This window comes from Bradyrhizobium campsiandrae, assembly GCF_014529705.1.
GTDB classification, from domain to species: Bacteria; Pseudomonadota; Alphaproteobacteria; order Rhizobiales; family Xanthobacteraceae; genus Bradyrhizobium; species Bradyrhizobium campsiandrae.
In genome coordinates, this window is record NZ_JAANIH010000019.1 from 1 (window position 1) to 113314 (window position 113314).

Below are 113314 nucleotides of genomic sequence, written 5' to 3' on the forward strand. Positions count from 1 at the left end.
CGAAGATTCCTGCGGAGGTGATGCCATGATCAGTCTGAAATCGCTGCAGCGCGCGGTGTTGCCGGGCATGTTCGTACTTGCACTGCTTGGCTCCGTGGCCCAGGCACAGCAATCCTACAAGACGCCGATGCCGCGGCCGCGGAGCGACCGGATGAGACGTTCATCGCGCCACCGCGATTGCCGCTGCCGCCGCGGTTGGCAGCACTGCCACCGGCGCGGTTTGCGGCCTTGGCGCGATCGCCGCCGCCCTTGGCAGCAGCCTTCGCCCGATCGCCACCAGCTTTTGCACCACTCTTGGCGCGATCGGCAGTACCCGCACGATCGCCCCGATCGCCGGCACGGTCACCAGCACGATCTCCGGCCCTGTCGCCAGCCCGGTCTCCAGGTCCGCCACGATCACCAGTGCGGTCGCCCGCACCCTGATTAGGTCGCAGCACCTGGTTGCCCTCACGGCCGCGGAAGTCCATCCGGTCCGATGCCCCCGCCTTCAGATTGTTATTGCCGAAGCGCTGCTGAACGTTGGTGTTGCTGTAGCGCACGCCTTGCCGATGCGCCGGATTGTGCTGCCAGCCGTTGCCGATGTTCGTGGTCCGGTGATTGACGTAGACGTTGCGGTTGCCCCAATTGCAGCCGCCGCCCCAGTAATTGCCCCAGCGTCCGATCGCCCAGGCCGTGCCAAACGCGATACCGGCGGCAACCACTCCGGCACCGAGATAGGACGGATAGCCCCAATAGTACGGCGGATATTCCGCATAAGGCCAGCTGCCGTAGACGGTGGCCGGGTCGTAATACGGCACATACATTGCTGCGGGATCCGCCTGCTGGATCACGACGACCTGCTTGCCTTCCTGAGCATGCGGCCTCGGCGTATCCCTGTGCGGACTCGCCTCCGGCGACATGATCTACGGGACGGGATATGCCCAGGTGAAGTCAGCCCTAGAGACCGACATTCCGCTTCCGTGGGATTTCGGCATGTTCAAACTCGCCGCCACCGCGCTGTCTGCGATTTCAGGCATTCCGGGCGGAATCTTCGCACCGTCCCTGGCCGTGGGCGCCGGCATCGGCACCAATATCGCGCATCTGTTTCCGGGTGCGCCTCTCGGCGCTTTCATGCTGCTCGGGATGGTCTCCTACTTCGCCGGAGTCGTGCAGGCTCCTATCACGGCCTTCGTCATCGTGACCGAGATGACAAACAATCACGCCATGGTGGTGCCCTTGATGGCTTCCGCATTGATCGCCCAGGCAACTTCGCGCCTCCTCTGCCCCGAGGGCATCTACCACGCCCTCGCAAAGGGTTTCCTGCGCGCTCACACGCCGGATGCGCCGGCGCAGCAGTTGTCCGGACCTGAACGTTCCTGATAGTACGCTGCAGTTCTATTCGCGCAGCCGCGTCACGGCCTGCGGCAGCGACGTCAGCAACAGCACGGTGCAGACGCAAAGTAGCACGATGTCCTTGAATAGGAATTCGCCCGCGAGATTCCACGCCATTGGGTCGGTCGAGAGGCTCCATTTGACGACTCCTGGAGTCGTGAAGAAGAACGACCACGTCACGGCGAACGTCACCACGCCCATGAACGACCCCAGCGCCGACAGGATCGGGTTGAAAGCGCCGGCAGCCAGCAGGGCCGCGATTACAAATTCGGTAACGCCGAGAAAATAGGCCTCGCCCCTCAATCCGAAGATCGACAGCCACGAGACGAACGGACTGCTGCTGATGAATTGCGCGATTCCTTGAGCTGATTGCAAAGTGAATTTCTGCATGCCGAACGACACGAAAATCACGACCATCACCCAACGCAGGATCGCCAAGGGCCGATAAGACCCTGCTCCAGCTTCTGCAATATTGAACGTTTTCACCAGCTCTCTCATATGACGGACCTCAGGTGCGGATGCTGGCTGTACGTCGATCCCTCGTGGCTTGTTACGCGGGCCCCGAGGCGCTCCGTTCACGACCACGTGGGCGAGCGTTGAACGCAAAATCGTGAACGGCGCGGGAATTATTTGCGACGCGGCGTAATAGTGCCCCTCGCAGCCTCGAATATCGTCGAGGGGCAGAATTGAACGCGGAGGACCCATGCTCGGGGAGATGATCGTCATTGGGGATCTGAAGCTGCGCGACGGTGCGTCGGGCGACGAGTACGATCGCTTGGGCGAGCGCATGTATGGATTGGTCAGCAGCCTTCCGGGGTTCCTGTCGGTCAAATCATTCAAGGCTGACGACGGCGAGGAGATCACCCTTTTTCGTTTTGCCTCGGAAGAATCGCTCGAGCGATGGCGGACCCATCCCGATCATATCGAGGCCATGAGACGCGGGCATGTCGAATTCTATGCAAGCGGCTTCCTTCAGATCTGTAAGGTCGTGCGCGAGGTTGGGCCTTTCAAGCACTCAGATTGAGAGGCGGCGTTGGATGTGCAGCCGGAACATCGTCATCCCGAGCTTTCCCCAAAAGCACGGTCCTACTTCGTGTTCAGCGCAGCGACCGGCCGCCACGTCGCATCGCTGCCGACCTGTAACAAGTGAAGGCAGCGCTCCCGGATGATAAAGGCCGGTCGATCATTAGCACGCACAACCAACACTGCATTGAAGTCGGCGGCCGCGCCCTCAAAGTCGCGCGCGCGATACTTTGCGAGGCCGCGCTGATAGCTTGCGATCCAGCCTACGGCCTCGTGCGCTAAATCCACCCGGTCCGCCAGCCCTATCAATTCGTGGACGGCGACGCCTTCCTCGCGGCCGTAAACCGCAATGCTGTCGATCTCCCTCGTGACGATGGCGCCGCGCGCAAGGCGCTCGGTCTCCTCACCGATCAGAATTTGCGTGCCGTAGCTCTTGTTTGCGCCTTCCAAACGGCTCGCCACGTTCACGGCGTCGCCAATCACGGTGTAGTTGAGGCGCAGCTCGGAGCCGATATTGCCCACCAGCATATGACCGGAGTTGACTCCGATGCGAATCTGCAGCGGCTGGCCGAGATCGTCGACCAGACCGGACTCATCAATGGCGCGCCGGATAGCGAGGGCGGCACGGCAGCAACGTTCGGCATGATCCGCTTGCGGCTGCGGGGCTCCCCAAAAGGCCATCACGGCGTCGCCAATGAACTTGTCGATCGTACCTCCATTGGCAACGACGACTTCCGAGACCAGGTCGAGATAGCGCGAGAGCAGCGGCACGAGCCGGTCGCCCATGCGCTCGGACAGACCGGTGAAACCCGCGATGTCGACAAACATCACGCTCAACTCCTGGATCGCGCCGCCCGGCTTCGCCTGGACGCCCTGGCGCAGCAGGGCGCGGACGAGGTCGGCGGGGATGAACTTGCGGAAGGCCGAGAGGCCCGCGGCCATCTCCGCAATCGCGCCCGACAGGCTCGCAATCTCCTTCACCCTGGAGGGATGACGGCGCACCTGCTCCAGCGCAAAGGTCTCGACGTGGCGGATCTCACCGACGACGCGGGAGAGCGGCGCCGCGATCACCTTGCGTGCCAGCAGCGCGGAAGCCAGCGCCGCGAGCAGCGCACCGACGGCTAGTCCCACAATCAGGCGCCGCAGCGTGGTCTCGACCGGGCCAAGAAACTCGGCCTCCGGGATAATTGTCGCAAGCCGCCAGCCCGGAAACGGCAACGGCGTCAGCGCGACTTCATAGGCCGCACCGCCAGAGCTCAGTCTGCCGCGCCAGGCATCCTGATCGGTACTCGCTTTGGCCAGCGCCATCTGCGCAAGTGGCAGCAGCTTCCGGTCGCCCTGTGCGGGATGGAGCTCATCCGCTTCCTTGTCGGGCGCAGCCACGAGCTCGCCGTTGCCGTCAAAAACGTAGGCTGTTCCAGTGCGTCCGACTTCGAGCTGGGCGAGGAACCGCGAAAGGCGGGCATATTCGATGATGATGGCAAGGACACCCTGCCGCTCCTGATAGACGTCGATCGGACCAGCGAAGGCGATCGACGGGCGCTCTCCGATCGGATGGTCGGTCACCTTGAACCAGCTGGGGTCCTCGGCCTTGATGCCGGTCTTGAACCAGGTGCGATCGGCGACGCGAAAATCGGTCGGCTCGAAGCGGCGGTTGGCGAATTCGATGTCGCCGGGCACCACGTCATATTCGTCGACCCGCCGCTGTCCGGCGTGATCGGTGAGCGATATCTCCATCATCTCCAGCCGGCCGTCGCCGAGCTTGTGGGCAGCAAAGAACGCGCCGTCAGGCCAGCCGAAGGCGACCCAAGATATCGTGGCCTGCGATTGCAGCTGCGACAGGAAGACGAATTCGCGCTTGTCGGCCTCGCGGGTGTCGAGCACGTTCTGCAGGAAGAGGGTACGGATGGCGGTGTGGGCCGCGCGCGCTTCGTCGACGATCGCCGCGACCTCCTTGCGGACGGCGGCTACGATCTGCTCGTTGATGGTCGCTGCCAATTGCCGGCTGGTCGCCTCCGCCGTGCGCCACCACAGAAGGCTGGACAGCGCGGCCGTCAGGAGGATCGCAGTCAGGACCAGCGCCGAGACGGCGAGACGGATGCTGACCGTCAGCCGCCTGACTGCTTGGCCTGATGCAATGCGTCCGGGGCTGGCGGTCATGACGGGGTCCGACGGGTTGACGAGACTGCTTGGTATCTTTGTACGCAGGCCCGCAGCCGTTCGTTACGTCTCGCAAATGTCGAGCCCTCAGGCCAATGCCCGCCGGCTAACGAGTCCATAGGGACAAGGCATTGGCGTTATCGCCCCGGCGCGCCGCTAATCGGCCCAAGCGCACGGCGTCGTGCGCGTCACCCAACGGTCTCACCAACTCGTGAGCGGCTCAGCCAGTAACGGCCGGCCGTGGCGGGGCGAACGAGACGAAGCGGGCATCGCCCGAACCAACAGGAGAAAATTCAATGTCTGCCAAGACTGCTATCAGTTCGCTCGTCCTCGCCGGCGCCGTGTCCACCGCGCTCGCCACGCTGGCCATGGCCGGTCCCCTGACCAAGGCCGAGGCCGATGCGGCCATCGCCGCCAAGAAGGAGAAATGCTTTGGCGTTGCGCTGAAGGGCCAGAACGATTGCGCCGCCGGCCCGGGCACGACCTGCCAGGGGACCTCGACCGTCGATTTCCAGGGCAATGCCTGGAAGTTCGTCCAGGGTGGCACCTGCGCCAACATCGAGCTGCCCGGCGGCAAGCACGGTTCGCTCAAGCCGGTCTGACACGAGCAGCAATCGAAACACGCAGCGCGGAGGAGCGACATGGACGCAGAGATCAGGCCCCGAACATCTGCGGCCATTCCCCTCCGCTTCTCCTTGCCCATCGGCGGGGTCGCCGGGACGAGCTTCAAGCCCGAGTACCTTGCGGCGATCCTCGACGAGGGCCCGCAGCGCGGCTTCTTCGAAGTTCATGCCGAGAATTACATGGGCGCGGGCGGACCGCCGCATCGGATGTTGGAGCGGCTGCGCCGCGATTATCCGCTCTCGCTACACGGCGTCTGCATGTCGATCGGGGGACCTGCGCCGCTGGACCGTGCGCATCTCGCACGCTTCCGCGGCCTCGTCGCGCGCTACCAGCCCGCGCTGGTGTCCGAGCACCTGGCCTGGTCGACGCATGAGACCAGCTTCTTCAACGACCTCCTGCCTCTGCCCTACACGGAAGCGACGCTCGCGCGCGTCTGCGACCACATCGACGAGGTGCAGGAGGTGATCCGGCGCCCGCTCCTGCTGGAAAATCCCTCGACCTATGTGAGCTTCCGCAACTCCACCATGAGCGAGGCCGATTTCATCCGCGCTGTTGCCGAGCGCACCGGCTGCGGCCTGTTGCTGGACGTCAACAACGTCTTCGTGTCCGCGACCAATCACGGCTTCTCCGCACTGCAATATCTCGCCGATTTCCCGCTGACGCGCGTCGGCGAGATCCATCTGGCGGGCCATGCCGAGCAGAGCGACGACGAGGGCGAGCTGCTCTTGATCGACAGCCATGACGGCCCGGTCGCGGACGCCGTGTGGAAGCTGTTCGAGATCGTCATCGCACGCCGCGGGCCGGTGCCGACGCTGGTCGAATGGGACAGCAACATCCCGGATTGGCCTGTGCTGAAGGCCGAAGCCGCCGCCGCGCAGGCGATCCTCAATCGTGGCTGCGCGATGGAGGACCGCCATGCAGCCTGAGGCCCACACCTCTTACGCGGCTGCTTTTGCGCCGCCGCTGCTCGATCCCGACGGCGACGTCCCTGCCGCCGTGACTGGCCCGAACGGCAAGTCGGCGGTGAAGCGCTACGACGTCTACCGCAACAACGTCACGGTCAGCCTGATCGAGGCACTCGCGGCGATCTATCCGGCGGTACAGCGCCTCACCGGGCCGGACTTCTTCCGCGCCATGGCGCGGTTCCATATCCGGGAAACGCCGCCGACCTCGCCCCTGCTGTTTGACTATGGCCGCGACTTTCCCGGCTTCATCGCCCGCTATGAGCACGCCCGGTCGTTGCCATGGCTCGCCGACGTCGCGCGGATCGAGCGAGCTTGGCTCGACGCCTATCACGCCGCAGATCACCCGCCGCTCTCGCCGACCGCGCTCGCGGCGGTCGCACCCGATCGTCTGGCGAACCTTGTCTTCACCGTACATCCCGCGACGCGCGTGGTGCGATCGTCATTCGCGGCGGTGACCATTTTTGCCGCCAACCGCATCGGCGAGTCCTCCGACCGCATCGACGCATCGACGCCCGAAGACGCGCTGATCACGCGGCCGGAGTTCGACGTCGTCGTGCAACGGCTCCCGCCCGGCGGCGCGGTCTTCCTGACCTGCCTGATGTCGGGATGCACACTCGCCGAGGCCGCCGCCGCGGCCACTGAAGCTTCGCAAGACTTCGAACTCGCCACCAACATCGCCGGCCTGATCGAGGCGGGCGCCTTCACCTCGCTGAGGCCCGGAGACCAAAAATGATCACGGAAGAACGCATCGCGCCCGCGGGCAATCTGCCCTCCTTCGCCCTGCTCGCCGACAAGGCCAATCATCTCATCCAGACGATCGCGACGCCATCTCTGGTGCAGCTCGTTGTTCGCGTGGCGCTGGCCGTGCCGTTCTGGCGCTCCGGCATCCTCAAATGGAATGGCTTCCTCAAACTGAGCGATACCGCCGTCGCATTATTCAGCGACGAATTCATGCTACATCTTCCAGGCGGGCCATACCATTTCCCGGTCCCGACTGCGATGGCGTTCCTCTCCGGGTTGGGCGAGGTCTGTTTTCCTGTCCTGCTGATCCTGGGTCTCGGCACCCGTTTCGCTGGTCTTGGCTTGTTGTTCATGACCGTGATCGTCGAGCTTACGGTGCCGGACGGCTGGCCAATTCATCTCACATGGGCGGCCATGGCGCTGAGCATTATGTGCTGGGGTCCCGGGCGTTTCTCCATTGACCATTTTGCAGGTCGGCTCGTCCAAACGTCAGACGAGTAGTGTCGAGCTAGTTGAGCGAGGACGCCTTATGGAGATGCAACAAATTCGCTATTTCATAGCGCTCGTCGAGCACTCGAATTTCACGCGAGCCGCTGATGCATGCAATGTCACGCAACCTTCTCTTACGCGGGCCATTAAGCAGCTCGAGCATGAGTTCGGAGGACAACTGTTCCATCGAGAGCGGCCCAACGTTCGGCCCACGGATCTTGCTCAGATTGTCATGCCGCATCTCAAGCAAGTATATGAGGAGGCGCACAACGCTCGTCGCATTGCGGAGGCCTTTGCGACTGAAAAGAAATTTAAGTTGCGCCTCGGCGTCATGTGCACGATCGCTCCAACTCTTCTGATCGAGCTGCTAAACTCAGTCAAGGAGCGGGACACCCGGCTGGAAGTCGAGATTAGAGATTCGAGCGCACGGAAGCTCGACGAAGAGTTGCTTGAGGGCTCGCTCGACATCGCGATCTATTGCATCCCGGGGGAGACACCCAATCCTCGGCTACACACAATGCCTCTCTTCCGTGAACAGATGATGATAGTGCTCCCTCCCCATCATCCGTTGGGTGGCAGGACCGCGATCCAGCTGAGGGACCTCCACAGGCAGCGATACCTCAATCGAAGTAGTTGTGAATTTAACGGGTATGCGGACAAATTCTTTGAAGCTCAAGGTGTTGAGATCGAGACCGTTTACCGCAGCGATCGCGACGACTGGATTCAGGCACTCGTAAGGTCGGGGCTAGGTTTCGGATTCATGCCAGAATATACGGTCACTGATCCGGCCGTGGTTACGCGGCCTACGATGGCCCCAGAATTCTGGCGCGACGTGAATCTGGTGACAGTTCGCGGGCGCCGACATACACCGGCAGTGGGCGCCCTGGTCCGTGAAGCCATGCGAGTCACATGGCATGGCAAACCCGCAATTTCCGTCGCCGAACGCGCCAACCGCACGAAACGCCGACAAGATCTTCCAACCGTTCAAGGTTAGAGCGGTCACAATCGCGCACACAGCGGCTCATAGTTGTCCAATGTGGCTTCAAACGGGACCGGTCTTCCTTGGGGTGCTCTGAGTCCAAACCCGCCGCGGATCACGGCAGGCCGCCTTTTCGGCATCTCGGTTATCGCGTCCGTTGTGTCGCCTGAGCTTCAATGCATGGCTGCTAACAAACCTATAGAGCCAAGGCATTGGATAGGTTTCTCTGTGCCGGCTATGCAGACCTCACACGCAGGATTCGTTTTGTGAGGTCTCGGTAGTGTCCGCTTTCGATATGGAGGCTTCGCTTTTTCGATATTCTTGTTCCACGGCGCGAGCTAAGCTTCTGGTGGGACAAGGGGGCAAGCAATGAAGCATTTGCCGATTTTTGGTAGTCATGGCGCGCCGGCCGAGGTCGGAACGAAAGGCCGCCCTCAATACCACCGACTGCTCAGGCTCACTGCCTGGTTCGCGGGAGGATACCCGAAACCCGGCGGGAATCTCGCTGCGACCCCTGTGCCGCCGTCTGTCCCGACACCGATGCTCGCCCTCGCAAAAGGCCAGCGAGAACTGCGACTCGATCTTTTCCGCGGCCTCGCGCTCTGGCTGATCTATATCGATCACGTTTCACCCGACCTCCTCACGTGGGTGACGATTCGCAACTACGGGTTCAGCGATGCCGCCGAAGTGTTCATCTTCATCTCCGGCTTCACCGCAGCTCTGGTCTATGGTCGCGCGACCTTCGAGGCCGGCTTCGTCACAGGAACAGCACGCGTGCTGCGACGGGTCTGGCAAATCTATACCGCCCATCTTCTGCTCTTCCTGGTCCTGATGGCCGAAATCGCCTTTGTTACGAGCGTCTCCGAGAAGCCGGCGTTCTACATCCAGGAGATGGAGGTCGGAGATTTCTTTAGGCAACCCGGATCCGAAATCATCCAGGCGCTCTTCCTGCGCTTCCGCCCGCTGAACATGGATGTCCTGCCGCTCTATGTGGTGCTGATGGCGTTTCTGCCCTTGGTCCTGCTAGTTGCACGTTTACACAGGGATCTTCCGCTCGCCTGCTCTGTCGCGCTCTATATCCTTACGCTCCGGTACGATCTGCACCTGTCGACTTATCCGGACGGTTTCTGGTCGTTCAATCCCTACGCATGGCAGTTGCTGTTCGTCTTCGGCGCCTGGTGCGCACTTGGAGGCGGAAAGCGACTATCCCCCATTCTCAACTCTCGAGCAGTCTTCTGGCTCGCCCTCGCCTATCTCTGCGCCGCGTTTTTCGTTACCATGACCTGGTATTTTCCGTCCTTGGAAAGGCTGATTCCCGGCTGGCTGGCGCGGCTGATCTATCCCATCGACAAGACCGATTTTGACATCCTGAGGTTTGCGCATTTCCTCGCACTGGCGGTGGTCGTCCTGCGCTTCGTACCCGGTGACTGGGCGGAGTTGCGATCGGCCTGGGCGCGGCCTCTGATCCTTTGCGGGCAGTATTCACTGCAGATCTTTGCACTTGGAGTCGCCTTGTCATTCGCCGGCTATGCTCTTCTAACGGAGCTTGATGCCGGTGTCGTGCTGCACGTCTTGATCGGCGCCGCCGGCATCCTGATGTTGTACAGCGTCGCCTGGGTGTTCAGCTGGTACAAATGGGCAATGTCCGGGCGCGAGCGCGCCAAGACGAATACGTCAGAGCTAATCACGCAAAGTGCTTAATGAATATTCACCCTAATGAATGGACCGACGGACATGGGAAAAGAGAGCACGGATCGGTTTGTCGTCGAGCGAGATTTGAGGCTCGACCTTTTGCGCGGACTTGGTCTCTGGATGATCTTTCTCGATCACATTCCGGATGACGTCGTGGCCTGGCTTACGCTGCGCAATTACGGCTTCAGCGACGCGGCCGAGTTTTTCGTGTTCATTTCCGGCTACCTCCTTGGGTTCATCTACGTTCCCATCGTCGCCTCGGGCCAGTTCCTTGCAGCCTTGAAGCGCCTGTGGCTGCGGGCCTGGCAAATGTATGTCGCCCACATCCTGCTGTTCCTCGCCTTCACGGCGCAGATCGCTCGCGCCGCGCGGAAGTGGGACAACCCGATGTACAAGGACGAGTTCAACGTCGCCAACTTCCTTGCACACCCTGACGAATTGATCGGAAAGGCGCTCACGCTGCAATACAAGCCGGTCGATCTCGACGTTCTGCCGCTTTACATTTCCCTGGTTGTGGTTGCTCCCTTTGTGGTGTGGTGCCTCGTGCGCCGCCCGAACCTGACCCTGGCCGGTTCGATCGTGCTGTACCTGCTGGCGCGCTACTTCGACTGGAACTTGCCGTCATATCCGAAAGGGGCAACCTGGTATTTCAACCCGTTTGCCTGGCAATTGATGTTCTTTTTCGGTGCCTGGTGCGGCTGCGGTGCTGTCGCCCAGATCAGCAAATTCCTCCGCTCGCGCATCGTGTTCGCAGTCGCGATCGCCTGGATCCTCTTCGCTCTGGTTATCGTGATGACCTGGCACAGCGTGTTCCTGGAGTCGCTGATCCCGAAGTGGATGATCAAGCTTATCTATCCGATCGACAAGACCGATCTCGATATGCTGCGGTTCACGCATTTCCTTGCGCTTGCCGTCATCGTCTCACGCTATCTTAGCCGAGACTGGGCCGGGCTTAAATCGAAGTGGCTCCGCCCTCTCGTGCTCTGCGGCCAGCATTCGCTGCCGCTGTTCTGCCTCGGCGTATTCCTGTCCTTTGGCGTGCATTGGATACTTGTTCAATGGAAACACCAAGTCATTGAGCAAATTCTGCTGAGCATCGGCGGAATGGCCATCATGACGGCAGCCGCCTGGGTTCTGGATAGAGCACAAAGGGTGCCGAACCTCTTCGTCGACGCGGGGATCAAGGAAGAACAAAACCCGGTCGCTCAACCCGAGCCGATGGCTGGGATACGAACACAGCCAAGCGCGGCATGAGAGGCGAGGAGTCAAACATGTACAAGAGCCCGATGATTGCCATTTGCATAGCGTTGCTCGCGATAGGGGTTGCAAGAGCGGAGACGTCATCCCCTGCCGCGATGGACGCTGCAAGAAGCCTGGCCGTGACTTTGAAGGTCGCCGATCAATACAAGTCTCTCCTGCCAGGCATTTTGCTCAGGCTCCGGCCAACCTTGTCTCAGGACCGTCCGGAGATCGAGCGTGACTTCGACGCCGCGATGCCGGCCATCTTGGAAGCCAACCAATCGAAATACTCTACCTCGATGATCGAGGGCGCCGCGGCGCTCTACGCCAAGATATTCTCGACGGATGAACTCCGTGCCATCGACGCGTTCTATCGCAGCCCTGCCGGCCAGAAATATATCGAAAAATCGCACGAGCTCTCGGAGATAAACCAGAAAGTCAGCGATGAAATCTCGCGCGAAGCTGCGGACGAGATGAAAGAGCGGATCACCCAATCGCTGCGAGAGAAGGGCCACAAACTCTAGCAGATCAGTCGTGACGGAACGACCGCCACGCAGCGCGCCAAGACTTCCAAACGAGAGTTGTGGCTCGCTTTTTGATCGAACGGATCACGCATGAACTGCGAAAATGTACTGTTGCGAGTTACGGACGATCTGATTTCCGTTGCCGATGCACCGGATCCTCCTGTCGCGAGCGACCGATGGCCTAGCGCCCCTTCGAAGATCTTTGATCTTCTAACCTTGGCATTTCTTGCAGCAGTCATTCTTGTCGTGAGCTTCACGGTCAAGGATTACGCTATTTCCAATGATGAAGGCGTGCAGCACCACTATGGGGAGCTGATCATCGCGTATTATCAAAGTGGATTCAGGCTACGCGATGTGTTCACCTTCGAAAACCTGTATCTCTACGGAGGCCTGTTCGACGTCATAGCGATATGGCTCGGCCATGCCATGGCCCTCGACGTCTACGAAGTGCGCCATGTCCTCTGCGCCATGACAGGTGTCGCTGGCATTGCCGTCAGTGGCGCCACGGCGCGTTCAATCGCCGGCCCCCGCGCCGGCCTCATTGCCACCGTCGCGCTTACACTTTGTGGGGCATGGTATGGCGCCATGTTCAATCACACGAAGGACATCCCGTTTGCCGCCGCAATGGCCGGGGCGACATTGTTCTTGCTCCGCTTGGCTCGCCAATTGCCGTCGCCTCGGACCTTCGATGTTGTCGTGTTCGGCTGCCTTGCCGGCGTAGCCCTTGGCTTGCGGAGCTACGGCTTGCTGCTGTTTGTCTATCTCGGGCTTGCAATTGTGATCTATCTGCCCCCCGCGGAAAGCGTCAGGGCGCGCCTTTTCTTTGCGGGCAGATCCCTGTTGAAGATGTCCCCCGCCGTGGTGGTCGCCTATCCGCTGATGATACTGGCCTGGCCGTGGGCTGCGCTGTCACCCCTCAATCCGATCCGTGGCCTGTTTGCCTTCTCGGAATTTCAGTATGCGATCCGCACGATGTTTGTCGGCCGCGTCTACGAGATGGCCAACGTGCCGCGCGTCTATGTCCCCGGTTATCTCCTCATTCGCATACCGCTGATCACTCAGGCCGGCGCCGCGCTGGCGATGATTTCCCTCGTTTGGAACCCCGTCAAGCGAGGCGTAGTGCAGCGTCGGGAAGTTGCATTGCTATCGATGATGATCCTGCTGCCGTTGGCCTGCCAAGCGCTCGTTCATGGCCCTGCGTTCAGCGGCATGCGCCATTTCCTGTTCGTGCTTCCTCCGCTGGCGACGCTCGCCGGCGTGGGCCTCAGCCATCTGCTCGATGCGCTCGCTTTACCGGGGCGCCGGCTGGCCCCAGCGGCGCTTGCGGTGGTTTGCGCGTCCTTTCTGTCAGAGGGCATCACGCTGGTAAGGCTTCACCCCTACGAGAACCTGTCCTACAACGCTTTGGTCGGAGGCCTTCCGGGAGCATTCCGCCGCTATGATCTGGACTATTGGTTCAACAGCATGCCAGAGGCGATTGGTAAGCTCGAGGCGTACGTCAGAGATAGAGTACCCGTCGATCGAACCAAACCGCCGACGGTCTATTCCGTCGCCGTTTGCGGAGAACGTCCGGCCTTTGATCATTCGGTCACCCTTCCCCGATTGCGGTGGGATTTCCGGTCGGAATGGGACGAGTCGGAGTTCTTCATAGCTCCAACGCAGATGAACTGCGACCGTGACCTCGACGGAGAGATCGTTGCTCGTGTGGAAAGGCTCGGCGTCCCCATTGCCTATGTGAAGGATCGGCGAGCGATCGTGAAACGTCCGCCCGCACATTCCGCGCCGCCGGTTGCCCGGCAGGAGCCCGCCGGAAAGAATATCGCGCAAGCCGTTCCGTTTGATTGAGGCTCCTCGCCGAGCCGGAGTTCTTGCCAAGACCTTGGTATGGAGCCTGGTCAAAATCGATAAGCAGCCCATGGACAGATCGTCGGTGAGAAGGCGGCTCGAGCGGATTGGCTACGATCGACTAGTGATGCGATAAACTCGTGCGCTGCCCTCAACGCCACGGAAATTCGTCCGAACTGCTTTCGCCCCGTCACGGCACTTACAATCGGTGCCAGTGCCGGATCGAGCCTGAAAATGATATTTCAGCTTGGGGTAGCGCCTCTTATCAATCCAAGGACTCCTCTCGCGTAAGCACCACGGACAGCGACCGAATTGTCGGTGCTGCAAGCAGCACAATGGGAGACATGACTGCCCATGAGACCAGCCAAGAGGCAAGCCAATTCCACAAGAAATTGTCGGCTGCCATCGCGGGAAAGCTGGCGATGCCGGCCGCAATCAGGGAGGTCAATCCCGACTGGATGACGCCAAAGACGAAGTGACTGTAGCGGCGCGGAATTGCGAACATAGGCCCCTCAAAATCAATCGGACGGCGGCTATGCTACTCGTGCGTATCACCATTTCAATGCGTGTGGATGCTCAAAGGGCTGCCCTGAGTGCCTATTCTGCCGCCATCGGCATCATTTCCTGTTGCTCATGGAGGACTACACCCGCGAGGGGATCGAACTCGCCTTTCCATGGTGCACTCTCAAGCACAGCCTTGGTATGGGCGTAGCCCGCATCCCACCGTCGCATGATTCCTTTCGGGCTGAAATCGATGTCCTTGGTGTGGGTCTCGCGATCGAGCTGAGGCGCGAGAAGACGAACGACATGCATGCGGGTCCGGCAGCCATAACCGGTCAGTTCGCGAACGGCAGGATCGGCACGCTCGCTCTCAGGCAGGCGAGCGGCGAGCTCATTGATGATGTGGCGCAAGCGATGCGCCTGCTGTTGTCGTGCGATTTGGCTCGCAATTCGGCTCGAATACTGCACGTCCTTATGCCGGTTGAAGACCTCTGCCATGGTCGTGGGCTCGTGACCCATTGGATTCCACAGATGAACTGCAAAGATCAGCGAATCCCTGCGTGGGTTATCATCAAAGACCGCTTCCGTGGGCGTGTTCGAGAGAATGCCTCCGTCCCAATACAGTTCGCCATCAATCCGTATCGCGGGGAACGCCGGCGGCAGCGCGCCCGACGCCATGATGTGCTTCACCGTCAGCTCGCCGTCGCGGGTATCGAAGTAGCGCATCTGACTGGTCCGAACGTGAGCCGCACCGACCGTCAGCCGCGGCTTGCAGCGATTCACCAGGTCGAAGTCCACAAGCTCGCTCAGTGTCTTCTCGAGTGGAGCCGTCGAATAGAAGCCCGCGTGATCGGCGCCGAGCGGATAGGAATCCCCGGCGTGAGCCAGTGGATTGGGCCGAAAAAAGCCCGGAATTCCGTTGGTGACCGTCGCCCAGTACGAAAGCTTGTCATTGAAATCTGGAAAGGCCGTGCGCAGATTCCAGATCGGATTCTGCTCCATGCGCTTCCAGAAGGCCTTGAGCCTCGCCAATCTGTTCTGGGGCTCATTGCCCGCGATCAGGCTGGCGTTGATCGCTCCAATCGAGGTCCCGATGATCCAATCAGGCTCGATGCCGGCCTCGTGGATTGCCTGGTAGACCCCGGCCTGATACGAGCCGAGCGCTCCGCCGCCCTGCAGCACAAGCACGACTTGGCCGGGCAAATCCCGGACTTTGGCAGCCTCGACTGCGTTTCCCTGCATCGCATTCATCTTTCGCTCCCCTGAACGCTTGCTCTCGTCATTCTTCGCAGAGCCGCGGACTTTGTTACGGCTGCTCATCTCAGTGGGCGGTCCAGCCGCCGTCGACCGGGAGGGCTATGCCCGTGATCGAAGCCGCCGCATCGGTTGATAGAAAGACCGCCAACGAGCCGATTTCCTCGACCGTGGCGAAGCGCTTGTTGGGCTGCTGTGCGAGAAGTACATCGCGGATGACTTGATCCCGCGAAATGCCGTGAGCCTTGGCTTGACCGTCGATCTGCGCCTCCACGAGGGGCGTATAGACGTAGCCTGGGCAGATCGCGTTGCAGGTGATGCCCTCCTCCGCGGTCTCGAGAGCCGTAACCTTGGTCAGGCCAACAATCCCATGCTTGGCCGCGACATAGGCCGCCTTGAAGGGAGACCCGACCAGCGCGTGGGCAGACGCAATGTTGATGACCCTGCCGAACCCATTCTGCCGCATCGCGGGGAGCGCAAGACGGGTCGTATGAAAGGCCGACGACAGGTTGATGGCGAGGATCTGGTCCCACTTTTCGACAGGAAACTGCTCCAGCGGCGCGACATGCTGGATGCCAGCGTTGTTGACAAGGATATCCAGCCGGCCTGCCTGGGCCACCGTCGCGGCAATCATTTCAGCGATCGATTTCGGCTTGCTCATGTCGGCGGGCGAATAGCTCGCCCCTACCCCGAAATCCGCAACGATCTGCTCGCGCGTCCGTCCAATCTCCTCGGGAGCCCCAAGACCGTTGAGCACCACATCGGCACCGGCAGCCGCTAAAGCTCGCGCAATCCCGAGCCCAATGCCGCTGGTCGAGCCGGTGACCAGCGCTACCTTGCCGACCAGCGTCCGCGCGGCGGTTTGATCCTGCAATTTGATGGGAATGTTCATAATCCGAGCCTCTCATTTGAGCGATGGCGGGTCTGGTGGCGGACCTGGCCTTTGCGAACTTTGAGATGTTTTCCCAGTCTCCGGAAATGCCCTTTGGCTTCCGAAACCATGCACGCTCGCTATCGGCGTCGGGATGTCATTCCTGGCCTCGATCCGCTAAGGTTCCCATCGATTTTGCTGGGGAGCCGATCCATGGAAATGCATCAGGTCCGCTATTTTCTCGCGGTGGCGCAGCAGCTCAATTTCACGCGCGCTGCTGAGGAATGTAATGTGACGCAGCCATCCCTCACCCGGGCGATCAAGCAGCTCGAAGCCGAGCTCGGTGGCGATCTGTTCCGCCGTGAGCGGCCCGCAGCGCAACTGACGGAGCTGGGCCAGCGCATGCACCCGCTGCTCAAGCAATGCTATGAGGCGGCGGCGGGTGCTCGTTCGTTGGCGTCTTCGTTCAAGAGCGGCGAGATCGGGGCGCTGCGCATCGCGCTGACACATTCCATCGATCTTGCACTGCTCATTCCCCACCTGAGCCAGATCAAGCGTCAGTTCAATCGCCTCGAATTCTGTTTCCTGCGCGGCACCGGTCGGGAAGTCGGCGAACTCCTCAAGAAGGGCGAAGCGGAGCTCGGGATTGCTGCCGAGATCGATGAAGCCTGGGACCGGCTCGACGCCTGGCCACTGTTCACGGAGAGCTTCGAGCTCGTCGTCAGCAAAGCCCATCGGCTCGCCGAGCGCGCTGAGATCGAGTTCGATGATCTACGCACAGAGCAGCTCCTGAGCCGAACTTACTGCGAGCATTCCAAGCGCATTGCGGCCTCACTGCGCGAGCACGGCATCGACGTCGGCCATAGTCACGAAATCTCCAGTGAGCGCGATCTGATCGAGCTGGTCGAAGCCGATATCGGAGTCGCGATGTTGCCGCACACGTCGTCCGTCCCGGCAAATCTCAAACGCGCGGGCGTGGTGGGATTGGACGCCCGCCGCACGGTCAATCTTTACGGCGTTGCGGGACGCCAGCGTACCGCAGTAGCCTCTGCAGTCATGCGGATGCTAAGGGGCGCCGATTGGCGAGAGACTGCGGGGTAGCTGTCCCAGCTTCTTTGCTAACAGTCCAGCGAGCAAGACGTGTGCTGGTGGAGGCAATTTCGGCCGCTGGCCGCAAAGCGAAAAACATCTGCTCGGGCTGAGTTTTGCCGGTTTGGACCCCAAGCGGTCCCAACAGATCGTCGTGATTTCATTTTTTAGATGAGCCTATCCGCATGCTTCATGCGTTTCGAGGTTGCCAAGCAGCCAGTTCGGAGTGCGCCCATTGATGTTCCGCGACAATGATGTCCCCAGCAAAGTACCTAATGTTACGCTCGGCTTCTGGGTGATCAAAATCCTCGCCACTACTTTGGGGGAAACGGGCGGCGACGCCGTCACCATGAGCTGGCTCCATGCAGACCAGAATGCTCAGAATGGTGGCTATCTGACAGGGACAGCTATTTTTCTGACCATTTTTGTTGCGGCAGTCATCGCTCAGATATCGACGACGAAGTTCAACGCGTGGATCTACTGGCTGGCCATTGTGGCTTCTACGACCGTGGGCACCGCGATGGCGGATTTTTTCGATCGTTCGCTCGGCATCGGCTATGTAGGAGGTTCATCCATCCTACTAGCCTGCGTCCTTTGCTCCCTGGGTGCATGGTATCTCACGCTGGGTACTGTGAACGTTGATTCAGTCACGTCTCCTAAGGCCGAGCTATTCTATTGGATTACGATCGCGTTTTCCCAAACCTTGGGTACTCTGAGTGATTGGATCGCGGACGACACTGGTCTCGGATACGATGGTAGCGCTTTGCTGTTTGGTGCAGGCCTTCTTGTCCTTGCTGCGCTGTATTTTTGGACCAATGTCTCGCGGGTGTTTCTTTTCTGGGCCGCTTTCATTGGCCCTTCAGCTTGCTTGGCAAGTGTCCGCGTTTTCGCCGCTGTCGGGGGTAGAGCGGAGATCGGGCGAGCAGCTGATTGATGAGCACACGGCCTAGATCCACGGCTCTGACAGATGCTCCGCCTTAAGCGCCCGCAAAACTGCAGGACGTTCGGCAATCCTGTTGGCATAGGGTCCAAAATGAGGCCAGCTCGCACCCGGCCGCGCCATGCCTCGAGACCAGCGGCAGAGAACAAAGGCATAGGCATCCAGTAGCGAATAGTCCTCGCCGAGCAGCCAAGGTCTCGCATTAATAGCCAGCTCAGCATCAATGATGTCGAACAACTCTGCAACACGCGTCTCGGCGCCAGAACGCAGCTTCACCTGAGCAGCCTCGTCTGCCGTCCACTTGTTCGGGTGTAGGTAATTTGACAATGCGGGGTGCAGGTTCGTGGCCAACCACATGAGCCACTTATAAAAATGGGCTCTGCCATCCGTTCCGAGCTCAGGTGCCAATCTTGATCCCGGATGTTTGTCCGCAAGATAGAGTGAGATCGCGGAGGCCTCGTAGAGGATCAGATCACGTTCTTTGAGCACCGGAATTAGACCATTGGGATTGAGGTTCAAATACGCTTCGCGCTTGTGGATGCTTGCGTATCGATCGACGAAGACCAGTCGATGCTCGACGCCAATTTCGTGGAGCAGGATATGGGGAAGAAGGCTGATATAGCTGGGGTAGTAGTAAAGTTCGATCATCGTGCTGGCTCGGTGCAGGGAGAGACCGGAGGGGTCCTGGAAAAGTCCAATAATGCGCCACACAGGCGTCGCCGCGGTAACGTCCCTTAGCTCAAAGGAGCGGTTGGGAGCTGTTTCGTCATTGCGCCGGAGTACACGCCTGGTTGAAGATCAATGCTCGCGGCTCGCGCTTTCCAGCGCATCGAGTAGGTCGTCGATTTCCATGCGTTTGCGGAAATCGGGGTCTACGAAGCGAGCCTTCACGACGCCATCGCGCCCGACGACGAAGACCGCCGGGATCGGCAGCATCCAGCCGTCATTGCCGTGAAACCGCGCCATATCCTGATAGGACAGCAGTCCCTGGATCTCCGTTCCCAACCAGATCGCCAGATTGAGGGAGAGCGCATAACCGTTGTCGAGATCGGTCAATACTGGGAAGGGCGCCGCGGAGTCGGCCTTGAACTGCTCGGTATATTCCTGCGTCTCCGGCATGATGGCAACGATCTGCGCGCCCATCGCCTCGATACGATCCTGCGCCTGGATCACCGCTCGGACGTTCAGCCGACAATAAGGGCACCAATGACCTCGAAAGAACATGACCGCTACGGGGCCGCGCGCGATCAGCGAATCCAGCGTAACCAGCCGTCCCCTCTCGTCGGGCAACACGAAGGCCGGCATCACCTCGCCCGGGCGAGGCGCGTTCTCTCCGCCACCATTCTCGGCTAATCGCGCGACGAGACGGTCGACCGCCTCGCCATAGGCGGGAAAGATCTCCCGGCCGGCTTTCGCATAAGCCCGAAGCTGCTCATTCAGCGTCCCCTCCATGTCACGGCAGCGCTGGAAGGCGAGCTTGAGCCGTTCTGCGTCGGCTGGGGAAAGGGATGTCATTTTCCGCTCCGGCAAGAGTGAAGTCTATTATTCGGCATTTCGATCGCCTCGCAAGGGGCGCGCGTCCATCGAATGCCCGATCCCTGTCAAACGGAAATGCCGATCCCCAATCGGTTCGATAGCCGCCGCCTATCGCGCCGCGATAGCGCGGAGCTATCAGCTCCAGAGCCAGACGGCATTTCACCTCCTTGAGGAGCCCGTCCATCCTCGTGTGGTCCAAAGCTCCCCATCCATGGAGGAAAACCCATGAAACGTCAGATCATCCTGCGCATTGCGAATATCGCCACCTCCCTTCTGCTATGCTGCCTCGTCCTTGCCGCTGCGACTTCGCTCGCGCGGGCCGACAGCGACGACGGCATCGTCCGGGTGAAGAGCGCGGTGTCGATGCCCGAAGCGATCAGCCGCATCAAGGCGGACATTTCCACCAAGGGCGTCAAATTCTTCCTTGAGGTCGACCAGTCGAAACTTGCCGCGGATGCCGGCATCAAGCTTCGGCCTTCGACATTGCTCATCTTCGGCAATCCTCCGCTTGGCACCCAGTTCATTACCGCCAATCCCAATGCCGGCCTCGATTGGCCTGTTCGCCTGCTCCTCACGCAAGATGAGAATGGCGACGACTGGGCCGTGTGGACCGACTTCGACTGGATCGCCAAGAGGCACAACATCCACAATCGCGAAGCGCAGTTCAAAATGGCCACCATGGTCGTGAAGTCGATTACCTCGACGATTACGACGAAGTAGCGGCCGAACGCGCGGGCGCCGGCGCGGCCCCCGCCCGGGGGCGCAAGCGAAACTCTGATCACGCAGTAGAGGCCGTTCCATGACCAGCGAGAGATTCGATGTGGTGATCCTGGGTGGCGGCAACGCCGGCATCGGCGTGACCGGTCCGGTCCGGCGCGCCGGGCTCTCGGTCGCGATGATTGAGCCGCGTGAACTAGGCGGCACCTGCCCAAACCGCGGCTGCACGCCGAAGAAGATCCTGGTCGCTGCGGGCCAAGCCCTGCACGATATTGATCGCGCGTCTGTGCATCACATTGCAGTTGGCAAGCCCCGGCTGAATTGGGCGGCACTGATCGATCGTGAGAAGGCGATGATCAGGGACATTCCGTCCAATCTCGCCCGCGCTATGGCGCGCCGAGAAGTCGAGGTTATCAGGGGTAAGGGTGTCTTCGTCGCCCCCGACGCCATCGGCGTCGGCGACCGTCTGCTGCAGGCCAAGCACATCGTAGTTGCCACGGGGTCCAAGGTGCGAGCGCTGCCGATTCCTGGTGCCGAGCACATGATCACCTCGGACGAGTTACTGAGCGAACGTGAACTGCCTGGTTCGGTGATATTCATCGGCGGCGGCGTAATCTCGCTGGAATTCGGGCATGTCTACGCCCGGGCTGGCACCACGGTCTCGGTTCTGGAGGCCCTGCCGCAGCTCCTCCCCGTTATGGACTGCGATGCTGTCGCGCAACTTCACGCCGAAAGCGAACGCATCGGCATCAAGATCACGACCGACGTCAAGGTCCGGCGGATCGAGCAGGTCGGCCATCGGCTCCGGGTGGTCTTCACGGATGGCGACATCGAACAGGCGCTCGAAGCGGATCGCGTCGTCAACGGCGCCGGCCGGATAGCCAACGTGGATGCGCTCGATTTGGCAAAAGGCCGGGTCGAGCAAGTAAACCGCCGCATCGTCGTAGATCGCTACTTGAGGTCGGCTTCAAACCCTCAGGTCCACGTATGCGGCGATGCCGTTCCTGTATCGCCCCAACTTTCCCCGCTCGCGACCTACGAAGGTGAGATAGTCGGCCGCAATATCGTTGACGGACCGCGTCACGCGCCCGATTACGCGGGCATCGCGACTTCAGTCTACACCGTGCCATCGCTGGCTGCCGTCGGCCTCACCGAAAACGCAGCGCAGCAGTCCGGGTTAACCATTGATGTGCACGTCAACGACATGCGCGACTGGTTCTCGTCTCAATCATATGCCGAGACCGTCGCCTGGTCGAAAATAATCGTCGACCGGGCCAGCGACCTGATCCTCGGCGCGCACCTCGTTGGCCATGCCGGCCAGGAGCTCATCAACGTCTTTGGCCTCGCAATGAAGTTCGGCATCACTGCGAAGCAACTACGCGACAACGTCTACGCCTATCCGACCTTTTCGGCCGACATCAAGCACATGCTCGGGCACGCATAGCGACGCGCTATCGTTTCGAGAGACAGACGGCATTTCAAGGCGCGGTCAACTTCGTCGAAGCTGCACCCATAGCCGGACCAAAAAGGTTACGGCGAAAAAGGAGACCTGCCGATGTTCAAGAACTTCAAGCTATCGCATGCGATCTGGACCGGAGCTGCCCTCGTCGGCGCGCTCACGCTCACCACGCAACCGGTGTTCGCGGGTGAATGTCCGGCCGGCAAGATCAGGCCCAATGCTCAGCCGATGGTCGATTACAAGCCCGTTGGCGTAACCGACGTCACGCTCGGCTCAATCGACCTTGGCAAACAGCCGGCGCATATCGAGGGCCGCGAGTTGCGCTTCCGCAAACTGACCATCGAGCCTGGCGGCATTGTCCCCTGGCACAGCCACGACGACCGGCCGGCACTTATCTTTGTGCAACAGGGCGAGATCGTCGAATACGCCTCCAATTGCGTCGACCCGATCGTGCACAAGGCCGGCGACCTTCGCCCCGAGGTTTTCGGCACCTCGCACTGGTGGAAGAACCTCGGCAAGGAAACGGTCATTCTCTATGTCGGCGACGTCCGCAAGGATCCGGCCGACCACAATATGTAACGAGCGCTCCCAGCCCCCGCCTCGTTACCGGATGCGACGACCCGGGATCCCCCGTGCTCCCCAGCACGCCGGGCGTCACATCCTCTTTCGAAATGAGGAGATGTCGCGCAATGACCGATCTATCCACGAGCATGGAGCCGGTTACGGCCGAGATGCACGAGCATTCGCCAGGCGTTGCGCTTCGATCACTGGTGATCGGACTGACCGCATTCCTGACCGTCGTCGATCTGTTCGCAACCCAGGCGATTCTCCCGTCTCTTACGCGCCACTATGGCGTGACCCCCGCCGCGATGGGATTTGCGGTCAACGCCAGCACGTTTGGCATGGCAATCTCAAGTCTCGTCGTAGGCTTCTTCAGCCCCCATATCGACCGACGATTCGGCATCCTTCTCAGCCTCTCCCTGTTGGCGATACCTACGAGTCTGCTTGCGATAGCCCCTGGTATCACCGTCTTCATGATCTTGCGTGTCGCGCAGGGCCTGTTCATGGCTTCGGCCTTCACCCTGACGCTTGCCTACCTCGGTGAGCGATGCAGCGCGATGGATACCGGCGGAGCATTTGCCGCCTACATCACGGGTAACGTAGCCAGCAATCTGATTGGCCGACTGATCTCCGCCGCGCTTGCCGACAGTCTCGGCCTTGCCTGGAACTTCTATTTCTTCGCGGCCCTAAACCTCGCCGGCGCTGCGTTGGTCTACTTCTCCATACACCGCGTGCAACCGATGCAGTCCGTAACCGCGAACGACTCACCAGTTCGCGCCATGCTTGAGCATTGGCGAACACCACGGCTGCGCGCTGCCTTCGGCATCGGTTTCTGCATTCTGTTCGCCTTTATCGGTACCTTCACGTTCGTGAATTTCGTTCTGGTGCGACCGCCACTGTCGCTCGGCATGATGGACCTTGGCTTTGTCTACTTCGTCTTTCTGCCGTCCATTCTGACGACACTGCTCGCCGGAAAAGTCGCCGTTGGGCTCGGTAGTCGCATGACTGTCTGGATCGGCCTCGGCGTTGCCGCCGTGGGCCTTCCTTTGATGCTGACGTCTCATCTGCCCCAAGTCCTGACTGGAATGGTCCTGGTCGGCGTCGGGACGTTCTTTGCGCAGGCCGCTGCGACTGGATTCGTCGGTCAGGCTGCGGTCAAGAACCGGGGGATCGCGAGCGGCACCTATCTCGCCTGCTATTTTCTTGGAGGAGTAGTGGGAACCGCTACCCTCGGCAGACTTTTCGACACCTTCGGGTGGATGGCCTGCGTGTTCGGCGTGGCCGGCGCATTGGCCATCGCAGCCTTACTCACGGCAATGCTGACACCACAGCATCATTGATCGCCGAACCGCAGCATCGGCCTAGTCTGTGGAGTTTAAGCTGCTGAAAACAACCGTTTGAAAAATCAGGTTCTCAAACGGCTTTGCTAGCTAAGCTATTGAAATGGTGGGCGCACCAGGGCTCGAACCTGGGACCCGCTGATTAAGAGTCAGCTGCTCTACCAACTGAGCTATGCGCCCGAAAGGCGGTCAATGCCTTGCGAGGCCGGTCGTTTAGCAAAGCGATCCGGCGATGGCAAGCGATGTGACGCATGTTTTCCAAGGTTCTTCCACAACCCCGAAAACGCGAAAAGCCGCCGGATTCCAGCGGCTTCTCCAAGGTTAATATCCGGGGAATCCCGGCGCGCTCAAAGACGCCCTTCCCGATCAGGGCCACCGTCACGGTCGCCGCCGCGGAAATGGTCCATCATCCGGTCCATGCCGTGCTCCATGAAGTGCCGGGACGGCCCGTCCCCGCCCTCACCAAATGGGCCGCGATGGTGGGTCAGCACGGCAAGGCGCCGCTTCTGGCCGTCATCGAGGGTCTTGTAGAGCGGGTCGGCGGCGTCGGCGATCTTCTTCAGCGCCGCAGAGGTCGCGCCCATGTCGTCAGCGCGCTGGCGCAGACGGGCAACCGGATCCTCGGGCTTGTCCCTGTTCGAGTCGCCTGGACCGGCGCTCATCCGCGCATTGGCGCGGTCGATGCGCAGCTTGGCGAAGTCGCGCACGGCCGCCTCGACCGGCGGCCACAGCTTCTCCTGATCGGCGTTGAGCTTCAGCCCGGCATGGACGGCGGCGATGCGCGCGTCGACAAAGGCGGCGCGGTCTTCCGGGTTCATGCGCGTGTGGCGGAAGTGCTCCATCCACGGGTGATGATATTGGGCATAAACCGCGCCCGAGCCGGCGATGCTGAGCACAGCGATGGCGGCGATGGTGAACTTCCTCATCCGAACCTCCTCTGGAAGGGTGCCCTGAAGATGAGCATGGCCGAGCCCGCGCGCAACTTACAATCTGGACAGAGAGGCCACCCTTACGAAGATGTAACGCCTTGATCTGGATCAAGTAGCAAACCGGACATCATCTGCAACAAAAGGCTTCTGCGCCGCGGCACGGAAGTCCTCTGCTTCACCCATCCTGCGCTTGGCTTAGTTGGTCGTGCTCTTCGCTTCCTTCTGGAATTCGTCGATCAGCGGCTGGCCGACCCGGCTTGCGGCGTCCTTGTAGACCGGCTCCATCGCCTTGCGCATCGCCTCGTCCTGCTCGCTCGTCAGCTTGATGATCTCGCTCTTGCCGCTCTTCTTGATCTCGGCGAGCGCGTCGTCGTTTTCCTTCTGCGACTGCGCGTTGTTGAAGTCGGTCGCTTCCTTCATCGCCTTCGACAGATGCTCGCGGATGTCGGCCGGCAGATCGTCCCAGAACTTCTTGTTCACGATCACGACGTAGCCGATGTAACCGTGATTGGTCTCGGTGATGTACTTCTGCACCTCGTGCATCTTCTGGGTATAGATGTTGGACCAGGTGTTCTCCTGGCCGTCGACGACGCCGGTCTGCAGCGCCTGGTAGACTTCCGAGAACGCCATCACCTGCGGCAACGAGCCGAGCGCCTTGAACTGGGCCTGCAGCACCCGCGAGGACTGGATGCGGAACTTGACTCCCTGATAGTCCGCCGGCGTGATCAGCTTCTTGTTGGCGCTCATCTGCTTGAAGCCGTTGTCCCAATAGGCAAGGCCGGTGATGCCTTTCGGCTCCAGCAGCTTGAGCAGCTTGGCCCCTAACGGGCCTTCCGTCACCTTCCGCAGCGTCTTCAGATCGGGCAGGATATAGGGCAGATCGAACACCTCGAATTCGCGGATGCCGAGCGGCCCGAATTTCGAGTTGGACGGCGCCAGCATCTGCACGCTGCCGAGCTGGAGTGCCTCGAGCTCTTCCTTGTCCTTGTACAGCGTCGAGTTCGGGTAGACCTCGACCTTGACCTTGCCGTTCGTGTACTTCTCGGCGAGCTCCTTGAATTTTTCGGACGCCTTGCCCTTCGGCGTGTCGGTCGCGACCACGTGGCTGAACTTGATGATGATCGGGTCGGCGCTGGCGGGGCCGGCAAGGCCCAAAGCCAACACCGCCACGGACGCCGCGATCGCGAAGGTGCGCATAGTCTCTCCCTGTTGTTATTTGGGCCGCGCGGAGGCGGCCGATCTTGATCCGGCAGCATCAATAGCGGCTCGCGCATTGAGCCGCTATTGGCCGTTAGCAGGGCAGCTATTCATGATGAATGGCGCAAGCACTGCTGCGCTCCCTCTCCCCGCTTGCGGGAGAGGGTCTGTCCGTAACGGGACAAGTCCCTATGTGGAAAGAACCCTCACCCGCCACGCGTGGGGCGATGCTTCGCATCGCCCGGGCGTGTCGGCCTCTCCCGCAAGCGGGAGAGGCGAAGCCAACGTGCGGCAGCGTAAACGTCAGCTTGCCGCGGCCGTCGTCACGGTGTCGCGCTGGCGCTTCATGACGATCTTGTTGAGCGCGCCGAGATACGCCTTGGCGGACGCCACCAGCGTATCCGGATCCGCCGCGCGGGCCGTCATCGAACGGCCGTCCTGCGACAGGCGCACCGACACCTCGGCCTGCGCGTCGGTGCCCTCGGTGACCGCATGGACCTGATACAGCTCGAGCTTGGCCTCGTGCGGCACCAAGCGCTTGATGCAGTTGAACACCGCGTCCACTGGGCCGTTGCCTTCGGCTTCCTCGATCCTGATCTGGCCGTCGACGTCGAGCTTCATGGTCGCGCGCTGCGGGCCATGGGTGCCGGCGATCACGGTCAGCGAGGTCAGCTTGATGCGGTCGTGCGAGGCCGCCATCTCCTCGTCGACCAGCGCCTCGATGTCCTCGTCGTAGATGTCCTTCTTGCGGTCGGCCAGCGCCTTCATCCGCGTGAACGCATCTTCCAGCTGGTTCGGGCCGAGCTTGTAGCCCATCTCCTCCAGCTTGTGCACGAAGGCATGGCGGCCGGAATGCTTGCCCAGCACCAGCGAGGACTGCTTCAGGCCAACCATTTCGGGCCGCATGATCTCGTACGTGGAGGCGTCCTTCAGCACGCCGTCCTGGTGGATGCCGCTCTCATGCGCGAACGCATTCCGGCCGACAATGGCCTTGTTGTACTGGACGGGAAACGAGGTCGCCGCCGACACCAGCTTCGAGGCACGGGTCAGCTGCGTGGTGTCGATCTTGTTCCAGTAAGGGAATTTGTCGTTGCGCACGTTGATCGCCATCACGATCTCTTCCAGTGCAGCGTTGCCGGCGCGCTCGCCGATGCCGTTGATGGTGCACTCGACCTGACGCGCGCCGCCGACGATGCCGGCCAGCGAGTTGGCAACGGCCATGCCGAGATCGTTATGGCAATGCACGGAGAAGATCGCCTTGTCCGAGTTCGGCACGCGTTCGATCAGCGTCTTCATGAAGTGGGTGTACTCCTCCGGCACCGTGTAGCCGACGGTATCGGGAATGTTCACCGTGGTGGCGCCGGCCTTGATGACGGCTTCGACGATGCGGCAGAGGAAGTCCATCTCGCTGCGGGTGCCGTCCTCGGCCGACCATTCGACGTCGTCGATCTGGTTGCGCGCGCGCGCGACCATCGCGACCGAGGTCTCGATCACCTGCTCCGGGGTCTTGTTCAGCTTCACCCGCATGTGCAGCGGCGAGGTCGCGATCACGGTGTGGACACGGCCACGCTTGGCAAATTTCACGGCTTCAGCGCAGCGGTCGATGTCGGCGGGGTGGGCGCGCGACAGGCCGGCGATGACCGCGTTCTTGGAGCGGCGGGCGATCTCGCTCACCGCCTGGAAGTCGCCCTCGGAGGTGATCGGGAAACCGGCCTCGATGACGTCGACGCCCATATCGTCGAGCAGCTCGGCGACCTCGAGCTTCTCCTCGAAGGTCATGGTGGCGCCGGGGCACTGCTCGCCGTCGCGCAAGGTGGTGTCGAAAATGATGACGCGGTCCTTATCGGACTTGTTCGCGGGGGCCATTATCAAATTTCCTTTTGAGCTTTTGCGCCGTCAGTCCGGTGGGCGCTTGAGGTGTCCGATGATCTCGACCAACCCCTGAGTGCCCAGGCGCGTGTCGCCCAGCCGGCCCTCAGGGGCAAGTAAGAAGAAGCCCGCCAAGAAGGAGGGTGGGCAGCCCGGCCGGGATCGTGGCGGCGGCCAAAGCCACCTCCCCCGAAATCCCATCGATTTGGCCGCGAATCAGCATTGCCAGACCCTTTTGAGCCCCAAATCCTCGGTCAAAACCGTTGACGGTTGGTTGCCGGGAGGCTCGGTAAAGTCGTTTCTAGACGAGAAACGGCCGCAACTGCAACGCCAAAAGATGGTCAGCACGGCTGACATGATTGGGGCCAACCACCAGCGCCGGCCGAATAGCCATGTCATTGACGGCGTGCGAAACCGACCTGGCGTCGGCACGCCATCACGCTTCGGCATCGGTGGAAAGCGAAACGGCTTTCCATGCCTCGAACTCGGCCTGCAGCGAGATCAGCTTGTCATCCACCAGCCGCACGGCGTCGCTGCCGAGCAGCAGATGTGTCGGCGGATCCGCCGACAATGCGACTTTCAACATCGCTTGCGCGGCCTTCGCGGGATCGCCGAGCTGCTTGCCGCTCAGCTCCATGCGCCGTTTGCGGATCGGATCGATGATCGTGTCGTAATCTCCGATCGCTCGTGCTGCCCTCACCATCGATCGCCCGGCCCAGTCGGTGCGGAAGCTGCCGGGCTCGACCGCTGTCACCCTGATGCCTAGCTCCCTGACTTCCTTGCCGAGGGATTCGGAGATCCCTTCCAGCGCAAACTTGCTGCCGTGGTAATAGCTCAAGCCCGGCAGCGTCATGATCCCGCCCATTGACGTGATGTTCAGAATATGTCCGGCATGGCGCTTGCGCATGAAAGGCAGCACGGCCTGGATCATCGCCACGGCGCCAAACACGTTGACCTCGAACTGCCGCCGCAAATCGTCGATCGACGATTCTTCCAGGATGCCCTCATGGCCATAGCCGGCGTTGTTCACGAGAACGTCGATCGCCCCGATCCTGCTTTCGATGTCGGCCACCGCAGGGGCGATCGCGCCGGTCTCGGTGATGTCCAGGAGCACCGCGTGCGCGCCGTGACCGAACGCTTCGAAGCTCTGCCGGTCGGCGTCCTTGCGCACGGTGCCAACGACGCTGTGTCCGTCGCTTAGCGCCGCCTCCGCCAATGCCCGGCCGAAGCCGGAGGACACGCCGGTGATGAGGAAGGTCTTTGCCATGTGAGAAGCCTTTCGGGTCACGTTTGTGGGCCCAATATAGGCGGGTTGATTAATGCAATAATCGGCATAAAATGGCACGACCTGATGCAAAATATCGCACAATGCTTCACACCGGTCTGTTCGAGCTGAATGCCGTTGCCGCGATTTCGGCCCATCGCAGTTTTCGCGCGGCTGCGACCGAGCTCGGTATTTCGCCCTCGGCCCTGAGCCATGCGATCGCCGTACTCGAAAAACGGCTCGGCGTCCGCCTCATCAATCGCACCACGCGCAGCGTGTCGTTGTCGGAAGCGGGTGAGCGGTTCCTGGCACGGATCAGTCCCGCGTTGCGCGAGATCGCCGGCGCGATGGAAGACGTGAACGCATTTCGCGACACGCCGACGGGAACGCTTCGCATCAATCTGAAAGAGCGCGCCGCGCACCAGATCTTCCGTCCGGTCGTCGGCAAGTTCCTGCGGCGCTATCCCGACATGAACGTCGAGCTGGTGCTGGAGGGGCGCCACATCGACATCGTTGCGGAAGGATTCGACGCCGGCATTCGGCTGGCCGAAGCCGTGCCCCAAGATATGGTGTCCATCGCCTGCGGTCCGGCGTCACGTTTCCTCGTCGTGGGCGCACCGGATTATTTCGCGCGCAATCCATTGCCCAAATCGCCATCTGATCTTCTCAATCACGCCTGCATCCGCAGGCGGATGCCGGGTGGCAAGCTCTATCACTGGGAGTTCGAGAAGCGCGGGGAGGAGATCACCTTGGACGTGCCGGGCAGACTTACGCTCGACAATGACGGGCTGATGGTCGAAGCTGCGCTCGACGGGTTGGGCCTCGCGTTCGTCAGTGATTTCTGGGTGGCGAAGCACATCGCCGATGGAGCGTTGCAAGCCGTGCTGGACGACTGGACGCCGCCATTCCCCGGCCTGCGCCTTTACTATCCCCGGCACCGCCACATGACCGCCGGGCTTCGTGCCTTCATCGATCTGCTGCGGGAGGAAAACAAGGCAGAACGCAAGGCGGCATCGATATCGGCGGTCGGCAAGACGCGCAAGGCGACCGCGGCAAAGACGCTCGTGGCTCAGACATAGACGCCAGTCATCCCGCTCGGCGCAAGCGGGCCCTGCTTTCCCAACGATTCAGCATCTGACCGAGCTCACCGAGGGCGGGGGTCTCGTTGGTGTTGGCGGGGACGGCGGGGCTGAGCCAGCCCGGCTGCGTATAGCCGCCCGAGCGGCGAACCTCGGCCCGCCGTCTGCGGGACTGGACATCGCGCGTGATATAGCCGGCCGCATACGCGATCCCGAGCAACACGATCAACGTAATGACACCTTGCACCATCAGCTGCGGCCCTTTCCTCCCAGTTTTTTGGGCAGCGATCGGGGCAGCGTCAAGGCTTGACGAAGCCCAAAATGGGGCCGCGAGGGCGCGCGAATTGTTGCGTTGCGCCGCTCGGAGACACGATGCGTCCCGCGCGGAATGGGAAAAAATCCGGCGGCAATATGGCTTACCGGCTTGGCCATGATCTGGCATGCATTGGCCATCGCGGTCGCCGGCGAGCCGTCAGGAGAGTGCGCAACCAATCGATCAGCTTTGCACCGTCAGGACTGTCCCTTCCAGGTGTTTCTGGTCGAAGCCGCCACCGTTTCTTGTCCCATCCCTGTTTCGAATGCTGGACCAAAACGCGGCGCAAGAAAAGTCGGCAGCTTCACAATTGCTCGCTTTAGTTGCGCGTTAAATTGCATTCGCGGCTCTCGCAACCGAAAGTGAATGGGGCTAACCTCGCACTTGCTCGGCCGGATCAACCGGCCAGCCGAACATGATCCGGGAGGACGCGAATGACACGCCAACAGCAGCGTGAACAGGATGCTGCGCTTTCACGACGGACGCTGGTGCAGGGGCTTGCGCTCGGGGCCGCGGCGACGCTGGCCGGAACCGGCACCGCGCTGGCACAGACCGGACCCGCCGCCCCACCGACGACGGTCACCACACCGCCGCGCGACTTCAGCCCTCGCGGCGCGCCCACCACCTATTTCTGGGATCCCGACATCATCGCGGTCGATCCCTCCTTCAACGATCTCGCGCAGCCCAACACCGCGATCAAACGGCTCTACACCGGCGTGTTGTGGGCGGAAGGGCCGGCCTGGAGCGCGCAGGGCCGCTATCTGCTCTGGAGCGACATCCCCAACAACCGGCAGATGCGCTGGAGCGAGGATGATGGCCACGTCAGCGTGTTCCGGACGCCCTCGAACTACAGCAATGGCAACTCGTTCGACTTCCAGGGTCGCCAGCTCTCCTGCGAGCATCTGACCCGACGGGTCACGCGCTACGAGAACGACGGCACCGCCACGATCCTCTGCGACAGCTACAATGGCAAGAAGCTGAACTCGCCGAACGACGTCGTCGCCCATCCCGACGGCAGCTACTGGTTCACCGATCCGCCCTATGGCGGCCAGCTCTATGAAGGCGAGCCCGACGCAGCGGGCGGGCCGAGCAATACGGGCGGCAAGCTCAATCCGAAGATCGGACAGCCGGCAGGCTTCGCGCCGAGCAAGCGCGAGCTGCCGACCAATTGCTATCGCATCGATCCTTCTGGCCGCGTCGATCTCGTCGTCACCGAGGAGCAGGTGCCGGATCCCAACGGCCTGTGCTTCTCGCCGGACTACAAGAAGCTCTACGTCGTCTCGACCGGCAAGGGACCGGGCGACACCGGCCCCGGCGGCAAGGGCGAAGTCTTCGTGTTCGACGTCGGCAGCGACAACAAGCTATCGAACCAAAAGAGGTTCAGCGACTTCATGATCGACGGCATCAAGTGCGGGCCCGATGGCGTGCGCTGCGACGTCAACGGCAATGTCTGGGCCTCCAGCAATGCCGGCCGCGCGGTTGGCTACAACGGCGTGACGGTGTGGTCGCCGGACGGCAAGCTGCTCGGCCGCATTCGCCTGCCTGAAGTCTGCGGCAACATCACCTTCGGCGGTCCCAAGCGCAACCGCCTGTTCATGGCCGCGAGCCAGTCGCTCTATGCGGTGTACACCGCCACGCAAGGCGCGGGGCCGGGCTGAGCACATGCGAGCTGAATTGGACGAGGCGCCAGCCTGCCCGCTGGCGCCTCGAACATGAATCCGATTCTTCACGAGGACAGGCACATGACCATCACCGTTCGTCCCATGACCCTGCAGGAAACTGCGATGATCATCGAATATTTTCACTCAGCGACGCCAGAGCATTTGGAGATGCTCGGCGTCGATCCGTCCCGACTGCCACAGGCATCGCATTGGCAGCGGCTCTACGCGCAGATGTTCGACCAGCCGATCGAGCAGAGAGGCGGCTTCCTGGTGAGCTGGCTTAACCATGACCAGCTGGTCGGATTCTCGACCGCTGACAAGATCCGTGTTGGCCAGCAGGCCAATATGCATCTTCACGTCATCGAAGCCTCGCAACGAAAGCAAGGTATCGGCGTCGCCTGCGTCAGGCAGACCGTCGAACTCTATTTCCAGACCCTCAAGCTGAAGCAGCTCTTCTGTGAGCCCAACGCGTTCAATGTGGCTCCGAACCGAACCCTCCAAAAGGCGGGCTTCAAGTACGTCAAGACGCACATGACCGTCCCCGGCCCGCTCAACTTTCATCAGGCCGTCAATCGCTGGGTGATCGACAGAAGTTGAAGGCAAGCGAAGAGCCCCGCCGGCGAATTCATGCTTTGCGCATCCTGCTTCGCAGGCAGCACGTGACTTCCGGGCAAAGCGCGTGATAATTGAGCCATGGCAGACAAAATTCGCGTCGTGGTTCTCTATGGCGGCAGATCCGGCGAGCACGAGGTCTCGCTGAAATCGGCGGCCTCCGTGCTCCGTCATCTCGACCGTTCGCGCTTTGAGGTGATCCCTGTTTCCATCGACAAGACGGGCCGCTGGCAATGGAACGATCTGGCTGCGATCGATCCGGCACAGGCGTCGTTGCCGATCCTGCCCGATGCGCCGGAGATGCGGCTCGCCAGAGGCATTGACGGACGCGGCGTTCTCATGCCGGTTGTTGACGGTGCAAGCGGCCCGATCGCGATCGACGTCGTGTTTCCGGTCATGCACGGCCCCCTGTGCGAGGACGGCACCGTGCAGGGTCTTCTGGAGCTCGCGGAGGTCGCCTATGTCGGGTCCGGCGTTCTCGCCTCCGCCGTCAGCATGGACAAGGATGTCGCCAAGCGGCTTGCACAATTCGCCGGCGTGCCGGTCGCGCCCTATCGCGTGCTCACCCGCAAGGCCTTCGCCGCGGATCGCGCGGCAGCTCTCGCCAAGGCGATCGAGGGCCTGAATCTTCCGGTGTTCGTCAAGCCGTGCAACATGGGCTCCAGCGTCGGCATTCACAAGGTCAAGACCTCCGATGCGCTCGGGCCCGCGCTCGACGATGCGTTTCGCTACGATCTCAAGGTGCTGGTCGAACAGGGCATCGATGCCCGCGAGATCGAGGTCGCCGTGCTCGAGGGCGAGACGCTGTTTGCGAGCGTCGCCAGCGAGCTTAATCCCAACGCCCATCACGAATTCTATTCCTACGAGGCCAAATATCTCGACCCCGACGGCGCGCGCGTCGATCTTCCGGCAAGGCTCGATGCCGCCCAGATGGAACGCGTGCGCGCGCTGGCGGTGCAGGTGTTCGCGGCACTCGAATGCAGCGACCTCGCGCGCGTCGATTTCTTCCTCGATCGGAAAACCGGCGAATTCTGCTTCAATGAGATCAACACCCTGCCCGGCTTCACGTCGATCAGCATGTATCCGAAGATGATGGAAGCCTCTGGCGTGCCATATGACGAGCTGCTGACGCGCCTCGTCCATCTGGCGCTGGACCGCTACCGGCAGCGACATGCGCTGGAACGGGGCTATTCGAGCTAGGTTAGCGGCAGGCTACTCTCTGTTCTTGTAGCCCGGATGGGACAAAGCGAAATCCGGGGTCTGCACGCGCGGCAACGAAGGCCCCGGATTGCGCTTCGCTGCATGCGGGCTACGACTGAGCAGCAGCGTTGCCACGCATGCCCATCGACGAAATCTGCATGCCTGCATGCGGAATAGCGCCCTGCCGTGCCCGATATTTACGCAGCTAGACTTTAGTCCCCTTCGTACACCCCTGAATACAGTTTCACTTGCCGAGGATGCTCTCGACGTTATAGTCGCGCCCCAATAGCTCAAAGAAGCTTGGTTCAAAGGGAGAGAACAATATGAATAAAGCACTCTCTGGTGCATTGCGAAGTGCGTTTGGTGCGGCCGCGGCGAGCGTGGTGTTAGCAGCCTCAAATGCGGCCTTTGCGGCCGATCCAATCAAGATCGGCGTGATCGCGGAAGCGCAGGCCATCGCCGGCGCATCGATCCCGCAGGCGGCGCAGCTCGCCGCCGACGAGATCAACGCCAGCGGCGGCGTCGATGGCCGCAAGATCGAGATCATCGGTTACGACAATCACTCCTCCTCGGCAGATTCGGTACGCGCCTTCCAGCGCGCGGTGAACGAGGACAAGGTCAACGTCGTCATCGCCAGTTACATCAGCGAGGTCGTGCTGGCGCTGGAGCCATGGGCATCCCGACTGAAGACGCCGTTCGTAACGCCGGGTGCGGCCTCCAACGAGATCAGCAAGAGCGTCCACGCCGATTACGAGAAGAACAAGTACACCTTCCACGGCTATCTGACCTCGGCGGCGCTCGCGCTCTCGGTTTGCGACGGCGCCAAGGACCTGCTCGTCGACAAGCTGCACATGAAGACGGCCGTCATCATGAGCGAGGACGCTGCCTGGACCAAGCCGCTTGACGTCGGCTACGAGGAATGCCTGCCTAAGGTCGGGCTGAAGGTGCTCGACCACATCCGCTTCTCGCCTGATACCACCGACTTCACCCCGATCTTCAACAAGATCGAGGGCGCCAAGCCCGACGTGATCATCACCGGTATCTCCCATGTCGGCGTGCAGCCGACGGTGCAGTGGAAGAACCAGCAGGTGCCGATCCCGATGTTCGGCATCTCCTCGCAGGCCACCAACGAGACCTTCGGCAAGGACACCAACCAGGCCGCCGAAGGCGTGCTCTATCAGGGCGTCTCGGGCCCCGGCGTCGCGGTGACGCCGAAGTCGGTGCCGTTCGCGGAAAACTTCAAGAAGAAGTTCGGCAACTATCCATCCTATGCCGGCTACACCGCCTATGACGAGGTCTATTACATCGCCGATGCCGTGAAGCGCGCGGGCTCGACTGAGGCCGACAGACTGGTCGATGCGCTGGAGAAGACCGACTGGGAAGGCACGATCGGCCGCGTCCAGTTCTACGGCAAGGACGATCCGTTCACGCACTCGATCAAATACGGCAAGGGCCTGATCACCGGCCTGATGCTGCAATGGCAGGACGGCAAGCAGAGCGCGGTCTGGCCCAAGGACGTCGCCAAGGTCGACATCAAGTTCCCGAGCTTCATCAAGCTCAGCAACTGATCGGAGCAGCTCCCGGGCCCACCTCCCGGGAGCTTCCACTTGCGGCCCTGCACCTTCCCTCATAGCGGCAGCCCGCCTGCCAGTCATAGAGCAGATTGCCAACCATCAATGCGAGCTTTCCAGATCCTGATCGATGGCTTTGCCATCAGCGCGCTCTACGCTCTCGGTGCCACCGGCTTCACGTTGATCTTCGGCGTTTCCGGCGTCCTCAATCTCTCCCACGGTGCCATCATGGTGGCGGCAGCGGTGGCGGCCTGGGCCGCCGCGAGCGTGCTCAATGTCGGCACCTATGCCGGCGCGCTGATCGGCGTCGCCGTCGCGCTCCTCACGGCATTCGCCACCTACTTCGCGGTGGTGAAGCCCATCCAGGACTCGCGGCGCATCCCCAATGAGGAGAAGGAGATCTTCGTCCTCACCGGAACGCTGCTGTGGGGCATCATGATCCAGGAGCTGATCGCCTATTTCTTCACCAACAACGCCAAGACAGTGCTGCCGATCGTCGAGGGCGTGGTCGAAATCCTCGGCGTCCGCACGCCGAAGAACGAGATCTTCACCGCTATCGTGTGCTGCCTCGTCATCGCCTTGCTGTGGCTCCTGGTGAACCGCACCCGCACCGGCAAGGCGGTGCTGGCGGCCTCGATGAACCCGCGCGGCGTCACGCTGCTGGGCCTCGAGCTCACCAACATCTACATCGTTGTGTGGGCCATCTACGGCATTCTGGCCGGCATCGCCGGCGTGCTGCTCGGCATGTTCCTCGGCGTCAGCTCCTACAGCGTGGGACCGCTGACCGCGAGCGCGTTCTCGATCGTCGTGCTCGGCGGTCTCGGCAGCGTCTCCGGCTCGCTGATCGCGGCCTTCGTGGTCGGTTATCTCGAAACGCTGACGGCCTATCTGGTCTCGCCAGCTTACCGCACCATTCCGGCGCTGCTGCTGCTGGTCTTCGTCATGTACATCCGGCCGCAGGGCCTGCTGGGGAGGCGCTGAGATGGCTGGTTTCCTGACCTCGCGCCTGTTCTTCGTCTCGCTGGCGCTCGTGATCATCGCGGCAACGCTGCCGCTTTACGTGTCCGGCTATGTGCTCGGGCTTCTGACCGTCGCGTTCTATTTCGGCGTGTTCGCGATGGCCTGGGACCTGCTCTTCGGATTTGCGGGCGAAGTGAATTTCGGGCCGACCTTCCTGATCGGCGTCGGCGCCTACACCGCCGGTATCCTCAATGCCCAGTTCGGCTGGTCGGTCTATCTCTGCATCGTGCTCGGGGCGCTCGCCTCAGTTATCGCCGGCCTCGTGCTGGCGCTGCCGGCGCTGCGCGTGCGCGGGCCGTATTTCGGCCTGACCACGCTGGTCGCGGTGTTGATGCTGCAGAACTTCATCGTCGTGTTTGCCGACCTGACCGGCGGGGAGATCGGTCTCACCATCCCCGACGTCATCACCATCAATGCCGGCGCCAATTACTGGATTGCGCTTGGCTTCATGACGATCTCGGCGGCGATCCTCTACGGCCTGTCGCAGTCCCCTGTTGGTCTCGTGCTGCAGGCCAGCGGCCAGGACCCGGTGCAGGCCGGCGCGCTTGGCTTCAACATCGTCAAGCACAAGCTCGCCGCCTTCATCGTCAGCGCGTTCTTCTCGGGGCTCTCAGGCGCGCTGCTGGTGTTCTATTTCGGCACCGCCTCGGTCGGCACCGTCGTCGACGTCGCGGTCGGCGTCAACGTGATCGTCTCGGCCGTGCTCGGCGGAAGGCGCACCGTGCTTGGGGCGGCGCTGGGTGCGATCTTCCTGATCGTCGCCGGCGAGTTTTTGCGCCCCACGGGCGAGCTGGCGACCTTCATCGTCTCGGCGGTGGCCCTCCTCGTCGTCCTGTTCTTCCCCGGCGGCTTCCTAGGGGCGGCCCTCTCGCGCGAGGCTCGCTCGTGATGGATCAGAGGCTTTCCAACCGGCCCGTGCTCGAAGTCCGCGGCCTGACCAAGCGCTTTGGCGGATTGACCGCGGTGAAGAACCTCGGCTTCGACGTCAATGGCGGCGAGATTTTTGGCCTGATCGGGCCGAACGGCTCGGGCAAATCCACCGCGATGAAGAGCGTGATGGGCATCGAGCGCCCGACCGCAGGCGAGGTGGTCTTCGAGGGCGAGAATGTCGCCGGCCTTCCCGCGCACAAGATCGCGCGCAAGGGTTTTGGCATGGTGTTCCAGCACTCACGGCCGCTGAACCGGCAGACCGTGCTGGAGAACATCATGGTGGCGCTCTTGCCCGACAGCCTGTTCATGCTGTTTCCAGACAAGGCGCTGGTCGAGCGCGCCAAATGGATCGCCGACCGCGTCGGCTTGGGCTCAGTGATGAATCGCCGACCGCCGACGCTGCCCTTCGCCGATCTGCGCAGGCTGGAGCTCGCGAAGGCGATCGCGCGTGACCCGAAAGTGGTGCTGGTCGACGAGCCCTTCGCCGGCCTGACGCGCGCCGAGGTCGACGTCTTCTCCGACCTGATCCGCAGTTTTCGCGATGACGGCCGCGCGGTGATGCTGGTCGACCACAACGTCAAGAGCGTCGCGGCGCTGGTCGACCGCGTGCTCGCGATGTATCTCGGCGAGGAGATCGTCACCGGCAAGGCCGACGAGGTCATGCGAAACGAGACCGTGCGCCGGGTCTATCTCGGCGGCGCCATCGAGACCCATGCCCGGCCGGAGACCAGCTTCAAGGACAAGGTGCCGCTGCTCCAGGTCGAGAATGTCAGCGTCCATTACGGCAAGGCGCAGGCGCTGGAGAACGTCTCGATCCACATCCACGAGGGTGAGTTCGTCTCCATCGTCGGCCTCAACGGCGCCGGCAAAACCACGCTGTTCAACACCATTTCCGGTTTCCTGCCTTACACCGGCGAGATCATCCGCGGCGGCGAAAAGCTGCGCGGCACCAGCCCGGCCAAGATCGCGCGCAGCGGCCTCGTGCAGTGCCCGGAATCGCGCGAGCTGTTCGGCGAGATGACGGTGCGGGAAAATCTCGATCTCGGCGGCCAGCACCTTGACGACGACAAGCGCGCCGCCCAGCTCGCCTGGCTGTTCGAGCTGTTTCCGATCCTGAAGGAGCGCCAGGGCCAGATGGCGCAGACGCTCTCCGGCGGCGAGCAGCAGATGCTGGCGATCGGCCGCGCCCTGATGATGCAGCCGCAGATCCTGATCCTGGACGAGCCGACGCTGGGGCTTGCGCCGGTCATCCTCGAGTTGCTCTCCAAGGCGCTGGAAAAGCTGCGGCAGACCACCTCCATCACGGTGCTGCTCGGCGAGCAGAACGTGACCTTCGCACTCCCCCATGCCGACCGCGTCTATGTGCTGGAGCACGCCAGGATCGTCTGGGAAGGCGATCCCGGCCGCTTCGCTTCGGAGGCCGGAGCCGATTTTCTCTAGGCCGCGCGTATCAACAAAGAAAACAACGAAAGGGAAACGACCATGCGATCATCGAGCACCTTGAGCTCTGCCCTCTTCACCTCTGCGCTGGCGCTGTGCCTCGCCGCCCCCGCCTACGCGCAGTCGAATGACCCGATCAAGATCGGCGTCATCGCCGAGGTGCAGTCGATCGCAGGCGCGGCGACGCCCGGCGGCGCGCAGATCGCCGCCGATGAGATCAACGCCAAGGGCGGCATTTTCGGCCGTAAGATCGAGATCGTGACCTATGACAACAAGAGCTCCTCGGCGGACTCCGTCCGCGCGTTCCAGCGCGCGGTGAGCGAGGACAAGGTCTCCGCCGTGATCGCGAGCTACATCTCCGAGGTCGTGCTGGCGCTTGAGCCCTGGGCGGCGCGGCTGAAGATGCCGCTGATCACCCCCGGCGCCGCCTCAAACGAGATCACCAAGGCGATCCACAACGACTATGAAAAAAACAAGTACACCTTCCACGGCTATCTGACCTCGGCCGCGCAAGCCCAGCTCGTCTGCGATGCCGCCAAGGATCTCCTCGTCGACAAGCTCAAGTTCAAGACCGTAGCGATCATGAGCGAGGACGCCGCCTGGACCAAACCGCTTGATATCGGCTACGAGGCCTGCCTGCCCAAGGCCGGCCTGAAGGTCGTCGAGCACGTCCGCTTCTCCCCTGATACCACCGACTTCACGCCGATCTTCAACAACATCGAAGGCAAGAAGCCTGATGTGATCGTGACCGGCATCTCGCATGTCGGCGTGCAGCCGACCGTGCAGTGGAAGAACCAGCAGGTGCCGGTGCCGATGTTCGGTATCAGCGCGCAGGCGCTGAGCCCGACCTTCTGGAAGGACACCAATGGCGCCGCCGACGGTGTGCCCTCGCTGGCCGTCGCGACGCCCGACGTCGCCGTGACCTCCAAGACAAAACCGTTCGCCGCGGCGTTCAAGGCCAAGTTCGGTCAGCCGCCGGCCTATACCGGCTACACCGCCTATGACGAGGTCTACATCATCGCCGATGCGATCAAGCGCGCGGGATCGACCGATCCCGACAAGATGGTCGCTGAACTGGAGAAGACCGACTACGAAGGCACGATCGGCAAGATTGCGTTCTACGGCAAGGACGACGAGTTCACCCACGGCCTCAAGTCCGGCCCCGGCTTCGTGACAGGCCTGGTCTTCCAGTGGCAGGACGAGAAGCAGGTCGTGGTCTGGCCGGAGAAGATCGCCGAAGGCAAGCTGAAGTTTCCGAACTTCGTGAAACTCTCGCAGTAAAAGCAACACAGCAGGAAATGCACGATGCCCGGGCTCTCCCGGGCATTTCGTCAAGGAGGAGCTTTCCGCGTCGACATCCACGGCAACATCTGGACGTCAGCCGGCCGCAGCGTGTTCTGCTACGCGCCCGACGGCACGCATCTACGCGGGCGGCAGCATAGGATTCGCCGCGCAGCTACACGGCTTCTCTCGCCGCATATTGCTCGCGTTGGCCGGCCTGATAGGCGCCGGAATGTGATGCACTCGATCGCTCCTCGATGTGGTCTGCGACGAACTCTGTATCACGCCCGATGCCGACGAAGCGGCCCGAGCCCCAGGTGTAGAGCCATGGCAGGCCGACCACATAGGCGCCGTCGACCGACGTCACGCCCCGCTTGTGGGTTGGGTACCCCGTGCCATCGAACATCGGCAAGTCGACCCAGGACCAGTCGGAACGGAATCCTGTCGTCCAGATGATGCTGCTGATGCCGCTCGCTGCGAGATCGAGCTCCGTGGGTACCGCAGTAGGAGACCATACGGGCTCATAGTGAGGCGTCACGGGTGCGGCGATTTTGTTCCTTGCGATGTGCTCGTCGATCATTCGGCAGATGCCGTTGTAGACCCGATCGGCATTGTCGAGATTAACCTGAAGATCATCTCCAAGCTGCAGGCGCGTCCCGCGACCGTCCTTGAGGCGACCGTAGAGCTTCATGCCTTCGAGCGCGAACTTGCGCAGGTCAATGTCGCGGCCTCCGTCCCGTCCGGTCAGGTAATGATTGGCGTTCTTGCGGACACCCTCTTTCAGCGAATGCTTATCGACGGGAAGGTCATACTGGCCGAGATCGTCGAGCCAGTCGACCGCGTCGCGGCCGCGATAGAAGCGTGGGCACCGCGGCGCGCTGCCGACCGCAAGATGCACCTTGCGGCCCGCCAGATGCAGGTCTTCGGCGATCTGGCAGCCCGATTGTCCGCTTCCCACAACGAAGATTTCGCCGGGCGGCAGTTGATCCGGATTGCGGTAGGCGGACGAGTGGATCTGCGTCACCGAAGGATCGAGCCGGTCGGCAAACGGCAGCACCTTCGGAACGTGGTATCCGCTGACGGCCAGCACGACGCTGTCGGCAGAGATCTCGCCTAACGTCGTATCGAGCATGAAGCCGCGACCGGATTGCCTGAGGCGCGTCACGGCAACGCCCTCGCGGACCGGCGCATCGATGTGTCTGGCGAAATCCTCGATGTACGAGACGATCTCGTCACGCAGCATGAAGCCATGCGGATCGCTGCCGGCGTAGGGAAAGCCGGGAAGCTGGCATTGCCAGTTCGGCGTCACCAGGCAGAAGGCGTCCCACCGCTGCGTTTTCCAGGAATGCGCGATGGTATTTTTCTCCAGCACGACATGCGCGATGCCGCGCGCCTTGAGCTGCGCGCTCATGGCAAGGCCAGCCTGGCCGCCGCCGATCACGACGACTGGATAGTGGTTGTGAAGGTCGGACATCATCAGCTCCTGCTAGTCTTCAAACGAGACGATGGTGACGGAAGCACCCGGCGTGGCCTCGAACCGCGCCGCCGCCGCCTCGATCCGGGCGAGTTGCGCGAGCGCACGCGAGCAGAGAAAGCCGTACTTTTCACGGACGCGCTCGGCCGCGGTCGTCAGTGCAACGCGGCTGCGTTCGCGAAACTCGTCGAGCGGGTAGGTCGCGCCGACGGCGAAATGATCCCTGATGACGAGCGAGGGCGAATAGCAGGCCTCGATCCGCTCATCGGGCCAGCGCACGTGGAAGTGCATCTCAGGCATAGTGCACCTCGCGCATCTCCAGATAGGTCGCCATGTGCGCCATCGCGGTGCGGCTCCAGTCATGATGCCGGGCAACCCTCGCGCCATTTGCGATCAGGCGCGAGCGCAGGGGTTCGGCGAGCGCACTGAGGGTAGCGTCCGCGATCGAGCCTGCGTGATGCGGATCGCACCAGGCGACGTCGTCGGAGCCGAGATATTCGGTGAAAGGCGCGATATGCGACACCACCGCCGGCACGCCACTCGCCATCGCTTCGAGCACGGTGAGGCCAAAACCTTCGCGCAAGGACGGGAATAGCAGCACATCAGCCAACCGAAACAGCGACGGCATGTCTGCATCCGGCAGCGGGCCGGTCTCGATCACGGTATCAACAGGAAGTCCCGCCTCGCGCAGCCGCGAATTGAACTGTTGCCGGTAAAGACCATGATCCAGCAGCGAAGCGCCGCCGGCGATGACGAGCTGGGCGGACCTGTGCACGGCGTGCACCTGCCGGAAGGCCTCGAGAATGCCGAGCGTGTTCTTGCGCTGCTCGACGCCGCCGATCGAGAGCAGGATCGGACCTTCGCGAAGGCCGAGCCGCGCAGTCAGGACCCGGTCGGCGGATGCCGGGGCGGCCGAATAACGTGCCGTATCGACGCCATTGCCGACCAGCACGGCGGACCGTGACAGCTCGGTCTTCAACTGGTCTTGCCAGAACCGGCTGACGACAAACAGGCCGTCCGCGTGGACGATCGAGCGACGGTCGAATTCACCGAGCCGTTCGTCGGCGAATGCATCGATGTGATGAACGGTGCGGAGATAGCGCTGGATCAGGCCGCGCTGCTTCAGCGTCGCGAGCGCATTGCCGGAAATGCCGTCCTGGGCGTGGAAGACATCGAACTGGCGATGCGCAGGATCGTCGAAATACCTGACATAGTCGGCGATGCGCGTTTCGACCATCGCGACGATATTATCGGTGACAGGCGATGCGGGCACCGAGCGCGTCGCGGCGACACTGCGGCGGAAGAAGCCTTTGCCAGCCGGGTCGGGAGCGTGCACCACCGGCCGATGTCCAAGATGGGCCAGCGCATCGGCGAGCGCGAGGGCGTGCACCACGCCGCCTCGCGGATTGATCGAGTGGGTGAGGATCGCGATGCGAAGCTGGGACGAGCCGCCGCTCATGCCACTCTCCTCCGCCGAGTGCCCTGCCCCGGCGCACATCCGATCAGGGGCTGGGCGGCGAAGTCCCAGACCGTTGCACGACCGGAGCCGGCGCTGATGTCGACGCTCGTTCCGGCGCTGACGTCTCCGATCGCGGCCGCCGCGATGCCGCGCCGTTGGAAGCGCGACAGGATCTCATCCACATTTTCGGGCTTCGCCGACAGCAGATAGCCGAAGCTCGGGAAGGTCAGCAGCCAGCGTTCGAGCGGGCTACCTGTCGGAATCGGAATCGCCTCGACATCCAGCGTGACGGCAACCTTCGAGCACTCCGCCAGCATCGCCGCGGTCCCGACAATACCGCCCTGGCTGATATCCTTGGCCGCGAGCGCGAGATCAGCCTCGGCGATGGATGGCAGGATCTCGAGGTCGCCGCGCAGCCGTTCCGCGGGCGCATCGGTCGCCGCCTCCCAGTTCGCGAACGGATCGCGGTAGCGGCCGCGCAGATCGATCGCCGCAACGAGCTTGTCGCCGGGCCTGGCGTCGAAGCTGGTGAGAAGTCGCCTGGCGCGTCCGAGGATCGCGACGGCAAACTGACTCTGGCTGCTGCGCACATTGGTGTGGCCGCCGATAACAGGCACACCGAACGTCTTCGCGGCAGCTTTCAATCCTTCCAGAACAGGTGCGGCCTGATCAGCACCATTGGACCAGATCGCATTGACGATGGCCGTCGGTCGTCCGCCCATCGCCGCGACGTCCGAGATGTTGACCATGGCGCCGCACCACCCCGCGAACCACGGATCGGCAGCTACGAACTCGTTCATAAAACCTTCGATGGCGAACAGCGTATAGCCGTCGCCCTCCGGGATCGCCGCGCAGTCGTCCCCGACCGCGATAGCGTCGCCGCCCGACAGGTCGAGCGCCGCCGCAACGGCCGCGATGTCGGCCTTGGCGGCGATGCCGCGGCTCTTGCGGAGCGTTTCGGCGAGCCCAGTGAGCGCGGCGTCCGTCAGCATGATCAGGCCGCCAGCTTTGCCAGTGACAGGAACCCGGTTTCGGGCGTGCGGAACGGCGGGTAGTGGTCGAGGTCGGCCTCCATGCGATGGTGCGGCCGGCCATGAAGCTCGAATTCGCCGAGCGACCGCCAGTGCATGTGCTGGAACAGCAGCGCGTTCTGGCTCTGCACATTGGCAAGGAACCGCCGGCAGCCGCGCGCATGCGCAGACGAGACGGCAAGCCGGATCAGACCGGCGCCAACCGCGCTGAGCCGGCGATAACCCTTTTCGACGGCGAGGCGGGAGCCCCACCACACATCTGCCTCGTGGTCATCGGCGTGAATGCGCACGGTGCCGACGACCTCGTCCTCGGCGACGCCAAGCAGCGAGACGGCCACGAGCGGGATGGCGACATCGTCAGTCGCGTCGCGATCATCGCCCGCAAACACGCCCTGTTCCTCGCAGAACACCTTGCGGCGCAAGGCCGCGGCGGCGTTGCGCTCCCAGGCTTCGGTTGCGAACTTCACCTGGAATTCCGGCGCAACGAACGGCTTGAACGGCTCGAACATCATGCACTTGCTCCCCGCTCATAGGTTGATAGGGCCGAGCAGGCGCCGCATTTGCCGCAGCCTGCCTTGATGTCGGTGGCGCGCAGGCCGCCGGCGCGCAGCATCTCGGCGAGGGGGCGCAGGATCTCATGCATGAACGCGGCAGACGGCGTCGGATGGCTCTCCAGCGGCGTGCCGGCGATCGGTACGAACGGCACGACGAAGGGATAGACGCCGAGATCGATCAGCCGCCGCGACAGCGCGAGAATTTCGGAGGGCTCATCGCCAAGTCCAGCCAGGATATAGGTCGAGACCTGACCGCGGCCGAACACCGGGACGGCCGCCGCGAACGCGTCCATGTATTGCTCGACCTGGACCTGCGCCTTGCCGGGCATGATCCTTTGCCGCACGGCGGGCCCGATCACCTCCAGATGCATGCCGAGCGCGTCGACGCCCGAATTCTTCATGCGCTGGAACCAGGCAAAATCATCAGGCGGTTCGCATTGCGCCTGGATCGGCAGGTCGACGGCGGCCTTCACCGCCTCCGCGCTCTCCGCAAGGATGCCGGCGCCGCGATCGGACGTGTGCGGCGTGCCGGTCGTCATCACCATGTGCCTGACACCATCGAGCTCGACGGCGACCTTGGCGACTTCAGCGAGTTGTGCCGGCTTCTTGCGCTCGACCGTACGTCCCGCCGCAAGCGACTGGCCGATGGCGCAGAACTGGCAGGTCTTGGTGCGGCTCTGGTAGCGAATGCAGGTCTGCAGCACCGTGGTGGCGAGAACGTCGCGGCCGTGCAGGGTCGCGATCTTCCAATAGGGAACGCCGTCCTCGGTGGTGCGGTCGTAGAATTTGGGGCGCAACGGAAACGACACGTCCGCGAGCACCACACCGTCACGCGAGATGCGGCTGCGCCCGGCCTCGTCAGGCCGCTCGACGAGATAAGGACTCTCGAAGGCCGGCGCGTTGTGGACGGGAATCATCACGGTGGCGCCGTCGATCGTGAACGGCGTGTGATCCGACGGGCCGGCACCGCCGCGGCGGCTGGTTCCGCCGGTCTTGGGATCAGCGAGCCGGACCCCGAAGGACTGCAACTCGTTGATCAGCTGCTCGGTCGGCATCGCCTGAGGTAGCGGCATCTGCGGTCTCATCTGATTGGTCTTTCGGATTGGACGTGAGGCGGTTCGGGTGAAAGCCGTGCATCGGACGCGCGGGGCTGTCGTTCAATACGAGCGACAGCAACTCCGGCCGGGCGTAGTGGCCGACCGAGTCCATCATCCGCTTGCGCTTGGTGATCAAGGCCAGATCGAGATCGGCGACAAGGATGCCCTCGCCGCTGGTCAGCGGCGGCACCAGGTGATTGCCTTCGGGGGAGACGATCGCGGTCATGCAGCCGCCGCGCAGGCCTTTGCGCAGACCCTCCTCGGGCGAGATTTTCGCGATCTGCTCCTCGGTCAGCCAACCCGTGGCATTGACGACGAAGCATCCGCTTTCGAGCGCATGATGCCGGATCGTCACCTCGATCTGATCGGCGAAGACCTGTCCGACCAGCGACCCCGGAAACTGGGCCGCGTGAATCTCTTCGTGCTGGGCCATCAGCGCGTAGCGCGCGAGCGGGTTGTAATGCTCCCAGCAGGCCAGCGCGCCGACACGGCCGACCGCGGTCTCGACCACCTTCAGGCCGGCGCCGTCGCCCTGCCCCCAGATCATGCGCTCGTGAAACGTCGGCGTGATCTTGCGGCGCTTCAGCAGAAGCGCGCCGTTCGCATCGAACACGAGCTGGGTGTTGTAGAGCGAGCCGTGATCGCGCTCGTTGACGCCGAGCACGACCACCATGCCGTGGCGCTTCGCCGCCTGCGCAACGGCATCCGTCACCGGACCAGGCACGATGACGGCGTTGTCGTAGAGCTGGATGTGCTCGGCGCCGCTGAGGACCGGCGGACGGACAAAGGAGAAATACGGGTACCAGGGAACGAACGTCTCCGGAAAAACGGCGAACTGGACTCCCTTGCTCGCCGCCTCCGTGATGGCCGCCAGGATCCGGTCGACCGTTCCGGTCGGCGTGTCCAGATCCGGTGCGATCTGAACAGCGCCAGCCCTGATCGTGCGTCTCACTGTCACTGTATCCTCCCTCGTCCGTCGCGCGAGCTAGCCGAGCTCAGACGGTCCAGGTGTGGAGCATGAACGCGTCGTCCCTGCGGTGAAGCAGGATGAGGTCGAGCACGTCGAGCGGATTGATCGGCCGGATGCCGGGAATGAGCGACGGCTCGCCATGACCGTAAAGCGCTTGCAGCGCGAACCGGCAGGCATAGACCTTGCCACCCTCGTCCATGAACTTTGCGAGCTGGTTGTTGAAGTTCTGCGCGCCGGGGAAGGCTTCGTCGCCGATCTTCGGAAAGCCGCGCTGAATGCCGAGCGTGACGCCGGGGCCGTAAAGCAGAACCGAGGTCTCAAAGCCCTTCCGCTTCAGGCGCAGCGCCTGGAGAATATTGACGAGACCGATGGAACCCTCGAACGCGACGGTGTGGAAGGTGACCAGCGCCTTCTCACCCGGTTTTGCTTTGACGTCCTCGAAAACCTTCTCTTCATAGTCGACGAGAAAGTCGCCCTTCTGACGCGCGGGCATGTTCACTGCTGGCATAGACACCTCCTGTTCACGTCCGGCCTCCCGGATCGAGATCAGGTTTTGCAATCAATGTGCCAAGCAGCGTTCTGCACTACAAATCATCAAACCATACAATATGCATTCATTTATCCATTCAATGTTGAATGGAGACCTGACTGGATTTGGCGACGCTCGCGTCGTGATCGAAAAATAGTGCCTGAAAAATACTGAGCAGCGCGCCCGATCTATGTGCAACGCGCTCAGTCGGAACACCTCGTCAAGGCGATCAAAACACGCAATACAATTGTCTCAACGCTCGCAACAATATACAGTCAATTCTGCTGACGTAATTGACCGGAACCGAGCAATGGCCGACTGGCGACCTGATCTCTCGAGCAGTGACAAGCCGCGTTATCTCGCCATCGCAGACGCGATCGCCGACGACATCGCGGCCGGACGGCTTGTGATCGGCGACCGCCTGCCCCCTCAGCGGAAACTGGCCAAGCGCCTCGACGTCGATTTCACCACCGTCGCGCGCGGCTATGTCGAGGCGCAGAAGCGCGGGCTGATCGAATCCAAGGTCGGACAGGGAACCTTCGTGCGCGACAAGCCGCGGCCGCGGCGTTCGGCGGCGAGCTTTCCGCCCCGCCCCGTCGACCTGTCGATGAACCTGCCGCCCGAGCCCGACGACCCTGAACTGATCGAACGCATGCAGGCCGGCGCCGAGCATGTGCTGCGCGATGTCGTCTCGCTGCTGCGCTACCAGGGTTTTGGCGGCACACAGGCCGACAAGGATGCCGCCTCGAGCTGGCTCGGCCGCCGCGCGCTGGTGCCGGCACAGAACCGTATCTTCGTCTCGCCCGGGGCCCATCCGGCGCTGCTCGGCATCCTCTCGATCCTCGCGAAGGCGGGCGAGATGGTGCTATGCGAGGCCATCACCTATCCCGGGATCAGGTCGATCGCCGCGCAGCTCGGCCTCAAACTCGTCGGCCTGCCGATGGATCAGGATGGCATCGAGCCGCAGGCGCTGACCGATGCCTGCAAGAAGCTGAAGCCCAAGGCAATCTACCTCAATCCGACGCTGCAGAATCCGACGACGTTGACGATTCCGGACTCGCGACGGCGCGAGATCGTCGCGATCGCGCGGCGCTTCAAGCTGCCTATTATCGAGGACGACGCCTACGGCTTCATCCCGGAGCATGGCCACGGCCACGCGCCCTTCGCCGCGATCGCGCCCGATCTGACCTGGCACGTCGCGGGCCTCGCAAAGTGCATCGGCGCAGGCCTGCGTGCCGCCTACGTCGTCGTGCCCGATACGCGCGCGGCCTGGCCGTTTGCCTCGGCGCTCCGGGCGGCGACCGTGATGGCATCTCCCCTCACGGTGGCGATCGCAACACGCTGGATCGAGGACGGCACCGCGGACACGATGTTGCGGTTCATTCGCGCCGAGACGTCGGCGCGGCAAAAGCTCGCCGCCGAGATCCTGCCCAAGGGCTCCTATCGCGGCGATCCCCTGAGCTTCAACCTGTGGGTCGACCTGCCCACGCCCTGGCGGCGCTCGGCTTTCGTGGAGCATATGCGGCAGACCGGCGTCGGCGTCGTTGCAAGCGACGCCTTTGTCGTGAGTGACCCGCCGCCCGAAGCCGTCAGGATCTGCATCTGCGGCCCGTCAACCCGCGCGCAGATCAGATCTGCGCTCGAATACGCCGCTCACGCCCTGACAGAAACCCCGGCCCTGGCGTCGCCGTTTCTGTGATGGTGCGGCGTCAGTTCGTGACCCGCTCGCCGCGGCCGTAGACCAGCAGCATGAAGATGATGACGAGGCCGTAGATGACCTGGCGGCCGGCCTCGGGCATGTCCATGATCGACAGAACGCTGTTCCGGAGGTCGATGCCATGGCCAGCCCAGGCGTCGTTCGGCCTCAGCGGGCGTCAAGTAGCGGCAATAGCATCGCTCTCACATCCTGCGGCAGGATCGACAAAACGTAGGACTGGATTTCGCCATTACGATCGAGATAAGTCTTCTCGCCCATCTGCAGCACTCTGCCGCGGACGCGATAGATTTCACCGGTGTTCTCGTTCGTAACGATGAAGCCTCTGAACCCGAGTTGATCGGCGGTCCTCACGTCGTTGAGCACGGAACGCTGCCGGGCGATGAGCGCATGCAAGCGGGTCGCCTCCCCATCTCCGAGACGCAGGCGAGGATTGGGACGCCCCGAGAACATATCGACTTCGACGTTGAGCACCGGCGTCATGGCTGAATCCATCCGACTCTTTGTGCCACTGGCTTTCGACAAGACGCCGGCAAGCTCGATCTGGTGCTCAGGCGATCGACAGGCCGCGCTTCGTGACCATGTAATCGCAGAAGATAGTATAAGGACCGCGATTGCACCTGTTCGGATCCGAAATGGTGTGGCCGGCATTGTCCACATTCCTGGCTGCCGTCTGTCCGGGCTTGTGCGACCAGCACCCATTCTTGTCCTGTCGGTACCAATGGTAGTCAGCGCCAGGCCAAATCACAAGCGCAACATACCAGCCCTGGCCCGGCGCCAGAGGACCGCCGAAGCCGTGCGCAGCCACCGCCAGTCCGTCCGCGACTGCCCCGGCCTGCACGTGAGCGCAGTCCATGACCGTGGCCTGCTGTCCATGCGCCCTGCCTGGCTGCGCAAATGTGTTCGTGATCTGATCGTTGGCATAGTTGTAGCAGTTATTGTGCGGCTGAACGGTCGGGTTGTTCCAGGGCGCGGGATTGTAGACGGGTGCGTCGGCCGCGTCGCATTGCGGGCAGGCGGCAGGCGCTGCCGCCGCGCCAAACTGCGTTACGCTGGCGATGCCGGCATGAACATGATCATGCACGTCCTGGCCAAGTCGCGGCTTGAACTTGCCGAGTAGAAACCGTTCGATCTCGGTGTTGTCGACGACGTTAGCGAGACTTATGCCACGATCGACCAACCCTTCGTGAACACGCAGCGTTCCTGCGGCCGTCATGGTGGGGTCGTGCGACGAGATCAGAAAGCCGCGATAGCCAAGACCGCCGACCACCCCGGACGGGCGCTCGTGCGTCATGGTCGTCGCAACAGCCAAACGATCATGCAGCTCCCGCTCGTCGACGTCGCTAAGCTGCAAGGATGGATTTGGGAGGCCTGAAAATACGTCAAGAGTAACCACTGTTGTCATAATTCGCTCCTGTCATGAATGACCCGAAAAACAATCTGTCGAAAGGATCGGTCGGATAACGCGTCGTTCGGTGCGAGCTGGAGACAGGATCTCGGGTCGACGGAGTGTCACACCGCAAGAACCGCCCGGATAATTCGCGGGCATTATCTCATACGATGCATCTAAGGTTGTAACGATGAAATTGGTCCAGCGGCCCGGTCGATGTTTCACGTGAGCACCTCACATCTGCCGCAAGTCCGGATTGCCTACTGCGGTGCATGTTGACTTTCCGCCATACCCTACCGAATACTGCGAAAAATGCATAAAGGCGGTCGCAAACGACGGACCGGAGGGAGGGATAGGATGCCGACTTCACGCAGGCAGCTGCTGAAGGGTACGGCGGCTGCCGCCGCCACACTCAGCCTCGATTGGACCCGGGCCCAGGCGCAAGCCGAGAATTTGCGTATCGGCCTGATCTACGACCTCACCGGACCGTTCGCCGCGGGCGGCTCGGTCGCCTCCTCGGTCGGCGCGCAGATCGCCATCGATCTCGTCAACGAGAAGGGCGGCATCGGCGGCAAGACCAAGATCGTGCCGGTCCCCGCCGACTCGCAGAGCAAGGCCGACGTTGCCATCAACGAGGCCGAGCGCCTGATCAGCCAGGAGAAGATCGACATCATCAACGGCGTCTATTCCAGCGCGCACGCCGTGCCGATGGCGGCCAAGGTCGAGCAGCAGAAGAAGATCCTCTGGATCACGACCGCGGTGTCGACCGCCGTGTTCAAGGACAAGAACCTGCAATATGTGTTTCGCGCGCAGATCCATTCCGACCAGTACGGCCAGGCGTTCGCCGGCTTCCTCGCCGAGCACGCCAAGGGCAAGCTCGGCATGGAGCCGAAGGACGTCAAGGTCGCGCTGATCCACGAGGACGGCCCCTATGGCGTCGGCGTTGCCGCGGCTGACGAGGCCTATGCGAAAGAGGCCGGCATCCAGGTGGTGCTGCGCGAAGGCTACTCTGCCTCGGCGCCCGATCTCTCGGTGCTCGTCACGAAGCTCAAGCGCGCCAAGGTCGATGTGATCTCGCACGCCGGCTACAACCCCGACATCACGCTGTTCCTGCGGCAGGCGCGCGAGAGCGGACTTCGGTTCAAGATGCTGTTCGGCGCCGGCGCCGGCTACAGCCAGCTCGACAAGCTGCGTGCGACCTTCGGCGCCGACATCGACAATTTCTGCAACATCGATCCGGTGCCGGCGCAATTGCTCGATCCCGCCAAGCTCGCGCCCGGCATGGGCGATCTGATCAACGCGATGGTCACGCGCTACAAGTCCAAGACCGGCGCTACCGAGGTGCCGCCGCACTGCTCGATGGGTTTCAACCAGACCTGGGTCCTGCTCAACAACGTGTTGCCGGTCGCCAAGGACAAGTACGGCAGCTTCGAGCCGGAGGCCATCCGCAAGGCGGCGCTCGACGTCGACATCCCGCCCGGCGGCACCATCCAGGGCTACGGCGTGAAATTCTTCCCGCCCGGCACGCCGCTCTCAGGCCAGAACGAACGTTCGACGCCGGTGGTGATGCAGAACGCGGGTGAGCACATCTCGGTGGTGTGGCCGACCAACATCCGCACCCAGGATCCGGTGTTTCCGCTGCCGAAGGGTTCGACCTACGGGGCGTAGCTATTGCCAGCCACGAAGACGGTGCACCCTCTCCCACAAGGGGAGAAGGATTAGCAGCGGAGTTGGCGCGACTTCTCTCGGCTTCACAACACCACCCGCCGCCCCTCCTCCGCCGCCCAATAGCCGGCATAGTTCACCTTGATCGTCTCATAGGCGAGCGCGAGGTCCGACAGTGGCTGGCGCCCCGTTGCGGCGCATTCCATGAAATCCTGGATCTCTTGGAGATAGCCGCGCGTCCATTCCTCCTCGAGGCAGACATATTGCCAGCCGGTTTTGCGGTCGACCTTTTCGGTGATGTAGATGCTTGCGAGTCTCTCCTCGCTGGTCTGATAGCTCATCAGATGATTGTTCGGGGTGATGTTGGCAAACAGCGAGCCGCCCGACGTGTAGGTCTCGATCAGGTTGCGCACGCCGCCCATGATCATGTCGCCGGAGAACACGGTGGCCTTGGTGCCGTCGGAGAAGGTCACGGTCAGCGTGCCCCAATCCTCGACATCGACGGGATTGGCCTTGATGTAGGTGCGCTCTTCCGGCTTGAGGACGGCTGTGACGTTGCCGACATCGCCGGTAACGCTGGCGACGTGGATTTTCTCCCCTCGCGCGCGCGCCTCGACCTGCTTGAGATAAAGCACGGCCGAGAGCGGATGGCAGCCCATGCGGATCAGCGATCCGCCGCCGGTCATCGCCCATTGCGCGGCATGGGCCGCGTGCGAGCCCGAATGGCTCTCCTCACCCTTCATGAACAGGATCTTGTCCTTTGTCGCCTTGATGATCTCCGCGATCTTGGTCACCGCGGGCGCGTAGACCCAGTCCTCGGCATACATGAAGAGTTTTCCAGTCCGCTCGATCGCCGTCCGCGTCGCCTCCATCTCCTCCAGCACGCGCTCGTACATCAGCGCCTTCGGCACGTGCTTGCCGATCGGCTGCCTGTCGCCCTCACGGCCGAAATAGCCGGCAAACGGCTTCTCGCAGATGACGTGCTTGCCGGCCTGCATGCTGGCGACGATCATTCCGGCATGGAGATTGGGCGGCGTGCAGATGTCGACGACATCGAGATCGGCATCGGCAATCAGCTCCGCGAAGCTGCGATAGACACGCGGAATGTGATGGTCGGCGGCGAACGCAACGACATGGTCGCCGCGCGCGGCGACCGCCGCAACCTCGACGTCGACGCCGTAGACGCGCCGGAACGCATACATGTGCAGCTCCGACACGAAGCCGCAGCCGACGAGACCGACCTTGATCCTGGCCATGACGCCCCTCCCCTTGCTTTGGGCGGCACTATAGCCCGATGGCCAGTCTATTCCACAGAGACGCGCACCACGCCGGCGCTCATCATGCCGAGCGCACGAGCGGCCGGCACCGAGAGATCGACGATGCGACCGCGGATGAAGGGGCCACGATCATTGACGCGGCATTGGATGGTCCGGCCGCTATAGGACACTTTCAGCACGCTGCCGAACGGGCGCGTTCGGTGCGCACAGGTCAGCTCGCCGTTCTTGGCGGCCTTTCCGTATCCATAATATGAGGCAAGTCCGCTTTCGGCGTGGGCGAGGGAAAATGCAGAAAGCGAGAAAGTGGTCAGACAAAACAAGAGTGTCGGCTGCGTTCGCACGGCACCGCTCCCGGTTGGCCCTGCCCCGCGCTGCAACGTCGTCAAGTTCCCGATGGTTCCGGGAACACTGCCGGGCGATGCCCGGCAGTGCCATCACACATTGTTACTGTTTGTGAAAGACCAGCGTGCGCACCTCGATGCTCTCACGCGGGGCAGCATCGTCAGGCGTGGTCGGATCGACGAAGGCGGTGTGGGGCCCGAAGCGGGTGCGGCCGTCCGTTGCTGAGTCATAGCATTTGAGCAGCAGCGCCTCATCAGGCGTCATCTCGGGGAAATAGAACCAGCGATGGTCCGGATTGTACTTCACCGAGTAGGTCTCGCCGCGACGATTGGGATAGATCAGATCCGAAGCGACGAGATCCTCAGGGGCAACGGTCGTGCCGTCGGCCATGGCGAGCGGCGAGTCGCGCAACGGACCGCGGATCGGCCGCCAGAGATTGATCACCTGCACGCGCCCCTTGAGCAGTTCCTCGGCCTCGTCAGGCAGATGCTCGCGTACCCTGTTGGCGCCAGAGACGGCAGTCTGGTCGACGTGCACGCGCGTCGCGGGTTGACGCGGGCCCCCGTCGCGAACGTCAGGAGCGCCCTCGACGCGCCTGCGGACCGTGTGATCGAAGATGAAGACGCGGTCGGCCTTCAGCGTCGCGCGCAGGAACGCCTCGACGGCCGGATAATAGACGGCGCGGATTTCCTCATCGTTGTAAAAATCCTTCACCTGATTGGGGTGCCGTACCAGCGCAAAGCCTTCGCGATCGAGCGAGAAATGATCTGCAATCAGGCGCGCATCGAAGATCGGGACCCGGTGCGGCTCCGGCAGCGAGGTGCTTTTCGGCTCGCCCGGCGGTGGATCGAAGGCGTAGGTGCGCGGCTTGCCCGAAACGGGCGCGAGATAGTTGAGTTCAGCGGTGACGAAGGGAAGCGATTCGATTTTTGTTTCTTGCAGGCCCATGGCCGGTCTCCCGATGTGGTCGTCGGACTGATTTTTGACGAGGTGCGGGATGCTGCAAGGGGTGTGACGCAAATAGTAACGAGGGTTTTGTCGTTGGTTCGGAAGGCAGAAGGAATGCTTCGAGGATGGTCGCGATGCGAGAAACCCCGTCCTCCCCTCACAGGCGCTTGATGACCTCGTGAGATCGCGTGCCCCGGAGACAGTATCGTAGCGTGGGCCAAGCGGAGCGTGCCCACGCAATCTTCGCGATTGAGAGAGATGGTGGGCACGGCGCAAGTGCGCCTTTGCCTACCCTACGAAACCGAACTTGCGAAGAGCCCCCCTCGCCGTCCGACAGCTACAACCCTGCCTTCGCAATCGCATCGGCAAACGAGCGGTCGACGATCTCCGCCGCATCCAGCTTCTGCTTGATCAGGCCCCAGCGGAAATAGAGATCGATGGTGCCCTGCTCGTCGGCGACCACGCCGTCGTCGATCGGCGCGATCCGGATCTTTGCGCGCGACAGCCAGTTTTGCGGCACGGCGGTGGGGATGTTCATCAGCTTGCCCCAGGTCGCCGCATAGCCGTCGATATTGTTCAGCGACCAGGCGCGTGCCACGGTGAGACGGCGGATGAAGTCGGTCAGCTCCGCGCGCTTGTCGCGGATGGCGTCGGGCCTTGCCACCTGGAAGCTCAGACCCGGTGTCAGGCCTTCGGAGGTGATGACACGTCGCGATTTGAACAGCACCTCTTCCTGGCTGACATAGGGCTCCCAGGTCGACCATGCATCGACGGAGCCCTGCGTATAGGCGATCTTGGCATCGGAGGGGGCGAGGAACGCGATCTGCACGTCGCTCGCGCTCCAGCCGTTCTTTTCCAGTGCGGCGAGGATCAGTTGGTGCCCGATCGAGCCGCGGCCGGTTGCGATCTTCTTGCCGCGCAGATCGGCGAAGCTCTTGATCGGCGAATTCTCGGGCACGAGGATCGCGAGCCCCTCGCGCGTCTGCCGGATCGCGGCGATTGCCTTCACCGGTGCGCCGGAGGCAGCGGCAAACGTAAAGGGCGCGTCACCGACGAGCCCGGTCTCGATCGCGCCGGCGCCCAGTGCCTCCAGCAGCGGCGCAGCCGCCGGAAACTCCTTCCACTCGATCCTGTAGGGCACGTCCTTGAGCACGCCTGCCGCTTCCATGACGGCCTGCGAATTGCCCTTCTGATCGCCGACGCGCAGCGTGGTTTGCGCTGCCGCCAGTTCCAGCGAACCGAACAGCAGCGCGCCGGCCAGCATGAGGCGGATCATTCCGCGGCCTCTCCGCGAGCGGCCGGGCGCTCGGCAATCAGCTTGCGAGTCAGCGGGATCAATTCGCGGCCATAGTCGATCGCATCGGGAAGCGGATCGAAGCCGCGGATCAGGAAGTGGCTGACGCCGAGGTCGTAATAGTCGGCGAACACTTCGGCGACCTGCTCGGGCGTGCCCACCAGCGCCGTGGTGTTGCTATTGGCGCCGGTGAGCTTTGCGATCTCGGTCCACAGCCGCTTGTCGATGCGCGCGCCCTGGTCGGCCGCCGCGAGCAACCGCTTGGCGCCCTCGGTCGCATGATTGGGCCGGCGATAGCCGGTCTGGTCCTGCAGCGCGGTGGCGCGCTCAAGGATCCCTTCGGCTTTCTTCCAGGCCTTCTCCTCGGTATCGGCGAGGATCGGCCGCACCGACAGGCTGAAGCGCGGGCTCGGCCGCCCATGCTTAGCCGCCGCCGCACGCACGCGCGCAGTGACCTCGCGCACCTGCGCGTAGGATTCGCCCCACAGCGCAAACGTGTCGGCGTGCTTGCCCGAGACCTCGATCGCGGCATCGGAGCCGCCGCCGACGAAAGTGTAGATGCCGCCCGCTTGCCGTGGCTTCACCTGCGAAAAGCCGTTCTCGACCTGGTAGTACCTGCCCTTGTAGGTGAACGGTTTCTCGCTGGTCCATTCCAGCCCCACGATGTCGAGGAACTCGCTGGTGCGGGCATAGCGCTCGTCCTTGTCGTCCAACGTATTGCCGTCCTGGCGCAGCTCGGTTGCGTTGCCGCCGGTGATGACGTGCAGCGAGACGCGGCCGTCATAGAGTTGGTCGAGCGTGGCGAGTTGGCGCGCCAGCACCGTCGGTGCCGTGAAGCCCGGGCGCTGCGCGATCATCACCTTCAGCTTCCTGGTGATGGCCAGCACATGCTGGGCGACCTGGAGCGAATCCGGCGTGGTCGAATGGAACGCCAGCAAGGCGCGGTCGAAGCCGCCGAGCTCATGCGCCTTCGCCACCGTCTCGATATAGTTCGGATCGAGCACCGGTCCCTGGCGCACGATGGTCTCGGAAGCATTGCTATTGGCGATAAAGCCGATGAACTCGACCGACATCGGGAACTCCTTGTAAGCGATGGTCAGTGGCCTAGCGCTGCGCGCCCGGCCGTGATTTTGGTGGCGTCGTCCTGGGGGGTGTGGACGCGGCCGCAGAGCACGTCCCGGTAATGCCGCTCCAGCGGATTTTTGCGCGACAGACCGTGATTGCTGGTCAGCGACAAGGCCTCCTCCACTGCGGCTATGGCGTTATTGGTCACCGTCAGCTTGATGATGTTGGACTCGATCGCGCTCAGCTGCAAGCCGTCGTCGAAATCGGAGGAAAAACTGTCGATCAAACGTGCGTTGATCGCGAGCCGCGCCTCGATGCCGCCGAGGATCTCCTGGGCGCGCGGCAAGGTCGCCAGCGGCGCGCCGAGACTGCCGGGCACCCGCGTCTTCAGAAAGGTGACCAGCCAGTCGCGCGCCGCTCGGGCAATGCCGTCATAGATCGCGGCGACGAAGAGGGCGTGCACGGTTGCCTGCGCGACATCAGGCGCGCGCCAATCGGCGGGCTTGCGGACATCGATCTCGGCGTCGAGCGGGATCACGACGTCGTCGAAGATGACGTCGTGGCTGCCGCTGGCACGCAGGCCGTGATGGTCCCAGGTCTCGACGATACGCGTGCCCGGAAGACCCGCCGGCACCAGGAACTGCCCGACGCGCGGCTCGGCCTCGTCCGTGCGCGCCCAGACCAGATACCATTTCAGGATCGGCGAGCCCGTCGAATAGATCTTGTGGCCGGAGAGGCGCCACCCGGTCTCGGTGCGCCGCGCGATGGTTGCCGGCAGTCCGCCACGCGCGGGCGAGCCGAGCTCGGGCTCGACACGGAGCGCATTGATCAACGCAAGACCCTCAACGGTTTCCTGGGCGAGCTTGCGCGATAGCCGCACCGGCCAGCTCGGGCTGCGCGCCATCACGAAATGATTGATGTAATGCATCGACAGCACCAGCGCCGTCGACGAGCAGGCCTTGCCGACGATGCCGAGCACGCGTGTCGCGTATCGCGCGCCGGCCCCGGCGCCGCCGAACGCAGCCGGCACCGTCAGCGACAACAGGCCAGCTTCGGAGAGCTCGCGAAAATTCTCGAACGGAAAGCTCGCGGCGCGGTCGTGCTCGGCCGCGCGCGCAGCAAAGCCTTCGGCCAGCGCCTCGGCCCGCGCGATGTAATCGGGTTCGCTATGGGGCGTGCGCCCTTTGGCTACGGAAGTTACCATGTCGCATCGAGTCCCAACAGGCCGAGGATCTGACGACGCAGATCGGCCAGATACGGATCGCCGCGATGGCGCGGATAGGGCCGGTCGACGCGGATGTCGGCCTTCACGCGCGCGGGGCGCTCGCTGAAGACGATGACGCGGCCCGCGAGCACCAGCGCCTCCTCGGCGTCATGCGTGACGAGCAGCGTGGTGAAGCCCTTGCGTTGCCACAGCGACACCAGCTCGGCCTGCATGGTGATGCGGGTGAGCGAGTCGAGTTTGCCCAGCGGCTCGTCGAGGATCAGGATCTTGGGATCGTTGACCAGCGCCCGCGCCAGCGCGACGCGTTGCGCCATGCCACCGGAAAGCTGGTGCGGATAGGCATTGCGGAACGACGCCAGCCCGACCAGGTCGAGCGCGTCGTCGACACGCTGGCGCTGGCTTTTCAAGATGCCCTGCGCCTCGAGTCCCAACGCGACATTGTCCCAGACCGTCCGCCAGGGAAACAGCGTCGGATCCTGGAACACGACGACACGCGACGGGTGTGGCCGGGTGATACGCGCCTCGTCCTCGCGCAGGCTTCCCGCCTTGGGCTTGTCGAGGCCCGCGACGAGGCGCAGCAAGGTCGACTTGCCGCAGCCGGAAGGGCCGAGCAGCGCGACGAACTCGCCGGGCTCGACGGAGATGCTGACATCGTCGAGCACCGGCAGCGCTGCGCCGTCGATGTCGAAGGCATGGCTGACCTGCTCGATGTCGAGCGCGGCGCCAACGGAGGGGTGAACGATCGGTTCGGCCAGTGCGGCTGCGGCTACCATTTCACCGTCCCCTTCTGCCAGACCAGCAGACGGTCGCGGATCGCGAACAGCAGCGTGATCGCGCCGGAGCAGAGCAGCGACATCACGATCAGCGCCGCGTACATGTTGGCGTAGGCGGCCCAGCCCTGCGCCCATTGCAGGTACCAGCCGAGGCCGGCCTTGACGCCGATCATCTCGGCGACGACGAGCACCGCGAAGGACGAGCCGAGCCCCATGAACAGTCCGACGAAGACATGCGGCAGCGCGGCGGGAATTGCGACCTTCAGCACCAGGAAGGACGGCTTTGCCCCGAGCGTGCGCGCGACATCGTAATAGGCGCTGCTGACGCTCGCCACGCCGGACCAGGTCAGCACGGTCACGGGGAAGCCCGTCGCCAGCGCGATCAGGAAGGTCGATGCGCTCCAGCTCGACGGGAACGTGAAGAAGGCGATCGGTAGCCATGCGGTCGCCGGCAGCGGGCCGATGAAGCGCAGCACCGGATGTACCCAATAGCCGACCGCGCGCGACCAGCCGATCGAGACGCCGGTCAAGAAGCCGACCGCCGCGCCGATGATGTAGCCCCCGAGTTGCAGCTTGACCGAGGCAATGACACTGTCGAGCAGTTTCGGCAGATCGTCAGTATAGACTTCGATGATGGCCTGCGGCGGGGGGAAGAACGGCAGCGGCAGCCACGCGAACTTTGCGGTCGCGACCTCCCACAGCGTCAGGAAGGCGCCGAGCGCAACGAGCCAGGGCGCGCGCTGGCGAAGCGCCCTGCCCGCCGAACCGAGATAATCGGCGCCGACGGTCCCGAACAGGGCGGCCGCCGCAATGACGAAGGCGGCGATGCCGAGCGAATGCGTGCGCGACCAGTCGCCGACATCCTCCCACCACAGGCAGGAGAGGCCGAGAGCGATCCAGGCGACGCTGGCGAGAACACCGATGCCGGAGTCCCGCAGCCATGTTGCAAGCAGCGGCGCGCGCGAGGAGCGCGGCGCGCCGGACGCAAGCCCATCAGACAGAGAATACGTCGACATAGATGCGCTCCGCGAATTTGGCGGTGTCGGTGCTCTGCTTGAAGACCTGCACGCTCTTGAGGTCGTCGGCGTAAGCCTTGAGCTCGCGCTTCAGCACCTCACCGGTGGGATGATGATGGTGGGTGTGGTAACGCACCATGCCTTCGATGTCGGCAAGCGTCGCCGTCTTCGGCGCATAGGGCTGGAACGATTTTGCCGTCACGCTCGGATTCTGCGCCGTGAACATCGCAGCGTCGAGCAGCGCCTGGGTCAGCGCGCGGGCGACTTGAGGTTCGTCGCGCACCAGGCTGCCGCGCAGGCCGAGGATGCAGCAGCTCTTGTCGCGATATTCGCCGTCGAGATTGGAGGCGACTTCCTTGTACTGGCTGTCCTTGAGCCAGAGATAGCCCAGCGGATCGGACGACAGGAACGCCTGAACTTCTCCCTTCTGGACCGCGACGTCCAGCAGATTGCCGGGATAGGCGCGCCAGTCGACATCCTTGGTGGGATCGATGCCGAGCTTGGCGAGCTGAATTGAAAAGAAGTTCTTGTCGGGGCCGGCGAGATCGCCGACCGCGACGATCTTGCCCTTGAGATCGGCGAGCTTGTTGACGCCGGAGTCCGCCCGGGTCAGGACGCGCATGCAGCCGCCATGGGTGCCGGCGGCGATCTTGACGTCAAAGCCCTGCTCCAGCGGCTTCAGCCAGCGCAGCGCCATGCCGAGGCCGGCATCGCTCTTGCCGGTCGCGATCGCCTCGAGCAGCTGGTCGGTCGAGCCGGAATAGTTGATGAGCTCGACGTCGAGATTCTGCTTCTGGAAGAAGCCATGCTCGATGGCGACCGGCACCGGCGCGAGGCAGACCGCGCCGGCATTCCATGACAGCTTCAGCTTGCGCGGCGCGCCAGTCAGCGCGGGGGCGTCCGACGCCGTCCGGCACAGCGGAAATTCCGAGAAGTCGATACCGGACACCGGCGCCTGCGGCACGAAGGCCTGCGCACCCCATGCGCCCAGCGGCGCGGCAAAGGCCGCAGCAAGTCCCGCCTGCAGCAGGTTCCGCCGGTCGATGCTCGATCCACGCCTGTCGTCGTTCTTCATGTCGTCAGCCCCTACGCTGGCACAGCTCCGCCACTCGCACAGGGCATCGCACTGCGCATATTCCGTGCGGGACTGCGTTAAGAGAAAATCCTTCCGCGGGCGATCACGCCCCGCGTTGATGCGATGCGCAAATCATGCGGCGCACGCGCTGCATCGTCAATGAAATGGAATTTCGAATGTTACGCGAAGCGAAGTCATTCTCTCCACCGGCGCGGGTCGAGACGATGAAAGGATTTTCGTCGATGCATCAATGGGCACGGCGCGGTTCGGCTCCCTCTGCCGGCGTCCTTGCCGCGCACTTTTTTCGCCGCGCACACCGCACGTTCTCGAAAGCAGCATTTTGCCGAAACGTCATTGCTCGATGCGCGCACAATACGGTTGGCCATTTCATTGACGGCGCATTGCGCGCTCATAGACTTGATCGCCTCGCTGCATCGTTCGCTCACACGTCGTGAGCAAAGCAATCAGACAGGCCACATGAGCACCAATTTCGACGACCATTCCATCACCCGCCGGCTCGCCGCCTCGTTGTTCGCTGCAGCCGTCGCGCTCTCGACGGCCGCAGCCTCCTTCGCCGCCGACGCAATCGTGCTGCGCGTCGGCGACCAGAAGGGCGGCAACCGCTCCTTGCTGGAGATCTCGGGCTACGCGAAGGACCTGCCCTACAAGATCGAATGGTCGGAATTCCCCGCAGCCGCGCCGATCCTGGAAGCGCTCAATGCCGGCGCGCTCGACGTCGGCTATACCGGCGATCTCTCGTTCCTCTCGATCTATGCGGCGGGCGCACCGATCAAGGCGATCGGTGGCACGCGTTCCGACGCCAGGACGCAGGCGATCCTGGTGCGTCAGGATTCGCCGATCAAGTCGGCTGCCGACCTCAAGGGCAAGCGCCTCGCCGGCACGCGCGGCGGCTGGGGCCAGTTCCTGATCGACGCGACACTGGAGAAGGCGCAGATCAAGCTCGAGGACGCGACCTTCGCGCCGCTCGGCCCTGTCGATGCCAAGGTCGCGCTGGTGGCGGGCTCGATCGACGCCTGGGCGGTGTGGGAGCCCTACGTGTCGTTCGCGACCTTGAAGGACAAGGCACGGGTGATTGCCGATGGCGAAGGCCTGACTCCGACCATCACCTTCATCGTCGCCTCCGACAACGCCATCGCCACCAAGCGCGCAGCGGTGCAGGACCTGGTGCAACGGCTGAACAAGGCACGGCTGTGGTCGCTGGATCACACTGCCGAATACGCAAGGAGCACGGCGGAATTGACAAGACTGCCGGAGGACGTGCTGCTGTCGGCCTACACCGCGCAGCGCACCAGCCCGATTCCGATCGATGAAGACGTTGTGAAGGAAGTGCAGGCAGCATCCGACCGCTCGACGCGCTACGGCATCCTGCCGAAGACGTTCGACGTCAGCAAAGCCGTCGACCGCAGCTTCACCGCCGCGGCCGCGGGATCAAACTAGCGCGGGGTGCGGCGGGATGCGCGCTCCTCGCCTCAAGGCCGGCCCGCTGCATCTCGCCGCAATCGTGCTCGCGCACTTTGCCTGCATGAGCCTGATCGTTTGGCTGTCGCTCTAGCGCTTACCAATAAGGGCGGTAGTAGTGACGGTAGTACGGCCGGTAATAGCCGTAGCGATAGCCATAATACGGGCGATAGGGCCGATAATATCGCGGATAGGCCGGTCCGTAGCCATAGCCGTAATAGGCCGGCGCGTAACCATAGCCGTAGCTGGGATAGCCGTAACCGTAATACGGCCCGCCGCCGTAATAACCGTAAGGCGCGCCGGCGATCGCACTGCCGATGATGGCGCCGGCCGCAAAGCCGCCCAGCCCCCAACCCCATCCGCCGCCGCGCCAATGCACCTGCGTGACGTCATCGCCGGCCGCGGCCTTCATGGCCCCAACGTTGGTCGGCATCGGTGCCGCTGCTGCCTGCCCGATCTGGGCCGTCATGACGCCAACCGCCAACGAGCAGGCGATTGCCATTTTCCAGATACTCATCGTCTTACTCCCTGTCTGACGTTTCGTTCGAAGGAGGATCGCATGCCATGATCTTGCATCCTTGCGCGAAGTCAAAGTCTCGAATTTCGCGTGCAGCGCACAAGGCGGCCACGCACGCCTCCAATATGACCGCCGGACGACGGCGCCGGAAGGGGCCGTGCATCCCGGCAAAGCGTTAAGCTTCCCACGCGTTCGCAACCAACAAGCACCTTCCCGATTACCTATTCGTGCCGTTACTATCAGTTCCAATGACGCGCGGCCGGAAGGCACTTCGCGAAGGCCTTGGTTGACGCCAGAGCTTGGCTTGCGCCAGACGAGTGGGAGGAAGACATGAGTGCCGCCGGAAATGAGCCGCTTGCCCGCCAGGCACTGGCATTCGTCCTGGCCGGCGGCCGCGGCAGCCGCCTGCTGGAATTGACCGACCGGCGCGCCAAGCCCGCGGTCTATTTCGGCGGCAAATCCCGCATCATCGATTTCGCGCTGTCGAACGCCGTAAACTCCGGCATCCGCCGCATCGCGGTCGCCACCCAGTACAAGGCGCACAGCCTGATCCGGCATCTCCAGATGGGCTGGAACTTCTTCCGCCCCGAGCGCAACGAGAGCTTCGACATCCTGCCCGCAAGCCAGCGCGTCTCGGAGAGCATGTGGTATGTTGGCACGGCGGATGCCATCTACCAGAACATCGACATCATCGAGTCGCACAATGCCCGTTTCATCGTGGTGCTCGCCGGCGACCACATCTACAAGATGGACTACGAGGTGATGTTGCGCCAGCACGTCGACAGCGGCGCCGACGTCACCGTCGGCTGCCTCGAAATGCCGCGGGCAGAATCGTCGGGATTCGGCATCATGCATGTCGACGAGAACGGCTGGATCCAGCAGTTCCTCGAGAAGCCCAAGGATCCCCCGCCGATGCCGGGCAAGCCGGACGTCTCGCTCGCCAGCATGGGCATCTACGTGTTCGATACGAAATTCCTGTTCGACCAGCTCAAGCGCGACGCAGAGGATACGAACTCCAACCACGATTTCGGCAAGGACATCATCCCCTATATCGTCAAGAACGGCCGCGCCATCGCGCATCAATTCTCGACCTCGTGCGTACGCTCGGGCAACGATCCCCGCGCCTACTGGCGCGATGCCGGCACGGTCGATGCCTATTGGGCGGCCAATATCGACCTCACCGACGTGGTGCCGGAGCTCGATCTGTTCGACCGCGCCTGGCCGATCTGGTCCTATGCGGAGATCACGCCGCCGGCAAAGTTCGTCCATGACGAGGAGAGCCGGCGCGGCCAGGCGGTGAGCTCGCTGGTCTCGGGCGGCTGCATCATCTCCGGCGCCTCGCTGCGTCGTTCGCTGCTGTTCACCGGCGTGCGCATCAACTCCTATGCCAATGTCGAGAACGCCGTGATCATGCCCTACGTGAATGTCGGGCGCGGTGCGCGCTTGAAGAATGTCGTGATCGACCGCGGCGTCGAGATCCCCGAAGGCCTCGTCGTCGGCGAGGATCCGGAATTCGACGCCAAGCGTTTCCGCACCACCGAGCAGGGCATCACGCTGATCACCCAACCGATGCTCGACAGGCTCAATACATGACGCCTGTTCGCGTCCTCGCGGTCGCCTCTGAAGTCTATCCCATCGTCAAGACCGGCGGCCTCGCCGATGTCGCCGGCGCGCTGCCGATTGCGCTCAAGGCGCATGGCGTCGAGATGCGCACCTTGATGCCGGCTTATCCGGACGTGATGCGGCTGCTGTCGGGGACCGAGGAAATCCGGCGCTGGCCTGATTATTTCGGCGGGCCTGGACGCCTCCTCGCCGGTTCACGCGACGGGCTCGACCTGTTCGTGCTCGACGTGCCGCATCTCTATGCGCGGCCCGGCAATCCCTACGTCACCGCAGAAGGTGTCGACTGGCCTGATAATGGCGTGCGTTTCGCGGCGCTGGCGCGCGTGGCGGCCGATATCGGCCGCGGTCTCGTTCCGGCCTTCGTGCCTGACGTGGTGCATGCCCATGACTGGCAGGCCGGGCTCGCGCCGGCCTATCTGCACTACGACGGCGGACCGCGCCCCGGCACGGTGATGACCATTCACAACATGGCCTATCAGGGCAAGTTCGACCGCGCGCTGGCGGACGCGATCGGCCTGCCTCGCGACGCCACGTTCGACGTTCACGGCCTCGAATATTTCGGGGGCATCAGCTTCCTGAAAGCCGGCCTGCAGCTCGCCGATCGCATCACCACGGTATCGCCGACCTACGCACGTGAAATCCAAAGCGATGAAGGCGGCATGGGGCTCGGCGGCCTCTTGCGCGCGCGCGCCAGCGTGCTGAGCGGCATCCTCAACGGCATCGACATCGAGGTGTGGAATCCGCAGACCGATCCGCACATCGCCTATCGTTTCGGCCCCGAAGACCTGGTTTTCCGGGCTGCGAACAAGGCGGTGCTGCAACAGCAGTTCAATCTGGATTCCTCCGACGAAGCGCCATTGCTCGGCGTCATCAGCCGGCTGTCCTGGCAGAAGGGGCTCGACCTTCTGCTCGAGGCGATCCCGACGATCCTGGACCAGGGCATGCAGCTTGCGCTGCTCGGCAGCGGCGACCGCGATCTCCAGGATCGCTACCAGGCCGCGGCGCGCGCCAATCCGGGCCGGATCGGTGTCATGATCGGCTATGACGAAATCCTGGCCCATCTGATCCAGGCCGGCTCCGACGCGCTGGTCGTGCCCTCCAGGTTCGAGCCGTGCGGGCTGACCCAGCTCTGCGCGCTGCGCTATGGCGCAATCCCCATCGTCTCCCGCGTCGGTGGCCTCGAGGACACCATCATCGATGGCAGCGAGACGGGACGTGACGCCACCGGCTTCAAATTCGCACCCGTGACCGCGGACGCCCTCGCCGGCAGCTTGCGCCGGGCGAACGCCGCCTTCCATGACAAGCCGACCTGGCGGCGGCTGCAAAGAAGCGGCCTTGCCACCGACGTGTCCTGGCGCCATCGCGCCGGCGAATACGCCGCGCTGTATCGCGACCTGATCGCCTCCCGCCGCGCGTAAAACATGACCGCATTCGAATCCATGTTATAGAGGGGCCATGGACCCCTTCGTGATCAAGCTGATCGGCTTTGCCGCCGCCACCTGCACCACCGTCGCCTACGCACCGCAAGCCATCAAGGTCTGGAAGACGCGCTCCACCGGCGACATCTCGCTCGGCATGTTCCTGGTCATGGTGCTGGGCCTCGCGCTCTGGCTGATCTACGGCCTGCTCTCGGGCGACGGCCCGCTGATCGCCTCGAACGCCGTTACCATGCTGCTCGCCGGCGGCATTTTGGTGATGAAGCTGAAATACGGGTGAGGCTTGCTCGGTGCGTGGGCCGAAAGCGGGCGTCGCCGAGGTGACCATGGCCTGTCCGTTTTGGGGCCCACAAGCAGGCGTCGGCAACACCATCACTCATTCGAGTTTCAATTGTATCGACCTTATCAGCGGGGAAAGGCGCTCGACTTCCTCGTGTACTATATGCTGAGCCTTATCCGGGCTCGAGTCGCTATCAGGCTCCAGGACCTCTGCTCGATATTTTTCGAGCAACGACGCGTTTGACATGATCTCATGTGTCGCTTGCGCTAGTTGGCTGATGATCGGCTCGGGTGTTGCCCTCGGGGCAAACAAACTGAACCACCCATCAAATTTGAGATGAGGCATTCCGCTCTCGATGGCGGTCGGAATATTGGGTGCGCCGGCCATGCGGCGTTCGTTGGTCACCGCCAGTATCCTGAGCTTGCCGCTTTCATGAAGTTGAAGCAATTGGCCGGTCATGACCGCAACGATCATGGGAAGCTGACCGCCCAGCAAGTCATTGATGGCGGGCGCTGCACCTCGGTAAGGCACGTGAACAATGTCGGGAAGTTCAGCTTGCGATTTGAACATCTCGCCAGCAAGTTGATTGGTCGTGCCGATCCCGGCCGAGCCGTATGAGAGTTTGCCCGGATTAGCCTTGCCATAAGCGACCAGCTGCGACAGATCTTTGACCGGAAGCGAAGGGTGAACCGCGAAGGCCAGGCCATTAGAGACGAGCCGATAGATTGCCCGAAAGTCTCGCGCACTTTCGTAGCTTGGTCGCTGGGAAGCGAGCGGTATGACGACTTGATTTCCGGCATTGCCGAGCAAAAGCGTGTAGCCATCGGCAGGCGCATGAGCAACCGAGGCACAGCCGACAGCCCCTCCCGCGCCGGCTATGTTCTCTACGACGACGGGTCCAAACGAGGAGCTCATCTTGTCTGCCCAAGGTCTGGCGATGACGTCATTTGAACCGCCCGCGGCGAACGGCACCACCAAGCGGATGGGCCTCGTCGGAAACGCGTCGGCTTTCACGCCTGAAGAAATTAGCGTGAGTGTGCTCAAGCTGCCGGCACCGAATAGAATCTCGCGACGAGATGGCAACATCATTGCTACCCTCAGTGGCGTTCGAGAAAAACAGAATGCTTTGCGAAGCTTGACTGTGCGCCGTCGGATATTTCTGGTGCCAGCATCGCATGTCTATCCAGGAATTCCCGCCGGCCAACATCTCAACCTGGTCACGCAGGCCGCGGGGCCCCAGCCGCTGCTCGCGCACCGGCACTGAAGCGCGCGCATCATAACACAGCAGTCGTGACCATAAGATCACCCGTCGGGGTGATGCATCTCGCACTCCTTCGCGTAGTCTCGGGCATGCGTCTAGGAATGCACGGCCTTCGAAGTGCCGGCGGTGCTGACGCTCCGTTGCGCCCAGGCCAATGCGGCGCCCGCAACGCCAAACGAGAAGCTCCTATGAAGTGGATCGATTTAGATGGGTATATTGCGGCGTCGCTTGTCTTCATGACATTCTACATGAAGGATATGGTTCCGCTGCGGGTTGCGGCTCTCTGCAGCAACGTCGCGTTTCTGATCTACTCGGGCGCATTGCACCTGGCTCCTATATTCATCCTCCACAGCGCATTGATCCCGATTAACGCGTGCAGACTGCTCTACGCTTGGCGTGAACAGCAGGCTCGACAACGCTGAACTCGTCGTAAAGCCAGCTCTGACCGGGCCCCCGGCAAATTTGCACTCGACGGGTTCTGCGACAAGCGGCAAGATCAACACCCCCGGGTTTCCTGGAGGTTGTCCGAGCAATGTCCGCTCTCGGCTTGTCAAACTCTCCACTTCATATCGTCGTCTGCATATATCCGGACGTCATGGCGATGGATGTTTGTGGACCGATGGAAGCGTTTGCGATGGCAAATTCTCTTGCCGGCGGCGCCCTCTACCATCTTTCAACCGCTGCAGTGACGATGGATCCAATCAAGACTTCCGCCGGATTTTGCATCCTGCCCAACCGCGTTTTGACGGAGCTGGAGGATCTCCCGATCGACACTCTGCTGGTCGCAGGCGGATATGGTCACGTCACTGCGTCGCGTGACAAGATGATGACGAATTGGTTGCGCGAAACGGCTCCTCGTGCGCGCCGGCATGGCTCTATTTGCACGGGTGCTTTTCTGCTCGCCGCTTCGAACCTGCTCGACGGCAAGCGTGCGACGACCCATTGGGCGCTTGCGTCGACATTCGCGCGGGAGTACCCGTCCACCACACTCGACATCGACAGCATCTTTGTACGCGACGGTCAGACCTACACGTCGGCCGGGATTTCGGCCGGAATCGATCTTGCCCTGGCGCTGATCGAGGAGGATCACGGACGCACCTTCGCGCTACGCGTAGCTCGCAGCCTCGTCGTGTTTCTCAAGCGCCCCGGAGGGCAATCGCAATTCAGCGCGCATCTCCAGGCGCAATTCAGCTCAATTCCTGCAGTTCGGATGGCCCAGGAATGGGCCTTGGCCCATCTTTCCGAGGATCTCAGCGCAAGAGCTCTTGCTGCTCGAGTCGGAATGAGCGAACGCAACTTCAGGCGACTGTTTGTCGCTGAGCTTCAAGAGACGCCACGTGAATATGTGGAACGAATTCGGCTCGACGAGGCGCGACGTCAAATCGAGGATACCAGTGTTTCCGCCCAAACGGTCGCCAAGCGTTGTGGCTTCGGCACGATGAACAATCTACGACGAGCATTCATTCGCCGATTTGGCGTGACACCTCAGTGGTATCGGACGCACTTCCAAGCATGACACGGCTCAGGACCCCATTGAGCGATTTTTGTGCAAGCCTTGGCCGGGATTTTTCGGACTTTGGCCAAAATTGCTCCCATGACACGCTCGTCAGCCGCTGCGTTTTGTTGTTTAATATCTCTACCGTAAGTCGAGTTTGGCCGGAGCGAAGGTCAATTGCTCGGTTGTGCGCCGAGGCGCGAAATGGTCGATTGGCAAACGACTTGTGCCCGCAGTGGCAAGATAGGCGCGATGCTCAGTCAGTTCGATTGGTCGGCCACACCGCTTGGCCGTCCAGCAGACTGGGCTGATTCCTTTCGCGACACACTTGGGTTCATCCTGAAGATCAATCACCCGATGCTGATCTGGTGGGGCGCCGACTTCGTACAATTCTACAATAATGCGTTCGACCGAATGGCCGAGCCCTTCCTTCGCGACGTCGGGTTCGGAGTGCCGGCCGGTCGTCTTTGGCGCGGCTTTTGCGAGGTGATCGATGCTGACATGCGCTGGGTCATGTCCGGGAAGGGGAGCGTCCAAAGAGACCGCCAATTCGTGAGGACCAAGGTTGACGACCGGGAAGTGGAGCGCTGCTGGAGCTACACCTTGAGTCCGGTTGAGGACGAGAACGGAATCTGCGGTGTTCTGCTCGTCTGCCGGGACGATACGAGCGATCACGTTGCGACCCTGGCGCTCAAATCCCGGGATACTGAGTTGGCAAGAATCCAATACGTCGGGAAGTATGGAAGCCTGGAGGTCGATCTGACGTCAGGCTTTCGCAATGAGCGTTCTCCGGAATATCTCGCGATCCATGGCTTGCCGCCCGCAGAGCGATACGAGACGCACGAGAACTGGGTGCGCCGCATTCACGAAAACGACCGCCATAGGACCGAGCATACGTTCATCAAAGCCGTCCAGGGTGACAGCAAGGGTTATTCGATTCAGTATCGTATCGTGCGCCCCTCGGACGGAAAGATCAGGTGGATTTTTGCAAATACTCAGATTGAGCGGGACAATTCGGGGCGAGCGATGCGGCTGATCGGCGTGCACTCGGACATCACCGATCACGTCAGTCATCAAACAGTCGAACAGGCCAGGCTTGCCGAAACACTCGATCTGTTGCGCTGTGCGGTCATTCTGACTGACGCTCGCGGTCATCTTATTCGCTTGAACCGCGCTGCCGAGGACTTGCTCGACAGGAAATCCGCAGTTCGTGTCCGTCATAACATCGTTAGGGCAAGTTGTTCGACGGCGGACCGTGCGCTTGGTGCCGCGCTGAGGCTGGCAGCGGAAGCAGGCGCTTCGGCCCAAAGCTTACTCGTGAAGCTCTCCCATGACGAAGATTTGCCCATGTTTGCTCACATATTGCCGATTGGAGGAGTTTGCAGTGAGAGCTTGCCGGAGGCATCCGCGGTCCTCGCGATTTTCATACAGGAATCGGACCTCATTCGCGACGCTGTCGGCCTGCTGGCGAGCGCATATCGATTGAGCCCAGCGGAAGCGCGGCTGCTGTCGAACATCCTCGGCGGCCGCAACCTGCCCGAGGCAGCAACAGAGCTAAGAGTATCTACGGACACTGTTAAGACCCAGTTGAAGGCCATTTTTCGGAAGACGGGCGTCAATCGCCAATCGGAGCTGATAATGCTCGCCTCGCGACTCTCAGCTCCGGTTCTGGGAGAACGAATATCACCGGGAACGTTTATGGGCGGTTGAAGTCCAGCTTTCCTTGGCAGTTATAAGAGCGACCGAGCTGCAACTGCTGACGCTCTGCCTTCGCTAAACACCAGGACTTCATCATGACGAATGGTGGAGTTATCCCGCTGTCATCTTTCATAGTGGTGCGGCAGCACCGATTTCGGCTACATCCTCCGCGCAAGCAGCGCAGCTTTCGCATCGCTCTCGCTTCGTGGGGGATCTGATCGCTCACTAGCTATAAGGACTGAAGGCCACAGCTCACGCTCGCCCGCCGCGTCATAGATCAGAGCTAAGATCCGTCCCGTCTTCGCATTCCGGCAATCGTTCTACTTGCGAGACGCTATAACCGACTCCGTACTTGCGACTTGGACACCTACATTCGTTGCAAATGCAGCCGCTACGATCAATGCGAGCAACGACCCATAGAATCCGACGACAGCGAGACGCCATTTTCTCAATACGCGGCGTTCGGAAGCCGAAGGCTCGTAGGAGAATTTCTGCATGAGGATCTCTCCGATTGCAAAGGGACCACGAAATAGTCGCCAAGGCGGAAAAAGGATCGTGACGCAGCGAGTGTAAGATCGCAGGCAGCACCTTACGGCTCTTCCAACAGGACGTGTGTGAGCCCGTTCACCGGTGCGGATGCATGCAACAATATCCGCACAATTAGCCGCGAAGCGATTGTCGAGCATCACCCAACAGGGTGAGAGACAATGAAACATAGGTGAAAAGCGTTGATGATTTTCGCTGGGTGCCTAGCGTACGATAAACTTTGTAGCAGTAAGGACCTTCAATTCGCGGCGTCAATTGAACTTGGCCATCTGACGCCTACGATCTATCCAAACACGTACGACGCCATCGCGACGCTCGCGACCTCGTCGACGAAGACGCGTCTGCCGACGTCACTGCCGGCGGCGCCGGCCGCGACCATCAGCGGCAGCAGGTGGTCTTCGCGCGGATGGGCGAGACGCGCGCTCGGCGCCTTCTCCCAGTCGACCAGCATCGCGTTGCGGCGCGCCGCATCGGGATTGCTGATCGCCTCGTTCAGATAGGCTTCGAAATCATACGAGACGGGCTTCGATTCCGCCCGCCCGAAGCCGCGCATGTTGTGATAGGTGAGCCCGCTGCCGACGATCAGGATGCCCTCGTCGCGCAGCGAGGCAATCGCCTGCCCGACCTTGATGTGCTCGGCCGCATCATAACTCGACTTCAGCGACAGCAGCACGATCGGCATGTCGGCGTTCGGATACATCAGGCCGAGCGGCACGAAGGTGCCGTGGTCAAAACCCTGATTGGCATCCTCCCGGCAAGCAAAGCCGGCGCGCGCGAGCAGCGCCTTCACCTCCGCCGCAAGCGCGGGCTGGCCCGGCGCCGGGTAGGTGATGTGATAGGTATGCTCGGGGAAACCGTAATAGTCGTACACCATCGGCGGATGCGCCGAGGTCGACACGGTGAAGGCCTCGGCCTCCCAATGGCCGGTGATCACAAGCACGGCCTTCGGCCGTTCAGGCAGAAGCTGCGGCAGCCGGCCGAATTCCGCTGCGGTCTTGGCGTACTGCACCCGCCTGTCCTCCATGAAGGGCCAGGGGCCGCCGCCGTGGGACAGAAACAGGGTCGGAAATCGCGTCATTGGGCTGGCTCGTCTCGGTGACATGATGCGCTTGCGAACTGCGCCGCGCGCTCCGCGGCGAGCATAGGCAAACCGGCATGGTTAGCAAGCCGTTAACGATTTGCCGCCCACAATCAGGCCGTGGCCAGAAATCGGCCAGAAGACAAGCGAGACGTGAGATGAAGAAGTTTGCGCTGGGGGATGTCGTCAACAGTGACAAGGGCCGCCGCGGCGTCGTCCGGGCCGCCTACCGGTCGAAGGAAGGCCAGCAGTTCTACGCCGTCGAGAAGGACGGCGCGCTGGACTATCTGGAAGAAGACCGGCTGACACCGGCGCCGCGCGTCGAGCTCGCGGCCTGAGCCCAACTCATTTCCTGTTCTTGCCTGCGAGCCGGTCCAGACGCTCGCCCCATGGATCGTCGCCGCTCGCGATGCGATCGTTTGCGATCAGCAGCAGATGGTCACGGTCCGCGGCCGCGTCCCAATGCGGCAGCTCGGCGCCGTTGGGATCGCCGTTCTTGGCGAAATTGATCCAGTAGGCGCGGATGCGGCTTGCGACCTTGCGATCGCGCCGCGAGAAGATGCCCGCACCGGGCACGCCCTCGGCGCCGAAGATGAACTGCAATTCGCGCCCGTGGCCTTCGTCGGCATTGCCGCCCCTAGCTTCCGGCACATAGGCGAAGCGATAGCGGAAAGTAGGGGCACCGGTCGCGGCATGAAGCCGGGCGAGCATCCGCACCGGTTCGGAAAACACCTTGTCCGTGTAGAAGCTGGCCGCAAGCGCGGGCGGCTGCTTGGCATCAGGATAGAGCTTGCGCAACTCGTCAATGCTCTCGCCCGAGGATGACAGCGCCTCCTTGACCTGCAGCTCGCTGTCGAAGCGCGTCTCATCGTCGTTCGAGCCGATAATGAGCGGAATGCGGGTCTCGTGTCCCGATGCAAATCCCGCAGCGATATCTTCCGTCACCAGGCTGCCATCAATCGCCGGCCCAAAGCTGCGCGGCGATGTCTCCAGCAGCTTTCTTTCAGCAGCAAGCAGGCGCGCCGATTCGACGGCACGCAAATCCGCCGCCTTACCGAGCGCAGTGACAAACTGACGGCCTGCGGCTTCGGCTTCCTGCCACGACGGCAGGCGTGCACGGCCGGGCAGCGACTGCAGAATGGCTTTCTGAAAGAGATCGCGCGATTGCGCACACAGCATCAGGAGCGCAATCGATGTCGCGCCGGCGCCGTTGCCGAACAGCGTGACGTTGTTGGCATCGCCGCCAAAGGCCGCGATGTTGTCGTGCACCCAACGCAGCGCCGTGATCTGGTCCATCAGGCCAAAATTGCCGGAGCCACTTTCCGACAGTGCGGGATGCGCAAGCCAACCGAGCGCTCCGAGACGATAATTCACGGTCACGACGATGACACCGGCCTGCGCAAATCTTCCACCATCGAACAACGGATCATTGGCAGTGCCCGTAACAAAACCGCCGCCATGGATGAACACCATGACCGGCAGCGGACCATCGACGCCGAAGGGCCTGAAGACGTTGAGGGTGAGGCAATCCTCGCGCGCGGCCGGTAGCGATGGCTGCAGGCACGGTGCGCCATAGTCGTAGGCCGTGCTCATCTCCGAGCTCTCGGGCAAGGCCTGCGGCGAACGCCAGCGCAGGCTGCCGACCGGCGGCGCCGCATAGGCAAGCCCCTTGAACGAGGCCACCTCGCCCTCGACGGCGCCGAGCATCTGGCCTTCGCGGGTCAACGCAAATGGAAATTGCCCAACCGGCTGGGCCAGAACCCCGCCGGTGCAGAGCCATGCAAAGGCTGCCATGAGCGCAAACAGCGACCGCATCTTCGGGGGATCTCGATGCGCGGAAATCTTCGCGGGCAGGTTACGTCCGCGTCCGGCAAAGAGGCAAGCGCTGCTCGCGACAGCTAACCGCCCTTGGCGATGATCTCCGACAGCGCACGTCGCGCGATGATGCCGAGCTCGCCGAGCGTGGAGTGGCCGGATTGCGCCGCCTCGATCAGGCGCTCGGCGATGAACCTGCGGCTGTCGTGATCGCCGCCGTGCGGCAACTGGCGGCACGTCTCCTCCAGGACGACGTCCATGTTCGCTTTGGTTCGCTCACTCAACTCTGTCATGACGCCCTGGATCGCGTGGCTTGTAGCCGCAAGCATACACAGACGGATCGGGCATGATTACCCCGGGCAATCACGGCCATTGTGCATCGCGATGCGTGCATCAAGGCAACGTTCGCGCCGCCACGATGATGCCGCAAACGGGACCACCGAAGATTGCACATGCCGTGATGACAAGCCGAGCCTGCAGAGCTAGCCTGCCGGCAAAACAAAACACGCGGGAGGAATGCCATGCCTGAAGCTATGGTCGCCACACGTCAATCCAAGGCGGGTGGAACACCTCAACAGGTCGATGTTGCCGTGGTCGGCGCGGGATTTGCCGGTCTCTATCTGCTCCATCGCTTGCGCAAGGCCGGCCTCTCGGCCGTGGCTCTCGAAGAAGCAGGCGACGTCGGCGGCACCTGGTACTGGAACCGCTATCCGGGAGCGCGCTGCGATATCCAGACCATCGATTACAGCTACACTTTCGATCCGGAACTCGAGAACGCCTGGACGTGGTCGGAGAAATACGCGACCCAGCCCGAGATCCTGCGTTATCTCGGCTTCGTCGCCGACCGCTATGATCTGAGGCGCGACATCCGCTTCAGGACCAAGGTCACCGAAGCCAGATGGGACGAAGCGGCCGAGCGTTGGCAGCTCACCACCGACAACGGCGCGCCTGTCTCCTGCCGCCATTACATCATGGCCACCGGCTGCCTTTCGGCGCCGAAGCCGCCGGAGATCGACGGCGTCAACGACTTCAGGGGCAAGGTCTATTTCACCGGCCGCTGGCCGCATGACGGTGTCGATCTCGCCGGAAAACGCGTCGCCGTGATCGGCACGGGTTCCTCGGCCATCCAGTCGATCCCGCTGATCGCCGAGCAGGCTTCGCATCTGACCGTGTTCCAGCGCACGCCGAATTTTGCGCTGCCCGCCCATAACGGCCCGGCCCCGGACGACCGTATGAGCCTGCTGCGGGCAGATCGCGACGCCTATCGCCAGCAGGCCCGCCAGTCGATGGCCGGCGTGCCCTATCCGCAGCAGACGGTGGTCAGCTGGCAATTGAGCGATGCCGAGCGTCGCGAGCGGTTCGAACGCGCCTGGGCCGCCGGCGATCTCGTCCACATCTTGTCGCAGCTCTGGGCCGACCAGGCCGTCGATGTCGACGGCAACAAGATCGTCCAGGACCTCATTCGCGAAAAGATCCGCGCCGCAGTCAAGGATCCCGAGACAGCGGCGGCCTTGACGCCGGACGATCATCCGTTCGGCGCCAAACGCCCCTGCCTCGAAACCAACTATTACGCGACCTACAACCGCCCGAACGTCACCCTGGTCAATCTGCGCCAGGAGCCGATCAAGGCGATCACCGCTGATGGCATCACCACGAGCAAACGCAGTGTCGACGTCGACGTCATCGTGTTCGCGACCGGCTTCGACGCCATGACCGGCGCGATCCGCGCCGTGCATCCGATCACCGGACGCGGCGGCAAATCGCTCACCGACGTCTGGGCACAGGGGCCGCAGAGCTATCTCGGACTCACGGTCGAGGGCTTCCCGAATTTCTTCATGATCACCGGCCCCGGCAGCCCGTCGGTGCTGTCGAACATGGCGGTGTCGATCGAGCAGCATGTCGACTGGGTGGTCGATCGCCTCGCAGCCTTGCGCGATGCCGGCTTCACCACGATCGAGCCGACCACGACCGCGCAGGCCGGCTGGACCAGGCACATGGCCGACTGCGCGATGCTGACGCTGCACCGGCTCGCCAACACCTGGTACACGGGCGCCAACGTGCCGGGCAAGGTGCAGGGCCTGATGCCCTATACCGGCGGCGTCGGCCCCTATCGCAGCATCTGCGACGAGGTGATCAGCCGCGGCATGCTCGGTTTCAGGCTCACCGGTCCCAATGTCGCAACGCAGTGCAATGACGGCGAGGTGGTGCGGCTGCAGCCGGACGTGCGGCTGGTGCTGAACCTGCTGGCGTCGCTCAACCTGCCGCCGATCGAATCGATGGGCGCTATAGGCGCGCGCGCCTTCGTGGGCGAGTTCAACAAGAGCCGGCCTGCGGGGCGGCCGATCGGCGAGATCGTCGACGGCCGACTACCCGGCGCCGACGGCCCGCTGCCGTATCGGGTCTACAAGCCGGCAACGCCGGGACCGCATCCGGTCGTGGTCTATTTCCACGGCGGCGGCTGGGTGCTCGGCGACGAGCAATCGGACGAGCCGTTCTGCCGCGACATGGTGCGGCGGACCGGCATGATGTTCGTCAGCGTCGGCTATCGCCACGCGCCGGAGCATCGCTTCCCGGCGGCGGCCGAGGACGGCTATGCGGCGACGCGCTGGATTTCCGAGCACGCCGCCGAGCTCGGCGGCCTCCCGGGGCCGGTGCTGGTCGCCGGCTGGAGCGCCGGCGGCAATATCGCGGCCGTCACCTGCCAGCTCGCGCGCGATCGCGGCGGGCCGCAGATCGCTGGCCAGCTACTGGTTTGCCCGGTCACGGATTGCAGCTTCGAGCGGCCCTCATACAACGACAACGCGACCGGCTACTTCCTGACGCGCTCGCTGATGTACTGGTTCTGGGACCTCTACTGCTCGCCCGACGACCGCAGCGATCCGCGCGTCTCGCCGCTGCGCGGCAAGGTCGATAGGCTGCCGCCGGCCTTCGTGGTGACATGCGAGTTCGATCCGCTGCGCGACGAAGGCATCGCCTATGCGGAGGCGATGGCGGCCGCCGGCGTGCCGGTCGAGCAGCTCAAGGCGCACGGCCATTTCCACTCGTCCTTTACGATGGTCGACGTGGTGATCACGGGCGTCCAGGGCCGGGTGCAGATGGCGCAAGCCCTGCGCCGCTTCGCCGGGCTTCCGCCGGAGGTCAGAAGCGGCGACGAGACCGGCCACCGCCACGCCAGCCCCGGACACGAGATCGCGGCGGCCGCGAGCTAGACCTCGATCGTCCGGGAACCTTTTCCCGGACGCCGCGTTATCGACACGTGGCATTGAGATGCAGCGATGGGTATGGGCCCTGGCACGCAAGCCTTGCGTGCCAGGGTTCTTTTTGCGTGAGGCGGGGACGATGGGGGACGCATCTGTCACGGGTTCAAAGGTCGATTTCGGCGCCTTCGCGGTGCTGCAGAAATGGCCGTCACTCGGAAATCAGCGCCTCCCCGACCGCGAACCTTACCAAGTGAGCGAAGGCACGCTCGATGCCTGCATCTCCGCCTTCATGGAGAAGCCCGCGCCTACGAGGCATCTCTACGAGATCCGCACGGCGGCACAACCGCCGCTGGTCACGGACATTCTCTCGCCCGAACACGTCATCGAGCTGTCGCGCTTGCGGGAGTTTCTCTGACCGCACGACAAACGACCTGCCCCTTCCGGCTTTGCAGGAACCTCCGGCCGGTTTTTCCCGTTAACGGGGATCGCAGGGCCAAGACGTGAGTGTTCGAGATGCTCGAAGCTGGCATGCCATCCCCGGTCGTGCCCTATGGCGCCGACCAGACCCTGTTCGTGGTGATCGATCGCCGCGACGCGGCGACCGAAGTTCGCGTCGAGCGAAGCGATCTCGACACCGCGATCGGCGAGCTCGTCGCCGGCTGCTTCAGCGACCCCGTTCAGGTGATCTCGTTCAACACGCTCGAGCACTGGATGAAGGACATCTCGACCGACGTTGCCGGCGAGATCCGAGCGCGCTGCGACATCGACGGCGTGGCCCTGCCCGACTATCTCAGCGACTTCATCGAAAGCCACAGCTGATCGACGCTGCCTCAGCTTAAAATCGGGGACAAGAAAAACGCCGCTTGCGCGGCGCTTTTCCGATGTCGACATCACGATCTCAGTGGTGCCAGAACAACGCCAGCAGCAGGATGACCGGCAACGGCACGCCCAGCAACCAAAGCAAAGCACCTCGTCCAAAACCCATGGCTTCCTCCTCCATGTTCATGCAGACATGACGTCGGCGAGAGGCGGAAGTTCCGCGCTATCCTGCGGGGACGGATGCGCTCAGCGCATGAATTGCAGGCGTTATGAGATGACGCCGTCAGCTGTGGCGCCGGCCGGCGATGACTTCGATCTCGCGGCGGCGTTCGCCGGCGAAGGTCAGCAGCTTTTCGATCGTCAGCGTATCCGTGATCCGTTTGGCAAGCCGTTCGGCGCGCGCCGCCTGATCTTCGAGATGCTGGATCGTGTTCAAGCGCCGTCCCCCCTAGCCCCGATTTGCCGGGCGGCCATCGTGAGCGAGAGCAACTAACAGCCGGTTAAGCCGGGCCCGTCTCTATTGCACGACGTCGAGCCGGACATTGGCGAGGCCCTTGTCGACCATGCCGAGCGCCTCGGCCGCGGACGGCGAGATGTCGACGACACGCCCGCGAACGAAGGGTCCGCGATCGTTGACGCGGACCGTCACGAAGCGGCCCGAGGAGACATCGGTGACGCGCAGCTTGGTGCCGAAGGGCAGGGTCGGATGAGCTGCGGTCAGCTCGTTCTTGTCGAACTTCTCGCCGCTCGCGGTCTCCGTATCCGAATAGAAGCTGGCGAGGCCATGCGCGGCGGCCGGCTTGGTCCCGGCGGTCTCCTCGGGGACACGCACGCGGCTGACCGGATGCGGATGCAGCGCCGCCACGCGATACGGCCGCTCGATCGCCGCCTGCCTGCCGGTCGCGGCAAGATCGGCCCTCTGACGGCCCACCGGTGATTGCGCGCACGCGGCGAGCGAAGCGGCACCGATGATGGCGAGCAGCAACCGGGACGAGATTGCCAACGAAGTCAGGGTCGTTTCGGCTCGTGCAAAGCAAGACATGATGCGCCCTCCGAACACGGCCAAATTTCGGTGGGCAATGAGGGCAGAACCTTGGCTGAACAAAAGCGGCCTTGCGGCCGCCTTCGTTTCACGCCTGATGTGGCGAATCCACCACACTCACCTGTCCTGAATCGGCACAAACCAGCGAAAAATCAGCCTGATACGACGCGCCAGATCACCGGACGGCGCCTCTCGGTGCGCGCTTCGCCGGCCTCTGCGTCACCTTGGACGAGCCGCATCAGCTCGCGCCGATAGAGCAGCCGCCAGCCGGTCTTCAGGCTGGCGAGAAAGTCGAGCTCCCGTTGCGTCAGCATGCACATCATGGACCCGATCCGACCGCGAGGGCCGCGCCAAACGTCCCGGGCCCAGCGGGTGCCAAACGACGAGGTCAGGTTACCTCTCGTAGTGCTACACATGGTAACGCTTGCAACCGGCCCGCGCAAGCCGGGATTGGCCGGCATCGCCGCCTGTCTTCCGAAGCGCGGGGCGCATCTAGAAATTCGGCCCGAGCGCGATCTTGGTGATCGTCCCGTTCCTGACGCCGATGCGCCACTCCGCCGAACCGTTGGCGAACTGGGCGACATAGATGTCGCTGTCGAGCGCCGTGACGCCGCGGAACGAGACCGCGCGAAGCGCGCCGAGCCGTGCCAGGATGGCCTGGTCGAATTGCAGCTGCTGACGCGTGATGCTGGCGACCTCCGACGTCATGTGGTCGTAGTCCGGCTGCCCCTTGCCGATCCCCTCGATATATTGCCGCAGCATCGCCTCGCCATTGGCGATCGGGACGGCGCGCCGCGCCGCGCGACCCGGCCGCGCGCCGAGGGTCGAGGCCTCGACATTGTGGAAGCGCGTCTGCCGACCCGGCACCAGGATCTCCATGCACTTGCCCGACTTGTCGGCAATGACCCATGGACTGTTGACGGCGGTCAGAGCGACCCAGGTCATGTCCGACCTCACGACGCTCTGCGTCTTGCGCTGGCCGTCCGCGTCGAGATTGAAGACCTGAATGTCGTCCTCGGTCTCGTTGTAGAGCATGATCCTGATCGGCGAGGTGCCGGCACGATCGCGCACGCTGGCCTCCTCCGCACAGGAGACGATGCCGCCGAGCTCGTCATTGCCGTCGGGGCGGAAGATCACGTCGCCGGCCTTGCCGTCCGGCTCGAGCAGCACGCGGAATTCCGCCGTCCCGTTCTCGAACTTGGCGCCGTAGATGTCGTAACCACCGGGCCCGACGCCGCGGAAGAAGATCGTCTCGACAGCGCCGAGCGCCGCGAACGTCGCACGCAATTCGTCGAGCCGGCGGTGGATGGCGGCGGCGAGCGGCGCGCTCATGCGATCATAGTTCGGCGTGCCGCGGCGCAGATCCTCGATCCCCGTGAGAACCAGCTCCTTGCTTCCCGCCGCCGGGACCTGCTCCCTGAACCTGTCAGGCACTTCCGCGAGGCGACGGGCGAAGTCGGCCTCGATCGCCTGCGCCTGCGCCGCATCGATCCGCTGCGCAAGGCGGGCGCCGGTGGCGACGCTCTGGACCAGCACGCGCGAGACGTTGGCCGCCTCATCACGCAGGAAGATCAGGAGACGATCGCCGTGGACCGAGAAGGCATCGAGACCCTCGGCGAGAACCGGCGCCCCGCCCTGCCCGGTCTCCTGCACTTGCAGGTGATCGCCATCGCGCCGCACCGTAAGCACGCGGTTCGGCGCCACCCTGTACCAGCCGACATAGTGATCGAGCGCGACCTGCTCCGTCGCCGGCGCCGGCATCTCGGCGACGCGAACGGCGCGGACGTCGCGGCCGTTCATGTGCAACGTCAGCTCGGAGGAGCGGCGCTCCGCATCGACGGGGAAAGTGATCTCGCCGAACGAGGCCGCATAGGATGCCGTGCCGTCCTTGGCGACGGCGATGCGCAGCCGCCGCTGCCCGGTGAGCTGACCGTAGAGTTCGTCGCCCTCGTTGAAGATGGCGAGCACCGAGGCCGGGCCCATGGCGTAGAAATTGACGAATGGATGGTAATGCTCGGCCGGCACCTGGCCGAGATCGGCGCCTGATGGCGCGGGATCCGGCGTGCGATAGGCGATCATGCCGGCCGACACGATCACGACCGGCACGATCGCGGCCGCGATCCACAACCGCTTGCGCCAGCCGACCGCCACGGGCATGGCGGCCGCCGCGATGATGCGCTCGACGCGCGCCCGCACGGTCGAGGCCTGCGCCATCGCAAGTTCCATCGGCCGTGGCTTCACCGAGGTCGCGACATCGAGCAGGATTTCGGCATAGGACAGCCGATCGTCGATCATCTCGATGGCGCGGGCGTCGCTGATGATCTCCGCGAGCTCGGCCAGACGCGCCAGCTGCCACCACGAGAACGGGCTGAACCAGAACACGACGCGGTTGAGCGAGGCGAGCAGCAGGACGTAGAAATCCCTGTTGGCGACATGCGCGCATTCATGCGCGAGCACCGCAAGGCGCTTCTTGGCGTCCCAGCCGAAAAACTGCGGCGGCACCAATATGGTCGAGCCGAAAGTGACGGGGCTGCCGACATCGCGGCTGACGCGCACATCGGCATCGATCATCTCGCGGCTCTTCACCGGCTTCGCCGCGCGCGCCAGGCGCCAGGTCAGGCAAAGGCCGATGGCGAGTCGCAGCAGCAGCAGGCCGGCGACGCAGGCATAAACCGTGGTGGCGAGAATCCGCCAATCGATCGAAACGCTGCGCTTGACCATCGGCGCGACGGCAGCGCCGGACAGGATCGGCAGCGACGGCTGCGGCCGGTCCAGCATCGGGACGTCGGCCGGCCAGGCTTCATCAGCCACCGGCATGGACAAGGGCAGCCGGTCGATGGTGAGCGTCGGCCAGTGCATCACGAACGGCATCGCCAGGGATGCGAACAGCACGACGACCCACACCGTCATGTGGACGTGCGGATTGCGCACGCGAAACAAGGTAAGACCGATCCAGACGACGCCTCCCAGCGCAAAGGAGCGTAACGCCGCCTCAGCCAGAATTGCGATCATTCCTTTTTCACTCCCCTCGCCTTCTTCGCCTTGGCCACCTGGTCGGCCAGCGCGCGCAATTGCTGCTGGTCGAGCATCGCATTGTCCACCATGCCGACGAGGACCTCCTCCATCGAGCCGTTGCAGAACCAGTCGACGATGCGCTGCACCGCCTTGGCGGCGACCCGGGCGCGCGCCTCGGCGGCGTGGTAGACGTAGGTGCGTCCGTCAACCGTGTGGCGAGCATAGCCTTTTTCTTCAAGGCGGCGCAGCACTGTTCGCACCGTCGATTCCTTCAGACGCCGCGACAGCCGCTCGCGCACGACTTCAGCCGTGACCGGCCCGTGGGCCCATACTATCTGCATGACCTCGTGTTCGAGGTCGCCCAGGTCGGGCATCCGATCGTCCATGTCGCTTACCTAACGGCTTGAGATTCTTGTAACGTTACAGAGCGTCGCACATCGGGGCGCAGCAGACAATCGCGATTCCTGTGGAACCGGTGTCGCCACGCCGTCATGTCCGGGCTTGTCCCGGCCATGAGGATTGTGGCGACGTCCGTGCATTGATCGCGCGGTCTGGACGCGCGACGGCCCTAGTATTTCGGCTCGTACATCTGCGACTGGACCAGGGCCTTGACGTCGTTGGGCGCGGGTCCGTCAGCGAGGCCGCGCTGATAGGCGACGTCGGCAACGGCCGCCGCGATGCGCGCCGAGACCTCGCGGATGCGCGGCAGCGCCGGATAGAGGCTGCCCTGATCGAGGTCCTCCTTGCCGACGCAATCGGCGAGCGTATGGGCGGCCGCCATGAACATCTCGTCGGTCACGAGCCGCGAGCGGCTGGCGATGACGCCGAGGCCGACGCCGGGGAAGATGTAGGAGTTGTTGCCCTGGCGCGGCACGAAAGTGCGGCCGTTGAGCTTGACCGGATCATAGGGGCTGCCGCAGGCGAACAGCGCGCGGCCTTCGGTGTAGCGATAGGCGTCCTCCGCCGAGCACTCGGCCTTCGAGGTCGGGTTGGACAGCGCGAACACGATCGGCTGCTCGTTGAGCTCGGCCATCGCCTTGAGCACGTCGGGCGTGAAGGCGCCGCCGACCGCGGCGACGCCGATGATCGCCGTCGGCTTCAGCGTCTTGATCGCGGTCAGGAAGTCGGTGATCGGCGCCTGGTCCTTGTGCGCATAGCGGAGCTTGTGGCCATGCAGGCCATCGCGGCCGCTGACGACGAGACCGCGGGAATCGACCAGCCAGTTGCGCCGGAGCGCTTCGGCCTCGCTCGCGCCCTCCGCCATCATGGCGGAGACGACGAGATCGGCGATGCCGGTCGCCGCCTCGCCGGCGCCGAGGAACAGGATGCGCTGGTCGCGCAGCTTGCCGCCGGAGACGCGCAGCGCCGAGAACAGGCCGGCGAGCGCCACCGCCGCGGTGCCCTGGATGTCGTCGTTGAAGACGCAAGTCTCGTCCCGGTATTTGTGCAGCAGCTTGAACGCGGAATGATTGGCGAAGTCCTCGAACTGGATCAGCACGCCGGGAAAGGTCTTTCGCGCGGCCGTCATGAACTCGTCGACGAAACTGTCATAGGCCTCGCCCGCGAGCCGGCGTTCGCGTAAGCCCAGATAATAGGGATCGCTCAGCAGCTCCTCGTTGTTGGTGCCGACGTCGAGCACGATGGGCAGGCACGCTTCCGGATGCACGCCGGCGCAGGCCGAATAGAGCGACAGCTTGCCGACCGGGATGCCCATGCCATTGGCACCGAGATCGCCAAGTCCCAAAATACGCTCGCCATCGGTGACGACGATCAGCTTGGCCGGATAGGGCCAGTTCTTCAGGATGTCGGCGATCTGCCCACGATCGCGCGAGGAGATGAACATGCCGCGCGGGCGCTGGAAGATCAGGCCGTATTTCTGGCAGGCGAGCCCGACCGTCGGCGTGTAGATGATCGGCTGGATCTCGTCGATATTGTCGACCACGACGCGGAAGAACAGCGCCTCGTTGCGGTCATGCAGCGCATTCAACGCGACATATTTTTCAAGGTCGGTCGGCAGCGCGCGCAGATTGGTCAGCACGCGCTGAGCTTGCGTCTCCATCGTCAGCACGCAAGGCGGCAGCAGGCCGCGCAGGCCGAGTGCGGCGCGCTCCGCCTCGGTGAAGGCGGTGCCCTTGTTGAGCAAGGGATCGCGCAGCAGCGTCATGCCATGCGTAGAATCTGATGTTGTCGACTGGGCAACGACCCGGGCAGGTCTATTCACGAATTCCCCCAAAGAAGCTTCCTATTGAACGGCCGTCATTGTCGGCCAGCGCCCCATCGAGATCAAGGACGTTGCGCCGCGCGCATCGATTGTGATCTCGCACCGCAGCGAGATTTTCGCGAACGATTTTGCGAGCCGCACGACGCAAAAGTTAACGTCTCTACTCCGGCTTGATGTCCGCGGCCTTCACCACCGGCCACCATTTCTCGGTCTCGGCTTTCTGGAAAGCGCCGAGTGCTGCGGGCGATTGCTGGTCCGCAGGCGGAATTTCCTGGCCCAGTTCGGCAAAGCGCTGCTTGACGGCGGGATCGGCGAGGGCTGCGACGATCGCCGTGTTGAGCTTTGTGACGATCTCCTTGGGCGTGTTCTTCGGTGCCCAGATGCCGTGCCAGTAGGAAATATAGAGCCCGGGCAGGCCCGCCTCGTCGACAGTCGGAATATCAGGCGCCGATGCGAGCCGCGTCGGCGACGTCACCGCAAACGCCTTGATCGCGCCGTTCTTGTATTGCGGCAGCGAGTTCGAGGCCTGGTCGAACATGATGTCGATCTGTCCGGCGACGAGATCGATCATCGCCGGTCCCGCGCCGCGATAGGGCACGAACTGGAAGTCGGTCCCGGTCTTCTCCTTGAAGAAGACGCCGGCGACATGCGCGCCGGTGCCGGCACCGGCCGTGCCGGCGGTCGCCTTGCCGGGATTGGCCTTCAGCCACGCGATCAGCTCTTTCAGATTGCCCGCCTCGAGCGATTTCCGGCCGACGATGAGCTGCGTTCCCATCGCGACCAGTGCAACCGGCTCGAAATCGGCGACCACGTCGTAAGGCAGCTTGAGGATCCCACCATTGAGCACATGCGTACCCCAATGGCCGATGGTGATGGTGGTGCCGTCAGGCGTCGCACGCGCGACGCGGGCCCCCGCGATGCTGCCCGAGGCGCCGGCGACGTTCTCGACGACGATGGTCGCATGCAGCTCCGCCGCGATCCGTTCCGACAGAATGCGGGCCAGCGTATCGGTCGGCCCGCCGGCCGCGAAGGGCACCACGAGGGTGATGGGACGGGAGGGAAACGGCTGGGCGCCGCACGGTGCCGTCCACGCCGCAGATCCGATCAACGCACACACAGCGATCACATGACCGCACCATCCGGCCCGCAGCCCCCGCATCAGCCTCTCCCGCGCTTCTTGTCATCCGCACGTCATCAGCGGACTGGAGGGGAAGTGAACGCTGCCGGACGGGCCGAGGCAAGCCGGAAATTCATCCGGTCACCCGCCGCGGCGTCAGGTTGGCGGCCACATCCGCCGGCGGCGCGACGTGCATCAAAATGGTCTGGGTGGCGGACGCGATCTCGATGCCGTGTTGCTGGAAGCGTTGCTTCATGCGGCGGTTGAATTCGCGCTGGACCGGCCAGCGACCGGCCTCCGTGCAGCGGATCTGGCCGACGATCGACACCATTGCGCCATCGACCTTGTCGATGCCCCAGAGCTCGAGGTCGCCGCGGATCAGGGGACGGAATTCCACCTCGCGTCGCATCTCCTCGACGATGTCCTTGAGGATCTGGCCAGCGCGGTCGGTGTCCTCCTTGTAGGCGACATTGACGCTGACCGAGGCATTGCCGGCGCCGCGGCTGGCATTGGTGATGGTCGTCACCGCGCTGAACGGCACGATGTGCACGGCGCCGTCGCCGGCGCGCAGCCTGATGGTGCGGATCGAGACGTTCTCGACCACGCCTGACAGACCCGACACGCTGACGGTGTCGCCGACCTGCACCGTGTTCTCCAGCAGCAGGAACAGGCCGGTGATGAGATCCTGCACCAGTTTCTGCGAGCCGAATCCGATGGCAATGCCGACGATGCCGGCGCCGGCGAGCAGCGGCGCGACATTGACGCCGATTTCACTCAGTGCCGTGAGGCCGACGACGGTAGCGATCAGGCACAACAGCGCGGTGCGCAGCATCGGCTGGAAAGTGCGCAGACGCGCCGCCCGGGCATAATGTCCGTCACGCGACAGCGTGTTGATCTGGCGATCCAGCAGCGCATTGCTGGTTTCCCAGATCACGGCAGCGATGAAGGCTGCGACGCCAATCGTCGCGACCGCGGAAATCAACTGGCTGCCGATCTGGCCGCCATAGAACCAGACGATGGCATCGACGCCCCAGACCTCGAGCACGGCGACAAGGCCGATAAAGGCAATCACGCCGGAGACGATCCTGCGCAGCAACGGCAGATAGCGGTTGGCGCGGATCTCGAGGCCTGGAAAGCGCTGGAGGATCTCCGGCTGGATGCGGAAACCTCGGTCGATCAGGCTCAGCGTCAGCATGATCGCGACCCGCGTGATCAGTGCCACGGCGATGGTGCCGACGAAATATTGCAGCAACAGCGAGTAGCCGTTGCGGATATTCAGCGCCCACACCGCCCACAGCGCCAGATCGAGCGCGATGGCAAGAAAGTGCCAGCCGGCGGCGATGCGATCTCGCAGCCGCGCCGCGATCCCCTGCCGGTCATCAGGCGCGCGGATGGCGTCAGCCACCTGACGGCGGCATTGCAGGATGATGACGACGACGAAGAGGTGCACGACCAGCATCACCATGCGCACGAGCGCGGCGTAGCCGGCCCGATGCAGGCCGAGCAGCAGCGCGACATTGGCAAGCGCGATGCCGGTCACGGCGACGCCCACGATGCGGCGCGCCCAGATCTCGACATAGGCGGCGGTCTCGGCGCGCGCCGGCAACAGGCCGAACGGCCCGGCCAGCGCGCGGACGAGGCAAATGAGCCCGCGCGAGAACGCATAGGCATTGACCACCGCGAGGATCACGAGGCGCACGGTCGCGGGCTCGCCGATCTCCGTTCCGAGCAATGCGGTGGCAAGACCGACAAAGGCGACCACCGGGAGCAATTCGAGCAGCAACCGTCCGAGCACGAAAGGCAGCCGCAACAACGCCTGCCAGACGCGCGCGAGGCTGTGTCGCCGTTTGTGCAATTCGGGTTCGGGGGTGACGTCGGCAACCGATGACGGTGGATCGGCGATGGGCAGCGCCTGCACCGGCAGGCGTGCAGTCTGCGGCACGCGCCCTTCGAGAAAAGCAACCGGACGCCGGATCACGCGGACACCAATCCATTCGGCCGCGAGCGCAGAACCAAACACCAGAGCCAGCCTCCAGGCGATCTCGATCAGGAGATGATAGGCATCCGGATCGTTCGCGGTTCGCACGAACCAGTAATAGAATGCTGAAAAACGGGTGAGCGTTCGTGCCATGTCGGCGACGTCTCGCGAGATCTCGCCGATCTCCTCGGACACCGTCAGCAGAAGTTGCGCGCCGAGACCGTCGGCCGAAAGCGGGATCGGCGATTTCACCCCGGGCGCCGACGCCGCTTGCTGCGGGCCCGAGGCATTGGCGATCGCACGCAAGGTATCGATCATTTGCGCGCGCTTTTGGTCGTCCTGAAGCGTCTCCAGCGCCCGCCTGGCTTCATCGGGCGACAGCGAGGCTGCGCTGTTGGTCGCTGGCGCAAGCGGTTGGGCGCGGGCTCCAGAGAACGACGAGATGACGAGGAAGAGCGCTGCGAGAAGCGCCGAAGCAAGCTTATGCGACACGCGGATTCCCTGGAAAGTGAAATGCGCTTGCAGCGGTCGAATCGTCACCGCACCAAGCGCATGCGTCATGTCGGATGCCGCTATTCGCCCCGATGGTATGTCGGAAGTTTGCCAGTGGGGCGGCAATCTCTGGGCATTTCCGCCATGCAGACGTGATGGAACCGCATCATGGTCAGCGCCGCAAAATCATGCGAAGTTACGCTGCGAAATTCGGGGGCTCACATGACAGATTTCGATCGTCGCCGGCTCTTGCTTGCGGGAGCTGCGATCCTGCTCGGCACACGATCTGCGATCGCGCAGAGCGGACCGAGCTTCATGTATCGCGGCATCGCCGTGGACATCAGTGCCGCGCAGGCCCAGCCGAACATCAAGGAGGTCGTCGCGTCGACGAAGCATCAGATCGACATCGTTGTCGACTGCGGTGCGAGGGCCGAGATCATGACCTTCTTCAAGAGTCAGCCTGTTGCGGTCAAGCCGGGACAGGGGGACGGCGGCGGGCATTTCTCGTCCAAGGTTGCGGGTGTCACGGTCGATGCGGCCGTCGATGCGCCGGAAAAGCCGGTGCTGCTGCATGAGCTGCTCCATGCCTATCATTTTCGCGTCCTGCCGGGCGCACTGCAGAATCCGGATTTGGTCCGCTTCTACGACATCGCCAGGCAGAACGAGCTCTATCCGCCGGACTCTTATGTGCTGAAGAATGTGCAGGAGTTCTTTGCGGTGACCGGCAGCCTCTACCTCTGGGGCAATGTCGACCGTCCACCCAACAATCGCGCGACGCTGCACGAGAAGCAGCCGGTCTATTATCAGTGGCTCGGCGATCTCTTCGGCGTGCAGAAGAAAGTGTAACGCCTGATGAAATTGGGTTTGGTCGGCTTGCTCCGATCCACCTCTCCCCAGCGGGGAGAGGGTGGCCCCTTCTGCGCAAATCGATTCGGATGTGCGAAGGTACAAAACGCACAGCGCCGGGCAGGTAGGGGCTCTGCCTCACTGATGCAGCCCTCTAGACCTTGACCCGGCGTGCCGTTCGCGGTTTCCGCCGCTATGCGATAGTCCGAACGAGCTCCATCGCACTTAACGCGGCTGGATTTGCGGAGGTGGCGTCATAGACCTCCCCTTGCTCATGAGGTGGACGTTACGCGTCGCTTGCTTGCGACCACAGGCATGCTCCTCCTCTGACATAAAACTGTCAAGCCGGATCGATGTCCCCGAGGATCACATTTGCACAGCTGGTCCGCGACAGACTGTCCCTGTGGAGCGCGGAATAAATCCCTTTCCGCAGCGTTTGTGTGAGGGAAATCTCCGTCATCCCCGCCACCTTTTTTCAGAAAGCCAGAGATGAAAGCATTATTTTGCATCGCCATTCTCGCGACTCTCGTCACCGGTTCAGCTTTTGCACAGGCGCCCCAGACCTCCACAAAGAAGGTCGACGGCACCGACAACGTCTACATCTTCCGCTATGGCGGCCATCAATCGATGTTCGTGGTAACGTCGCAGGGCGTGATTGCGACCGATCCGATCTCCTATCTACGCCCCGCAAAACCCTATATCGACGCCATCAAGGCGGTCACCGACAAGCCGATCAAATACGTCATCTACAGCCACCACCATTACGACCACATCGCCGGCGGCCAGCCGTTCAAGGATCTTGGGGCCACGTTCATTGCGCATCGCCGCACCAAGGAGCGCCTGCTCGAGCTCAAGAAGCAGAATGCGCTGCTGGCCGACGTCGTGATGCCGGACCAGCTGGTCGACGACCAGAAGATCGTCAAGCTCGGCGGCACCACGCTCGAGCTCGACTATGTCGGCCGCAACCACTCCGACAATTCGCTGGTGATGCGGCTGCCAAAGGAGAAGATCGTGTTCGTGGTGGACTTCGCGCCGATCGAAACCGTGCAGTTTCGCAACATCCCCGACAACGCCTCGCCGCTGGAATACATCGCATCGCTGAAGAAGCTGGCCTCGCTCGACTGGGAGCGGATGATCCCCGGCCATCCCTATGCCGGCGGCCGGCTCGGCACCAAGAAGGATGTCGAGGACGACGTCGCCTACATGGAGGATCTCTCGACTGAAGTGAAGAAGGCGGCCGATGCCGGCAAATGCTTCGACACCGCGATGAAGGAGGTGAAGCTGCCGAAATACGAGAAGTGGGCGAATTACGAGGCGAGCCTGCCCGCCAATGTCGAGCGCTTCTGCTACTGGTGGGGACGGGGTTACTAGCGGCTTGCGCTGATCTCGTAGGGTGGGTCAGCGAGCGGCTGCGCAACGCGCAGTCTGCTTGCGTAACCCACCACTTCTGCTGCTGAGGGAACGAAAATGGTGGGTTACGCCAAGCGGTTTGCGCTTCGCGCAATCCGCAGGGCCAACCCACCCTACGAGACCTGTCGCGATGGTGACATTATGCCGCTGTTTTGCCCGACGGGTCAAGCTAATTTCTAAAAACCCGAACTCCAGCCACATTCGCCTGCAAGCCATTGATCTCCATTCCCCCGGGCTACTGTGCATGGGGTTGTTTTCGCCTTTTTCATTTCGCCCGCTTCTTAGCCCCCTTCCCTTCCTGCTCCAGCGCCTCGCGCACGTTCTTGAACTCGGCGAGGGAGGCCTTGTCGGCGCGGGGGAAGCGCAAGTCCAGCTTTTCCAGCTCCGCGACGATGACCGAGCCGATCACCACGCGGGCAAACCATTTGTGGTCAGCGGGCACGACGTACCAGGGCGCGTGCGGCGTCGCCGTGTGGCGCAGGATGTCCTGATAGACCGCCTGGTAGCGCGGCCACAAGGCGCGCTCCTTGATGTCGTCCATCGAGAACTTCCACTGCTTGGCCGGGTCCTCCAGCCGATCGAGAAAGCGCTCGCGCTGCTCTTGCTTCGAGACGTTGAGGAAGAACTTCAGCACGACGGTGCCGTTGCGGCAGAGGTAGCGCTCGAAGGCCGCAATGTCCTCGAACCGCTCCTTCCAGATGTTCTTGGTGACGAGCCTCGGCGGCAGTTTCTCCTTGGCGAGGATCTCCGGGTGCACGCGCGTCACAAGGCATTCCTCGTAATGGGAGCGGTTGAAGATGCCGATACGGCCACGCTCGGGCAGCGCGACGATATGGCGCCAGAGGAAGTCGTGGTCGAGCTCCTTGCTGCTCGGCGCCTTGAAGGCCGTGACTTCGCAGCCCTGCGGATTGATGCCCTCGAAGATTGCCTTGATCGCCGAGTCCTTGCCGGCGGCGTCCATGGCCTGGAACACGATCAGCACCGACCAGCGGTCCTGGGCGTAGAGCTTCTCCTGGAAGCCGATCAGCCGCTTCTTGTTGGCGTCGAGAATGTCCTGCGCGGCCTCCTTGTCCAGATCGCCTTTCGCGTTGGTCTTGTGGTCTTTCAGGTGGAACTTGCCGGCCCCGTCCAGGCGGAAAGGCGTGATGTAGCGATCAAGTTCCTGGGCGAGCGATTTGGACGGCTTTTTGCTCATGAGCGCGGGGCACCTTGGGTTGCGGCTTCAATCGGTCGAGCAAGCTACCAAGGATGCCCTTGGGAAGGAATATGATGAAGAGCACCAGCAGCACGCCGTAGACAAGGTTGTCCCAGCCGACCGCCTTGGTGCCGAAGCCGATGCGCAAGGTTTCCGCGAGCAGGATGGTGATGATGGCGCCGACCGTCGGGCCGAGCGAGACGAACAGGCCGCCGACGATGGCCGCGAACACCATCTGCAGCGACACCGCGATGCCGCTGACCGTGTCGGGCGTGATGAACATCTGGTACTGGCAATAGATCGCGCCGGCCAGCGCCGTCATCAGCGCGCTGATCAGCGTGATCTTGAGTTTCTCCGCGGTGACGTTGACGCCGGCGGCGGCCGCGGCGTCCTCGTCCTCCGAGATCGCCTCCAGCGCATAGCGCGCCATGCTGCGATCGACCCAGTACCAGACCGCGATGCCGAACAGCCAGACGCCGAGCGCGATCAGATACCAGGTGGTCTTGTCGTCGAATTGCAGCGCCAGCAGCTTGCTGCCGGAAGCGCGGTTCGGCGTGTAGCCGAGCGAGCCGCCGGTATAGTCGCGCGTCGCCGTGATGACCTGGAGCACGATGCCTGACAGCGCCAGCGTCACCAGCACGAAATAGTGTCCGGTGATGCGGAAGCGAAAACAGGGATAGCCGACGATCAACGCCAGCGCACCGGCCGCGACCATGCTGACGGGAATGCCGATCCACGGCGACAGGCCGAGATGATTCCACAACAGCGCCGTGACATAGGCGCCGATCCCCATGAAGCCGCCATGCCCGAGCGAGACCAGGCCGAACCGCCCCATCATCGACCACGACGTGTAGGCGAACGACCAGATCAGGATCAGCACCAGAATGTGCAGATGATAGGGATCGCGATAGACGAAGGGCAGCGCGGCCAGCGCCGCCAGTGCAATCCCCCACGCCAAAAGCCGGCCCTGCCCCGTCATCGGCGCCTCGCGAGCAGGCCCGCGGGCCGAATGAACATCATGACGATGAAGAAGGCGAAGGCGAGCACGTAGCCCCATTCGAGATCGGAGAACAGGCCGCCGAGCGAGATGATCTCGGCGAACACGAAGGCGGCGATGAAGCCACCGATGAAATTGCCGAGGCCGCCGAGCACGCAAATGAGGAATGTGATAGGTCCGAAGGACAGGCCGACGAAGGGATGCACGTCATATTGCAGCACCAAGAGGCACGCCGCGAGCCCGGCCAGCCCGCCGCCAATGGCTGAGGTGATGAGATAGATACGTTTGGTATCGACGCCCATCAGCGCCATGATCTGCCGATCCTGCGAGATGGCGCGGATCGCGGTGCCGGTGAAGGTGCGGGTCATGAACAGATAGACCGCGACCATGCCGACCAGCGCCGCCAGGAACGACAGCAGCCGGGCATAGCTGAAGTTCATGTCACCGAAGGCGAGCACCGGCAGGCGGATGCCGAGGTTGCGGAAGTCGATGCCGAAGGCGACGGTGGCAAAGCTCTGCAGCACGAACAGCACGCCGCCGGTCGCGAGCAGCTGGTTGATCGGCGGCGCGGTGAGCAGCGGCGCGATCACGAGATAATGCAGGAGCGCGCCGAGGATCGCGACGAGCAGGATGGTCAGCGGAGCCGCGATGAAATAGCTGATGCCGTAATACTGCACCATGAAATACATCGCGTACATGCCGATCATCACGAGCTCGGCGTAGCAGATCCAGGTGACGTCGATGACGCCGAAGATCAGGTTGAGCCCGAGCGCGAGCAGCGCCAGCACGCCGCCGAGCAGGATGCCGTTGATGACGGCCTCCAGCAGATAGATGTCGAAAATATCCAGGACCGCCTGCATCTGCCCTCACACCCCGAGATATGCTTCCTTGACCGTGTCGCTCGCCAGCATCTCGGCGGAGGTGCCCGAGGCGCGGATCGTGCCGGCCTCAATCAGATAGGCGCGATCGACCACCTTCAGCACCTGCTGCACGTTCTGCTCGACGATCAGCACCGTCAGCCCACTGGCGCGGATCCGCTTCACCAGCTCGAACACCTGCTGCACCACGACCGGCGCCAGCCCCGCTGACGGCTCGTCGAGCAGCAGCAGCTTTGGATTGGACATCAGCGCGCGGCCGATCGCACACATCTGCTGCTCGCCACCGGACATGGTGCCGGCCATCTGATGGCGGCGCTCCTTCAGGCGCGGGAACAGCTCGAACACGACCTCCAGCCGCTCTGCATATTGTCCGCGCGCCTCCTTCAGGAAGGCACCCATCTTGAGATTGTCGTCGACCGAGAGCTGCGGAAACAGCCGCCGGTTCTCCGGCACATGCGCGATCCCGAGGCTGACGATCTTGTGCGGCGGCGTCGCCAGCACGTCGACGCCCTCCATGGCGATCGACCCGCGCGAAGGGCGTATTAGGCCGGAGATCACCCGCATCAAGGTGGTCTTGCCCGCGCCGTTCGGGCCGATGACGCCGACAGCCTCGCCCGCCCTCACATCGAGATTGACGTCGAACAGCGCCTGGAAGGTACCATAGCCGGCGTTGACGGATCGCAGCTCCAGCATCGGCTATCCTCCCGCGCGACGGCGCGCTTCGGCGGCTGCGGCCTGCGTGGTCTCTGCATCGGTGCCGAGATAGACCTCGATGACGCGCGGGTCGCTGGCAACCGCGCTGGGCAGCCCCTCCGAGATCTTCTCGCCATGATCGAGCACCATCACGCGATCGACCACCCGCATCAAGACGCCCATGATGTGCTCGACCCAGATGATGGTGATGCCGAGCTCGTCGCGGATGTTGCGCAGCATGTCCGCGGCCTGGTCCATCTCGGCTTCGTCGAGCCCGCCGAGGCTCTCGTCAGCAAGCAGAAGCTTGGGCGCGGTGGCGAGCGCCTTGGCGAGTTCGAGCTTCTTCAGTCCGGCCGCGCCGAGACCGTCGACGCTGGCCTGGCGATCGGTCGGCAACCCCACCATCGCGAGCGCGCGCTCGGCCGCTTCCTCGGCCTTGACGCGGCTGTGGCGGCCCTGGCCATAGAAGCCGGCCAGCGCGACGTTCTCGAAAATGGAGAGACGACGGAACGGTCGCGGGATCTGGAAGGTGCGGCCGATGCCGCGGTTGATGATCCGGTGCGGCGCCAGCCCCGCCATCTCCGAGCCATCGAACAGGATCGATCCGGCGCTGGGCGACAGCGTTCCGGAGAGCATGTTGAAGATCGTGCTCTTGCCCGAGCCGTTGGGGCCGATCAGGCCGAGGATCTCGCCCTGATCGACCTTGAACGACACGTTGTTGACAGCGGTGAAGCCACCAAACCGCTTCACCAGCCCGCTGACCTCCAGCACCGCCCCGCTCTCCTTGTCAAAAGTATTGCGCTACTGGTTGCTATAGGTGGTGCCCTTCGGCAGCGGCAGCACGGCTTCGCGCTGCGCCTGGCTCTTGGGCCACACCACCGAGGACTTGTCGTCGATGTACTGGATCACGACCGGAAACGATCGCTCGTTCTGCCCGGCCATCGCCGTCCCCTCACCGTAGAACTTGACGCCGAAGCCAAGCATGGTGCCGCCCTCGGGGATGTCGGTGTCGAGCGCCGCCTTGCGCAGCGCCTCGGGATCGACCCCGCCATATTTCTTGATCGCGCGCGGCAGCACGTCGTCCATGAAGACGTAGGTGTTGGATGCACCGATGCCGACATGGGCGGAGCGGATGGCGACGCCGGGCTTGATCTTGTCGAACTCCTCACCAACCATCTTGATGACGGGCGCAAGTTTCGGATCCATGGTTTTCTGGTTGGCGAGCCAGATCGAGATCGGATCGGTGTTGAAGAGAAAGTTGGCGTCGGCGCCAAGTCCTTCCTTCAGCTTCTCATAGACGCCGTAGCCCGCACCGTGGCCGACAAGGGCCGCAAATTTCAGGCCCTGCTCGCGCGCCTGTCGCAGCAAGAGCGTGATATCAGGGTTGTAGCCCGTGTGGAAAACGACATCGGGCCTGGCACGTTTCAGCTTGGTCACCAGCGCCGAAAGATCGGGCGCGGTGGCAGAGTAACCCTCCTTCAGCACCACGTTGAAGCCCGCCTTCTTCGCGCCGGCCTCATTTCCCTTGGAAACGTCGACGCCATAGGCGCCGTCTTCGTGGATGATGGCGACGCGCAGCTCACTCGGCTCCTTGCCGAACTTCGCCTTGGCGTTCTGCGCGATGAAATCCATCGTCATCGTGCCGAACTGGTCGCCGCTCGCCTGCGGGCGGAAGACGTATTTGTAGTTCTTGTCGGCGACCACCGCGGACGAGATGCAGGTTGTCATCCACATGAACTTCCTGAGCTGTTCGACGCGGGCGGCGACTGGCACGCATTGCGCCGAGGAGAAGAAGCCGAGTACCATGTCGACCTTCTCCTGCTCGAGCAGGCGGACGGACTCGTTGATGGCGACGTCGGGCTTGCTCTGCGCATCGGCATAGATAGCTTCGACCTTGTAGCCCTCGACGCCGGTCTTGCTGAAATGGTCGAGGATGATCTTGGTGCCGAGATATTCGAGCTCGGAACCGCCGCCTGCGAGCGGGCCGGTCAGGTCGAATATGACGCCGATCTTGATCTTCTTGTCCTGAGCTTGGGCCGATGCCGTCAGGCCCATCGCTGCAATCGCGGTCAACAGCCCACGTACCAAGCGGGCAGCCATGCGCAGGCGCATCTAAACCTCCCTGGACGATTGTGCATTGCTTCTTTTGTTTCTGCTTTTCGCCCATCACATGGGCTCGGCCGCGCGATGTCAAGCCTCGCGCGTCAGCGCGAAGCGAACTGCTGCGCCACGAAGGCCGTGACAAACCACGGCATGGTCGGCGTAAGATCGTCCATGCTGCGCACGAGATGGATGGCCGAGAGCTCGGGCTCGTCCTGATCAGCCAGATTGGCCTCGATCCGCGAGCGGACGGCATCCCCCGGCATATCCAGGTTGAGGATCTGCATCATTGCAATCGAATGACCGGCGACAACACAGTGCCAGTCCGCCTCTGCTGCATAATCGGCAGGCAGCAGGCCGGTCTCCTCCGCGATCTCGCGGACGACGCTGCCGGGAATATCGAGCGTACCGTCCCTGACGTCATCGAGGTCGGGTGTGCCGGACGGGAAGTAGATGCGCCCGGAATTGGCGGTGTGATGCGCCATCTCGCCCATCACGAAGGCCCCGTCGGAGGCGCGCAGTGCCCCCATGCCGAAACCGTTGAACACGTCCGGGTCGGGAAAGCCCCAGTCACGCCAGGCCAGGAAACTCGCAAAATCCGTCTCGAAATAGGTCGCGGCGAGATGACCTTCCGTGAAGACGGGATCGCGCCCGAGCAGCACCCGGCCGTTGAAGATCTTCGGCCGCGCGCGCTGCTGCTCGGCGAAATGCGCCTCGATCTCCGCACGCCGCTGCTCGGCGAACGGCCAGACGACGGGGCGCACGGCCAGATCGAGCGTCGTGACGCGATGAATGGCAGGTGACGTCATGACGTCTGATTACCAAGCCTTCGCGTCAGTTATTTGGCGCTCCCCGTGGTCTTCTTGGCCTGGTCGACGAACTTGTTGGTAAAGGTCTTGCTGACGTCGATCTTGGCGTTGGCCACCTCCGGCGAGCCGACGCTAAAAACCGCGAGCACGGCGTCCGCCCCCTTCGGATCCATCTTGCCCGTCTCGGAGAACATCGGGATCGTGTTCTTCAGTGCAGCAAGATAGAGATCCTTGTTCTTGCCGACCATCTCATCCGGCATCTTGGCCATGATTTCCTCGGGTGAATGCGAATGGATCCAGGCGATCGTGGCCAGCATTGCGTTGGTCAGCGCCTGCGTCTCCTTGTCGTGTCCATTGACCCAGGCCACGGTCGAGTACAGCGCACCACCAGGATATTCGCCGCCAAAGGTCTCGAGCGTGTCCTTTTGCGTACGGGTGTCGCTGAGGATGCGCAGATCCTTGTGGCTGCCCTGCAGCACGGTGACGGAGGGATCGAGCATCACGGCGGCGTCGATCTGCCCCTGCTCCATCGCAGCCACGGCCGTGGCGCCGAGGCCAACGCCGATCACGGCGGTGCCGGCCGGATCAAGCCCATTCTTCTTCAGGAGATATTTCAGGAAGAAGTCGGTGGAGGAGCCCGGCGCGCTGACGCCGACCTTCTTGCCGGCGAGATCCTTGACCGACTTGATGTCATTGGTGTGCGAGGGCGCGACGACCAGCACGAGGCCGGGGTAGCGGTCATAAACCACGAAGGCCTGAAGCTCCTGCTTCTTGGCCGCCAGGTTGACGCAATGGTCGAAATAGCCGGAAACCACGTCGGCGCTGCCGCCCAGCACGGCCTTGAGCGCGTCCGAGCCGCCCTTGAGGTCGACCAGGTCGACATTGAGACCGGCTTTCTCGTACTCACCAAGCTGCTTGGCCAGCACCGTCGGCAAATAGCACAGGCAGGCGCCGCCACCGACCGCGATGGTCACCTTGCTTTGCGCTGCGGCAAACGAGGTGGTGAGCGTCAGCGCGAACAGCGCGCTGGCGAGCCTCGCAATCGTGTTCTTCATTGGTTTCCTCCGTTCGGCAGGCGGCACCATAGAGCAGTGGGACCGGCTTGAGAAGCACCGCTTAAGTGGCACTGGCCATTGGCCTTTTGGCGCAATAGCATGGCCCCACAACAACAATTCCTGATGGGGAGGATCATCCATGAATCGCCTTGCTGCAGGGCTGTCGATCACTGCCGCCTTTGTCGCCGGATGCGGCGCGACCTACCTGCTCGGGCCGGCGCTCGCCGCCGAAAATATTGCCGCGCAGATCATCCATACCGGCGAGATGGACGGCGACGCGCTCGGCGCCGCCAACCAGGTCGGCTACCGCTCCAAGACTTTCATGACCGCCGACGGCGCCACCGTCTCGATCCAGGTCGGCAACGTGCCCAAACATCTGCATCCCAACACCAACGAGATCCAGTACATCCTGGACGGCACCGGGACAATCTGGCTCGGCGACAAGGAAGTGACGGTAAAGGCCGGCGACCTCGTCATCATCCCGAAAGGCACGCCGCATGGCGGCACCAAGCCGATCAGCGGCCAGGTCAAGGCAATCGCGATCAAGACGCCGCCGCAGGCGCCCGACGACGTCAAGCTGCTGGATTAAGGATGTGCGATCCGGGCCCTGCGCCTGTGCGCGGGGCCCGCTTGCGTTAGCCGCGCCCGTCCACGGTCGGCCGCCACACCAGCAGACGCCGCTCCACCAGCGTCACGCCAAAATCGATCAGGATGACGAAGGCCGACAGCACGAACATGCCGGCGAAGACGCCGGCGACGTCGAACACGCCTTCGGCTTGCTGAATGAGATAGCCGAGGCCCGCGGCCGATCCCAGATATTCGCCGACGACGGCGCCGACCACGGCGAAGCCGACCGAGGTGTGCAGCGAGGAGAACATCCACGACAGCGCCGAAGGCCAATAGACGTGCTGCATCAACTGCCGCTCGCTCATGCCGAGCATACGGCCATTGTCGAGCACCGTGCGGCTGACCTCCTTGACGCCCTGATAGACGTTGAAGAACACGATGAAGAACACCAGCGTCACGCCGAGCGCGACCTTGGACCAGATGCCGAGGCCCAGCCACAACGCGAAGATCGGCGCCAGCACGACGCGGGGCAGCGCGTTGACCATCTTCACGTAAGGATCGAACACCGCGGCCACCAGCGGCTGGCGCGCAAACCAGAAGCCGATAAGGACGCCGCCGAGCGAGCCGATCACGAAGGCCAGGATCGATTCCGCAAGCGTGATGCCGAGATGCTTCCAGATCACACCGGAGACGAACCATTTGACGATCTGATCGAACACGTCGACCGGGTTGGAGAAGAAGAATGGCGGCAGCAGGATCTTTCCAAATACCGGCACTGATGACAGCAACTGCCACAATGCGATGCAGACGATGGCGACCAGGACTTGCAGCGCCAGCAGCGTAACGCGCGACATCAGACCGCCTCCGCCGCGTGGGTGGATTGGGCGTAGCCCTTCATCACCTCGTCCTTGAGGACGCTCCAGATCTCGCGATGGAGTGCGTGGAACTCCTTGTCGAGCCGCACCTCGAAGATGTCGCGCGGGCGCGGCAGTGTCACGCGCCAGTCGCCGATGATGCGCGAGGAGGGGCCTGCCGACATGATCACGACGCGGTCGGCGAGCGCAATGGCCTCTTCGAGATCATGAGTCACGAACAGCACGGCCTTGCGGTCGGCATTCCAGAGATCAAGCAGCAGATTGCCCATCACCTGGCGCGTTTGCGCATCGAGCGGCCCGAATGGCTCGTCCATCAGGAGAATCTTCGGATCGCGGATCAGGACCTGCGCCAGCGCCACGCGCTTGCGCTGGCCGCCGGAAAGCATGTGCGGATAGCGCCGCGCAAAGGCGCCGAGGCCGACCGAGGTCAGCCATTTCTGCGCCCGCGGCAGCGCATCAGCGCGTGGCGTGCCCTTGATCTCGAGTCCGATCGCGACATTGTCGAGCGCGGTCTTCCAGGGGAATAGTGCGTCAGCCTGGAACAAATAGCCGGCGTCCTGGTTCAGGCCCCCAAGGGGCCGATCGAAAATCTTGACGCTGCCGGCGGCCGGCTTGAGCAGGCCAGCGGCAACATTGAGCAGCGTGGATTTTCCGCAGCCGGTCGGGCCGACAATGGCGACAAACTCACCCTGCGCGACCGTGAGATGGGCCTTCTCCACTGCTGTGTAGACCCGCCCGTCCCCCAGCCGGAACGCAACCTTGGCATCTTCCAGCGCCACTGCCGTGGGCGTCGTCATGTGTTCCCTCCCAACCTGACGTGATGCCTTAGCCGCTCGGGCGGCCAAGTTCAATCAACCGGCCAAGCGTGCTACGCATGGGGTCCGGCCGTTCCCTTAGCCCCTCAAGGCCACCCCGCGATGCCCTCCAAGCTGGCGATCAGCTATCGAAACGTCACCAGGAGCTTCGGCACCCTCACGGCCGTCGACGACGTCTCGCTCGACATCGCCGAGGGCGGGTTTCTGGCCATCGTCGGCGGCTCGGGCTCGGGCAAGACGACATTGCTGCGGCTCGCCAATCGGCTGATCGAGGCCGACCGCGGCACCATCACGGTCGAGGGCGCGGACGTCCAAAGCATCGATCCGGTCGCACTGCGGCGCCGGATCGGCTACGTCTTCCAGAGCGGAGGGCTGTTTCCGCATTTGAGCGTGGCAGACAATATCGGGATCACGCCAAAACTGCTCGGCACGCCCGCGACCGAGATCGCGGCCCGCGTCGACGAACTGATCGAGCTGGTGCAGCTCGACCGTACCGCCCATCGCGACCGGCTGCCGGAGGCGCTCTCCGGCGGCCAGCGCCAGCGCGTCGGAGTGGCGAGGGCGCTGGCCGCCAAGCCTCGCATCGTGCTGATGGACGAGCCGTTCGGCGCGCTGGATCCCCTCACCCGCGACGCACTCGGCGAAGATTTTCGTGAGCTGCACCGCAAGCTCGGGCTGACCACCGTGATGATCACGCATGACATGACGGAGGCGATCCTGCTCGCCGATCGCATTGCGGTGATGCGCGGCGGCAAGCTGCTGGCGCAGGGCACGCCGGCGGAGCTATCAGCCAGCAGCGATGCCTATGTGCAGGATCTGCTGCGCACGCCACGGCGCCAGGTCGAACGGCTGAACGCTCTGCTGCCACAGAGCGGTGCGGCATGAGCTTCTTCGACGACCCGCGCTGGGGCGAGGCGCTGTCGCATTTGCCTGACTATCTCGGAAACCATGTGCGGGTGAGCCTCGCCGCACTCGCGCTCGGCCTCGTCGTCAGCCTGCCGCTCGCCATCCTCACGCGCAACCGCCCGGCGCCCCGCGCCATCCTGCTCGCGCTCGCCAGCATCGTGCAGACCGTGCCGGGACTGGCACTGCTCGCGCTGTTCTATCCCCTGCTGCTGCTTGCGACATCCGTGACGCTGGCCTGGTTCGGTGTCTCCTTCTCCGCCTTCGGCTTCCTGCCGGCCATGCTGGCCCTGGCGCTCTATTCGATGCTGCCGGTGCTGCGCAACGGCATCACCGGGCTCAACGGCATCGATCCCGCATTGATCGAAGCCGCCAAGGGCGTCGGCATGACGGCGCGCCAGTCGCTGGTCATGGTCGAGCTGCCGCTGGCGCTGCCGGTGATGATGGCCGGCATCCGCACCGCCGCGGTGTGGGTGATCGGCACCGCGACACTGTCGACGCCGATCGGGCAGACAAGCCTCGGTAATTACATTTTTGCGGGCCTCCAGACCCAAAACTGGGTGTTCGTGCTGTTCGGCTGTTTTGCCTCGGCCCTGCTCGCACTCGCCGTCGACCAGCTGCTTGGCCTGATCGAGAGCGGCCTGCGCCGAGGCAACCGTCCGCGCGCAGGGCTCGGCGCACTCGGCATTGCGGCGCTGGTTGCCGCGACATTGGTGCCGACGATGGGGCGCTCGTCGTCCGGCTACGTGGTGGGCGCGAAAACCTTTGCCGAGCAATATGTCCTCTCGGCCCTGCTTCGCGACCGCCTTCAGGCAGCCGGCCTCGAAGCCGCCGCGCGTTCGGGGCTCGGCTCGAGCGTGATCTTCGAGGCGCTGAAGGCCGGGGATATCGATCTCTATGTCGACTATTCCGGCACGCTGTGGGCCAACCAGCTGCATCGCACCGACATCAAGCCGCGTGCCGAGCTGCTCGCGGAGCTGAAGGCCGCGCTCGCCAGGGACAACATCACGTTGCTCGGCGAGCTCGGCTTCGAGAACGCCTATGCGCTGGTGATGCCGAAGAAGCGCGCCGATGCGCTCGGCATCCACACCATTGCCGACCTCGCCGCCCACACCGCGACGATGTCGATCGCCGGCGATTACGAGTTTTTCTCGCGGCCGGAATGGGCGGCGCTGCAGAAAGCCTATGGACTCCAGTTCCGCGCGCAGCGCCAGATGCAGCCGGACTTCATGTATGCAGCGGTGGCGAGCGGCGAGGTCGACGTGATCGCGGGCTACACCAGCGACGGCCTGATCGCGAAATATGATCTGGTGGCGCTCGACGATCCCAGGCAGGCGATCCCTCCCTATGACGCCATCCTGCTGCTGGCGCCGAAGCGCACCGGCGACGAGCGGCTCAAGGCGGCACTGAGCTCGCTGCTCGGCAAGATCGACATCGCCACCATGCGCGAGGCAAATCTGCGCGCCAGCGGCAACGACGCCAACTCGTCGCCGGATGCGGTGGCGAAGTGGCTGTGGGGAAAGCTCGGCGGGCGCTAGGATGGTGGGTCCTTCGCCCCCGACGCACAGCCGCCCCTGGCTACATGACCGGCTTCTCGACCGTGCCGCCGGCCTCGACCCAATCCTTGAAGCCGCCGACGTTGTAGACGTGGCTGTAGCCCATATCCTTGAGCACCTTGCCGGCCAGGGCAGAGCGACCGCCCGAGGCACAATAAAGAATCACGGTCTTCTCCTTGGCGAACGCCTTGTCGTGATACGGCGAGTCGGGATCGGCACGAAACTCCAGCATGCCGCGGGAGACATTGACCGCGCCATGAATCTTTCCGCTCTTGTCGATTTCCGGCGCATCGCGCACGTCGAGGAGGAGCACGTTGCCCTTGCCGATCATCTCCCTGGCTTCGGCCGGCGTGATCTTCGGCACGGCGGCGTTGGCGGCCTCCAACATCTGCTTCACGGAAATTGCCAATGTCTGCTCCTGTGGTCTGGGGTTGCCGAGGGTTCCCTCTACAGGGCGTCGGCTGTCATCGCGTCCTTCGATCGGAGGACGCAAAGCCTTCTAAAGCCCGCGGATCATCCCCGCATCGATCAGCAACCGGTTCAGCCGCCGCGCCTCGGCGCCGTCCTTGCACCCGTAGAAGATGCCCTTGCAGCGGAGCATGATCTCCTTCTGCTCGGCGAAGGAGGGATCGAGCGGAATGCCGGCGGCTTCCTGGATCACCAACGGCAGATAGGGACCGTCGATCGTGTCCATCACGGCGTCGCTTTTCACCGGCTCGAAATTGACGGCGTCGATTGCGTAATAGGTCGCATAGAGCCGCGGATCGTAGGCGTCGAGCTTCTTGCCGATCGCGCCTTCGTCAAGCCCGGGCTCGAGGACATTAGGCGCGAATTCAGGCTGGTGATCGCCATAGCGCACGATCAGGAAGGGCTCGCCCGGAAAGCTCTTCTTCAAGCTTGCGATGAAGCCCCTGTATTGCTCCGCGCTCATCGCCTGCCGGCGCAGATATTCGTCGATGGACGGCACGTTGCCCGGCGTCTGCCAATTCGGCATCAGATCGGGCCGGAAGCGCGTCTCCCAGGGGAAGTGATTGGCGCCGAGATAGATGAAGGCGAAGAGCGGCTTGTTCGGCGTCCGCTCGCCCATCAGCCGCAGCGCCTTGTCGTAGAAGAAACTGTCGGGCTCGACGTCCTTGGCGCCGAGATCATGGGAATCGAAGAAGCGCTCGATGCCGGTCGTCAGCTGGAAGCTGCGCGCTCCCATGAAGCCGCCATAGGCGGGATAGAGCGACATCGTATCGTAGCCGCAGCGTCGCAACGCCAGCGGCAGGCCGCGTTCGACACGCCCCGACGCGATGCGCGTCACGAAATAGGCAAAGCGGCCGAACGAGCGCGAGGAGAGACCGGCAAGGACGTTGTATTCGGTGAACCAGCTCGGGCCGCCATTGCTCTCGGCCAGGAACGTGCGCGCCTTGCCATCCCAGGACTTGAAGTGGCTGCCGTAGCCCGGCGGCACCTTGATGCCCTGCGCGGCGCGGATGTCGAAGCTCGATTCATCATGGACCATGATGATATTCGGCCGGCGGCCGGCAGGATGGCAGGCGTCGACCAGCGGCATGTTGAGCCGCTCGTCGGTCGCGGCGGCGGACTCCATGAAGCCGTATTGCACGAAATCGGAGACTGCTGTGACGCCGGAGCGGAAGAATTTCGAGAGATAGCCGTCGTCGTAATAGCCGCGCCAGGCCTCGTCCGGATGATAGACGGAATAGAACACCAGCGCGGCGAGGCAGGCGAGCTTGCAGGCCAGCGCCGGCAGGCGGCGGATGCGAAACGGATCGAGCCACCACAGCGCATACATCAACGGCAGCGTGACGAGGCCGGCCCCGATCACCGACCAGCGCAGGTTCGGAAAAATCGTAAACAGGAATGCGACCGTATCGCGGTCGATCATCATCAGGTCGATGAAGTTGACCGTCATCTGAACGACGTCGTGCTTGAGCCGCGACAGCAGCACCAGCACGACGACCATGGTCAGCGACAGCGCGCCCGACAGCGCCGGCCGGCGCAGCAGCGTCATCCAGAAAAAGTTGAGGATGCCCCACGCCAGCAGGAAGGAGAGCCGAGAGCCGAAATCGGTCTCGGTCTCGTACATCAGCGCCAGCGCTGCCAGATGCGGCGCGGCGACCGCAAGCAGGCGCCAGATGCCGAGCGCGGCGACGCTCGCCAGAACGGCGGTGGCGGCGGAAGGACCTGGATTGGGCGCGGGCGCCATCGAGGACACGCTGAACTCAGATCCGGCGCGGTGATGCCAAGCCGTCTGGCCGGCCTCAAGCCGGCCAGGGCGCCCGGCGCAGCCGGCTGCACCGTGTCACAAAACTGTAATGGAATGGTCACGGACAGGCAACGCGCGCGGCGATCCAACCTTCGCTTAATATTAGCGGGAGGCGAAACGCCGCACTGCAACGCCATCCCGAGGCGCCCGCGCTTCTGCCCAGCGATACTCGATGGAGAGGTTGCCACCCCCGGCCAGCCCAGCGGCCTTGAGCCCCTTCTGGAAGCCGGCCACGACAGTGACAAAGGTTTCTGGCGCGCCGCTAGCGAGGAAGCCGATCGTCGGGCGGGTCGCGCGCGCGAGCGCCCGGTCGATCCAGATCGGCACTGTGCCGGGGTGCCGGCAGCGAGAAGAAATGTGCGTCGATCCATCTTTGCCGTTCGAAACGAAAAATATGCGCGCGAGTGTGTGCGGCCCTGCATCGCCCGCCAATGCCAATCTGAACAGGGCCCGGGACCGCCGAGGCGTCTAGGGCTTCGCGATCCCAGCGATGAACAGGTCAATCACCGCCTCCGCCATCCGCTCGACCTCGCCCGCCTCCACGCCCCAGCGCGGAAAGTGGCCGTCGAGATTCATCCGGGCGAAGCCGTAGATCAGCGCGCGGCCGGCGATCAGGATGCCCTTGAGATCTGCCGACCGCAGCAGCCCCTGCGCGGCCGCCTCAGCCAGCATCCGCTCGGTCAGCGCGACCAGTTCGGCATTGTCGCGCGTTAGCTCGGGGGAGCTGCCATGGGCAAAATAGCGCCCCGTGGAGATGATCTCGAAATGCGCAGGATTGCGCATCGCCCATCGCACATAGGCGATGCCGAAGGCCCGGAAGCGCGCCAGCGGGTCAGCGGGACGAGCCTCCGCCAGCGAGGCCTCGATCTCGGCGCGAAAGCGGCGTTGCGCCTCCTCGGCCACCGCCGCCATCAGCGCATCCCGGTTGGGAAAATGCCGAAACGGCGCCCCCGGCGACACTGCGGCGCGGCGGGCGGCCTCGCGCACCGAGATCTCGGCGCCTTCGGCCGCCAGTTGCAGCGCAGCATCAATCAGCACGCGGCGAAGATCGCCGTGGTGATAGGGCCGCGCTTCGGATGTCTGGCGGCCGGCGCGGGGCTTGGACGCTTGAGGCTTCGACACTTGAGGTTTGGAGCCGTGAGGCTTGGACGTCTGACGGGCGGACATGGTGGCTTCTAGCATCACCCGAACGTGAATGTAAGCAGCGATTACACCGTTGACGATCTAGGCACCCCGAAATGTAATCAATGATTACATAACGGAGGAGACCACCATGTCGCAACGTCAAAGCTGGTTCGAAAGCTGGCGGCTGCTCGCCGTCCTCTCGCTGAGCCTGATCGGCTTGAGCCTCTGGATCGCCTCGATGCGGCAGTTCGAGGTCGAGGGCGTGCGCATGGTGATCCGCTTCACGGCGCGCAGCTCGTTGCTGCTGTTTTGCCTCGCCTTCAGTGCCGCGGCCCTGGCGCGGCTGTGGCCCAACGCCTGGACGCGCTGGCAGCGCCGCAATCGCCGCTATCTCGGCTTGAGCTTCGCGGCCTCCCACATTATCCACGCGGTCGCAATCGTCGTCTTCGCGAACATGGACCCTGCGGGCTTTGTGCAGGCGACCTCACCGGCCTCCTACATTTTCGGCGGCATCGGTTACGCTTTCATCATCGCCATGAGCGCGACCTCGTTCGACCGCACGGCGGCAGTGATCGGCCCGCATGCCTGGCGCGCGCTACACCTTGTGGGTGGCTATTACCTCTGGTTCCAGTTCATGGTGTCGTTTGGCAAGCGTGTCCCGGCCATGCCGCTCTATGCCGGCTTCCTCCTTCCGCTGCTCGCGGTGATGGTGCTGCGGATGATCGCGATGACCCGCCGGCCGCGTGGGCAGGTCATCGCAACGAGCTGAAGCACGGCTTGCAAGAAGACGTATCGGGTGTCTGTTCGTAAGATGAGGCAGCGCGGGGACGTCGCAAACTGCTGACGATAATGGCTGAGAGCACAGATGAAGAGTCGAATCCTAGACTCTGAGGACACAGCGCTTTTAGTAATCACGAGTTCTGAAAAAGTCTTGAGAAACGACGTGAACTCAAGAATGTGGTTTAAGCGTCAGTTCTTGGCTCTCAGAGAGCACATCAACTCGCGAAGAAATTGAATGAAGCAGCAACGCTTCACGCGAAAAGAAAAGAGCGAGACCGCTGTTTGCGATCCCGCTCAGATATAAGCGCGAAGATTTAAGATTTGGTTTGGCGAGCGAATTTTACTGTCGCTCTCGCCTCCCAAACGCAGCGCGTCAGCGACGCGCCACGTCGGGAGAACGACGACTTAGTTCTTGCTCTTGTCGACCAGCGCGCCCTTCTTGATCCAGGGCATCATGTCGCGCAGCTTCGCGCCGACTTCCTCGATCGGGTGCGCGGCGAGCTTGGCGCGGGTCGCCTTGAACGAGGTCTGGTTGACCTTGTTCTCGAGCATCCAGTCGCGGGCGAATTTGCCGCCCTGGATGTCGGCGAGGACGCGCTTCATCTCGGCCTTGGTCTCCGCGGTGACGATGCGGGGACCGGTGACATACTCGCCATACTCGGCGGTGTTGGAGATCGAGTAGTTCATGTTGGCGATGCCGCCTTCATAGATCAGGTCGACGATCAGCTTCACTTCGTGCAGGCACTCGAAATAGGCCATCTCCGGCGCATAGCCGGCTTCGACCAGGGTCTCGTAGCCGCCCTTGATCAGCTCGACCAGGCCGCCGCAGAGCACGACCTGCTCGCCGAACAGATCGGTCTCACACTCTTCCTTGAAGGTGGTTTCGATGATGCCGGCGCGGCCACCGCCGACAGCGGAGGCATAGGACAGGCCGAGGTCATGGGCGTTGCCCGAGACGTCCTTGGCGATCGCGATCAGGCACGGCACGCCGCCGCCACGCTGATATTCCGAACGCACGGTGTGGCCGGGGCCCTTCGGCGCGATCATCAGCACGTCGAGGTCGGCGCGCGGATCGAGCAGGTTGAAGTGAACGTTGAGGCCGTGTGCGAACACGAGCGCAGCGCCCTTCTTCATGTTGTCGTGCAGGTGCTCGCGATAGATGTCGCCCTGGAGCTCGTCGGGAGTCAGCATCATGACGAGGTCGGCCCATTTGGCAGCTTCGGCGACTTCCATCACCTTGAAGCCGGCGGCTTCCGCCTTCTTGACCGAGCCCGAGTCCTTGCGCAGCGCAATTGCGACTTCCTTGACGCCGGAGTCCTTCAGGTTGAGCGCATGGGCGTGGCCCTGGCTGCCATAGCCGACGATGGCGACCTTCTTCCCCTTGATCAGGTTCAGGTCGGCGTCGCGATCGTAATAAACACGCATAGTCGTTTCCTCATTGAGGGCCGAAAGTCGGCCGATGGTCAGTGTCCGAAGGGTGGAATTTGCGGATTTCGGGGGCTGTCTAGAGCATTTTCAGCCTTTAGGGAAACCCGTTTCTGCATGGAAATCCGCGACATCATGCATCCATGAAAACGGGGTAGAGAGAGGCGAGCAGCAGGAGCGCCATCAGGATGTTGAAGGCGCGGACCAGCCGCTCCGAGGTCAGCACCGGTCGTAGTGCGGTGCCGAACAGAGCCCAGACCACGGTCGAGACGGTGCCGACCAAGAGGCTGATCAGGGTCTGAATCGCGATGTTCAGGGGGAACTGGGCGATCGCGGCATAGGCGGTGATGGTGCCGATCACGATCACCCAGCCCTTGGCGTTGATCCACTGGAACATCGCCGCGCCCCAGAACGTCATCGGGCCGCGGCCATCCTCCTCGCCCGGCTTGGCCGGGCCTGAGAAGGCGATCACGACGGCAAGATAAATCAGATAGGCGGCGCCGGCATATTTGAGGATGGTCTGGAGGATCGGATAGGCCAGGAAGACGGTGCCGAGCCCGAGGCCGACGGTCGCGACCATGAAAGCAAAGCCGAGCACGATGCCGACGATGTGCGGAATGGTGCGGCGGAAGCCGTAGGTGAGGCCCGACGACAGCAGCATGATGTTGTTCGGCCCCGGCGTGAAATACATCACCACCATGAAGGCGAGGAAGGCATAGAACAGCGAATAGGCCATCGTCACCTCACGCGGTCTTTGGCAGGACTTGCGGGCGCTTCGCCAGCACCATCACCGCGATGCCGCCGATCACGGTCAGCATGCCGGCGAGGCGCAGCGGCCCGAACCGCTCACCGAACACGACGCAGGAGGCGGCGGAGCCAACGAACGGCACCAGCAGCGCGAACGGCACCACCTGCGCCGCCGGATAATCACGCAGCAGCCGGCCCCACAGCCAATAGGCGATGCTGGTGGAAATGCCGCCGAGCATCAGCATGCAGAGCGCCGATCTCAGCGACATGTGCGCCAGCGACGTCCAGGCCGGGGTCGGCCCGTTGGCGATCAGCGCCAGCAGGAGCAGCGGCACGGCCGCGGCGAGGCACAGCCAGGCAAACAGATCGAACATCGGCACGCCGCGCGCACCGCGCAGCAGGATGTTGCCGATCGCAAAACTGATCGGCGAGATCATCAGCGCTGCAAAGGCGGCAACGCTGAAATCATAGCCTACGGTGCCGCAGATCATCAGTAGGCCGATCGCGGCAATGACGATGCCCAGCGTCTGCACCGGCGTCGGCCGCTCGCCGAACGCGAGCGCGGCAAAACCGATGGTGAACAGCGCCTGGCTCTGCACGACGACGGATGTCAGCCCCACCGGCACGCCATGGGCGATGCCATAGGCCTGCGACAGGAACTGGCCGAGGAACAGCGTAAAGCTGATCGCGATCAGCAGCGACCAGGCGACTTTCGGTTTGCGGATGAACAGGCACGGCACGGCGGCGATAGTGAAGCGTATTGCCGTCATCAGCTCCGGCGAAAGCTCGTCGAGCGCAATCCGGCTCGCCACAAAGGCAAGCCCCCAGATGATCGCCACCATGAGGGCGATGAGGATGTCGGCCGGCTTCATTGTTGTTTCCGGTTCTGCCCTGTCGTGCAGCCCTGCTTGTTCTTCTGTCTAGCCTTGCTCGCCGGCTTTCGGTTTGCGGAGGAGGTAAGTGCCGTGCATCGGTGCGTGGTAGTCGGCCGAGACCAGCGTGAAGCCGACATCGGTCAGCATGCGCTCCATCACCCAGCCGAAAGTGGAATATTCGTCGCGCATATGCGTTACCACGCTCTCGCGCGAAAAATCGTGGTTCTTGATCTGGTAGTCGGCCCATTGCTCGACATCGCGCTCGACCGCGTCGGGCATCGAGGCGTAGACGATGTCACGCAAATAGAAGCTCGCGCCGGGTTTCAGTGCACGAAAGATCCGCGACATCGCGACCGCCTTCCAGAAATCCGGCAGATGATGCAGCGTGAACTCGCTGACGATCAGATCATAGGATTCCGGACGATACGCAAAAGAGAGCAGACCCGCGGACTGGGTTCGCACGGGCGCCTTGCGGTCGCGGGCATAGATCTCGGCGAGCGCCAGCATCGCAGGCGAGATGTCGATGGCGTCGACCTCGGCACCCATCAGCGCGGCTTCGGTGGCCAGCACGCCATTGCCGCAGCCGATGTCGGCGATGCGCCAGCCGCGCTGGACCCCGAGCATCTTCAGTGCGCCGCGCGCCCGCAGATCGGCATCGTCGTGGGCATCGTAGATCGACGCCACCGCGGGCTCGATGCCCATCCGGTTCCGCTCGTTATAGTACCAGTCGCGCGCCAGCATGGCTCACATCCCTTCAGGCCCGCGACCGATCGCGGCAACACCGGTGCGCGACACCTCGACAAGGCCGAGCGGGCGCATCAGATCGATAAACTGGTTGATCTTGTCCGTATTGCCTGTGATCTCGAACACGAAACTTTCGGTGGTGGCGTCGATCACGCGGGCGCGGAACGCATCCGCCAGCCGCAGCGCCTCGACCCGGTGCTCGCCCTGCCCGCGCACTTTCACCATCGCGAGTTCGCGCTCGATCGAGCGCTTGGTCTGGGTCATGTCGACGACCTGGTAGACCGGAATCATGCGGTCGAGCTGATGCTTGATCTGCGCGATCACCATCGGTGTTCCCGTCGTGACGATGGTGATGCGCGACAGATGCTTCTGCGCCTCGGTCTCCGAGACCGTGAGGCTTTCGATGTTGTAGCCGCGACCCGAGAACAGGCCGATGACGCGTGCGAGCACGCCCGGCTCGTTCTGCACGAGCACCGCTAGCGTGTGCGTTTCGTTGGGATCGTGGCGTTCTTCGATGAAGTACGCGGATGCGGGCTGGTTCATTGTCGTCCCCTCAAATCTATCGCGCTCACACCAGCGCCTTGCCGCCGGCGAATGCCTTGGCCGTGGCCTCGTCGTTGGCCTGCTCCGGCAACAACATCTCGTTGTGCGCCTTGCCGGACGGGATCATCGGGAAGCAGTTTTCGAGCGCGGCGACGCGGCAGTCGAACAGCACCGGGCGCTTCACCGCGATCATCTCGGTGATGGCGCCGTCGAGATCGGCAGGTTTGGTGACCTGCAAACCGACAGCGCCATAGGCCTCCGCGAGCTTGACGAAGTCAGGCAACGCCTCCGAGTAGGAGTGCGACAGGCGGTTGCCATGAAGCAATTGCTGCCACTGCCGCACCATGCCCATGTACTGGTTGTTCAGGATGAAGATCTTGATCGGCAGCTCGTACTGAACCGCCGTCGACATCTCCTGCATCGTCATCTGCACCGAGGCATCGCCCGCGATGTCGATGACGAGGCTGTTTGGATGCGCCACCTGCACGCCGACGGCGGCCGGCAGGCCGTAACCCATGGTGCCGAGACCGCCCGAGGTCATCCAGCGATGCGGCTCCTCGAAGCCGAAGAACTGCGCCGCCCACATCTGGTGCTGGCCGACCTCGGTCGTGATGTAGGTATCCTTGCCGCGCGTCGCCTGGAACAGGCTCTGGATCGCGTGCTGCGGCAAGATGACGTCATTGCTCTTCTTGTAATAGAGCGAGTTGCGGGCGCGCCATTGTGCGATCTGCTGCCACCAGGACTTGATGTCAGGCTTCTTCGCCTCGGCCTTGAACACCTGCAGAATGTCGCCGAGGATGTTGGCGCAGTCGCCGATGATCGGCACGTCGACGCGGATGTTCTTGTTGATCGAGGACGGGTCGATGTCGATGTGGATCTTCTTCGAGCCCGGCGAGAACGCATCGACGCGGCCGGTGATGCGGTCATCGAAGCGCGCGCCGACGCACAGCATGACGTCGCAATCATGCATGGTCATGTTGGCTTCGTAGGTGCCGTGCATGCCCAGCATGCCGAGCCAGTTCTTGCCCGACGCCGGGTATGCGCCGAGACCCATCAGCGTGGAGGTGATCGGAAAACCGGTGACCTCGACCAGCTCGCGCAGCAGTTTCGTCGCTTCGGGGCCGGAATTGATCACGCCGCCGCCACTATAGATCACCGGACGCTTGGCGCCTGCGAGCAGCGACACCGCCTTGCGGATCTGCGTCGCATCGCCCTTGACGCGCGGCGCGTAGGAACGGTGCACGTCGGACTTGCGCGGCGGATGATAGGTGCCGGTCGCGAACTGCACGTCCTTGGGAACGTCGACGAGCACCGGCCCGGGACGGCCCGTGGTCGCAACGTAGAAGGCCTCGTGCAGGACCTTTGCGAGATCGTTGACGTCGCGCACCAGCCAGTTGTGCTTGGTGCAGGGACGCGTGATGCCGACGGTGTCGCATTCCTGGAACGCGTCATTGCCGATCAGATGCGTCGGCACCTGGCCGGAGATGCACACCAGCGGGATCGAATCCATCAGCGCATCGGTCAGCGGCGTCACCATGTTGGTGGCGCCGGGGCCGGAGGTCACCAGCGCAACGCCCGGCTTGCCGGTCGAACGCGCATAGCCTTCGGCGGCGTGGCCGGCACCCTGCTCGTGGCGCACCAGGATGTGCTGGACCTCGCTCTGCTGGAAGATCTCGTCATAGATCGGAAGCACGGCGCCGCCGGGATAGCCGAAAATGTCGGTCACGCCGTGATCGATGAGCGCGCGGACGATCATCGCGGCGCCGGTCATCTGGTTCGGATCGTGGCTCTTGTCGCTCATTGGCTTG

At 63.1% G+C, this 113314-nt stretch carries 108 protein-coding genes, 1 tRNA gene and 4 pseudogenes; 46 read left to right on the forward strand and 67 right to left on the reverse strand.

Going from position 1 to position 113314, the window contains the following annotated elements; all coding sequences use genetic code 11:
• Positions 1–113: 113 nt before the first annotated feature.
• Positions 114–851: pseudogene (locus G8O24_RS15930) on the reverse strand (DUF3300 domain-containing protein); the annotation flags it as partial.
• Position 852: 1 nt separating this feature from the next.
• On the opposite strand from G8O24_RS15930, the pseudogene G8O24_RS15935 reads away from it, so the two are divergent.
• A pseudogene (locus tag G8O24_RS15935) lies at positions 853–1359 on the forward strand (chloride channel protein); the annotation flags it as partial.
• A gap of 15 nt (positions 1360–1374) precedes the next feature.
• Here G8O24_RS15935 and G8O24_RS15940 read toward each other — a convergent pair.
• Complete coding sequence (locus G8O24_RS15940; protein ID WP_188101030.1) at positions 1375–1857, reverse strand: DUF417 family protein; 483 nt, start codon at positions 1855–1857, stop codon at positions 1375–1377.
• A 217-nt stretch (positions 1858–2074) separates the two neighbouring features.
• Between G8O24_RS15940 and G8O24_RS15945 the strand changes: the two genes are divergently transcribed.
• Positions 2075–2395 (forward strand): antibiotic biosynthesis monooxygenase family protein, encoded by a 321-nt coding sequence (locus G8O24_RS15945; RefSeq protein WP_188100804.1) that lies wholly within the window; start codon positions 2075–2077, stop codon positions 2393–2395.
• 62 nt (positions 2396–2457) lie between these two features.
• Here G8O24_RS15945 and G8O24_RS15950 read toward each other — a convergent pair whose 3' ends face one another.
• Complete coding sequence (locus tag G8O24_RS15950; RefSeq protein ID WP_188100806.1) at positions 2458–4554, reverse strand: adenylate/guanylate cyclase domain-containing protein; 2097 nt, start codon at positions 4552–4554, stop codon at positions 2458–2460.
• A 296-nt stretch (positions 4555–4850) separates the two neighbouring features.
• Between G8O24_RS15950 and G8O24_RS15955 the strand changes: the two genes are divergently transcribed.
• The 9 genes from G8O24_RS15955 to G8O24_RS15995 all read left to right on the forward strand — a co-directional run bounded on the left by G8O24_RS15955 (position 4851) and on the right by G8O24_RS15995 (position 13652).
• Positions 4851–5156 (forward strand): BufA1 family periplasmic bufferin-type metallophore, encoded by a 306-nt coding sequence (locus G8O24_RS15955; protein WP_188100808.1) that lies wholly within the window; start codon positions 4851–4853, stop codon positions 5154–5156.
• Between the two features lie 39 nt (positions 5157–5195).
• Complete coding sequence (bufB, locus tag G8O24_RS15960; protein ID WP_188100810.1) at positions 5196–6104, forward strand: MNIO family bufferin maturase; 909 nt, start codon at positions 5196–5198, stop codon at positions 6102–6104.
• Complete coding sequence (locus G8O24_RS15965; RefSeq protein WP_188100812.1) at positions 6094–6876, forward strand: HvfC/BufC N-terminal domain-containing protein; 783 nt, start codon at positions 6094–6096, stop codon at positions 6874–6876. Before bufB ends, G8O24_RS15965 begins: the two co-directional genes overlap by 11 nt.
• Complete coding sequence (locus G8O24_RS15970; RefSeq protein ID WP_188100814.1) at positions 6873–7385, forward strand: DoxX family protein; 513 nt, start codon at positions 6873–6875, stop codon at positions 7383–7385. The genes G8O24_RS15965 and G8O24_RS15970 overlap by 4 nt, the downstream gene beginning before the upstream one ends.
• A 28-nt stretch (positions 7386–7413) precedes the next feature.
• On the forward strand, positions 7414–8367 hold the full coding sequence (locus G8O24_RS15975; protein ID WP_188100816.1) for a LysR family transcriptional regulator: 954 nt from the start codon (positions 7414–7416) through the stop codon (positions 8365–8367).
• Between the two features lie 354 nt (positions 8368–8721).
• A complete protein-coding gene (locus G8O24_RS15980) occupies positions 8722–10053 on the forward strand; it encodes an OpgC domain-containing protein (RefSeq protein ID WP_376708099.1) in 1332 nt (443 codons plus the stop codon).
• A gap of 33 nt (positions 10054–10086) precedes the next feature.
• Positions 10087–11298 carry an OpgC domain-containing protein gene (locus tag G8O24_RS15985; RefSeq protein WP_188100818.1) on the forward strand — a complete coding sequence of 404 codons (1212 nt, stop codon included), beginning with the start codon at positions 10087–10089 and terminating at the stop codon, positions 11296–11298.
• A gap of 17 nt (positions 11299–11315) precedes the next feature.
• A complete protein-coding gene (locus G8O24_RS15990; protein ID WP_244645872.1) occupies positions 11316–11807 on the forward strand; it encodes a DUF2059 domain-containing protein in 492 nt (163 codons plus the stop codon).
• Positions 11808–11897: 90 nt separating this feature from the next.
• Positions 11898–13652, forward strand: a complete 1755-nt coding sequence (locus tag G8O24_RS15995) for a glycosyltransferase family protein (RefSeq protein WP_188100819.1) — start codon at positions 11898–11900, stop codon at positions 13650–13652.
• A gap of 265 nt (positions 13653–13917) precedes the next feature.
• On the opposite strand, the gene G8O24_RS16000 is transcribed toward G8O24_RS15995, so the two are convergent.
• The 3 genes from G8O24_RS16000 to G8O24_RS16010 form a co-directional block, all read right to left on the reverse strand.
• Positions 13918–14157 carry a DUF2798 domain-containing protein gene (locus G8O24_RS16000; protein WP_188100821.1) on the reverse strand — a complete coding sequence of 80 codons (240 nt, stop codon included), beginning with the start codon at positions 14155–14157 and terminating at the stop codon, positions 13918–13920.
• A gap of 92 nt (positions 14158–14249) precedes the next feature.
• Positions 14250–15404, reverse strand: coding sequence for a patatin-like phospholipase family protein (locus G8O24_RS16005; protein WP_376708098.1), 1155 nt, complete (start codon positions 15402–15404; stop codon positions 14250–14252).
• 70 nt (positions 15405–15474) lie between these two features.
• The gene (locus G8O24_RS16010; protein WP_188100823.1) at positions 15475–16299 is read right to left on the reverse strand and encodes a 3-hydroxybutyrate dehydrogenase; all 825 of its coding nucleotides are present in this window, start codon (positions 16297–16299) and stop codon (positions 15475–15477) included.
• Between the two features lie 192 nt (positions 16300–16491).
• Here G8O24_RS16010 and G8O24_RS16015 point away from each other — a divergent pair, with 192 nt between their 5' ends.
• Positions 16492–17379: a LysR family transcriptional regulator gene (locus G8O24_RS16015; RefSeq protein WP_188101037.1), complete on the forward strand. Its 888-nt coding sequence runs from the start codon at positions 16492–16494 to the stop codon at positions 17377–17379.
• Positions 17380–17605: 226 nt separating this feature from the next.
• On the forward strand, positions 17606–18301 hold the full coding sequence (locus tag G8O24_RS16020; protein WP_188101039.1) for a COG4705 family protein: 696 nt from the start codon (positions 17606–17608) through the stop codon (positions 18299–18301).
• Positions 18302–18313: 12 nt separating this feature from the next.
• Here the strand turns inward: G8O24_RS16020 and G8O24_RS16025 are convergent, their stop codons facing one another.
• Both G8O24_RS16025 and G8O24_RS16030 read right to left on the reverse strand, forming a co-directional pair.
• Positions 18314–18955, reverse strand: a complete 642-nt coding sequence (locus tag G8O24_RS16025) for a glutathione S-transferase family protein (protein WP_188100825.1) — start codon at positions 18953–18955, stop codon at positions 18314–18316.
• A 150-nt stretch (positions 18956–19105) separates the two neighbouring features.
• Positions 19106–19822 (reverse strand): peroxiredoxin-like family protein, encoded by a 717-nt coding sequence (locus G8O24_RS16030; RefSeq protein ID WP_188100827.1) that lies wholly within the window; start codon positions 19820–19822, stop codon positions 19106–19108.
• A 246-nt stretch (positions 19823–20068) separates the two neighbouring features.
• Here G8O24_RS16030 and G8O24_RS16035 point away from each other — a divergent pair, with 246 nt between their 5' ends.
• The 4 genes from G8O24_RS16035 to G8O24_RS16050 all read left to right on the forward strand — a co-directional run bounded on the left by G8O24_RS16035 (position 20069) and on the right by G8O24_RS16050 (position 23920).
• Positions 20069–20563: a DUF302 domain-containing protein gene (locus G8O24_RS16035; RefSeq protein ID WP_188100830.1), complete on the forward strand. Its 495-nt coding sequence runs from the start codon at positions 20069–20071 to the stop codon at positions 20561–20563.
• A 79-nt stretch (positions 20564–20642) separates the two neighbouring features.
• Entirely contained in the window at positions 20643–22004 is a 1362-nt protein-coding gene (locus tag G8O24_RS16040; protein WP_188100832.1) for a dihydrolipoyl dehydrogenase family protein, read from the forward strand.
• Between the two features lie 111 nt (positions 22005–22115).
• The gene (locus G8O24_RS16045) at positions 22116–22598 is read left to right on the forward strand and encodes a cupin domain-containing protein (protein WP_188100834.1); all 483 of its coding nucleotides are present in this window, start codon (positions 22116–22118) and stop codon (positions 22596–22598) included.
• Between the two features lie 110 nt (positions 22599–22708).
• Positions 22709–23920, forward strand: coding sequence for an MFS transporter (locus tag G8O24_RS16050; RefSeq protein WP_188100836.1), 1212 nt, complete (start codon positions 22709–22711; stop codon positions 23918–23920).
• 104 nt (positions 23921–24024) lie between these two features.
• Here G8O24_RS16050 and G8O24_RS16055 read toward each other — a convergent pair.
• The 5 genes from G8O24_RS16055 to G8O24_RS16075 form a co-directional block, all read right to left on the reverse strand.
• Positions 24025–24100: transfer RNA gene (locus tag G8O24_RS16055), tRNA-Lys, on the reverse strand.
• A 167-nt stretch (positions 24101–24267) separates the two neighbouring features.
• A complete protein-coding gene (locus tag G8O24_RS16060; RefSeq protein ID WP_188100838.1) occupies positions 24268–24846 on the reverse strand; it encodes a Spy/CpxP family protein refolding chaperone in 579 nt (192 codons plus the stop codon).
• Between the two features lie 198 nt (positions 24847–25044).
• Positions 25045–26046 (reverse strand): TRAP transporter substrate-binding protein, encoded by a 1002-nt coding sequence (locus tag G8O24_RS16065; protein WP_188100840.1) that lies wholly within the window; start codon positions 26044–26046, stop codon positions 25045–25047.
• A 303-nt stretch (positions 26047–26349) separates the two neighbouring features.
• Positions 26350–27912 (reverse strand): 2-isopropylmalate synthase, encoded by a 1563-nt coding sequence (locus tag G8O24_RS16070; protein ID WP_188100842.1) that lies wholly within the window; start codon positions 27910–27912, stop codon positions 26350–26352.
• 439 nt (positions 27913–28351) lie between these two features.
• Positions 28352–29182: an oxidoreductase gene (locus G8O24_RS16075; protein ID WP_188100843.1), complete on the reverse strand. Its 831-nt coding sequence runs from the start codon at positions 29180–29182 to the stop codon at positions 28352–28354.
• A 101-nt stretch (positions 29183–29283) separates the two neighbouring features.
• Here G8O24_RS16075 and G8O24_RS45410 point away from each other — a divergent pair.
• Positions 29284–29466 (forward strand): annotated as a pseudogene (locus G8O24_RS45410) (helix-turn-helix domain-containing protein); the annotation flags it as partial.
• 39 nt (positions 29467–29505) lie between these two features.
• On the forward strand, positions 29506–30258 hold the full coding sequence (locus G8O24_RS16080; RefSeq protein ID WP_306666306.1) for a LysR substrate-binding domain-containing protein: 753 nt from the start codon (positions 29506–29508) through the stop codon (positions 30256–30258).
• A gap of 7 nt (positions 30259–30265) precedes the next feature.
• Here G8O24_RS16080 and G8O24_RS16085 read toward each other — a convergent pair whose 3' ends face one another.
• Positions 30266–30505 carry a hypothetical protein gene (locus tag G8O24_RS16085; protein ID WP_188101041.1) on the reverse strand — a complete coding sequence of 80 codons (240 nt, stop codon included), beginning with the start codon at positions 30503–30505 and terminating at the stop codon, positions 30266–30268.
• Between the two features lie 500 nt (positions 30506–31005).
• On the opposite strand from G8O24_RS16085, the gene G8O24_RS16090 reads away from it, so the two are divergent.
• The 8 genes from G8O24_RS16090 to G8O24_RS16125 all read left to right on the forward strand — a co-directional run bounded on the left by G8O24_RS16090 (position 31006) and on the right by G8O24_RS16125 (position 40286).
• Entirely contained in the window at positions 31006–32229 is a 1224-nt protein-coding gene (locus tag G8O24_RS16090; RefSeq protein ID WP_188100847.1) for an SMP-30/gluconolactonase/LRE family protein, read from the forward strand.
• Between the two features lie 84 nt (positions 32230–32313).
• On the forward strand, positions 32314–32829 hold the full coding sequence (locus G8O24_RS16095; RefSeq protein WP_188100849.1) for a GNAT family N-acetyltransferase: 516 nt from the start codon (positions 32314–32316) through the stop codon (positions 32827–32829).
• A gap of 96 nt (positions 32830–32925) precedes the next feature.
• The gene (locus G8O24_RS16100) at positions 32926–34044 is read left to right on the forward strand and encodes a D-alanine--D-alanine ligase family protein (protein WP_188100851.1); all 1119 of its coding nucleotides are present in this window, start codon (positions 32926–32928) and stop codon (positions 34042–34044) included.
• A 323-nt stretch (positions 34045–34367) separates the two neighbouring features.
• Positions 34368–35612 carry an ABC transporter substrate-binding protein gene (locus G8O24_RS16105; RefSeq protein WP_188100852.1) on the forward strand — a complete coding sequence of 415 codons (1245 nt, stop codon included), beginning with the start codon at positions 34368–34370 and terminating at the stop codon, positions 35610–35612.
• Between the two features lie 108 nt (positions 35613–35720).
• On the forward strand, positions 35721–36596 hold the full coding sequence (locus G8O24_RS16110) for a branched-chain amino acid ABC transporter permease (RefSeq protein ID WP_188100854.1): 876 nt from the start codon (positions 35721–35723) through the stop codon (positions 36594–36596).
• A gap of 1 nt (position 36597) precedes the next feature.
• Positions 36598–37524 (forward strand): branched-chain amino acid ABC transporter permease, encoded by a 927-nt coding sequence (locus G8O24_RS16115; protein ID WP_188100856.1) that lies wholly within the window; start codon positions 36598–36600, stop codon positions 37522–37524.
• Positions 37524–39005, forward strand: coding sequence for an ATP-binding cassette domain-containing protein (locus G8O24_RS16120; RefSeq protein ID WP_188100858.1), 1482 nt, complete (start codon positions 37524–37526; stop codon positions 39003–39005). Before G8O24_RS16115 ends, G8O24_RS16120 begins: the two co-directional genes overlap by 1 nt.
• Positions 39006–39047: 42 nt before the next feature.
• Positions 39048–40286 carry an ABC transporter substrate-binding protein gene (locus tag G8O24_RS16125; RefSeq protein ID WP_188100860.1) on the forward strand — a complete coding sequence of 413 codons (1239 nt, stop codon included), beginning with the start codon at positions 39048–39050 and terminating at the stop codon, positions 40284–40286.
• A 175-nt stretch (positions 40287–40461) separates the two neighbouring features.
• On the opposite strand, the gene G8O24_RS16130 is transcribed toward G8O24_RS16125, so the two are convergent.
• From G8O24_RS16130 to G8O24_RS16165, 8 genes are read right to left on the reverse strand one after another with little or no spacing between them, the layout of a single operon-like run.
• The gene (locus tag G8O24_RS16130; RefSeq protein ID WP_188100861.1) at positions 40462–41760 is read right to left on the reverse strand and encodes an MSMEG_0569 family flavin-dependent oxidoreductase; all 1299 of its coding nucleotides are present in this window, start codon (positions 41758–41760) and stop codon (positions 40462–40464) included.
• Positions 41761–41772: 12 nt separating this feature from the next.
• A complete protein-coding gene (locus G8O24_RS16135; RefSeq protein ID WP_188100863.1) occupies positions 41773–42060 on the reverse strand; it encodes an MSMEG_0570 family nitrogen starvation response protein in 288 nt (95 codons plus the stop codon).
• Positions 42053–43219 (reverse strand): MSMEG_0565 family glycosyltransferase, encoded by a 1167-nt coding sequence (locus G8O24_RS16140; protein ID WP_188100865.1) that lies wholly within the window; start codon positions 43217–43219, stop codon positions 42053–42055. Before G8O24_RS16140 ends, G8O24_RS16135 begins: the two co-directional genes overlap by 8 nt.
• On the reverse strand, positions 43216–44211 hold the full coding sequence (locus G8O24_RS16145) for a sll0787 family AIR synthase-like protein (protein ID WP_188100867.1): 996 nt from the start codon (positions 44209–44211) through the stop codon (positions 43216–43218). Before G8O24_RS16145 ends, G8O24_RS16140 begins: the two co-directional genes overlap by 4 nt.
• A 2-nt stretch (positions 44212–44213) precedes the next feature.
• Positions 44214–44762: an MSMEG_0567/Sll0786 family nitrogen starvation N-acetyltransferase gene (locus G8O24_RS16150; protein WP_188100868.1), complete on the reverse strand. Its 549-nt coding sequence runs from the start codon at positions 44760–44762 to the stop codon at positions 44214–44216.
• Entirely contained in the window at positions 44759–45877 is a 1119-nt protein-coding gene (locus tag G8O24_RS16155) for an MSMEG_0568 family radical SAM protein (protein WP_188100871.1), read from the reverse strand. The genes G8O24_RS16150 and G8O24_RS16155 overlap by 4 nt, the downstream gene beginning before the upstream one ends.
• Positions 45804–46859 carry a Nit6803 family nitrilase gene (locus G8O24_RS16160; RefSeq protein ID WP_188100872.1) on the reverse strand — a complete coding sequence of 352 codons (1056 nt, stop codon included), beginning with the start codon at positions 46857–46859 and terminating at the stop codon, positions 45804–45806. The genes G8O24_RS16155 and G8O24_RS16160 overlap by 74 nt, the downstream gene beginning before the upstream one ends.
• Positions 46860–46896: 37 nt before the next feature.
• Entirely contained in the window at positions 46897–47379 is a 483-nt protein-coding gene (locus tag G8O24_RS16165) for an MSMEG_0572/Sll0783 family nitrogen starvation response protein (protein WP_188100874.1), read from the reverse strand.
• A gap of 331 nt (positions 47380–47710) precedes the next feature.
• Between G8O24_RS16165 and G8O24_RS16170 the strand changes: the two genes are divergently transcribed.
• Positions 47711–49099, forward strand: a complete 1389-nt coding sequence (locus G8O24_RS16170; RefSeq protein WP_188100876.1) for an aminotransferase-like domain-containing protein — start codon at positions 47711–47713, stop codon at positions 49097–49099.
• Between the two features lie 10 nt (positions 49100–49109).
• Here G8O24_RS16170 and G8O24_RS16175 read toward each other — a convergent pair.
• The 3 genes and pseudogenes from G8O24_RS16175 to G8O24_RS16185 all read right to left on the reverse strand — a co-directional run.
• Positions 49110–49235, reverse strand: a pseudogene (locus tag G8O24_RS16175) (ABC transporter permease); the annotation flags it as partial.
• Between the two features lie 29 nt (positions 49236–49264).
• Positions 49265–49597 (reverse strand): hypothetical protein, encoded by a 333-nt coding sequence (locus tag G8O24_RS16180; protein WP_188100877.1) that lies wholly within the window; start codon positions 49595–49597, stop codon positions 49265–49267.
• A gap of 67 nt (positions 49598–49664) precedes the next feature.
• Positions 49665–50519: a hypothetical protein gene (locus tag G8O24_RS16185; protein ID WP_188100879.1), complete on the reverse strand. Its 855-nt coding sequence runs from the start codon at positions 50517–50519 to the stop codon at positions 49665–49667.
• A gap of 342 nt (positions 50520–50861) precedes the next feature.
• Between G8O24_RS16185 and G8O24_RS16190 the strand changes: the two genes are divergently transcribed.
• Complete coding sequence (locus tag G8O24_RS16190) at positions 50862–52172, forward strand: ABC transporter substrate-binding protein (protein WP_188100881.1); 1311 nt, start codon at positions 50862–50864, stop codon at positions 52170–52172.
• 83 nt (positions 52173–52255) lie between these two features.
• Here the strand turns inward: G8O24_RS16190 and G8O24_RS16195 are convergent, their stop codons facing one another.
• From G8O24_RS16195 to G8O24_RS16235, 9 genes are all read right to left on the reverse strand, one after another.
• Positions 52256–53425 carry a Gfo/Idh/MocA family protein gene (locus G8O24_RS16195; RefSeq protein WP_188100883.1) on the reverse strand — a complete coding sequence of 390 codons (1170 nt, stop codon included), beginning with the start codon at positions 53423–53425 and terminating at the stop codon, positions 52256–52258.
• Positions 53426–53472: 47 nt separating this feature from the next.
• A complete protein-coding gene (locus G8O24_RS16200; RefSeq protein ID WP_188100884.1) occupies positions 53473–53787 on the reverse strand; it encodes a septal ring lytic transglycosylase RlpA family protein in 315 nt (104 codons plus the stop codon).
• 103 nt (positions 53788–53890) lie between these two features.
• Positions 53891–54736 (reverse strand): CmcJ/NvfI family oxidoreductase, encoded by an 846-nt coding sequence (locus G8O24_RS16205; RefSeq protein WP_188100886.1) that lies wholly within the window; start codon positions 54734–54736, stop codon positions 53891–53893.
• 337 nt (positions 54737–55073) lie between these two features.
• On the reverse strand, positions 55074–56012 hold the full coding sequence (locus G8O24_RS16210) for an ABC transporter substrate-binding protein (protein ID WP_188100887.1): 939 nt from the start codon (positions 56010–56012) through the stop codon (positions 55074–55076).
• Positions 56009–57103 (reverse strand): LLM class flavin-dependent oxidoreductase, encoded by a 1095-nt coding sequence (locus G8O24_RS16215; protein WP_188100889.1) that lies wholly within the window; start codon positions 57101–57103, stop codon positions 56009–56011. The genes G8O24_RS16210 and G8O24_RS16215 overlap by 4 nt, the downstream gene beginning before the upstream one ends.
• Before the next feature lie 23 nt (positions 57104–57126).
• Positions 57127–58299 carry an acyl-CoA dehydrogenase family protein gene (locus tag G8O24_RS16220; protein WP_188100890.1) on the reverse strand — a complete coding sequence of 391 codons (1173 nt, stop codon included), beginning with the start codon at positions 58297–58299 and terminating at the stop codon, positions 57127–57129.
• Positions 58293–59093 (reverse strand): ABC transporter ATP-binding protein, encoded by an 801-nt coding sequence (locus G8O24_RS16225; RefSeq protein ID WP_188100892.1) that lies wholly within the window; start codon positions 59091–59093, stop codon positions 58293–58295. The genes G8O24_RS16220 and G8O24_RS16225 overlap by 7 nt, the downstream gene beginning before the upstream one ends.
• The gene (locus G8O24_RS16230) at positions 59087–60109 is read right to left on the reverse strand and encodes an ABC transporter permease (RefSeq protein WP_188100893.1); all 1023 of its coding nucleotides are present in this window, start codon (positions 60107–60109) and stop codon (positions 59087–59089) included. The genes G8O24_RS16225 and G8O24_RS16230 overlap by 7 nt, the downstream gene beginning before the upstream one ends.
• Positions 60087–61184, reverse strand: coding sequence for an ABC transporter substrate-binding protein (locus G8O24_RS16235; protein ID WP_188100894.1), 1098 nt, complete (start codon positions 61182–61184; stop codon positions 60087–60089). Before G8O24_RS16235 ends, G8O24_RS16230 begins: the two co-directional genes overlap by 23 nt.
• A gap of 477 nt (positions 61185–61661) precedes the next feature.
• Here G8O24_RS16235 and G8O24_RS16240 point away from each other — a divergent pair, with 477 nt between their 5' ends.
• A complete protein-coding gene (locus G8O24_RS16240; RefSeq protein WP_188100896.1) occupies positions 61662–62642 on the forward strand; it encodes an ABC transporter substrate-binding protein in 981 nt (326 codons plus the stop codon).
• A gap of 118 nt (positions 62643–62760) precedes the next feature.
• On the opposite strand, the gene G8O24_RS16245 is transcribed toward G8O24_RS16240, so the two are convergent.
• Positions 62761–63180 carry a hypothetical protein gene (locus tag G8O24_RS16245; RefSeq protein WP_188100898.1) on the reverse strand — a complete coding sequence of 140 codons (420 nt, stop codon included), beginning with the start codon at positions 63178–63180 and terminating at the stop codon, positions 62761–62763.
• 330 nt (positions 63181–63510) lie between these two features.
• Between G8O24_RS16245 and glgC the strand changes: the two genes are divergently transcribed.
• From glgC to G8O24_RS16260, 3 genes are read left to right on the forward strand one after another with little or no spacing between them, the layout of a single operon-like run.
• Positions 63511–64773, forward strand: coding sequence for a glucose-1-phosphate adenylyltransferase (gene glgC, locus G8O24_RS16250; RefSeq protein WP_188100899.1), 1263 nt, complete (start codon positions 63511–63513; stop codon positions 64771–64773).
• Positions 64770–66221: a glycogen synthase GlgA gene (gene glgA / locus G8O24_RS16255; protein WP_188100901.1), complete on the forward strand. Its 1452-nt coding sequence runs from the start codon at positions 64770–64772 to the stop codon at positions 66219–66221. Before glgC ends, glgA begins: the two co-directional genes overlap by 4 nt.
• A 37-nt stretch (positions 66222–66258) precedes the next feature.
• Positions 66259–66519, forward strand: coding sequence for a SemiSWEET transporter (locus G8O24_RS16260; RefSeq protein ID WP_188100902.1), 261 nt, complete (start codon positions 66259–66261; stop codon positions 66517–66519).
• 96 nt (positions 66520–66615) lie between these two features.
• On the opposite strand, the gene G8O24_RS16265 is transcribed toward G8O24_RS16260, so the two are convergent.
• Positions 66616–67608: a Bug family tripartite tricarboxylate transporter substrate binding protein gene (locus G8O24_RS16265; protein WP_188100904.1), complete on the reverse strand. Its 993-nt coding sequence runs from the start codon at positions 67606–67608 to the stop codon at positions 66616–66618.
• Between the two features lie 360 nt (positions 67609–67968).
• Here G8O24_RS16265 and G8O24_RS16270 point away from each other — a divergent pair, with 360 nt between their 5' ends.
• From G8O24_RS16270 to G8O24_RS16280, 3 genes are all read left to right on the forward strand, one after another.
• Positions 67969–68202, forward strand: coding sequence for a hypothetical protein (locus G8O24_RS16270; protein WP_188100905.1), 234 nt, complete (start codon positions 67969–67971; stop codon positions 68200–68202).
• Positions 68203–68312: 110 nt separating this feature from the next.
• Positions 68313–69296: a GlxA family transcriptional regulator gene (locus tag G8O24_RS16275; protein WP_188100907.1), complete on the forward strand. Its 984-nt coding sequence runs from the start codon at positions 68313–68315 to the stop codon at positions 69294–69296.
• A 183-nt stretch (positions 69297–69479) separates the two neighbouring features.
• Positions 69480–70985, forward strand: coding sequence for a helix-turn-helix transcriptional regulator (locus tag G8O24_RS16280; RefSeq protein WP_188100909.1), 1506 nt, complete (start codon positions 69480–69482; stop codon positions 70983–70985).
• 817 nt (positions 70986–71802) lie between these two features.
• On the opposite strand, the gene G8O24_RS16285 is transcribed toward G8O24_RS16280, so the two are convergent.
• Positions 71803–72597 (reverse strand): DODA-type extradiol aromatic ring-opening family dioxygenase, encoded by a 795-nt coding sequence (locus G8O24_RS16285; protein ID WP_188100911.1) that lies wholly within the window; start codon positions 72595–72597, stop codon positions 71803–71805.
• 158 nt (positions 72598–72755) lie between these two features.
• Here G8O24_RS16285 and G8O24_RS16290 point away from each other — a divergent pair, with 158 nt between their 5' ends.
• Positions 72756–72935: a hypothetical protein gene (locus G8O24_RS16290; protein ID WP_188100913.1), complete on the forward strand. Its 180-nt coding sequence runs from the start codon at positions 72756–72758 to the stop codon at positions 72933–72935.
• Positions 72936–72942: 7 nt separating this feature from the next.
• Here the strand turns inward: G8O24_RS16290 and G8O24_RS16295 are convergent, their stop codons facing one another.
• Positions 72943–74412, reverse strand: a complete 1470-nt coding sequence (locus G8O24_RS16295; RefSeq protein WP_188100915.1) for a carboxylesterase/lipase family protein — start codon at positions 74410–74412, stop codon at positions 72943–72945.
• 83 nt (positions 74413–74495) lie between these two features.
• Positions 74496–74741, reverse strand: a complete 246-nt coding sequence (locus G8O24_RS16300; RefSeq protein ID WP_188100917.1) for a hypothetical protein — start codon at positions 74739–74741, stop codon at positions 74496–74498.
• 192 nt (positions 74742–74933) lie between these two features.
• Here G8O24_RS16300 and G8O24_RS16305 point away from each other — a divergent pair, with 192 nt between their 5' ends.
• The 3 genes from G8O24_RS16305 (at position 74934) to G8O24_RS16315 (ending at position 78431) form a co-directional block, all read left to right on the forward strand.
• A complete protein-coding gene (locus G8O24_RS16305) occupies positions 74934–77621 on the forward strand; it encodes a flavin-containing monooxygenase (protein ID WP_188100918.1) in 2688 nt (895 codons plus the stop codon).
• Between the two features lie 130 nt (positions 77622–77751).
• A complete protein-coding gene (locus tag G8O24_RS16310; protein ID WP_188100920.1) occupies positions 77752–78027 on the forward strand; it encodes a hypothetical protein in 276 nt (91 codons plus the stop codon).
• Positions 78028–78125: 98 nt separating this feature from the next.
• Positions 78126–78431 carry a hypothetical protein gene (locus G8O24_RS16315; RefSeq protein WP_188100922.1) on the forward strand — a complete coding sequence of 102 codons (306 nt, stop codon included), beginning with the start codon at positions 78126–78128 and terminating at the stop codon, positions 78429–78431.
• 283 nt (positions 78432–78714) lie between these two features.
• Here G8O24_RS16315 and G8O24_RS16320 read toward each other — a convergent pair whose 3' ends face one another.
• The 8 genes from G8O24_RS16320 to G8O24_RS16355 form a co-directional block, all read right to left on the reverse strand.
• Positions 78715–78867 (reverse strand): hypothetical protein, encoded by a 153-nt coding sequence (locus G8O24_RS16320; RefSeq protein ID WP_188100924.1) that lies wholly within the window; start codon positions 78865–78867, stop codon positions 78715–78717.
• An 81-nt stretch (positions 78868–78948) separates the two neighbouring features.
• Positions 78949–79473, reverse strand: a complete 525-nt coding sequence (locus G8O24_RS16325) for a septal ring lytic transglycosylase RlpA family protein (RefSeq protein ID WP_188100927.1) — start codon at positions 79471–79473, stop codon at positions 78949–78951.
• Positions 79474–79625: 152 nt separating this feature from the next.
• Positions 79626–79796: a hypothetical protein gene (locus tag G8O24_RS16330; protein WP_188100929.1), complete on the reverse strand. Its 171-nt coding sequence runs from the start codon at positions 79794–79796 to the stop codon at positions 79626–79628.
• A gap of 169 nt (positions 79797–79965) precedes the next feature.
• Positions 79966–82485: a M56 family metallopeptidase gene (locus G8O24_RS16335; RefSeq protein WP_188100931.1), complete on the reverse strand. Its 2520-nt coding sequence runs from the start codon at positions 82483–82485 to the stop codon at positions 79966–79968.
• Entirely contained in the window at positions 82482–82874 is a 393-nt protein-coding gene (locus G8O24_RS16340) for a BlaI/MecI/CopY family transcriptional regulator (RefSeq protein WP_188100933.1), read from the reverse strand. Before G8O24_RS16340 ends, G8O24_RS16335 begins: the two co-directional genes overlap by 4 nt.
• A 182-nt stretch (positions 82875–83056) precedes the next feature.
• Complete coding sequence (locus G8O24_RS16345; protein WP_188100934.1) at positions 83057–84709, reverse strand: NAD-dependent malic enzyme; 1653 nt, start codon at positions 84707–84709, stop codon at positions 83057–83059.
• A 160-nt stretch (positions 84710–84869) separates the two neighbouring features.
• On the reverse strand, positions 84870–85868 hold the full coding sequence (locus G8O24_RS16350; RefSeq protein WP_188100936.1) for a tripartite tricarboxylate transporter substrate-binding protein: 999 nt from the start codon (positions 85866–85868) through the stop codon (positions 84870–84872).
• 91 nt (positions 85869–85959) lie between these two features.
• On the reverse strand, positions 85960–88296 hold the full coding sequence (locus G8O24_RS16355; RefSeq protein ID WP_188100938.1) for a mechanosensitive ion channel domain-containing protein: 2337 nt from the start codon (positions 88294–88296) through the stop codon (positions 85960–85962).
• A gap of 222 nt (positions 88297–88518) precedes the next feature.
• Between G8O24_RS16355 and G8O24_RS16360 the strand changes: the two genes are divergently transcribed.
• Positions 88519–89142 (forward strand): hypothetical protein, encoded by a 624-nt coding sequence (locus G8O24_RS16360; protein WP_188100940.1) that lies wholly within the window; start codon positions 88519–88521, stop codon positions 89140–89142.
• Between the two features lie 489 nt (positions 89143–89631).
• Positions 89632–90513, forward strand: a complete 882-nt coding sequence (locus tag G8O24_RS16365) for an MBL fold metallo-hydrolase (protein ID WP_188100942.1) — start codon at positions 89632–89634, stop codon at positions 90511–90513.
• 304 nt (positions 90514–90817) lie between these two features.
• Here G8O24_RS16365 and G8O24_RS16370 read toward each other — a convergent pair whose 3' ends face one another.
• The 8 genes from G8O24_RS16370 to G8O24_RS16405 form a co-directional block, all read right to left on the reverse strand.
• Complete coding sequence (locus G8O24_RS16370; protein WP_188100944.1) at positions 90818–91747, reverse strand: polyphosphate kinase 2 family protein; 930 nt, start codon at positions 91745–91747, stop codon at positions 90818–90820.
• On the reverse strand, positions 91707–92726 hold the full coding sequence (locus tag G8O24_RS16375) for a branched-chain amino acid ABC transporter permease (protein WP_188100945.1): 1020 nt from the start codon (positions 92724–92726) through the stop codon (positions 91707–91709). Before G8O24_RS16375 ends, G8O24_RS16370 begins: the two co-directional genes overlap by 41 nt.
• Positions 92723–93604, reverse strand: a complete 882-nt coding sequence (locus G8O24_RS16380; RefSeq protein WP_188100947.1) for a branched-chain amino acid ABC transporter permease — start codon at positions 93602–93604, stop codon at positions 92723–92725. The genes G8O24_RS16375 and G8O24_RS16380 overlap by 4 nt, the downstream gene beginning before the upstream one ends.
• A gap of 6 nt (positions 93605–93610) precedes the next feature.
• Complete coding sequence (locus tag G8O24_RS16385) at positions 93611–94315, reverse strand: ABC transporter ATP-binding protein (RefSeq protein ID WP_188100949.1); 705 nt, start codon at positions 94313–94315, stop codon at positions 93611–93613.
• Between the two features lie 3 nt (positions 94316–94318).
• Positions 94319–95086, reverse strand: a complete 768-nt coding sequence (locus tag G8O24_RS16390) for an ABC transporter ATP-binding protein (protein WP_188100951.1) — start codon at positions 95084–95086, stop codon at positions 94319–94321.
• A 30-nt stretch (positions 95087–95116) separates the two neighbouring features.
• Positions 95117–96427 (reverse strand): ABC transporter substrate-binding protein, encoded by a 1311-nt coding sequence (locus G8O24_RS16395; protein WP_188100953.1) that lies wholly within the window; start codon positions 96425–96427, stop codon positions 95117–95119.
• Between the two features lie 92 nt (positions 96428–96519).
• Positions 96520–97224 carry an NUDIX hydrolase gene (locus G8O24_RS16400; RefSeq protein WP_188100955.1) on the reverse strand — a complete coding sequence of 235 codons (705 nt, stop codon included), beginning with the start codon at positions 97222–97224 and terminating at the stop codon, positions 96520–96522.
• Between the two features lie 29 nt (positions 97225–97253).
• Complete coding sequence (locus G8O24_RS16405; RefSeq protein ID WP_188100957.1) at positions 97254–98279, reverse strand: ABC transporter substrate-binding protein; 1026 nt, start codon at positions 98277–98279, stop codon at positions 97254–97256.
• A gap of 139 nt (positions 98280–98418) precedes the next feature.
• On the opposite strand from G8O24_RS16405, the gene G8O24_RS16410 reads away from it, so the two are divergent.
• On the forward strand, positions 98419–98868 hold the full coding sequence (locus G8O24_RS16410) for a cupin domain-containing protein (protein WP_188100958.1): 450 nt from the start codon (positions 98419–98421) through the stop codon (positions 98866–98868).
• A gap of 46 nt (positions 98869–98914) precedes the next feature.
• Here G8O24_RS16410 and G8O24_RS16415 read toward each other — a convergent pair whose 3' ends face one another.
• Entirely contained in the window at positions 98915–99700 is a 786-nt protein-coding gene (locus tag G8O24_RS16415) for an ABC transporter permease (RefSeq protein WP_188100960.1), read from the reverse strand.
• Positions 99700–100518, reverse strand: coding sequence for an ABC transporter ATP-binding protein (locus tag G8O24_RS16420; protein ID WP_188100962.1), 819 nt, complete (start codon positions 100516–100518; stop codon positions 99700–99702). Before G8O24_RS16420 ends, G8O24_RS16415 begins: the two co-directional genes overlap by 1 nt.
• A gap of 120 nt (positions 100519–100638) precedes the next feature.
• On the opposite strand from G8O24_RS16420, the gene G8O24_RS16425 reads away from it, so the two are divergent.
• Together G8O24_RS16425 and G8O24_RS16430 are read left to right on the forward strand one after the other, a co-directional pair.
• Positions 100639–101421, forward strand: coding sequence for an ATP-binding cassette domain-containing protein (locus tag G8O24_RS16425; RefSeq protein ID WP_188100964.1), 783 nt, complete (start codon positions 100639–100641; stop codon positions 101419–101421).
• Positions 101418–102977: an ABC transporter permease/substrate-binding protein gene (locus G8O24_RS16430; protein WP_188100966.1), complete on the forward strand. Its 1560-nt coding sequence runs from the start codon at positions 101418–101420 to the stop codon at positions 102975–102977. The genes G8O24_RS16425 and G8O24_RS16430 overlap by 4 nt, the downstream gene beginning before the upstream one ends.
• 40 nt (positions 102978–103017) lie before the next feature.
• On the opposite strand, the gene G8O24_RS16435 is transcribed toward G8O24_RS16430, so the two are convergent.
• From G8O24_RS16435 to G8O24_RS16450, 4 genes are all read right to left on the reverse strand, one after another.
• Positions 103018–103404 carry a rhodanese-like domain-containing protein gene (locus G8O24_RS16435; RefSeq protein ID WP_188100968.1) on the reverse strand — a complete coding sequence of 129 codons (387 nt, stop codon included), beginning with the start codon at positions 103402–103404 and terminating at the stop codon, positions 103018–103020.
• A 90-nt stretch (positions 103405–103494) separates the two neighbouring features.
• Positions 103495–105207, reverse strand: coding sequence for an LTA synthase family protein (locus G8O24_RS16440; RefSeq protein WP_188101042.1), 1713 nt, complete (start codon positions 105205–105207; stop codon positions 103495–103497).
• Between the two features lie 162 nt (positions 105208–105369).
• Positions 105370–105699 carry a hypothetical protein gene (locus G8O24_RS16445; protein WP_188100970.1) on the reverse strand — a complete coding sequence of 110 codons (330 nt, stop codon included), beginning with the start codon at positions 105697–105699 and terminating at the stop codon, positions 105370–105372.
• Between the two features lie 36 nt (positions 105700–105735).
• Positions 105736–106305, reverse strand: a complete 570-nt coding sequence (locus tag G8O24_RS16450) for a TetR/AcrR family transcriptional regulator (RefSeq protein ID WP_368736605.1) — start codon at positions 106303–106305, stop codon at positions 105736–105738.
• Between the two features lie 235 nt (positions 106306–106540).
• Here G8O24_RS16450 and G8O24_RS16455 point away from each other — a divergent pair, with 235 nt between their 5' ends.
• Positions 106541–107161, forward strand: a complete 621-nt coding sequence (locus G8O24_RS16455; protein WP_188100974.1) for a hypothetical protein — start codon at positions 106541–106543, stop codon at positions 107159–107161.
• Between the two features lie 416 nt (positions 107162–107577).
• Here the strand turns inward: G8O24_RS16455 and ilvC are convergent, their stop codons facing one another.
• The 6 genes from ilvC to G8O24_RS16485 all read right to left on the reverse strand — a co-directional run bounded on the left by ilvC (position 107578) and on the right by G8O24_RS16485 (position 113307).
• Positions 107578–108597 (reverse strand): ketol-acid reductoisomerase, encoded by a 1020-nt coding sequence (gene ilvC / locus G8O24_RS16460; RefSeq protein WP_014493068.1) that lies wholly within the window; start codon positions 108595–108597, stop codon positions 107578–107580.
• Positions 108598–108730: 133 nt separating this feature from the next.
• The gene (locus G8O24_RS16465) at positions 108731–109333 is read right to left on the reverse strand and encodes a LysE family translocator (protein ID WP_188100976.1); all 603 of its coding nucleotides are present in this window, start codon (positions 109331–109333) and stop codon (positions 108731–108733) included.
• 7 nt (positions 109334–109340) lie between these two features.
• On the reverse strand, positions 109341–110216 hold the full coding sequence (locus tag G8O24_RS16470; protein ID WP_188100978.1) for an EamA family transporter: 876 nt from the start codon (positions 110214–110216) through the stop codon (positions 109341–109343).
• A 48-nt stretch (positions 110217–110264) separates the two neighbouring features.
• Positions 110265–110960: a class I SAM-dependent methyltransferase gene (locus G8O24_RS16475; RefSeq protein WP_188100980.1), complete on the reverse strand. Its 696-nt coding sequence runs from the start codon at positions 110958–110960 to the stop codon at positions 110265–110267.
• 3 nt (positions 110961–110963) lie between these two features.
• Entirely contained in the window at positions 110964–111506 is a 543-nt protein-coding gene (gene ilvN, locus G8O24_RS16480) for an acetolactate synthase small subunit (protein ID WP_008131512.1), read from the reverse strand.
• A 25-nt stretch (positions 111507–111531) separates the two neighbouring features.
• Positions 111532–113307 (reverse strand): acetolactate synthase 3 large subunit, encoded by a 1776-nt coding sequence (locus tag G8O24_RS16485; protein WP_188100981.1) that lies wholly within the window; start codon positions 113305–113307, stop codon positions 111532–111534.
• Positions 113308–113314: the final 7 nt, after the last annotated feature.

Coding starts and splice junctions, on each gene's coding strand:
- G8O24_RS15945 (WP_188100804.1), top strand. CDS start 2,075: ATGCTCGGGGAGATGATCGTCATTGGGGATCTGAAGCTGCGCGACGGT.
- G8O24_RS15950 (WP_188100806.1), bottom strand. CDS start 4,554: ATGACCGCCAGCCCCGGACGCATTGCATCAGGCCAAGCAGTCAGGCGG.
- G8O24_RS15955 (WP_188100808.1), top strand. CDS start 4,851: ATGTCTGCCAAGACTGCTATCAGTTCGCTCGTCCTCGCCGGCGCCGTG.
- bufB (WP_188100810.1), top strand. CDS start 5,196: ATGGACGCAGAGATCAGGCCCCGAACATCTGCGGCCATTCCCCTCCGC.
- G8O24_RS15965 (WP_188100812.1), top strand. CDS start 6,094: ATGCAGCCTGAGGCCCACACCTCTTACGCGGCTGCTTTTGCGCCGCCG.
- G8O24_RS15970 (WP_188100814.1), top strand. CDS start 6,873: ATGATCACGGAAGAACGCATCGCGCCCGCGGGCAATCTGCCCTCCTTC.
- G8O24_RS15975 (WP_188100816.1), top strand. CDS start 7,414: ATGGAGATGCAACAAATTCGCTATTTCATAGCGCTCGTCGAGCACTCG.
- G8O24_RS15980 (WP_376708099.1), top strand. CDS start 8,722: ATGAAGCATTTGCCGATTTTTGGTAGTCATGGCGCGCCGGCCGAGGTC.
- G8O24_RS15985 (WP_188100818.1), top strand. CDS start 10,087: ATGGGAAAAGAGAGCACGGATCGGTTTGTCGTCGAGCGAGATTTGAGG.
- G8O24_RS15990 (WP_244645872.1), top strand. CDS start 11,316: ATGTACAAGAGCCCGATGATTGCCATTTGCATAGCGTTGCTCGCGATA.
- G8O24_RS15995 (WP_188100819.1), top strand. CDS start 11,898: ATGAACTGCGAAAATGTACTGTTGCGAGTTACGGACGATCTGATTTCC.
- G8O24_RS16000 (WP_188100821.1), bottom strand. CDS start 14,157: ATGTTCGCAATTCCGCGCCGCTACAGTCACTTCGTCTTTGGCGTCATC.
- G8O24_RS16005 (WP_376708098.1), bottom strand. CDS start 15,404: ATGAATGCGATGCAGGGAAACGCAGTCGAGGCTGCCAAAGTCCGGGAT.
- G8O24_RS16010 (WP_188100823.1), bottom strand. CDS start 16,299: ATGAACATTCCCATCAAATTGCAGGATCAAACCGCCGCGCGGACGCTG.
- G8O24_RS16015 (WP_188101037.1), top strand. CDS start 16,492: ATGGAAATGCATCAGGTCCGCTATTTTCTCGCGGTGGCGCAGCAGCTC.
- G8O24_RS16020 (WP_188101039.1), top strand. CDS start 17,606: ATGTTCCGCGACAATGATGTCCCCAGCAAAGTACCTAATGTTACGCTC.
- G8O24_RS16025 (WP_188100825.1), bottom strand. CDS start 18,955: ATGATCGAACTTTACTACTACCCCAGCTATATCAGCCTTCTTCCCCAT.
- G8O24_RS16030 (WP_188100827.1), bottom strand. CDS start 19,822: ATGACATCCCTTTCCCCAGCCGACGCAGAACGGCTCAAGCTCGCCTTC.
- G8O24_RS16035 (WP_188100830.1), top strand. CDS start 20,069: ATGAAACGTCAGATCATCCTGCGCATTGCGAATATCGCCACCTCCCTT.
- G8O24_RS16040 (WP_188100832.1), top strand. CDS start 20,643: ATGACCAGCGAGAGATTCGATGTGGTGATCCTGGGTGGCGGCAACGCC.
- G8O24_RS16045 (WP_188100834.1), top strand. CDS start 22,116: ATGTTCAAGAACTTCAAGCTATCGCATGCGATCTGGACCGGAGCTGCC.
- G8O24_RS16050 (WP_188100836.1), top strand. CDS start 22,709: ATGACCGATCTATCCACGAGCATGGAGCCGGTTACGGCCGAGATGCAC.
- G8O24_RS16060 (WP_188100838.1), bottom strand. CDS start 24,846: ATGAGGAAGTTCACCATCGCCGCCATCGCTGTGCTCAGCATCGCCGGC.
- G8O24_RS16065 (WP_188100840.1), bottom strand. CDS start 26,046: ATGCGCACCTTCGCGATCGCGGCGTCCGTGGCGGTGTTGGCTTTGGGC.
- G8O24_RS16070 (WP_188100842.1), bottom strand. CDS start 27,912: ATGGCCCCCGCGAACAAGTCCGATAAGGACCGCGTCATCATTTTCGAC.
- G8O24_RS16075 (WP_188100843.1), bottom strand. CDS start 29,182: ATGGCAAAGACCTTCCTCATCACCGGCGTGTCCTCCGGCTTCGGCCGG.
- G8O24_RS16090 (WP_188100847.1), top strand. CDS start 31,006: ATGACACGCCAACAGCAGCGTGAACAGGATGCTGCGCTTTCACGACGG.
- G8O24_RS16095 (WP_188100849.1), top strand. CDS start 32,314: ATGACCATCACCGTTCGTCCCATGACCCTGCAGGAAACTGCGATGATC.
- G8O24_RS16100 (WP_188100851.1), top strand. CDS start 32,926: ATGGCAGACAAAATTCGCGTCGTGGTTCTCTATGGCGGCAGATCCGGC.
- G8O24_RS16105 (WP_188100852.1), top strand. CDS start 34,368: ATGAATAAAGCACTCTCTGGTGCATTGCGAAGTGCGTTTGGTGCGGCC.
- G8O24_RS16110 (WP_188100854.1), top strand. CDS start 35,721: ATGCGAGCTTTCCAGATCCTGATCGATGGCTTTGCCATCAGCGCGCTC.
- G8O24_RS16115 (WP_188100856.1), top strand. CDS start 36,598: ATGGCTGGTTTCCTGACCTCGCGCCTGTTCTTCGTCTCGCTGGCGCTC.
- G8O24_RS16120 (WP_188100858.1), top strand. CDS start 37,524: ATGGATCAGAGGCTTTCCAACCGGCCCGTGCTCGAAGTCCGCGGCCTG.
- G8O24_RS16125 (WP_188100860.1), top strand. CDS start 39,048: ATGCGATCATCGAGCACCTTGAGCTCTGCCCTCTTCACCTCTGCGCTG.
- G8O24_RS16130 (WP_188100861.1), bottom strand. CDS start 41,760: ATGTCCGACCTTCACAACCACTATCCAGTCGTCGTGATCGGCGGCGGC.
- G8O24_RS16135 (WP_188100863.1), bottom strand. CDS start 42,060: ATGCCTGAGATGCACTTCCACGTGCGCTGGCCCGATGAGCGGATCGAG.
- G8O24_RS16140 (WP_188100865.1), bottom strand. CDS start 43,219: ATGAGCGGCGGCTCGTCCCAGCTTCGCATCGCGATCCTCACCCACTCG.
- G8O24_RS16145 (WP_188100867.1), bottom strand. CDS start 44,211: ATGCTGACGGACGCCGCGCTCACTGGGCTCGCCGAAACGCTCCGCAAG.
- G8O24_RS16150 (WP_188100868.1), bottom strand. CDS start 44,762: ATGATGTTCGAGCCGTTCAAGCCGTTCGTTGCGCCGGAATTCCAGGTG.
- G8O24_RS16155 (WP_188100871.1), bottom strand. CDS start 45,877: ATGCCGCTACCTCAGGCGATGCCGACCGAGCAGCTGATCAACGAGTTG.
- G8O24_RS16165 (WP_188100874.1), bottom strand. CDS start 47,379: ATGCCAGCAGTGAACATGCCCGCGCGTCAGAAGGGCGACTTTCTCGTC.
- G8O24_RS16170 (WP_188100876.1), top strand. CDS start 47,711: ATGGCCGACTGGCGACCTGATCTCTCGAGCAGTGACAAGCCGCGTTAT.
- G8O24_RS16180 (WP_188100877.1), bottom strand. CDS start 49,597: ATGACGCCGGTGCTCAACGTCGAAGTCGATATGTTCTCGGGGCGTCCC.
- G8O24_RS16185 (WP_188100879.1), bottom strand. CDS start 50,519: ATGACAACAGTGGTTACTCTTGACGTATTTTCAGGCCTCCCAAATCCA.
- G8O24_RS16190 (WP_188100881.1), top strand. CDS start 50,862: ATGCCGACTTCACGCAGGCAGCTGCTGAAGGGTACGGCGGCTGCCGCC.
- G8O24_RS16195 (WP_188100883.1), bottom strand. CDS start 53,425: ATGGCCAGGATCAAGGTCGGTCTCGTCGGCTGCGGCTTCGTGTCGGAG.
- G8O24_RS16205 (WP_188100886.1), bottom strand. CDS start 54,736: ATGGGCCTGCAAGAAACAAAAATCGAATCGCTTCCCTTCGTCACCGCT.
- G8O24_RS16210 (WP_188100887.1), bottom strand. CDS start 56,012: ATGATCCGCCTCATGCTGGCCGGCGCGCTGCTGTTCGGTTCGCTGGAA.
- G8O24_RS16215 (WP_188100889.1), bottom strand. CDS start 57,103: ATGTCGGTCGAGTTCATCGGCTTTATCGCCAATAGCAATGCTTCCGAG.
- G8O24_RS16220 (WP_188100890.1), bottom strand. CDS start 58,299: ATGGTAACTTCCGTAGCCAAAGGGCGCACGCCCCATAGCGAACCCGAT.
- G8O24_RS16225 (WP_188100892.1), bottom strand. CDS start 59,093: ATGGTAGCCGCAGCCGCACTGGCCGAACCGATCGTTCACCCCTCCGTT.
- G8O24_RS16230 (WP_188100893.1), bottom strand. CDS start 60,109: ATGTCGACGTATTCTCTGTCTGATGGGCTTGCGTCCGGCGCGCCGCGC.
- G8O24_RS16235 (WP_188100894.1), bottom strand. CDS start 61,184: ATGAAGAACGACGACAGGCGTGGATCGAGCATCGACCGGCGGAACCTG.
- G8O24_RS16240 (WP_188100896.1), top strand. CDS start 61,662: ATGAGCACCAATTTCGACGACCATTCCATCACCCGCCGGCTCGCCGCC.
- G8O24_RS16245 (WP_188100898.1), bottom strand. CDS start 63,180: ATGAGTATCTGGAAAATGGCAATCGCCTGCTCGTTGGCGGTTGGCGTC.
- glgC (WP_188100899.1), top strand. CDS start 63,511: ATGAGTGCCGCCGGAAATGAGCCGCTTGCCCGCCAGGCACTGGCATTC.
- glgA (WP_188100901.1), top strand. CDS start 64,770: ATGACGCCTGTTCGCGTCCTCGCGGTCGCCTCTGAAGTCTATCCCATC.
- G8O24_RS16260 (WP_188100902.1), top strand. CDS start 66,259: ATGGACCCCTTCGTGATCAAGCTGATCGGCTTTGCCGCCGCCACCTGC.
- G8O24_RS16265 (WP_188100904.1), bottom strand. CDS start 67,608: ATGATGTTGCCATCTCGTCGCGAGATTCTATTCGGTGCCGGCAGCTTG.
- G8O24_RS16270 (WP_188100905.1), top strand. CDS start 67,969: ATGAAGTGGATCGATTTAGATGGGTATATTGCGGCGTCGCTTGTCTTC.
- G8O24_RS16275 (WP_188100907.1), top strand. CDS start 68,313: ATGTCCGCTCTCGGCTTGTCAAACTCTCCACTTCATATCGTCGTCTGC.
- G8O24_RS16280 (WP_188100909.1), top strand. CDS start 69,480: ATGGTCGATTGGCAAACGACTTGTGCCCGCAGTGGCAAGATAGGCGCG.
- G8O24_RS16285 (WP_188100911.1), bottom strand. CDS start 72,597: ATGACGCGATTTCCGACCCTGTTTCTGTCCCACGGCGGCGGCCCCTGG.
- G8O24_RS16290 (WP_188100913.1), top strand. CDS start 72,756: ATGAAGAAGTTTGCGCTGGGGGATGTCGTCAACAGTGACAAGGGCCGC.
- G8O24_RS16295 (WP_188100915.1), bottom strand. CDS start 74,412: ATGCGGTCGCTGTTTGCGCTCATGGCAGCCTTTGCATGGCTCTGCACC.
- G8O24_RS16300 (WP_188100917.1), bottom strand. CDS start 74,741: ATGCTTGCGGCTACAAGCCACGCGATCCAGGGCGTCATGACAGAGTTG.
- G8O24_RS16305 (WP_188100918.1), top strand. CDS start 74,934: ATGCCTGAAGCTATGGTCGCCACACGTCAATCCAAGGCGGGTGGAACA.
- G8O24_RS16310 (WP_188100920.1), top strand. CDS start 77,752: ATGGGGGACGCATCTGTCACGGGTTCAAAGGTCGATTTCGGCGCCTTC.
- G8O24_RS16315 (WP_188100922.1), top strand. CDS start 78,126: ATGCTCGAAGCTGGCATGCCATCCCCGGTCGTGCCCTATGGCGCCGAC.
- G8O24_RS16325 (WP_188100927.1), bottom strand. CDS start 79,473: ATGTCTTGCTTTGCACGAGCCGAAACGACCCTGACTTCGTTGGCAATC.
- G8O24_RS16330 (WP_188100929.1), bottom strand. CDS start 79,796: ATGATGTGCATGCTGACGCAACGGGAGCTCGACTTTCTCGCCAGCCTG.
- G8O24_RS16335 (WP_188100931.1), bottom strand. CDS start 82,485: ATGATCGCAATTCTGGCTGAGGCGGCGTTACGCTCCTTTGCGCTGGGA.
- G8O24_RS16340 (WP_188100933.1), bottom strand. CDS start 82,874: ATGGACGATCGGATGCCCGACCTGGGCGACCTCGAACACGAGGTCATG.
- G8O24_RS16350 (WP_188100936.1), bottom strand. CDS start 85,868: ATGCGGGGGCTGCGGGCCGGATGGTGCGGTCATGTGATCGCTGTGTGT.
- G8O24_RS16360 (WP_188100940.1), top strand. CDS start 88,519: ATGACAGATTTCGATCGTCGCCGGCTCTTGCTTGCGGGAGCTGCGATC.
- G8O24_RS16365 (WP_188100942.1), top strand. CDS start 89,632: ATGAAAGCATTATTTTGCATCGCCATTCTCGCGACTCTCGTCACCGGT.
- G8O24_RS16370 (WP_188100944.1), bottom strand. CDS start 91,747: ATGAGCAAAAAGCCGTCCAAATCGCTCGCCCAGGAACTTGATCGCTAC.
- G8O24_RS16375 (WP_188100945.1), bottom strand. CDS start 92,726: ATGACGGGGCAGGGCCGGCTTTTGGCGTGGGGGATTGCACTGGCGGCG.
- G8O24_RS16380 (WP_188100947.1), bottom strand. CDS start 93,604: ATGCAGGCGGTCCTGGATATTTTCGACATCTATCTGCTGGAGGCCGTC.
- G8O24_RS16385 (WP_188100949.1), bottom strand. CDS start 94,315: ATGCTGGAGCTGCGATCCGTCAACGCCGGCTATGGTACCTTCCAGGCG.
- G8O24_RS16395 (WP_188100953.1), bottom strand. CDS start 96,427: ATGCGCCTGCGCATGGCTGCCCGCTTGGTACGTGGGCTGTTGACCGCG.
- G8O24_RS16400 (WP_188100955.1), bottom strand. CDS start 97,224: ATGACGTCACCTGCCATTCATCGCGTCACGACGCTCGATCTGGCCGTG.
- G8O24_RS16405 (WP_188100957.1), bottom strand. CDS start 98,279: ATGAAGAACACGATTGCGAGGCTCGCCAGCGCGCTGTTCGCGCTGACG.
- G8O24_RS16410 (WP_188100958.1), top strand. CDS start 98,419: ATGAATCGCCTTGCTGCAGGGCTGTCGATCACTGCCGCCTTTGTCGCC.
- G8O24_RS16415 (WP_188100960.1), bottom strand. CDS start 99,700: ATGTCGCGCGTTACGCTGCTGGCGCTGCAAGTCCTGGTCGCCATCGTC.
- G8O24_RS16420 (WP_188100962.1), bottom strand. CDS start 100,518: ATGACGACGCCCACGGCAGTGGCGCTGGAAGATGCCAAGGTTGCGTTC.
- G8O24_RS16425 (WP_188100964.1), top strand. CDS start 100,639: ATGCCCTCCAAGCTGGCGATCAGCTATCGAAACGTCACCAGGAGCTTC.
- G8O24_RS16430 (WP_188100966.1), top strand. CDS start 101,418: ATGAGCTTCTTCGACGACCCGCGCTGGGGCGAGGCGCTGTCGCATTTG.
- G8O24_RS16440 (WP_188101042.1), bottom strand. CDS start 105,207: ATGGCGCCCGCGCCCAATCCAGGTCCTTCCGCCGCCACCGCCGTTCTG.
- G8O24_RS16455 (WP_188100974.1), top strand. CDS start 106,541: ATGTCGCAACGTCAAAGCTGGTTCGAAAGCTGGCGGCTGCTCGCCGTC.
- ilvC (WP_014493068.1), bottom strand. CDS start 108,597: ATGCGTGTTTATTACGATCGCGACGCCGACCTGAACCTGATCAAGGGG.
- G8O24_RS16465 (WP_188100976.1), bottom strand. CDS start 109,333: ATGGCCTATTCGCTGTTCTATGCCTTCCTCGCCTTCATGGTGGTGATG.
- G8O24_RS16470 (WP_188100978.1), bottom strand. CDS start 110,216: ATGAAGCCGGCCGACATCCTCATCGCCCTCATGGTGGCGATCATCTGG.
- G8O24_RS16475 (WP_188100980.1), bottom strand. CDS start 110,960: ATGCTGGCGCGCGACTGGTACTATAACGAGCGGAACCGGATGGGCATC.
- ilvN (WP_008131512.1), bottom strand. CDS start 111,506: ATGAACCAGCCCGCATCCGCGTACTTCATCGAAGAACGCCACGATCCC.
- G8O24_RS16485 (WP_188100981.1), bottom strand. CDS start 113,307: ATGAGCGACAAGAGCCACGATCCGAACCAGATGACCGGCGCCGCGATG.